109 protein-coding genes, 1 tRNA gene and 1 pseudogene (1 of these 111 running past the window's edge) are annotated in these 115343 nt (G+C 33.6%); 71 read left to right on the forward strand and 40 right to left on the reverse strand.

The genetic code is table 11. From position 1 onward, the window contains the following. Window positions 1-147: 147 nt before the first annotated feature. The 21 genes and pseudogenes from DOS84_RS05290 (at window position 148) to DOS84_RS05390 (ending at window position 19906) form a co-directional block, all read left to right on the forward strand. The gene (locus DOS84_RS05290) at window positions 148-615 is read left to right on the forward strand and encodes a DUF695 domain-containing protein (protein WP_111409084.1); all 468 of its coding nucleotides are present in this window, start codon (window positions 148-150) and stop codon (window positions 613-615) included. Between the two features lie 183 nt (window positions 616-798). After that, the gene (locus tag DOS84_RS05295; RefSeq protein ID WP_111409085.1) at window positions 799-1659 is read left to right on the forward strand and encodes a hypothetical protein; all 861 of its coding nucleotides are present in this window, start codon (window positions 799-801) and stop codon (window positions 1657-1659) included. Then, entirely contained in the window at window positions 1660-2946 is a 1287-nt protein-coding gene (locus DOS84_RS05300) for a PDDEXK-like family protein (RefSeq protein WP_111409086.1), read from the forward strand. It abuts the gene before it with no gap. Between the two features lie 193 nt (window positions 2947-3139). Beyond that, window positions 3140-3661: a GNAT family N-acetyltransferase gene (locus DOS84_RS05305; protein ID WP_111409087.1), complete on the forward strand. Its 522-nt coding sequence runs from the start codon at window positions 3140-3142 to the stop codon at window positions 3659-3661. Window positions 3662-3911: 250 nt separating this feature from the next. Then, window positions 3912-4772, forward strand: a complete 861-nt coding sequence (locus DOS84_RS05310) for a helix-turn-helix domain-containing protein (RefSeq protein WP_243636324.1) — start codon at window positions 3912-3914, stop codon at window positions 4770-4772. A gap of 100 nt (window positions 4773-4872) precedes the next feature. Beyond that, complete coding sequence (locus DOS84_RS05315; RefSeq protein ID WP_111409088.1) at window positions 4873-5166, forward strand: putative quinol monooxygenase; 294 nt, start codon at window positions 4873-4875, stop codon at window positions 5164-5166. A gap of 745 nt (window positions 5167-5911) precedes the next feature. After that, complete coding sequence (locus DOS84_RS05320) at window positions 5912-6421, forward strand: hypothetical protein (protein ID WP_111409089.1); 510 nt, start codon at window positions 5912-5914, stop codon at window positions 6419-6421. Beyond that, window positions 6418-7218 carry a tetratricopeptide repeat protein gene (locus DOS84_RS05325; protein WP_111409090.1) on the forward strand — a complete coding sequence of 267 codons (801 nt, stop codon included), beginning with the start codon at window positions 6418-6420 and terminating at the stop codon, window positions 7216-7218. Before DOS84_RS05320 ends, DOS84_RS05325 begins: the two co-directional genes overlap by 4 nt. Window positions 7219-7383: 165 nt before the next feature. Beyond that, window positions 7384-8070: an SH3 domain-containing protein gene (locus DOS84_RS05330; protein WP_111409091.1), complete on the forward strand. Its 687-nt coding sequence runs from the start codon at window positions 7384-7386 to the stop codon at window positions 8068-8070. Window positions 8071-8331: 261 nt separating this feature from the next. Beyond that, entirely contained in the window at window positions 8332-9078 is a 747-nt protein-coding gene (locus DOS84_RS05335; protein WP_111409092.1) for an SDR family NAD(P)-dependent oxidoreductase, read from the forward strand. An 80-nt stretch (window positions 9079-9158) separates the two neighbouring features. Beyond that, entirely contained in the window at window positions 9159-9638 is a 480-nt protein-coding gene (locus DOS84_RS05340) for a manganese efflux pump (protein WP_165830398.1), read from the forward strand. A gap of 10 nt (window positions 9639-9648) precedes the next feature. Continuing rightward, entirely contained in the window at window positions 9649-10458 is an 810-nt protein-coding gene (locus tag DOS84_RS05345) for a helix-turn-helix domain-containing protein (protein ID WP_111409094.1), read from the forward strand. A gap of 254 nt (window positions 10459-10712) precedes the next feature. Beyond that, window positions 10713-11913: pseudogene (locus DOS84_RS05350) on the forward strand (IS3 family transposase). Window positions 11914-12382: 469 nt separating this feature from the next. Then, the gene (locus DOS84_RS05355; protein ID WP_243636325.1) at window positions 12383-14014 is read left to right on the forward strand and encodes a tetratricopeptide repeat protein; all 1632 of its coding nucleotides are present in this window, start codon (window positions 12383-12385) and stop codon (window positions 14012-14014) included. A 128-nt stretch (window positions 14015-14142) separates the two neighbouring features. After that, window positions 14143-15240: a nuclease-related domain-containing protein gene (locus tag DOS84_RS05360; protein ID WP_111409476.1), complete on the forward strand. Its 1098-nt coding sequence runs from the start codon at window positions 14143-14145 to the stop codon at window positions 15238-15240. 297 nt (window positions 15241-15537) lie between these two features. Continuing rightward, entirely contained in the window at window positions 15538-16290 is a 753-nt protein-coding gene (locus DOS84_RS05365; protein WP_111409096.1) for an SDR family NAD(P)-dependent oxidoreductase, read from the forward strand. A 242-nt stretch (window positions 16291-16532) separates the two neighbouring features. Beyond that, window positions 16533-16928: an SRPBCC family protein gene (locus DOS84_RS05370; protein WP_243636326.1), complete on the forward strand. Its 396-nt coding sequence runs from the start codon at window positions 16533-16535 to the stop codon at window positions 16926-16928. Next, window positions 16925-17362, forward strand: a complete 438-nt coding sequence (locus DOS84_RS05375) for an EVE domain-containing protein (protein ID WP_111409098.1) — start codon at window positions 16925-16927, stop codon at window positions 17360-17362. The genes DOS84_RS05370 and DOS84_RS05375 overlap by 4 nt, the downstream gene beginning before the upstream one ends. A 24-nt stretch (window positions 17363-17386) precedes the next feature. Then, entirely contained in the window at window positions 17387-17845 is a 459-nt protein-coding gene (locus tag DOS84_RS05380) for a MarR family winged helix-turn-helix transcriptional regulator (protein WP_111409099.1), read from the forward strand. 40 nt (window positions 17846-17885) lie between these two features. Continuing rightward, complete coding sequence (locus tag DOS84_RS05385; RefSeq protein ID WP_111409100.1) at window positions 17886-18926, forward strand: MBL fold metallo-hydrolase; 1041 nt, start codon at window positions 17886-17888, stop codon at window positions 18924-18926. Between the two features lie 44 nt (window positions 18927-18970). Then, the gene (locus tag DOS84_RS05390; RefSeq protein ID WP_207802024.1) at window positions 18971-19906 is read left to right on the forward strand and encodes a polysaccharide deacetylase family protein; all 936 of its coding nucleotides are present in this window, start codon (window positions 18971-18973) and stop codon (window positions 19904-19906) included. 82 nt (window positions 19907-19988) lie between these two features. Here the strand turns inward: DOS84_RS05390 and DOS84_RS05395 are convergent, their stop codons facing one another. From DOS84_RS05395 to rocD, 5 genes are all read right to left on the reverse strand, one after another. Beyond that, on the reverse strand, window positions 19989-21293 hold the full coding sequence (locus tag DOS84_RS05395) for a M28 family metallopeptidase (protein ID WP_111409101.1): 1305 nt from the start codon (window positions 21291-21293) through the stop codon (window positions 19989-19991). A gap of 142 nt (window positions 21294-21435) precedes the next feature. Then, complete coding sequence (locus DOS84_RS05400; RefSeq protein WP_111409102.1) at window positions 21436-21672, reverse strand: MoaD/ThiS family protein; 237 nt, start codon at window positions 21670-21672, stop codon at window positions 21436-21438. Further along, entirely contained in the window at window positions 21669-22481 is an 813-nt protein-coding gene (gene cobA, locus DOS84_RS05405; protein ID WP_111409103.1) for a uroporphyrinogen-III C-methyltransferase, read from the reverse strand. Before cobA ends, DOS84_RS05400 begins: the two co-directional genes overlap by 4 nt. Window positions 22482-22668: 187 nt before the next feature. Further along, window positions 22669-23631, reverse strand: coding sequence for an arginase (locus tag DOS84_RS05410; protein ID WP_111409104.1), 963 nt, complete (start codon window positions 23629-23631; stop codon window positions 22669-22671). Window positions 23632-23639: 8 nt separating this feature from the next. Further along, window positions 23640-24890 carry an ornithine--oxo-acid transaminase gene (gene rocD, locus DOS84_RS05415; protein ID WP_111409105.1) on the reverse strand — a complete coding sequence of 417 codons (1251 nt, stop codon included), beginning with the start codon at window positions 24888-24890 and terminating at the stop codon, window positions 23640-23642. Between the two features lie 240 nt (window positions 24891-25130). On the opposite strand from rocD, the gene DOS84_RS05420 reads away from it, so the two are divergent. From DOS84_RS05420 to DOS84_RS05440, 5 genes are all read left to right on the forward strand, one after another. Then, entirely contained in the window at window positions 25131-25583 is a 453-nt protein-coding gene (locus DOS84_RS05420; RefSeq protein WP_111409106.1) for an Lrp/AsnC family transcriptional regulator, read from the forward strand. Window positions 25584-25818: 235 nt separating this feature from the next. Continuing rightward, window positions 25819-28020 (forward strand): penicillin acylase family protein, encoded by a 2202-nt coding sequence (locus DOS84_RS05425; RefSeq protein ID WP_111409107.1) that lies wholly within the window; start codon window positions 25819-25821, stop codon window positions 28018-28020. A gap of 107 nt (window positions 28021-28127) precedes the next feature. After that, complete coding sequence (locus DOS84_RS05430) at window positions 28128-28901, forward strand: dienelactone hydrolase family protein (protein WP_111409108.1); 774 nt, start codon at window positions 28128-28130, stop codon at window positions 28899-28901. Window positions 28902-28925: 24 nt separating this feature from the next. Further along, on the forward strand, window positions 28926-29942 hold the full coding sequence (locus DOS84_RS05435) for a M28 family metallopeptidase (protein WP_111409109.1): 1017 nt from the start codon (window positions 28926-28928) through the stop codon (window positions 29940-29942). 262 nt (window positions 29943-30204) lie between these two features. Next, window positions 30205-31317, forward strand: coding sequence for a PAS domain-containing sensor histidine kinase (locus tag DOS84_RS05440; RefSeq protein ID WP_111409110.1), 1113 nt, complete (start codon window positions 30205-30207; stop codon window positions 31315-31317). 68 nt (window positions 31318-31385) lie between these two features. On the opposite strand, the gene DOS84_RS05445 is transcribed toward DOS84_RS05440, so the two are convergent. From DOS84_RS05445 to DOS84_RS05465, 5 genes are all read right to left on the reverse strand, one after another. Further along, window positions 31386-31715 (reverse strand): YegP family protein, encoded by a 330-nt coding sequence (locus DOS84_RS05445; RefSeq protein WP_111409111.1) that lies wholly within the window; start codon window positions 31713-31715, stop codon window positions 31386-31388. A 139-nt stretch (window positions 31716-31854) separates the two neighbouring features. Further along, window positions 31855-31928 (reverse strand) — tRNA-His (locus DOS84_RS05450). Window positions 31929-32005: 77 nt separating this feature from the next. Next, on the reverse strand, window positions 32006-32722 hold the full coding sequence (gene bshB1, locus DOS84_RS05455; protein WP_111409112.1) for a bacillithiol biosynthesis deacetylase BshB1: 717 nt from the start codon (window positions 32720-32722) through the stop codon (window positions 32006-32008). An 80-nt stretch (window positions 32723-32802) separates the two neighbouring features. Beyond that, window positions 32803-33879 (reverse strand): isochorismate synthase, encoded by a 1077-nt coding sequence (locus DOS84_RS05460; protein ID WP_111409113.1) that lies wholly within the window; start codon window positions 33877-33879, stop codon window positions 32803-32805. A 2-nt stretch (window positions 33880-33881) separates the two neighbouring features. Next, window positions 33882-34310, reverse strand: coding sequence for a PaaI family thioesterase (locus DOS84_RS05465; protein WP_111409114.1), 429 nt, complete (start codon window positions 34308-34310; stop codon window positions 33882-33884). Between the two features lie 144 nt (window positions 34311-34454). Here DOS84_RS05465 and DOS84_RS05470 point away from each other — a divergent pair, with 144 nt between their 5' ends. Further along, a complete protein-coding gene (locus DOS84_RS05470; protein ID WP_111409115.1) occupies window positions 34455-35966 on the forward strand; it encodes a hypothetical protein in 1512 nt (503 codons plus the stop codon). 37 nt (window positions 35967-36003) lie between these two features. On the opposite strand, the gene DOS84_RS05475 is transcribed toward DOS84_RS05470, so the two are convergent. Further along, window positions 36004-38094: an ATP-binding protein gene (locus DOS84_RS05475; RefSeq protein ID WP_111409116.1), complete on the reverse strand. Its 2091-nt coding sequence runs from the start codon at window positions 38092-38094 to the stop codon at window positions 36004-36006. A gap of 620 nt (window positions 38095-38714) precedes the next feature. Here DOS84_RS05475 and purL point away from each other — a divergent pair. The 11 genes from purL to DOS84_RS05530 all read left to right on the forward strand — a co-directional run bounded on the left by purL (window position 38715) and on the right by DOS84_RS05530 (window position 54431). Next, window positions 38715-42374, forward strand: a complete 3660-nt coding sequence (purL, locus tag DOS84_RS05480) for a phosphoribosylformylglycinamidine synthase (RefSeq protein WP_111409117.1) — start codon at window positions 38715-38717, stop codon at window positions 42372-42374. A gap of 111 nt (window positions 42375-42485) precedes the next feature. Further along, window positions 42486-43370 (forward strand): hypothetical protein, encoded by an 885-nt coding sequence (locus DOS84_RS05485; RefSeq protein ID WP_111409118.1) that lies wholly within the window; start codon window positions 42486-42488, stop codon window positions 43368-43370. Between the two features lie 110 nt (window positions 43371-43480). Then, entirely contained in the window at window positions 43481-43924 is a 444-nt protein-coding gene (locus DOS84_RS05490; RefSeq protein WP_111409119.1) for a hypothetical protein, read from the forward strand. Between the two features lie 238 nt (window positions 43925-44162). Continuing rightward, the gene (locus tag DOS84_RS05495) at window positions 44163-45944 is read left to right on the forward strand and encodes an AMP-dependent synthetase/ligase (protein ID WP_111409120.1); all 1782 of its coding nucleotides are present in this window, start codon (window positions 44163-44165) and stop codon (window positions 45942-45944) included. 99 nt (window positions 45945-46043) lie between these two features. Beyond that, a complete protein-coding gene (locus DOS84_RS05500; RefSeq protein WP_111409121.1) occupies window positions 46044-47093 on the forward strand; it encodes a proline iminopeptidase-family hydrolase in 1050 nt (349 codons plus the stop codon). 190 nt (window positions 47094-47283) lie between these two features. Beyond that, window positions 47284-47667: a hypothetical protein gene (locus DOS84_RS05505; RefSeq protein ID WP_111409122.1), complete on the forward strand. Its 384-nt coding sequence runs from the start codon at window positions 47284-47286 to the stop codon at window positions 47665-47667. Between the two features lie 421 nt (window positions 47668-48088). Continuing rightward, window positions 48089-48556 carry a MarR family winged helix-turn-helix transcriptional regulator gene (locus tag DOS84_RS05510; protein ID WP_111409123.1) on the forward strand — a complete coding sequence of 156 codons (468 nt, stop codon included), beginning with the start codon at window positions 48089-48091 and terminating at the stop codon, window positions 48554-48556. Continuing rightward, window positions 48540-50930, forward strand: coding sequence for a 3-hydroxyacyl-CoA dehydrogenase/enoyl-CoA hydratase family protein (locus DOS84_RS05515; protein ID WP_111409124.1), 2391 nt, complete (start codon window positions 48540-48542; stop codon window positions 50928-50930). The genes DOS84_RS05510 and DOS84_RS05515 overlap by 17 nt, the downstream gene beginning before the upstream one ends. 100 nt (window positions 50931-51030) lie before the next feature. Continuing rightward, window positions 51031-52212 carry an acetyl-CoA C-acyltransferase gene (locus tag DOS84_RS05520; protein WP_111409125.1) on the forward strand — a complete coding sequence of 394 codons (1182 nt, stop codon included), beginning with the start codon at window positions 51031-51033 and terminating at the stop codon, window positions 52210-52212. Window positions 52213-52254: 42 nt separating this feature from the next. Then, entirely contained in the window at window positions 52255-52602 is a 348-nt protein-coding gene (locus tag DOS84_RS05525) for a four helix bundle protein (RefSeq protein ID WP_100431394.1), read from the forward strand. Between the two features lie 38 nt (window positions 52603-52640). Further along, complete coding sequence (locus DOS84_RS05530; protein ID WP_111409126.1) at window positions 52641-54431, forward strand: acyl-CoA dehydrogenase family protein; 1791 nt, start codon at window positions 52641-52643, stop codon at window positions 54429-54431. A 103-nt stretch (window positions 54432-54534) separates the two neighbouring features. Here the strand turns inward: DOS84_RS05530 and DOS84_RS05535 are convergent, their stop codons facing one another. The 14 genes from DOS84_RS05535 to DOS84_RS05600 all read right to left on the reverse strand — a co-directional run bounded on the left by DOS84_RS05535 (window position 54535) and on the right by DOS84_RS05600 (window position 67844). Then, window positions 54535-55005 carry a VOC family protein gene (locus tag DOS84_RS05535; protein WP_111409127.1) on the reverse strand — a complete coding sequence of 157 codons (471 nt, stop codon included), beginning with the start codon at window positions 55003-55005 and terminating at the stop codon, window positions 54535-54537. 154 nt (window positions 55006-55159) lie between these two features. Beyond that, the gene (locus DOS84_RS05540) at window positions 55160-55786 is read right to left on the reverse strand and encodes a CatB-related O-acetyltransferase (protein ID WP_111409128.1); all 627 of its coding nucleotides are present in this window, start codon (window positions 55784-55786) and stop codon (window positions 55160-55162) included. 340 nt (window positions 55787-56126) lie between these two features. Further along, window positions 56127-57197: an AI-2E family transporter gene (locus DOS84_RS05545; RefSeq protein ID WP_111409129.1), complete on the reverse strand. Its 1071-nt coding sequence runs from the start codon at window positions 57195-57197 to the stop codon at window positions 56127-56129. A gap of 38 nt (window positions 57198-57235) precedes the next feature. Beyond that, the gene (locus DOS84_RS05550; RefSeq protein ID WP_111409130.1) at window positions 57236-57940 is read right to left on the reverse strand and encodes a potassium channel family protein; all 705 of its coding nucleotides are present in this window, start codon (window positions 57938-57940) and stop codon (window positions 57236-57238) included. Window positions 57941-58108: 168 nt separating this feature from the next. Beyond that, complete coding sequence (locus tag DOS84_RS05555; protein WP_111409131.1) at window positions 58109-59677, reverse strand: MFS transporter; 1569 nt, start codon at window positions 59675-59677, stop codon at window positions 58109-58111. A 7-nt stretch (window positions 59678-59684) separates the two neighbouring features. Next, a complete protein-coding gene (locus tag DOS84_RS05560) occupies window positions 59685-60749 on the reverse strand; it encodes an HlyD family secretion protein (protein ID WP_111409132.1) in 1065 nt (354 codons plus the stop codon). A gap of 11 nt (window positions 60750-60760) precedes the next feature. Then, the gene (locus DOS84_RS05565; RefSeq protein WP_165830399.1) at window positions 60761-62098 is read right to left on the reverse strand and encodes a TolC family protein; all 1338 of its coding nucleotides are present in this window, start codon (window positions 62096-62098) and stop codon (window positions 60761-60763) included. Between the two features lie 217 nt (window positions 62099-62315). After that, window positions 62316-63236: a transporter gene (locus DOS84_RS05570; RefSeq protein ID WP_111409134.1), complete on the reverse strand. Its 921-nt coding sequence runs from the start codon at window positions 63234-63236 to the stop codon at window positions 62316-62318. A 141-nt stretch (window positions 63237-63377) separates the two neighbouring features. Then, window positions 63378-64136 (reverse strand): hypothetical protein, encoded by a 759-nt coding sequence (locus DOS84_RS05575; protein ID WP_111409135.1) that lies wholly within the window; start codon window positions 64134-64136, stop codon window positions 63378-63380. Window positions 64137-64363: 227 nt separating this feature from the next. Next, entirely contained in the window at window positions 64364-64846 is a 483-nt protein-coding gene (locus tag DOS84_RS05580; protein WP_111409136.1) for a hypothetical protein, read from the reverse strand. A gap of 116 nt (window positions 64847-64962) precedes the next feature. Beyond that, a complete protein-coding gene (locus DOS84_RS05585) occupies window positions 64963-66231 on the reverse strand; it encodes a BamA/TamA family outer membrane protein (protein ID WP_111409137.1) in 1269 nt (422 codons plus the stop codon). 108 nt (window positions 66232-66339) lie between these two features. Beyond that, a complete protein-coding gene (locus tag DOS84_RS05590; RefSeq protein WP_111409138.1) occupies window positions 66340-66720 on the reverse strand; it encodes a hypothetical protein in 381 nt (126 codons plus the stop codon). A gap of 141 nt (window positions 66721-66861) precedes the next feature. Further along, complete coding sequence (locus DOS84_RS05595) at window positions 66862-67371, reverse strand: DUF4251 domain-containing protein (RefSeq protein WP_111409139.1); 510 nt, start codon at window positions 67369-67371, stop codon at window positions 66862-66864. Between the two features lie 41 nt (window positions 67372-67412). Beyond that, window positions 67413-67844, reverse strand: a complete 432-nt coding sequence (locus DOS84_RS05600; protein WP_111409478.1) for an META domain-containing protein — start codon at window positions 67842-67844, stop codon at window positions 67413-67415. Between the two features lie 122 nt (window positions 67845-67966). Between DOS84_RS05600 and DOS84_RS05605 the strand changes: the two genes are divergently transcribed. The 4 genes from DOS84_RS05605 (at window position 67967) to DOS84_RS05620 (ending at window position 71087) form a co-directional block, all read left to right on the forward strand. Continuing rightward, window positions 67967-68491, forward strand: coding sequence for a hypothetical protein (locus DOS84_RS05605; RefSeq protein WP_111409140.1), 525 nt, complete (start codon window positions 67967-67969; stop codon window positions 68489-68491). Between the two features lie 74 nt (window positions 68492-68565). Beyond that, a complete protein-coding gene (locus tag DOS84_RS05610) occupies window positions 68566-69093 on the forward strand; it encodes a superoxide dismutase family protein (protein WP_111409141.1) in 528 nt (175 codons plus the stop codon). An 8-nt stretch (window positions 69094-69101) separates the two neighbouring features. Then, window positions 69102-69671 (forward strand): YdeI/OmpD-associated family protein, encoded by a 570-nt coding sequence (locus tag DOS84_RS05615; RefSeq protein WP_111409479.1) that lies wholly within the window; start codon window positions 69102-69104, stop codon window positions 69669-69671. A 213-nt stretch (window positions 69672-69884) separates the two neighbouring features. After that, window positions 69885-71087, forward strand: coding sequence for an LETM1-related biofilm-associated protein (locus DOS84_RS05620; protein ID WP_111409142.1), 1203 nt, complete (start codon window positions 69885-69887; stop codon window positions 71085-71087). A 69-nt stretch (window positions 71088-71156) separates the two neighbouring features. On the opposite strand, the gene can is transcribed toward DOS84_RS05620, so the two are convergent. From can to DOS84_RS05640, 4 genes are all read right to left on the reverse strand, one after another. Beyond that, the gene (can, locus tag DOS84_RS05625; RefSeq protein WP_111409143.1) at window positions 71157-71798 is read right to left on the reverse strand and encodes a carbonate dehydratase; all 642 of its coding nucleotides are present in this window, start codon (window positions 71796-71798) and stop codon (window positions 71157-71159) included. Window positions 71799-71887: 89 nt separating this feature from the next. After that, window positions 71888-73543 (reverse strand): SulP family inorganic anion transporter, encoded by a 1656-nt coding sequence (locus DOS84_RS05630; RefSeq protein WP_111409144.1) that lies wholly within the window; start codon window positions 73541-73543, stop codon window positions 71888-71890. A gap of 342 nt (window positions 73544-73885) precedes the next feature. Further along, on the reverse strand, window positions 73886-74182 hold the full coding sequence (locus tag DOS84_RS05635; RefSeq protein WP_111409145.1) for a hypothetical protein: 297 nt from the start codon (window positions 74180-74182) through the stop codon (window positions 73886-73888). 128 nt (window positions 74183-74310) lie between these two features. Continuing rightward, the gene (locus DOS84_RS05640) at window positions 74311-74790 is read right to left on the reverse strand and encodes a Dps family protein (protein ID WP_111409146.1); all 480 of its coding nucleotides are present in this window, start codon (window positions 74788-74790) and stop codon (window positions 74311-74313) included. Window positions 74791-74975: 185 nt separating this feature from the next. On the opposite strand from DOS84_RS05640, the gene DOS84_RS05645 reads away from it, so the two are divergent. Then, window positions 74976-75917, forward strand: a complete 942-nt coding sequence (locus DOS84_RS05645) for a hydrogen peroxide-inducible genes activator (RefSeq protein ID WP_111409147.1) — start codon at window positions 74976-74978, stop codon at window positions 75915-75917. A 49-nt stretch (window positions 75918-75966) separates the two neighbouring features. Here the strand turns inward: DOS84_RS05645 and DOS84_RS05650 are convergent, their stop codons facing one another. The 3 genes from DOS84_RS05650 to mnmC2 all read right to left on the reverse strand — a co-directional run bounded on the left by DOS84_RS05650 (window position 75967) and on the right by mnmC2 (window position 77383). Further along, entirely contained in the window at window positions 75967-76158 is a 192-nt protein-coding gene (locus DOS84_RS05650) for a hypothetical protein (RefSeq protein ID WP_111409148.1), read from the reverse strand. A 216-nt stretch (window positions 76159-76374) separates the two neighbouring features. Further along, window positions 76375-76572 carry a hypothetical protein gene (locus tag DOS84_RS05655; protein ID WP_111409149.1) on the reverse strand — a complete coding sequence of 66 codons (198 nt, stop codon included), beginning with the start codon at window positions 76570-76572 and terminating at the stop codon, window positions 76375-76377. 151 nt (window positions 76573-76723) lie between these two features. After that, window positions 76724-77383, reverse strand: coding sequence for a tRNA (5-methylaminomethyl-2-thiouridine)(34)-methyltransferase MnmC2 (gene mnmC2, locus DOS84_RS05660; RefSeq protein WP_111409480.1), 660 nt, complete (start codon window positions 77381-77383; stop codon window positions 76724-76726). A 309-nt stretch (window positions 77384-77692) separates the two neighbouring features. Here mnmC2 and DOS84_RS05665 point away from each other — a divergent pair, with 309 nt between their 5' ends. Next, on the forward strand, window positions 77693-78760 hold the full coding sequence (locus DOS84_RS05665; RefSeq protein WP_111409150.1) for a branched-chain amino acid aminotransferase: 1068 nt from the start codon (window positions 77693-77695) through the stop codon (window positions 78758-78760). A gap of 108 nt (window positions 78761-78868) precedes the next feature. On the opposite strand, the gene DOS84_RS05670 is transcribed toward DOS84_RS05665, so the two are convergent. Both DOS84_RS05670 and DOS84_RS05680 read right to left on the reverse strand, forming a co-directional pair. Next, complete coding sequence (locus DOS84_RS05670) at window positions 78869-79249, reverse strand: pyrophosphohydrolase domain-containing protein (RefSeq protein WP_111409151.1); 381 nt, start codon at window positions 79247-79249, stop codon at window positions 78869-78871. A gap of 399 nt (window positions 79250-79648) precedes the next feature. Continuing rightward, window positions 79649-81685 (reverse strand): dipeptidyl-peptidase 3 family protein, encoded by a 2037-nt coding sequence (locus DOS84_RS05680; RefSeq protein ID WP_111409153.1) that lies wholly within the window; start codon window positions 81683-81685, stop codon window positions 79649-79651. A 305-nt stretch (window positions 81686-81990) separates the two neighbouring features. Between DOS84_RS05680 and DOS84_RS05685 the strand changes: the two genes are divergently transcribed. From DOS84_RS05685 to DOS84_RS05700, 4 genes are all read left to right on the forward strand, one after another. Further along, window positions 81991-83097, forward strand: coding sequence for an SRPBCC family protein (locus tag DOS84_RS05685; protein ID WP_111409154.1), 1107 nt, complete (start codon window positions 81991-81993; stop codon window positions 83095-83097). A gap of 63 nt (window positions 83098-83160) precedes the next feature. Further along, window positions 83161-83712, forward strand: coding sequence for an RNA polymerase sigma factor (locus DOS84_RS05690; RefSeq protein ID WP_111409155.1), 552 nt, complete (start codon window positions 83161-83163; stop codon window positions 83710-83712). Between the two features lie 26 nt (window positions 83713-83738). Continuing rightward, window positions 83739-84167, forward strand: a complete 429-nt coding sequence (locus DOS84_RS05695) for a hypothetical protein (RefSeq protein WP_111409156.1) — start codon at window positions 83739-83741, stop codon at window positions 84165-84167. 18 nt (window positions 84168-84185) lie between these two features. Continuing rightward, window positions 84186-84671 carry a sensor of ECF-type sigma factor gene (locus tag DOS84_RS05700; RefSeq protein WP_341537925.1) on the forward strand — a complete coding sequence of 162 codons (486 nt, stop codon included), beginning with the start codon at window positions 84186-84188 and terminating at the stop codon, window positions 84669-84671. Window positions 84672-84729: 58 nt separating this feature from the next. Here DOS84_RS05700 and DOS84_RS05705 read toward each other — a convergent pair whose 3' ends face one another. Beyond that, window positions 84730-85788, reverse strand: a complete 1059-nt coding sequence (locus tag DOS84_RS05705) for a WD40/YVTN/BNR-like repeat-containing protein (protein WP_111409157.1) — start codon at window positions 85786-85788, stop codon at window positions 84730-84732. Window positions 85789-85902: 114 nt separating this feature from the next. Between DOS84_RS05705 and DOS84_RS05710 the strand changes: the two genes are divergently transcribed. From DOS84_RS05710 to DOS84_RS05720, 3 genes are all read left to right on the forward strand, one after another. Further along, window positions 85903-87144: a hypothetical protein gene (locus DOS84_RS05710; RefSeq protein ID WP_111409158.1), complete on the forward strand. Its 1242-nt coding sequence runs from the start codon at window positions 85903-85905 to the stop codon at window positions 87142-87144. A gap of 126 nt (window positions 87145-87270) precedes the next feature. Then, window positions 87271-89241 (forward strand): KUP/HAK/KT family potassium transporter, encoded by a 1971-nt coding sequence (locus DOS84_RS05715; RefSeq protein ID WP_111409159.1) that lies wholly within the window; start codon window positions 87271-87273, stop codon window positions 89239-89241. Window positions 89242-89349: 108 nt separating this feature from the next. Next, window positions 89350-90585 (forward strand): RsmB/NOP family class I SAM-dependent RNA methyltransferase, encoded by a 1236-nt coding sequence (locus DOS84_RS05720; RefSeq protein ID WP_111409160.1) that lies wholly within the window; start codon window positions 89350-89352, stop codon window positions 90583-90585. A gap of 107 nt (window positions 90586-90692) precedes the next feature. Here DOS84_RS05720 and rho read toward each other — a convergent pair whose 3' ends face one another. Further along, on the reverse strand, window positions 90693-92519 hold the full coding sequence (gene rho / locus DOS84_RS05725) for a transcription termination factor Rho (protein WP_111409161.1): 1827 nt from the start codon (window positions 92517-92519) through the stop codon (window positions 90693-90695). Window positions 92520-92700: 181 nt separating this feature from the next. Between rho and DOS84_RS05730 the strand changes: the two genes are divergently transcribed. The 3 genes from DOS84_RS05730 to DOS84_RS05740 all read left to right on the forward strand — a co-directional run bounded on the left by DOS84_RS05730 (window position 92701) and on the right by DOS84_RS05740 (window position 95677). Continuing rightward, on the forward strand, window positions 92701-93114 hold the full coding sequence (locus tag DOS84_RS05730) for a DUF4293 domain-containing protein (protein ID WP_111409162.1): 414 nt from the start codon (window positions 92701-92703) through the stop codon (window positions 93112-93114). A 158-nt stretch (window positions 93115-93272) separates the two neighbouring features. Further along, window positions 93273-93935 (forward strand): response regulator transcription factor, encoded by a 663-nt coding sequence (locus DOS84_RS05735; protein ID WP_111409163.1) that lies wholly within the window; start codon window positions 93273-93275, stop codon window positions 93933-93935. Window positions 93936-93982: 47 nt separating this feature from the next. Next, on the forward strand, window positions 93983-95677 hold the full coding sequence (locus DOS84_RS05740; protein ID WP_111409164.1) for a tetratricopeptide repeat-containing sensor histidine kinase: 1695 nt from the start codon (window positions 93983-93985) through the stop codon (window positions 95675-95677). Between the two features lie 5 nt (window positions 95678-95682). Here the strand turns inward: DOS84_RS05740 and DOS84_RS05745 are convergent, their stop codons facing one another. Next, on the reverse strand, window positions 95683-96180 hold the full coding sequence (locus tag DOS84_RS05745; protein WP_111409165.1) for a metallophosphoesterase family protein: 498 nt from the start codon (window positions 96178-96180) through the stop codon (window positions 95683-95685). A 277-nt stretch (window positions 96181-96457) separates the two neighbouring features. Here DOS84_RS05745 and truA point away from each other — a divergent pair, with 277 nt between their 5' ends. The 5 genes from truA (at window position 96458) to DOS84_RS05770 (ending at window position 102519) form a co-directional block, all read left to right on the forward strand. Beyond that, complete coding sequence (truA, locus tag DOS84_RS05750) at window positions 96458-97198, forward strand: tRNA pseudouridine(38-40) synthase TruA (protein ID WP_111409166.1); 741 nt, start codon at window positions 96458-96460, stop codon at window positions 97196-97198. An 85-nt stretch (window positions 97199-97283) separates the two neighbouring features. Then, a complete protein-coding gene (locus tag DOS84_RS05755; protein ID WP_111409167.1) occupies window positions 97284-99053 on the forward strand; it encodes an ABC transporter ATP-binding protein in 1770 nt (589 codons plus the stop codon). A gap of 150 nt (window positions 99054-99203) precedes the next feature. Then, window positions 99204-100592: a dihydrolipoyl dehydrogenase gene (gene lpdA / locus DOS84_RS05760; protein ID WP_111409168.1), complete on the forward strand. Its 1389-nt coding sequence runs from the start codon at window positions 99204-99206 to the stop codon at window positions 100590-100592. A 183-nt stretch (window positions 100593-100775) separates the two neighbouring features. Beyond that, a complete protein-coding gene (cysK, locus tag DOS84_RS05765) occupies window positions 100776-101690 on the forward strand; it encodes a cysteine synthase A (RefSeq protein WP_111409169.1) in 915 nt (304 codons plus the stop codon). A 445-nt stretch (window positions 101691-102135) separates the two neighbouring features. Beyond that, on the forward strand, window positions 102136-102519 hold the full coding sequence (locus tag DOS84_RS05770) for a cupin domain-containing protein (protein ID WP_111409170.1): 384 nt from the start codon (window positions 102136-102138) through the stop codon (window positions 102517-102519). A gap of 262 nt (window positions 102520-102781) precedes the next feature. Here DOS84_RS05770 and DOS84_RS05780 read toward each other — a convergent pair whose 3' ends face one another. After that, window positions 102782-103234, reverse strand: coding sequence for an Lrp/AsnC family transcriptional regulator (locus DOS84_RS05780; RefSeq protein WP_111409172.1), 453 nt, complete (start codon window positions 103232-103234; stop codon window positions 102782-102784). 153 nt (window positions 103235-103387) lie between these two features. On the opposite strand from DOS84_RS05780, the gene DOS84_RS05785 reads away from it, so the two are divergent. Then, window positions 103388-104548 carry a histidine decarboxylase gene (locus DOS84_RS05785; protein WP_111409173.1) on the forward strand — a complete coding sequence of 387 codons (1161 nt, stop codon included), beginning with the start codon at window positions 103388-103390 and terminating at the stop codon, window positions 104546-104548. Window positions 104549-104651: 103 nt separating this feature from the next. Here the strand turns inward: DOS84_RS05785 and DOS84_RS05790 are convergent, their stop codons facing one another. Beyond that, complete coding sequence (locus DOS84_RS05790) at window positions 104652-105920, reverse strand: NRAMP family divalent metal transporter (protein WP_111409174.1); 1269 nt, start codon at window positions 105918-105920, stop codon at window positions 104652-104654. Window positions 105921-106091: 171 nt separating this feature from the next. Between DOS84_RS05790 and DOS84_RS05795 the strand changes: the two genes are divergently transcribed. The 6 genes from DOS84_RS05795 to DOS84_RS05820 all read left to right on the forward strand — a co-directional run bounded on the left by DOS84_RS05795 (window position 106092) and on the right by DOS84_RS05820 (window position 110617). After that, window positions 106092-106550, forward strand: a complete 459-nt coding sequence (locus tag DOS84_RS05795) for a hypothetical protein (RefSeq protein ID WP_111409175.1) — start codon at window positions 106092-106094, stop codon at window positions 106548-106550. A gap of 57 nt (window positions 106551-106607) precedes the next feature. Further along, entirely contained in the window at window positions 106608-107240 is a 633-nt protein-coding gene (locus DOS84_RS05800) for an SGNH/GDSL hydrolase family protein (RefSeq protein ID WP_111409482.1), read from the forward strand. 161 nt (window positions 107241-107401) lie between these two features. After that, window positions 107402-108193 (forward strand): serine O-acetyltransferase EpsC, encoded by a 792-nt coding sequence (gene epsC, locus DOS84_RS05805; protein WP_111409176.1) that lies wholly within the window; start codon window positions 107402-107404, stop codon window positions 108191-108193. A 1-nt stretch (window position 108194) separates the two neighbouring features. Beyond that, complete coding sequence (gene cysM / locus DOS84_RS05810) at window positions 108195-109085, forward strand: cysteine synthase CysM (protein WP_111409177.1); 891 nt, start codon at window positions 108195-108197, stop codon at window positions 109083-109085. Between the two features lie 102 nt (window positions 109086-109187). Next, window positions 109188-110174, forward strand: coding sequence for an aldo/keto reductase (locus DOS84_RS05815; RefSeq protein WP_111409178.1), 987 nt, complete (start codon window positions 109188-109190; stop codon window positions 110172-110174). Between the two features lie 11 nt (window positions 110175-110185). Continuing rightward, window positions 110186-110617, forward strand: coding sequence for a hypothetical protein (locus tag DOS84_RS05820; protein WP_111409179.1), 432 nt, complete (start codon window positions 110186-110188; stop codon window positions 110615-110617). An 86-nt stretch (window positions 110618-110703) separates the two neighbouring features. Here the strand turns inward: DOS84_RS05820 and DOS84_RS05825 are convergent, their stop codons facing one another. Beyond that, window positions 110704-111114 (reverse strand): OsmC family peroxiredoxin, encoded by a 411-nt coding sequence (locus tag DOS84_RS05825; RefSeq protein WP_111409180.1) that lies wholly within the window; start codon window positions 111112-111114, stop codon window positions 110704-110706. Between the two features lie 304 nt (window positions 111115-111418). Between DOS84_RS05825 and DOS84_RS05830 the strand changes: the two genes are divergently transcribed. From DOS84_RS05830 to DOS84_RS05850, 5 genes are all read left to right on the forward strand, one after another. Beyond that, a complete protein-coding gene (locus DOS84_RS05830; protein ID WP_111409181.1) occupies window positions 111419-112483 on the forward strand; it encodes an AI-2E family transporter in 1065 nt (354 codons plus the stop codon). A 73-nt stretch (window positions 112484-112556) separates the two neighbouring features. Next, window positions 112557-112961, forward strand: coding sequence for a hypothetical protein (locus tag DOS84_RS05835; protein ID WP_111409182.1), 405 nt, complete (start codon window positions 112557-112559; stop codon window positions 112959-112961). 282 nt (window positions 112962-113243) lie between these two features. Beyond that, entirely contained in the window at window positions 113244-113708 is a 465-nt protein-coding gene (locus DOS84_RS05840; protein ID WP_111409483.1) for a hypothetical protein, read from the forward strand. A gap of 89 nt (window positions 113709-113797) precedes the next feature. Continuing rightward, a complete protein-coding gene (gene rlmD, locus DOS84_RS05845) occupies window positions 113798-115210 on the forward strand; it encodes a 23S rRNA (uracil(1939)-C(5))-methyltransferase RlmD (protein WP_111409183.1) in 1413 nt (470 codons plus the stop codon). A gap of 31 nt (window positions 115211-115241) precedes the next feature. Further along, window positions 115242-115343 carry the beginning of a DUF6452 family protein gene (locus tag DOS84_RS05850; RefSeq protein WP_111409184.1) on the forward strand. Its footprint extends 441 nt past the window's final position, so only the first 102 of its 543 coding nucleotides appear in the window; it begins with the start codon at window positions 115242-115244; the stop codon falls past the right edge of the window.

Consider the following 115343-nt stretch of genomic DNA (forward strand, 5'->3'; position numbering starts at 1 on the left):
CTAACAGCCACTACAACGGATTTGGGCATTGGGCTTAATGGAAAGAGGGTTTTGTACTTGGGATGATTTGGCAAATCCGAAGAATGGGCTTAATTTAGTCCCAAACCCGCTGTAGTGCCAAGACGTTGGCAGTAATACTGAAAAAAAATGAGTGAAAAGAAAGAATTTAGAGTTCTAATTCCAGACGAAGAATATCAAATTATTGAATTCAAACAAGAAAATTTGCCAGCGGTTGGGGTTGTAAATTTAAGTCTAATTGAATTTGAACCTAAAGAAGTTTTTTCTTGGCATTGCTCAATAATGATAAACTTTGAAAACTTTATCGAAAATGGAATGCCTGCAAATAATGATGTTTTAATTGCTGAAAAATTTGAAGATTTTTTATCCGAAAACATAAAAGGTGCTGACAAAGAAAAACCAAATGCATTATTTCTAGCGAGAATTACTTGGAACGAAACAAGAGAACTAATTTGGAGAGTTTACAATGCTAAAATAGTAAACGAATTTTTGGAAAAAATAATTGACGAAAAAAAATATCCATTTCAATTCGATTACAGAATTGACGATGATGAAGAATGGAAACTTGCTGAATGGCATTTACAAAGCGTAAAATAAAGTACTACTGCCAACACACGCTACAAGCAATTTGGGTATTAGGCTTAATGGAAAAATTGGTTTGTATTTGGAAGATTTGGCAAATCCGAAAGATAACGCTGATTTAGTCCCAAACTGCTTGTAGCGCGAGAACGTTACCAGCAATAGTCGAGCTACACGGAGAAAAAAAAACGAATTAAATAAATGGAAAAACAAGCAAAAGTAACTGTCAAAGGAACAGGACAACTTAATGGTTCAAAAACTATTAATAAAACAGTAACTATGGATGCTTCTATGGCAAAACATTTTACTGGTGGAAGTAGATATGATGTTATAGAAGATTTTGTTAGAACTCATTATCCTGGAATGAAATTCAATCCTAAAAATTTTTCTGCAAATGTAATTTATAATGTGTCTAGCAATGATAACACTTCAAATAAAGGTTCTTTTTTGGGTAGAATATTTGGAAGTAATAATGATGAGGAAGAAGAAATTGAAGAAAGAGTAACTAAACCAAAAGTTGAGAAAACCAAACTTACCGAAGAACAAAAAGAACTTTTACGATTTAGAGATGAGGAAGATAAAAGACAAGCAAAACTGAAAGATGAAGAATATCAAAGAGCAAACAAAATAAAAGAAGATGAATTTAATAGACAACACAAATTAAATTTAGACGAATTAAATAAAATTGAACAACAACGAATTAATAAAGAAACTGAAAGAAATTTATTAAAATCAAACAATGAACTCTCTCGAATTGAAAAAATAAATTCATTAATTGATTTTCACAATTTAAATTCTGCTCAAGAAATAGAAACTCATCTTGAAAACTTGCTAATTTCAATATCAGGTTTTAGCCTATCAAAAGAGCATAAGAATGAAAATTTTTATAATGACAAAATGATAAACAAATATAAAATTTGTTTAGAAAAACTGAAAGTAGTTTCACAAAATCCCGAAAGACTTAAATATTTTATTAAAGAATATAAAAAAATTCGCAACAAACGAGTTTTAGGTAAAATTATTGGATTTATAAAAAGCCTAGATGCGAGTAATCAACAATAGATGGAAGAAAACAATATATTAAGTGAAAAATTAGAAATCAGAAATAGTATAATTAATTTCAAAAATGATGTTGATGTACAAAAACTTCAATCTTTATATTTTTCAAAATCCTTTTCTGAAATACTTTCTATCAGCAGACGAGAAATTAGTCATAGTTCGTTTATAGCTTGGCTATTAGACAATAAAGAAAATCATTTACTATCCTTTTTCACAATTCAAAAATTTTTAGAAATAATTATTGTAAGATGTTCAACTGAATTAGAAAAAAAGCATCCTCCTTTTTTTAATTCAGTTTTAACAGATAATTACTCTATAAAATCTGTAATTATTGAAAAAGAAAAAGGTTTGGGTAAATTTGGCAGACTTGATATTTACGCAGAAATTTTGCTCTTAATTGATAATACAGAACAAAAGGTAAAACTTATCATTGAAAATAAAGTTGAAAGTAAAGAAAATAATGACCAAACAAATGGTTATTATCAATACTTTAATGAAAGTAAAAAAGAAAATGAGATTATTTTTTATATTTATTTAACAGCAATTCCAACGTTAGAATTAGACCAACTAAATGAACCTGAATGTAGTTGTAAAAATTTCACTCAAATTAATTACCAAGATTTAGTAGATTATTTAATTGAACCTGCCTTAAACCAAAATATTTCAGATAAAACAAAATTCATATTAAAAGAGTATTTACAATCATTAAGTCAACCATCTCTTGAAGATGAAACTACAAAACAAAAACAAGGTTTAATTATGGCTCTTGGAAAAGAAGAAAAAGAATTACTTTCAAACTTTTGGAAGAAAAATGAAAAATTAATTATGTCTGCAATGTACGCAATAAGTACAGATGACACTCAAGACGAAGAAGTTAGAGAAACAACTAACAAAGCATTAAATGCCTTAACTTCAAGTAATAGGGATTATAGTACGATAAGTTTATATCTTGATGAAAATTTAATAGTAAGCAATTTTAGAAAATCTGATATTGGATTTTACACAGTAAAATTATTAGATGAAAAAGGCTTAATTGATGAAAATATATTTAATTTTTTGAGAGAAGATAAAAGCTGTAATTTTCAATTAATAAGAACCAAACAAGAAGTTAATACTGAAACTGAATTAAAAAAATATCGTGTAAATGGTAAACCTGAATTAATTTATGAAGGAGAAAGATATTATGTAGCAAGAAATTGGGGAAAGGTAAATGGTTTTGACAATACTGAAAGACTAATTGAGAAAATAACTGATAAATTCCCAAGTATTAAATACAAAAGAAACGACTAATTCCAACGTAAAAGAAAAAACTACTGCTGGTAACACACGCTACAAGCAATTTGGGGATTAGGCTTAATTTGAAATTGGTTTTGTAATTGGAAGATTTGGCAAATCCGAATAATGGGCTTAATTTAGTCCCAAACTGCTTGTAGCGCGGGGACGTTGGTGGTAACCTTCAAAAAAATGACGCAATTAAGAAAAAATGGAGAATATTAAAATAACAAAAGTTGATCTAACCGAAATTTTCAAATTGCAAAAAATTGGCAGAAAAACGTTTGAAGAAACATTTTCAGAATCGAACTCTGAAGAAAATATGAAAAACTATTTGGAAGAAGGATTTTCTATTGAAAAACTTACTGCTGAACTAAATGAAAAAAACTCTGAATTTTATTTCGCTTCACTTTCTGATGAAATAATTGGTTACCTAAAAATTAATTTTGGAGATTCACAAACAGAATTAAAAGACAGTAAAGCGTTGGAAATCGAACGAATTTATGTTTCAAGAGAATTTCACGGAAAAAGTATTGGACAATTACTTTATGACAAAGCAATTGAAATAGCAAAACAGAAAGATGTAGAATATGTTTGGCTTGGTGTTTGGGAAGAAAATCCAAGAGCAATAAGTTTTTATAAAAAAAATGGTTTCGTTGAATTTGACAAACACTTTTTTAAATTAGGTGACGATGAACAAACTGACATAATGATGAAACTCAAATTGAATTAATAAATTGAGTAAAAAAGGCAACCACCAACACACGTCTTGCGCCATTTGCGAATTTAGTGGAATTACCGTTTTTTTATCATATTTTCGTAAAGCCGAAAATACTCGTCTTCGTAAGTCGCAAACGGCGCAAGGCGCGAGAACGTTGTGTGCAAGGCTAAACGACCTCTTCATCCAAACTTGAGCAAACGATTTTTGAAATAGAAATTTAATATATTTACAATGCCAAAATGTTTTTTAAAACAACACTATTATGGACATTACAAATCTTCCCGAACATTTATTTGAAGGTAACTACACGGGCACATCAGACCTGCAAATTGCTAATTACGAGGTGTATAAACATGTTTCCAAAAATAAGATTAACCTAAACAAAAATGTATTCAGTTTTTTGTTGGACGGACAAAAGGACATTCACTTTTCTAATGACATCGTTTCAATAGATCATACACAATCCTTGCTCCTTGCGTCGGGGAATTTTTTAACAACAGAAATTGTTGGGGCAAATAATTATAGTTGCCTACTCTTTTTCTTTTCTCAAAAAAACATTAATGATTTTTTATTGGAATATGGGCATTTATTTAACCCAAATGACTTTAATAAAGCAGCTACCAGTAGTCCTTATTTCCTTATGAAAAAAGACAATTTTATTATCCATTTTATTAATTCTATTAAACAAATTTATGGCTTGAATCAAACAATCTCTCAAAAGATTCTGGAATTGAAATTTGAAGAAATTATGCTGTATCTGGCTGATAAGTATGGGCAAAGTTTTTTTGTTTATCTACATTCATTGTTAATCAACGAAAGAGAATTATCTTTTAAAATGGTCATTGAAAAAAATCTGTACACGAGTTTGAATATTGAAGAGGTCGCTTTTCTATGCAATATGAGTTTATCTACTTTTAAGCGAAAATTTACACAATTATATCAAGAGTCTCCTGGAAAATGGTTTCAACTAAAACGGCTCAACAAAGCCAAAAAAATATTGCTTAATAATGAAGCGACACCATCAGAAATCTATATGGACTTTGGTTATGATAGCTTATCAAATTTTAGCACAGCCTTTAAAAATGAATTTGGTTACAGTCCAAAAAACATTATGAAAACTTGACCTTTTTTCATAAGTTTTTGAACTAAATAAAAAAGCCTCACAAGCTTCAATGAGCTACATTTGTTAAAACAAAATTGGTTTAATTTAAAAATATAAAGACATGAAAAAATTAGGACTATTAGTTCGACTAGAAGCAAAAGCTGGAAAAGAAAAAAATGTTGAAGAGTTTATTACAAGTGCATTGCCACTTGCTAATGAAGAAGCGGGTACTATTACATGGTATGCGTTCCGTATTGACGCTTCTACATTTGGCATTTTTGACACTTTTTCAGATGAAGATGGCAGAGAAGCACATCTTGGTGGTAAGATTGCAAAGGCGTTAATGGAAAATGCACCTGAATTGTTGGCTACTGCACCATCTATTGAGAAATTGGACGTTTTAGCGGCTAAATAAACATACCACAATTATTATAAAATGGCAGCCTGTCAAAGTTCTGTAAATGAATTTGGACAGGTTGCCTTTGTTTACAAAACAGCTTGATAATAAATTAAGCTTAGACTGACGAAGAAACCCAGCACACAACAGCCGGTAAGCAAAATTGCCGGGTTTTCGGTAGCCGGAAGTTGTGGTTTCACGAATAATATTTATCTTCGGCAGAGAGAACTCGGATCGCTTTGGTCGGCAACTTCGCTTACCGGCGGCACGTTAGGATGTATAGCTCCGTTGACGAGAAACAGCTGAATTTAATCGGGCGTTTTAGTTCGTAAAAGCAAAATGAAACAGAAACCAAGCCGACCGAAAACGGAACCGAAATTCAGCACTTAATTATTGCGGAAAAACAAAACGTGAACCGTTTTTTGGACAATCGAAAGCGGATTTTTTTTGAAATTTAACTGAAAGTTGAAACTCAAAAGCGAAAACTAATTGGAATGGAAAATCGGAAGGCGGAAAAGCTTGCCGAAATTGGAATCGATAATTGAAATGTCAAATCGTTCGTGCTCAACATACGTGTCGCTACACATCCTAACACACGCTACAAGCAATTTGGGTAATTGGCTTAATTTAAATATGGTTTTGTATTTGATAGATTTGGCAAATCCGAAGAATGGTTTTAATTTAGTCCCAAACTGCTTGTAGCGCGAGAACGTTACCAGCAATTTTACCAAAAAAAATCACATAAAAAAGAAACAAATATATAATGATTAAAATATTAAAATTCCTTTTATTTATTCCATTAATTTCTTTCGGGCAAGAAAAAAGCGAAACTAAATCTGAATATCCAAATTATGTTGGAGACATCGAATTTAATTCTGAAATTGACAATAAAGATTTTGAGATATGCAATTTAAAACATATTTATCAATACTTCAATAATTCTGGCGCTTTAGAATATGAAGGAGAAAAATTGGCTATTGAAAAAGAGTTTGCTGAAAAATATAAATCAGAAATCATTAAAAATGAAACAGGGTTAATTAGAATTAATTTTGTTGTTAACTGCAAAGGAAAAACAGATAGATTTCGTTTGATTTCTATGGGCGAAAATTATGAAGAAAAAGTTTTTGTTAAATCAATAACAGAACAACTTATGAGTATTACAAAAAACTTAAAAGGTTGGAAAGTGAAAAAATACAATCAAAAAGAAATCGATTATTATCAATACTTGATTTTTAAAATAGAAAATGGACAATTAAAAGAAATATTACCTTGAGAAATTTAACTTACTTATTTTTACTTTGCCCTATTTATTTATTTTCTCAACCAAATTGTAATGCTTATTTGTACAAAGGTGATACCTTAGAATATAAAGCCTGTATTGAAGCAGAAAAAACGGAAAAACTCTATCAATTTCAAAGAGAGTTTCAAGAAACTCTTGATAATGCAATTAAAATTTGTCCAAATTTCGCATATGCTTACAGAGAAAAATCAACAGCTTATTTAAAAAGTGGAGACTTTTTAACTTGGAAAAAATTAATAGACAAAGCAGTTGATTTAGATTTTAGTTTAAATTTAGGTTATCGTGCTTGGTGTCGTTATCAATTTTTTAGAGATTATAATGGGGCCATAAAAGACATTGAAAAACTGGATAGTTTGGCAAATTATAATATTGGATATTCATCAAATGGAGATTATCATTTGAATATCACAAAAGGGATGTGCTATAGCGCAATAAATCAAAAGAAAAAAGCAATCAAAATATTCAACGAACAATTAGAAACAAAAGATTATTTGCCTGGATTATATGATTATTATCAACTAGGCGTAACATATTATGAAGTTAAAGATTATTCAAATGCTTTAAAATCATTTAGAAAGCAAAGCGAGATAAATGAGTTTGCTGACAATTCCTATTATAAATGTAAGGTTTACAAAACATTAAAAAACCAAAAAGAATATAAAAAATATAAAGAAATTGCGTTAGAACTGTATGCTGAAAATAAAAAAATGTTCGATCCTTATACTCGACATTTTAATAGTGTCTATTATGAAACAATTAAAAATGAATAAAAACTGCTGGTAACAGCTACTACAACGGATTTGGACAATTGGCTTAATGGAAAGATGGTTTTGTATTTGGGATGATTTTGCTAATCCGAAGAATGGTGTTATTTTAGTCCCAAACCCGCTGTAGTACCAGAACGTTAGTGGCTATTTTACCGGAAAACAACGAAAATGAAAAGAATATTCTACTTTTTTTTAATTCTTAATTTCAATTTTTGCTTCTCGCAGTTTGGAATAATAAATGATTTGGACGGATTTGTAAATGTTAGAAGTTCAGCCGAAAAAGGAAACAATATATCTGATAAATTGGAAAATGGTTTTATAGTTTATTATTTTGAACCTGAAGGAAATTGGGTAAATATTAACTACAAAAAGAACGGAAAAGAATTAAACAGATATATTTACAAAGACAGAATTAAATACATAACCGATTTTACAAATATTCCATTGAAATCAAATCTTAATGGAAAAGTAAAATTGGAAAATGAAAACGTAAAAATTGAAATTAGTGAAACTAAATTTATCAAAGAAAAACACAAACTGAAATTTTACAAAAACGAAAAAACTCAATTAGACAAAATTGATAATTTGCAAATATTTGGAACAGATGGAAATATTCCGAAAAGAGAATATAAATCAATCCAAATTGAAATAAATAATGTAAAAATAGAATTACCAAATATTGCTTTGAAGAATTTATACGAACCAAGTTTGTATAATTCAAAAGCAAACTATGACGAAAAAAATGATATTTTATATATTTTATCGTCAAATAGTGACGGAGCAGGTAGTTATGAAATTATATGGATTATTGAAAAGAAGAAATACAAAAACAGAATTGAAGCATATGGATTCTAACAAAAAAAACAGCCACTAACAGCCGTTTGGCGAGATTGGGGTTTTAGGCTGAATTTAAAGTTGGTTTTGTATTTGGAATATTTAGCAAATCCGAAGAATGGGCTTAATTTAGTCCCAAACCCGCTGTAGTGCCAGAACGTTAGCTGTGATTTTACCGAAACACTGTTTCAAACCTCACAGAAAAACAATTTGAACTTTACAGAAAAACAATATCATTAAAGCTGTTTTAATTTTGTCAAATAATTTTAAAATATAATAAAAATGGCAAAGACAGTAATTATCACAGGTGGAACAACAGGTATTGGCAAAGCAACAGCTCTGCATTTTGCAAAAAATGGATACAATGTTGTTATTACAAGTAGAAATGCGAACAAAGAAACGGAAGTTTTGGAAGAATTTAAAAAAGAAGGTGCAGAGGTAACTTTCTTTCCTTTAGATGTAACGCGTGAAGAACAAGTTAAAAACGTAATTGACAAAACGGTTGAAAAATTTGGAAAATTAGATTCTATCGTAAACAATTCAGGAGTTTCTTTAGGAAATGCTTTATTGGCTGATACAGAATCGGACGAACTGAAACAAATGCTGGAAACTAATGTAATGGGTGTTTATTACGGAATGAAACACGCCATTAATGCAATGTTGAAAACAGGTGGCGGAACTATCGTAAACCTTGCTTCCATAGCAGGTTTGAATGGATTAGTAAGCACGGCTCAATACAACGCTTCTAAACACGCCGTTGTTGGTTTAACCAAAGGTGGTGCATTGGATTACGCTACCAAAAATATTCGTATAAATGCAGTTGCACCAGGAGCAATTAAAACCGATATTTTGAAAAATGCAATTGCTTCGGGAACTTATGATGTTTCGGGAATTGAAGCATTGCACCCAATGAAACGTCTAGGTGAACCGGAAGATATTGCAAAAGGAATTTTCTTTTTGGCTTCAGACGAAAATCCTTTTATGACGGGAACTGTATTGAGTATTGACGGTGGCTATAATGCAAAATAATCAAAATAAATAAATCCCTAAATTGGCTGTCTAAAAAGAGACAGCCTTTTATATTTAAAAAATTAATAAAAATGGATATAATGCAAAACACTATAAATTGGTATAACGGAGAAATATTTGAGGGAAAATTTATCCTCGGATTTGGATTTTTCTTAATCTTAACGGCTTTACTATTTTACTTTTTAGGGAATACGCCAACCGCAAAAGCATTGTTGATTCCAATGTTGGTTATAGGTATATTTTTTTCTATAACAGGTGCAAATATGATTCGTTCCAACGGAAAACAAAAGCAAGAAATTGAAAAAAAATATGAGCAAAACCCAAAAGAATTTATAAATACCGAAATTAAACGTGTAGATGATTTTCAATATTTATACCCAATGTCTATCGCTATTAGTTTGGCTTGTTTTCTCATAGCCATTGCCCTGCTTTATCTTACACAAAATGTCCATTTAAAAGCAATCGCCATTTCATTAATCTTATTTGGGATGGCTTTTGCGGTAATCGATTATTTTTCAAAAGAAAGAGCAACAATTTATTACGAACAATTAAAATCATAATTCTGAAATAATGATTGAAGATAGAATCCGAATTAATATTTTGTTTTCTTGCACATCGCAAGAGAAAAAAAATTTTGATCCTTTTGTTCAAGACCACGCTTTGGTCTGTGTTCTAAACGGAAGAATGGTAATTAACGACGGCATAGAAACCTTTCAGTATAACAAAGGCGATATTGGTTTTGTATCAAAAAATCAATTAGTAAAAACCCAAAAAATCCCTCAAGACAATAAACCCTTTATGAGTATCAGCATTTTTTTACCCAAAGAAACGTTGTATAATTATTCAAAAGAACACAATATTTTACCAAAAGGAAATTATTTAGGAAAACCTAATTTTATATTTCAACCCGACCCATTTTTAAAAGGGTTTTTCGATTCTATGCTTCCTTATTTTGAAAATCAAGAGGCACTCACCAATAATTTAGCGACTATTAAAACTTTTGAGATTATTGAACTTTTGCTTCGGTATACCACAATTCAAAATTTACTTTTCAATTTCGAAGACGATTTTAAAATTGACTTGGAAGCGTATATGAACAAAAATTATATGCACAATATTCCGTTGGCGCAATTTGCAAAACTCACAGGTAGGAGTATTTCAACATTTAAAAGAGATTTCCAGGAAATTTTCAATCAAACCCCTAACAAATGGCTTATCAAAAAGCGATTAGATTTAGCCCACTTTTTAATATCAAAACAAGGCAAAAAGCCCAATGAAATTTATGACGATGTAGGTTTTATAAATTTCTCTCATTTTTCAAGAAGTTTCAAAGCAGAATTTGGAATAAACCCTTCAGAAATAGAAAAAAACCACAGCTAATAGCTACAACGGATTTGGGCAATAGGCTTAATGGGAAGTTGGTTTTGTATTTGGGAAGTTTAGGCTAATCCGAAAATAAGGCTTAATTTAGTCCCAAACCCGCTGTAGTACCAAGAAGTTAGCGGTCAGTTGAGCAAAAATTGAGTAATAATGAAACGATTACTAACATTAACTACAACATATAATTTTATTACAACTTGGACATGCTAACTTAGCCACTACAGAAAGTTAAGAAATAATCTTAATTTTAACCTATGAAACAAGTGCGCAAAATTTATGACAAAGCTTTTAAATATAAAGTCGTTCAATTGAGTTATGAGAGAACAAATGTATCAGAACTTGCCAGAGAGTTGGGAATAACAGCACCACAGTTGTATAAATGGCGTAAAGAGTTCGAGGAATTTGGAGAAGGAAGTTTTCCTGGGAAAGGGAATTTAAAACTAACTCCTGAGCAAGAAAAAATCCACGAACTAGAGAAAAAACTCAAAGATGCCGAGTTAGAACGCGATATATTAAAAAAAGCAATCGGCATTTTTTCCAAGAGCGTTCGATGATTTATAGTTTCATAAAAAGCAATGAACAACTATTCCCGATTGAAAAAATGTGCAAAGTTCTACAAGTAAGTAGCGGAAGTTATTACCGATGGAAAAAACAAGCAATCACCGCAAGACAACAACTAAAAATTGCCATAAAAGAACAGATAACATTGATTTATTTTGGAGCCAAACAAAGATATGGAAGTCCTAGAATAACATTGGAATTACAGCATTTAGGTTACAAAGTTTCACGAATTACAGTTGCAAAATACATGAAAGAACTTGGCTTACGAAGCAAATTAAACAAAAAGTTCAAAGTAACAACCAACTCAAATCATAATTATTTAGTTGTCGAAAATGTATTAAACAGAGAGTTTATTGTAAAAATGCCTTCAAAAGTTTGGGTTTCGGATATTACATATATTAAAACTAAAGAGGGATTTGTATACCTGACCACTATTATGGATTTATACGATAGAAAAATTATCGGCTGGAGTCTAAGCGATGGAATGAGTACTGCGGAGACAACGCTTGGAGCTTGGAAAATGGCAATTAAAAATCGAGATATTGAAGAAGGTTTGATTTTTCATTCTGACAGAGGTGTCCAATATGTCAGCAAAAAGTTTGTAAATGTTCTTGATTCCTATAAAAAAATAATCCGCCGTATGAGTCGTAAAGGAAATTGTTGGGATAATGCTGTAGCGGAAAGCTTCTTCAAATCTTTGAAAACCGAATTGATTTATGGGAACAAACTGATTTCTAAAGAACAAATGAAACTGGAAATCTTTGACCCGAGCAAAGCGAACTGGCGTAGCAATATATTGAAATTTGGTACAACAGAAAAAGAAGACATTCTACTTTGAACTATGCAACTATTGAAGAATTTAATAATCAAATTAATTACAAAAATGTAGCTTAACTTAATGTGTAGTTTTTATTTGCATATCCAAACCATTACTGCCTTTAAAAATGCAGCCGGTCAGAAGTAATAAGTATAACTGACAATTTTAAGATGGAATTATGCTGTTAAACGCAAGAGTTACTCCGAAAATGTTTCTCCTGATTCACTTTAGCAATTAAAATAAAGCTAAGTAAAGTAGTCCGAAAATAATACGCGCAGCCATTAACAACGGTTTGACAATATTGAATTTTAGGCTTAATTTAAAAATGGTTTTGTGCTTACAAAGTCAGTCTTTAATAGAAATTTAAGATTTTTTAAAATCAATCATATATCTAAAAACCAATACATTACAATCAACTTTTAAAAATATTTTGTAAATTCATGACCTTAAAAATTATGAATTATGCGAATCAATTACTATTTATTTTGTTCTATTTTAATTTGCTGTTCATGTACAAAAAATAAAACAGCAAATGAAACTAAGTCCGTGTCCAGTAACTATAGTTGTAGCACACCTGAAGTAACAGACAAAAACTGGTATTCTTCTGGCAAAAAAGCACCTTTATTTAAAGGGTTAGATGGCCTTCATTTTCCCGTTTCAACAAAAAATATAGAAGCACAAAAATATTTTGATCAGGGATTAATGCTTTCCTTTGGATTTAATCATGCTGAAGCGGCACGCTCCTTTTTTGAGATTACACGACAAGAACCTAAATGCGCAATGGGTTGGTGGGGTTTTGCATATGTTCTTGGACCAAACTACAATGCCGGAATGGAGAAAGATAATTTTCTACGAGCTTACAACGCTGTAAAAAAAGCAAAATCATATTCGGCCTCATGCACAGAAAAAGAAAAAGATTTGATCGATGCCTTAACGTATCGCTATTCCAACGATACCACTATTGTGCGTTCTGTACTCGATTCATCTTATGCTGTCGCCATGCGCAAAGTATATAAAAAATATTCAAAGGATGTAACTGTAGGTGCGCTTTTTGCAGAATCATTAATGAATCTTCATCCCTGGAATTTATGGAATAAAGACGGAACACCTCAGCCTTGGACACCTGAGATAATAACAGTGCTCAAAAAATGTTTGCAATTAGAACCAAAACATGCCGCCGCAAACCATTTTTATATACATGCCGAAGAAATGTCTCAGAAACCGGAAAATGCCGAAGCCAGCGCAGACTTACTTCACGATTTAGTTCCTGGTTCCGGACATTTAGTACATATGCCATCGCATATTTATATAAGAACCGGACGATATCACGATGGTGTCACAACCAATCAGAAAGCAGTTGAAATTGACAGTTTATATATTGATGCATGCCATGCCCAAGGAGCGTATCCCCTTGCCTATTATCCCCATAATCATCACTTCATTGCGGCCTGTGCCACACTTAGCGGAGAAAGCAAAATTGCCCTGAAAGGTGCGCTAGCAACAGCAAACCATGCCCACAAAAAATTACTGCTCGATCCAGCTTGGTCCACTTTACAACATTATTATTCAATTCCTTGGTATGTAGAGATAAAACTTGGTTTATGGGCAGCTATCCTGAAATCTCCTGCTCCTGAAAAAGAGTTTGAATATCCCTCTGTTGTTTGGCATTATGCCCAAGGAATGGCAATGCTTTCTAAAAATCAGCCAGCAGAAGCAAAAAAACATCTTACCACGATGAGAAAAATAATGGACGATCCCAAAATAAAAGATTTGACAATTTGGGGTATTAACCATGTATTTGACTTATGTAAAATAGCCACGAAAACTTTGGAAGGAGAAATTAATGCCAATGAAAAAAATTATGTAAAGGCCATTTCACTTTTGAAGGAAGCTGTCGCAAAAGAAGACGCACTAAATTATAATGAACCACCAGATTGGTTTTTTTCTGTTCGACATCATTTAGGAGCAGTTTTAATTGATGCAGGAAAATATAAAGATGCTGTAAAAATATATGAAGAAGATTTAAAAAACTTCCGTAATAACGGCTGGGCTTTAAAAGGGCTGATGAATGCCTACGAAAAGCTTGGCGATAAAAAAAGATATGAAGAAACAAAAATTCGCTTTAATGAAGCTTGGAAATATGCTGATATTGAAATTACTTCTTCAAGAATATTATAAAACCTAAACACGAATATCTAATAATCAAATCTAACTGAAAGCCATTTTGACATTAACAACAGAGATGTTTGCAACAGCTGGTAATAAGTGGAGAATCACATCTAAATGATAACAAATCTGATAGAAATATGTGCAAAGTTTTTAATACAATTGGTTGTCTGAATTATATCCAGTACCATTTAAATAATCACAATATTGATGAATTTAATTCGATAAACGAATTAATTAATTTTCAGAGAGATTATCATTTTACGCAGCAACAAATCATTTCAAATCATACGCGGCTAATCGAACAAGAGAAAATTACTCTTGAAAAAGATATAGTACAATTAAACGACACCATTTCGACAAAAATAATTGAACTCCAAGAACGTTTAAAGGAACGGCTAAATAACTTGGATCAACAAACTAAAAATCTACCCTTAACCCATTCTAAAATCATTCCAACTCTAATAGACTATTATAAAAACCTCATCATTTGCATAAAAATTTTGTTTGCACACCTTACATTTTATTCAAAGCTTTTTATTGAACTACGCCCAAAAAGATTGCTATCTGAAAAACAAGATCGATCCAAATATATTCATTTAAATTTTCAAGATGCCGTGAAGCAAAGTGGTCTTTCCGAACTGCAAGAACTAAAAAGAAAAAAAGGGATAATCGAAAACCTAAACAGTTCAATTTATGGCGCCATTGGCGAACATAAAGTGGAGAAAGTCCTGAAAAAATTATCTGAAGATTATATTTTGATAAATGATTTTACCTGTTCGTTCCAACCTCCAATATATAATAGAAAAGAAAATGATATTATAAAATCGGTTCAAATTGATCATCTCCTGATTTCTCCATCTGGTATTTTCATAATTGAAACAAAAAATTGGAGCGAACATTCAATAGCCAACTTAGATTTACGCTCTCCTGTTCAACAAGTAAAAAGAACAAATTTTGCATTATTTAAGTTATTAGCTGGTGAAATAGCCATGTCGAACTTTAATTTTAAAAAACATCATTGGGGAGATCGAAAAATTCCAATAAGAAATATTGTTGTTTTTATTAATAACAGTCCCATCGAAGAGTTTCAATTTGTGAAAATTTTATCATTAACTAAACTATTGCCATATATTGAATACTTTACACCAAGTTTTACACTTAATGAAACCCAAATAATCGCAGACTATCTACTCAATATTTCAGATAAAAGAGAACAGTCTAGCTTAATTGTCTAATCAGTCTTACTGTACTAAGACGAGATTGCTGATTTTCCACTTACGCTTGTTTGTAACGAAATTAAAAAACGAATTGTAGCGTTTGTAACGCCTATAACTAAAACCAGATACACGATACAAACGAGCGTCAGCGTTGGTTTTTAGTGAAATTAGCTTTTTTATTTATATCTTCGTAAAGCAGAAAAAACGCTGCTATAAAATCCCCAAGCTCGCCTAGAGCCTGATGTCTGTTCCTCCAAAAAAGTCAATCGAACTGACATTAAACAACACTTTTACAGAAAATACAAAACAGAAAAAATGACAAAAATTGCTTTAATAACAGGTGCAACTTCTGGAATAGGAAAGGCCACCGCAATCAAATTAGCCGAAAATGGATATAATTTAATAGTGTGTGGACGTCGTGCAGAGAAACTGGAAGAATTGAGAAATATATTATCGAAGACTGTAAAAATTCACAGTTTGATATTTGATGTTCGCAATAGATCGGCCGTTGAGCTTGAAATTAATTCGTTACCAAATGAATGGAAAAATATTGACGTACTAGTGAATAGTGCTGGTAATGCCCATGGACTCTCTTCTATCCAAAATGGAGAAATTGACGATTGGGACGCGATGATAGACGGAAACGTAAAAGGATTATTGTATGTTTCAAGAGCGATAATTCCACAAATGGTGGAAAGAAAAAAAGGGCATATCATAAATTTAAGTTCGATTGCCGGAAAACAAACCTATGCAAACGGTGCCGTTTATTGTGCTTCAAAAAAGGCAGTGGAAGCCATAAGCGAAGGAATGAGACTTGACTTAACCGAACATGGAATTAAAATAACCAATATCGCGCCAGGTGCAGTTGCAACAGAATTTTCGGAAGTTCGATTTAAAGGAGATAAAGAAAAAGCCCAAAAAGTTTACGAAGGCTATGACCCATTATTGGCAGAAGATATAGCCGATTTCATTTCTTATGCCGTCAACGCTCCAGATCGAGTAACCATTGCCGATGTAACGATATATTCTAAATCTCAATCTGCACCGACAACCATTTATAAAAAATAAAAGCGATCACATAACAACAATAATCGTTTTATAGCCTTCTTATAAATTATTTTTTTAGAAAATTATAAAAAACAACCTCGTTTAATCATTTTTAAACGAGGTTGTTTTGTTTCTAACTTAAAGCTAATGAAATTAAAATCAATAAATAAATTTGTACATAATAAGTACGCATATTATATTTGTACTTATTAAAAATTAATTCTTAACAATACATAATTATGTGGATAAAATCGTATTCAATAGTGACAAAAGAAGTTAGCAAAGAACAAATGTGGAAACTCTTCTCTGATGTAAATAATTGGCATACTTGGGATACCGGAATTGAACTTGCGAAATTAGAAGGTAAATTTGAAAAAGGGAATCATTTCATGTTTCAGCCAAAAGGTGGTCCCAAATTAAAAATTGGAATAATTGAAGCAATAGAAAATCAAAATTTTACAGACCTCACTAAATTTCCTTTGGCAAAAATGTATGGTCAACACACATTTGAAGATACTCCAAACGGGTTAAAAATAACTACAACTATAAAAATGGAAGGAATTTTGGGTTTTCTTTGGATAAAATTAGTGGCACAAAAAATTGTTGACACCTTACCTACTGATATGGAAGTGCAAATAAAAACAGCTTCAAAACTATGAGTAACGTTAGATATTGGATAGCCGCAATCTCAAAAGAACACACAAGTCGAGGTGTTGCTGGTGGTTTTATACAAGTGTGTCACGGCAAAGAAGCTCCTTTAAAACGAATGAAAAAAGGGGATTACTTGCTTATTTATTCTTCGAAGGTCACAATGGAGGGAAATGAAAAATGCCAATCCTTCACAGCAGTTGGAAAAATAAAGGACGATGATGTATATCAATTTCAAATGACTGAAACCTTCAAACCCTTTAGACGAAACATTGAATTTTTAGAATCTGTCGAAACCTCCATTATTCCGTTAATTAGTAATCTTGAATTTATTCCAAACAAAAAATCTTGGGGATATCCATTCCGTTTTGGTTTCTTTGAAATTAATGAAAATGATTTTAACTTTATAACTTCCAAAATGCTTCAAAATGGAGCCCTTTCTTGAATTCCTTTAAACGAATAAATACAAATGAGTAAATCCATAGACAATACTTTTAGCGTAGAAAAACCAGAAGAAAGTTCAGGCTTTTTATTATGGCAAGTTACCAACCTTTGGCAGAGACAAATAAAAAAAGCATTGGAACCTTACGGGCTGACACATTCACAATTTGTATTGTTGGCCAGCATTCATTGGCTATCAGTTCATCAGCAGGAAGTAACACAAATAGTGCTATCCAACCACACCAAAATTGACCCAATGACAACCTCAACTGTTTTGAGAACTTTACAGCAAAAAGGTTTTATTCAAAGACAGGAACATCTAACAGATACAAGGGCAAAAACTGTTGGACTGACAGAAGAAGGTAAAGAAATCATCAAAAAAGCCGTAATAACCGTTGAAAAATTTGACACTGAATTTTTCTCAATACTCGGTAACAAAACAACCGAATTGAACAAAAACTTAATAACTTTACTTGGACAGCAATAAAAAGGGAGGGATAATATAATAATGAGTCAATTTAAATAAGATGAGAAAACAATTTGGTGCAAAAGCGAAAAAATCCGACATTGAAAAATATTCAAAATCTAAGTATTGGAATGGAAAAATTTTCGAAAATTTAGAAGTAACCAAAATGAATATCAGCATTCAAACCTTACCAAAATTGTTATACAAACAATTTTGCAAAAAAGAAGCTAGAGAACCTCAGAAACCCTTATCAATAATTCCATTTGATAAAGAACTTTTTATCAAATCTTATCAATCCATGCGAAGCATTTGGTACGGACATTCGGCGATATTGATGCGATTGGACAATAAAACAATTCTAATAGACCCAATGTTGGGTTCAAATGCAGCGCCTATTGCCCCATTCGCTATTCAAAGATTTAGCAAAAACACATTAGACCTCATAGATGAATTTCCAGAAATAGATTTAGTCTTAATTTCTCACGATCATTATGATCATTTGGATTATGACAGTATTCAAAAGCTCAAACGCAAAACCAAACAATTTTATGTAGCGTTGGGAGTCAAAAGACATTTGGTTTCTTGGGGAATTCCCGAAAACACAATTACGGAATTCGATTGGTGGGACGAAATTCCATTTGACAGAATCCAAATCACCTTCACTCCTACCCGACATTTTTCGGGCAGAGGATTGGCAGACAGAGCCAAATCACTTTGGGGGGGCTGGGCATTAAAAACTACTACAGAAAACATTTGGTTCAGCGGCGATAGTGGTTATGGTGTGCATTTCAAAGAAATAGGTACACGCCTAGGTCCATTTGATTTAGCATTTATGGAATGCGGTCAGTACAATGAAAACTGGCATAAAATTCACATGTATCCTGAAGAAAGCATACAAGCCTCCATAGATGCCAATGTAAAAAACATGATGCCGGTGCACTGGGCTGGTTTTGCTTTGGCCCAACATACTTGGAGTGAACCGGTAGAACGTTTTATCCAAGAAGCTACCAGTAAAAACCTTAAGTATTGTTTACCACAAATGGGGGAATTATTCGGTTCTAATCATTCGGCAACAGATGCCTGGTGGATAAACCAAATCTAAACTGGAGAACAAATTCTAAATAAAAAATATAACACATCACACGAATGAAAACATCTTTATTATCCATTATTCTAATTGTCTTCCTCAACTCAGCACACGCTCAAGTCAATCCTGAAATTACCAAAATCGGAGTTCCAATAGAAATGCTTTTTCCGGAAGGAAAATCCAAAGCATTAATTTTGAGCTACGATGATGGACGTTCTGAAGACAGACGATTGGTTAAATTAATGAACAAATATAGACTAATAGGAACTTTTCATCTCAATTCAAATAAATTGGGACTAACTAATTACCTGAATAAAGCTGAGATAAAAGAGCTCTTTGCAGGTCATGAAGTTTCGGTTCATTCAGCCAATCATCCTAATTTAACCGTTTTGTCTAAAATTGATATCGTTTATGAAATTGCCGAAGACAGAAAAGAATTGGAACGATTGGTCAACTATCCCGTTAGAGGAATGGCTTATCCATTTGGCAATTATAATGACTTCTTAGTTGAGACTATCAAGGGATTGGGCATTGAGTACGCCAGAACGGTTTACGATTCATATAACTTTGACATACCCAAAGATTTTCTGCAATGGAGAGCAACTATGCACCAATTTGGAAAAGCATATACAGAAACCAATAATCCAGAAAATGACCGACGAGAATTAGAACATTTCTATCAAACCATAAATGAATTTCTTCAAACCAAAAATTTAGCGTTAATGGATGTTTGGGGACACAGTTATGAAATTGGAAGTGATGAAAACAAATGGAATGAAACGGAGAAATTCTTCAAAATGGTTTCCAATAATCCCGGTATTTATTACGCAAAGCAAATTGATGTTGTCGACTACATCAATGCTTTTAACAATCTGAAATTTTCTGTAAACAAAAACATAGTTATGAATCCAAGTTCATGGACAGTCTTTTTTAAGAAAGACGGAAAAACCTATTCCGTTTTACCAGGAAAGACAATCGTTTTATCAAACGAATAATAGAAAGATAGTAATTTAAAAAACGAAAGCCCCGAATCTAAACAAATTCGGGGCCTTTCACATTTTATAATCAATATTATATTTATTTCAACTGAGAACTATCGACTCTTGTTGGAGTATCTTTTCCACTAATAATTGATGACGAACTTATTGCAATTGCTTTAATAATTTCGGTCATATTAGGAATGTCCAATGTTTCTATTTCATCGTCGGCAGTATGGTAATTTGGTTCACTATCCATTTTTGAAGTCGAAATAGTATGTGCGGGAACTCCCAATTTAGCCAAAGTAGCATTATCTGAACGATAAAACAATTGTTGCTCAGGATAAGGATCTGGATAAAATTTGAAAGCAGTAACTGCTAGGTTTCTTTGCAAAATTTCTCCCATATTCGATTTTTCAAACCCGGTAATATAAGCGGAGTTCTTTCCCCATTTCGATTCGGTTCCAATCATCTCCAAATTGAACATAGCTATCACCTTATCGGCAGGAAGTTGTTTCGAAAAATATTTGGCTCCAAAACCTCCTAATTCTTCAGCCACAAATGTGGTAAAAATGATGGTTCGCTCGTTGTTATTCTGCTTTTTAAAATAATTGGCTAGCATAATAACGGCTGTACTTCCAGCTGCATCATCATTTGCCCCGTTATAAATAGAATCGGTTCCTGTATGGGGCGCTCCTTCTTCTGGAGAACCTACACCAAGATGATCATAATGTCCCGAAAAAATAACATACTCATCTGGTTTACTTTTCCCCGGTAAAACTCCAACCACATTATTCAGTGCTTTTTTGGAGATCTCATTGCTAAGCTCAATTGAAAAAGTAGTAGCCTCTGGAACTCCAAAAACAAATAGAACCGTATTATTTTCCGGATTTGCTTTAATTCTCTCAATATGCTGAATATTTGGTAACACCTTACTGAAAGAATCGTCAACCAGCACCAAATAACTTTTGGTTCCGTTATAATACTCATTAAATTTTTGACCTAGATTATCTCCTTTGTTGATTTTAACAACGGCTATGTCACTTTTCTCCGTTAAAGAAACTTTGGGTTGGTATGAAAATGTAACAACTTTCGAATTATCGATTTCTTTTCCGTCAATGATTATTTTGGATGCAGTTGCTTTAGACTCCATCATAGCAAACTCTTGTCTAAAATTGGCTGCTCCCATAAAGGTTTGCAATCCGGCTTTTTTAAATTCAGATTCTATAAAAGCCGAAGCTTTATCAATCCCAGGAGTAAAGGCTCTTCTCCCCTGCATGTCATCGGCAGCAAGTATTTTTTCAATTCGGGTAACTTCTTTGGAGGTAATGATTTTATCAATCGACTGTCCAGTTGCACTGAAACATACGCTTAAAACAAATGCGCTTACGATAATTTTTTTCATATTTTACTTTTACAAATACAGATTAGTACAGCCAAAAATAGGCTATTTATTTGTAAAAAAAAGAAATGACGCATGAGTTTTACCCAGTAAAGTAATATGGAAAACTTATTTTTTAAAGATTGTATTAAACGGAAAACGACAATTACCCTCCTGCAAAAGGAGGCAACAACGCCACAACATCATTATTTTTCAAAATCAGGTTGCTGACTTTATCAATTATTTTTTGATTTACGGCCACACTAAATGGAAATTGTCCCAGTTGGTATTTTATTTCCAATTCGGACAATAGTTTACTTAATGGCAAATCCGAAAAATCCATTTTTTCACCACGGCATCTGGTCCGTTCAACCAGAGCTCCAAAATATTTAATTACAATCATTCAAAAACATTTAAATTTTGCAAAATAAATTCTTCTTCCAAAAATGCATCCGAAAACATTTCTGCTTTCATATACGAAGTTAGGGCCGAAGCATTTTTAACCACTTCGCCTATTACAATAATTGCTGGTGAAGTAATTTCATTCTTTTTGACTAAGGTTCCAATGTTACTGATGGTTCCAATAACTTTCTTTTGAGATTTTTGGGTTCCGTTTTGGATAATTGCAATAGGTAAATCATCTGTCCTATTGTTTTGGTACAAAGAGACAATCTCGTCCAGTTTATTCATTCCCATTAATATAACAACAGTGGCCGAAGATTGTGAAGCCAAATCAACATCTTTAGACAATTTATGATCCGAAGTTGTTCCGGTAATTACCCAAAAACTTTCAGCTACCTTTCTTTGTGTCAAACTAATTCCGTTGGAAGCCGGGACACCCAATGCAGATGATATCCCAGGAACAATTGCAGTTTCAATTCCAAATTGATTTGCAAAATCTATTTCTTCGCTTCCTCTTCCAAAAACAAAAGGATCTCCCCCTTTCAAGCGAACAACATGACCATACTTTTTGGCCATTGACACAATCAGATCGTTAATTTGATCTTGGCTGTACGCATGACATCCAAAACGTTTTCCAACGAATATAATTTCAGCATGTTTGGCATACTGCAATAACTCTTCATTGACCAAGGCATCATACAAAACAACATCAGCTTCTTCTAATGCTTTTATCGCTTTAAGAGTAATCAATTCAACATCTCCTGGTCCAGCCCCTACAATTGTTAACTTTGGCTTATTTGTTTGTATCATGATCTAAGGTATAAATGTGTTATTTTTGAACAACTAAGTATTAATACTTATACAAATGTAAGTATTTAAAAAATTGACAAAACAAAATTTACTTTTTATTTTCTGAAAAAAAATCACTTTTAACTATTAGACAAAAAAAAGCCCAAAACTTGAGATTTTGGGCAAATTCTTATTCTTAAACTAATTATTATTCAATAGGCAAAATGAGTGTTGCCGTTATGGCTTCCAGAACCTGAAAAGCAGTTTCTGCCATTTTGTTTCCTTTGGTATCCAAAAGCGGATTTACCTCAACAACCTCAATACAAACTACTTTCTTCGATTGAATAATTTGATTGATAATGTCAATAATCTCATATTGATCAAATCCTCTTGAAACAGGAGTTCCTGTCCCAAACGAAATTAAATCACAATCCATGGAATCAACATCAAATGAAATATACAATACGTCACAGTGTGCTAATTTAACCAAAGCTTCTTCAACACAAGTTTCTAATCCCCGATAGCGAACCTCATCGACTCTATAGTTTCGAATATGCAGTTTCTCTATTTGTTTATCCTCAGCTTCTTCTGTATCGCGAACACCAAAATAGATTAAATTTTCAGCCAATACTTTTGGGCCGTCAATACCTATATTTTTCATTTCGTCCCAATGTTCTTGCGTATCCTTAGCAACGTCATTGACCTGACAATCTAAATTATCGTCACCAAGTGCTGCTGCCAATGGCATTCCATGAATATTCCCAGATGGTGTTGTGTACGGTGAATGCAGATCTGCATGCGCATCTATCCATATAACGCCAACTGTTTGCGCAGGATAAGCAGCTTTTATACCGCTAATAGTTCCCAAAGCCGAAGAATGATCTCCTGATAAAACTATAGGGAAATAATTATTGGTCAAGCTATTTTTTACCGCATTATTAACCCGAGTACATTGTTCTACAACATGTTCAATCCTTTTGGCAACAGAACTGCGGTATTTATCATAAATGGATTCGTTATGAGTTTTTACATCTTCAAATTCATATTCATTAAAATAATCACTGTTCTTATTTATTGCCGCGATCTCTATTGCATCAATCCCCATATCAGATCCACGGGTTCCTGCCCCAATATCCGATCGGTTTTTGATAATCTTAATAACCTTATTCATTCCAGGGATTATTTAAAATCATTTAACGCTTTTTCAATAATGACAAGACATTCTTGAATTTGAGCTTCAGTTATTACTAATGGTGGTGCGAAACGAATTTTATTGCCATGAGTAGGTTTTGCCAACAATCCGTAATCTCTAAAACGAAGGCAGATATCCCAAGCCAAATCTGAATCTTCTCCACTGTTAATCACAATGGCATTCAATAATCCTTTTCCACGAACCAATTCGATTAAAGGGTTTCTTTCTGCAATTTCATTAAGACCTTTTCTCAAAATGATTCCTAATTTTTCTGCATTTTCAGATAAATTTTCTTCACGAACAACCTCAAGAGCAGCAATGGCAACTGCAGCCGCAATAGGATTTCCACCAAAAGTAGATCCGTGCTGACCTGGTTTGATAACATTCATGATTCCATTATTCGCCAAAACTGCCGATACTGGATAAACTCCTCCCGAAATAGCTTTCCCCAAAATCAAGATATCAGGTTGTACATTTTCATGATGCACTGCCAATAATCTACCTGTTCTGGCAATTCCGGTTTGTACCTCATCGGCTATAAATAAAACATTATGTGCTTCACAAAGTGCTTTGGCTTTCGCCAAATAACCTTCACTAGGAACATAAACTCCGGCTTCACCCTGAATAGGCTCAACCAAAAATCCAGCTATGTTTTTTGATGATTTCAAAACGTTTTCCAAGGCCTCAGTATCATCGTAAGGAATTTTTATAAATCCTTCAGTGAAAGGACCAAAACTTTTTCGGGCTCCTTCATCATTTGAAAAAGAAATAATTGTAGTTGTTCTTCCGTGAAAATTATTCTCACATACAATAATCTGTGCTTGATTTTCAGAAATCCCTTTTACTTCATAAGCCCATTTTCTGCACAATTTCAAAGCCGTTTCTACAGCTTCTGCACCGGTATTCATAGGCAATACTTTATCGAAACCAAAATAATTGGTTATATACTCCTCATAAACACCTAATTGATCGTTATAAAATGCACGTGAAGTTAATGTCAATCGCTGCGCTTGTTCCATCATTGCTCCAACAATTTTTGGATGACAATGTCCTTGGTTCACCGCTGAATAAGCTGATAAGAAATCAAAATATTTTTTACCGTCAACATCCCATACGTAAACACCCTCACCTTTCTCTAAAACAACCGGTAGCGGGTGGTAATTATGAGCTCCAAATTTATTTTCTTTTTCTATTAAAACTTCCGATTTAGAAGAAAGTTCTTGCGTTGTATGTGTCATGATTCTTTATTTTTTTAAATTTCAAAAACAAAAGTAATTAAAATTTTTATTTATGAGTAAAAAAAACTTATTTTTGACTTAAATCTAACATTTTAAATGAATAATTATTTTATTTGAACAAAAATTAAGTCATATTTTTAATTTAACATTTAAGCAGGTTTTCATCAAAAAATATAAATAAAAAAATAATTACTTTTATAACCCTAAAAAAAGTGATTTTAACTTTAAAAAAACATAAAAATGGATATATTAGATGAATTTGACATCAATATTATAAAAGAATTAGAAAAGGATGGAAGAATGGCCTTTTCGGCAATTGCAACCAATTTAAAAATATCAAATACGATGGTACACCAACGTATAAACCGTTTATTGGAAAACGGAATCATAACTGGAATCAAGCCAACTTTAGACGAAAAAAAAATAGGCTACGATTGGGGAGCTTTCACAGGAATTACATTAAAAAAAGACCATGACTCAGCAAGAGTTATAGATGAATTAAAAAAAATACCGGAAATCACTGAGTGCTATTTTATAACAGGTTCATATACCCTTTACATAAAAATGATCGCCAAAGATCATGAGCATATGAGAAAACTGCTTTACGAACAAATTGACAACATACCCGGAATTGCAAAAACCGATTCATTAATCGAATTGGGCTGCGCTTTTAAACGAAACGTAAGTTTGTAAATAGCCTATGAATTAAAACATATAAGTCATATAAGTTAATATTTAAAAAAAGTTAAGCAAAGTCAAAAGTTCATTTAAGATTAACTACATAACTTCAAAAAAAATGTTTAACTTATCTGCACTTTTTATCAACTTGACAGGCTTTTTAAAAAAGACTTAGATCACTCATATGATTAAAATAAATACTGTTTATCTTAGAATATAGCGTTCATTTTCAAGTTTTAAACTTAAAAATATGCAAAACTTCAAATACATAATTACCATATTCTGGTTAATCGTATTTAGCTTCAACAATGCCTCTACAGCCCAAAAGCTAGATAGTAAAGAAATCAATCGGCTTCAAAAATTGGCTCAACAAGTCACTATAATCAGAGATAACTGGGGAATTGCACATGTTTACGGAAAAACGGATGCCGATGCTGTTTTTGGAATGCTGTATGCACAATGCGAAGACGACTTCAAGAGAGTCGAATACAATTATATAGACAAACTGGGACGCCTGGCCGAAATAAAAGGAAAAGCCGCTTTGTACAATGATTTGGAAACTCGTTTATTGATAGATGAGAATGAAGCCAGAACCGATTACAAAAATGCAGCTCCTTGGCTAAAGAAATTATTAAATAGCTACGCAGACGGCATCAACTTTTATTTACACAACCACCCAGAAGTTAAGCCGTTAATAATTACCCATTTTGAACCTTGGTTTCCTTTGTTATGGACGGATGGCAGTATTGGTGCGATAAACACGGCCGATTTATCTGATGCCGAACTAAAATCCTTTTACGGAAGTGACGACAAATTCACCTACACAGAAAAAATAAAGGATATGCAAACGGGTTCGAATGGTTTTGCAATCGCTCCCTCAAAAACAGCCAGTGGAAATGCCATTTTATATATCAATCCACATACCACTTTTTACTTTAGACCAGAAATACAGATAAACAGCGAAGAAGGCTTGAATGCCTATGGAGCGGTAACTTGGGGACAATTTTTCATCTATCAAGGGTTCAATGAAAACTGCGGTTGGATGCATACTTCTTCCAATGTGGATGTGGCAGACTTGTACTCTGAAAAAATAGTTACCAAAAACAAAAAACTGTTTTACGAATACGACCACAAATTATTCCCTGTTATCGAAAAAAACATCACAATCAGTTATTTAGAAAACGGCAAATTAATTCCAAAAACGTTCAAAACCTATTTTACCCATAATGGCCCAGTTATGGCCAAAAGGGATGATAAATGGATCAGCCTAAAATCCAATAATCGCTCGATGAAAAGTTTGGAACAAAGTTGGTTGCGAATAAAATCCAAAAACTTTGATGACTATAAAAAAGTAATGGAATTGAAAGCGAACACTTCCAATAACACAGTTTATGCAGACAATAAAGGAAATATTGCCTATTGGCACGGTAATTTTATTCCTATTCGTGATAAAAACTTAAACTGGGCAAAAGTTGTAGACGGAACTACTTCGACAACCCAATGGAAAGGCTTGCACAATCCATCCGAAACGGTGCATCTCTTCAATCCACAAAATGGTTGGCTGCAAAACTGCAATTCGACTCCTTACAGTGTTGCCGGAATTAATAGCCCAAAAAAAGAAAATTATTTGCCTTACATGGCTCCCGATGGGGAGAATTTTAGAGCACTAAATGCAGTTCGTCTATTAAGCAAAGGCACTAATTACACATTAGACAAAGTAATTGCTGATGGGTATGACACAAAACTTTCCATATTTGAAATATTAATTCCTGCCTTGGTTTCTAATTTTGAAAAAAACATACAGGCCGAAAATCCTCTTTATAATGAATTAATAGAACCCATTACGGTACTAAAAAAATGGGACTATTATGCCAATGAAAATTCTGTGGCCACAACTTTAGCAAATGAATGGGGATATAAATTGAATCCTATTATTCAAAAATCATATATCGACCAAGGTAAAATGGATCAAGTTGAAAATACCATCCAATTTGCAAAAACAGCTACTTCAGAGCAACTTATCCCTCAATTACAAAGTGTAGTATCCGAGCTAAAAACAAAATTTGGCACTTGGAAAATCCCATGGGGAGATCTCAACAGATTTCAACGCTTTTCGGGCGACATCAATCTGAGCTATAATGATGCATTTGAAAGTTTACCAATAGGAAATAGTGCCGCTATTTGGGGATGCTTACCCGCTTATAAAAGTAGCTATCAAATTGGAACTAAAAAAAGATATGGCTACAGTGGAAACAGTTTTGTTTGTGCAGTTGAATTTGGACCAAAAATAAAAGCCAAATCACTTTTGGCAGGAGGAAATAGCGGTGATCTAAAATCAAAACACTTTATGGATCAAGCCATAATGTACCAAAAAGGCCAATTCAAAGATGTTTTATTCTACAAAGAAGACATCGAAAAAAATGCCGAGCGCACTTATCATCCAGGAGAATAATCAATAAAAAAAATCAATTTTATAATCCAAACAAAACCTTGAAAGAAGTAACTTTTGAGGTTTTTTTATAACATTATTATTCAGATATTTGTAAAAAAAATAAAGCCATGAAAAATTTAAATTTTATAATTTTAGGAATGGTATTGTTTGGTGGTCAAGTATTTGCGCAATTAAAACCAGTACAATACAAAGATGGTAGCCAAATTCTTAATGGTTTTAAAATTGCACCTGTAAAGAGTAGTACCCAAAAACCGGGTATCTTAATTTTGCCTGCCTGGAAGGGTATTGACAATCTCTCCAAAGATACTGCCGACAAACTATCGAAAATGGGATATTATGCCTTTATAGCCGATATTTACGGAGAAGGGAATTACCCAAAAGACAACAACGAAGCCGGAAATAATGCAGGATTTTACAAAAAGAATTTTGAAGCTTATCAAAAACGCATTTCTTTAGCTTTACAACAATTAATTGCAGCTGGAGCAAATCCGGATAACATTGTCGTTATTGGATATTGTTTTGGTGGAACTGGCGCACTTGAAGCAGCCCGTGGTCATCTGAACGTAAAAGGAGTCGTTTCTTTTCATGGAGGTCTAGGCAAAGATGATTTAAGACCTACTGAGCCTATTACCGCAAAAGTTTTGGTATGCCATGGAGCTGATGATCCATATGAATCAACCGAAGAAATCTTAGCTTTCCAAAAAGAAATGAAAGACGCAAAAGCCGATTGGCAAATGATCTACTATTCTGATGCTGTTCATTCCTTCACCAATCCAGAATCTGGAAATGATAATTCAAAAGGTGCAGCCTATAATGAAAAAGCGGCTAAACGCTCTTTCGAGCATTTCAAACTATTCTTAAACGAAGTATTAAAAAAATAATAACTTAATTAACCCGATCTCTAAATGAAAAAAGCCCTAGTTCTCTTGTTGTTTATCACAACTATTTCCAGTTTTGCCCAAAAAAAAGCTGTCAACAACGATGACCCGACCAAGTTCATGAACACCATAACAGCCGATAAGCTAAAAACCAGACTTTATATTGTCGCTTCTGATGAAATGGAAGGTCGTGATACAGGCTCCAAAGGACAAAAAAAAGCTGGAAATTATCTCATCAGCCAATACAAAAAAAGTAAAATATCCTCTCCAAAAGGAGCTACGAACTATTACCAGCCAGTACCGGCTGCTTACTTGAATGCCAAACGAAATGAAAACTTACCTGACTCAGAGAACATCTGGGCCTACATTGAAGGTTCTGAAAAACCAGAAGAGGTTTTGATAATTTCGGCACATTATGACCACGTTGGTGTAAAAAACGGTGAAGTATATAATGGTGCCGATGATGATGGTTCAGGTACAGTTGCTGTTCTTCAAATTGCAGAAGCTTTTCAAAAAGCAAAAAAGGAAGGACACGGCCCAAAACGTTCTATACTGTTTCTTCACGTAACTGGCGAAGAACACGGTTTGCACGGATCACGTTTCTACTCTGAAAATCCATTGTTTCCTATAGCCAATACTGTAGCCGATATCAATATTGACATGATAGGCCGCCGCGATGTAGAACATGCCGACACCAACAATTATGTATATGTAATTGGTGCCGATAGATTATCAAGCGATTTGCACAACATTACAGTTGCACAAAACAACAAATACACACATTTAGACTTGGATTTTAAATTCAACGATCCAAAAGATCCAAATCATTTCTACGAGCGTTCTGACCATTATAATTTTGCCAAAAACGGAATTCCGGCTGTTTTCCTTTTCAATGGAGTGCATGCTGACTATCATCAAAAATCAGATGAGCCTGATAAAATCGAATATGATGCTTTGGCAAAAAGAGCACAACTTGCTTTTGTTATTGCCTGGGATTTAGCAAACAGATCTGAGAGAATTATAGTTGACAAAGCAATTCAATAAGTAAATAAATATATCTAACGAAAAAAAGGGGCTTCGAAGAAATTTGAAGTTCCTTTTTCCTTATTTAGTCCTTTTTTTTTAAACAGATCACACTTAATCAAAACAAAACCAATTAATTTGGAGTTCTATCGCAGGTTATGTATTTTAGCCCACTCGAATATAGTAGCTGCTAAAAAACTAATAATAACTGCTAAATTTCGTTGAAAATCTTTCAGTTTTTGAGTACAAAAAACAGAAGCACTAACAATTGTAGCAATAGATAATGGCAAAAAAAACAAATTCAATTTTGGATTCAGACAATTATATATTCAAACATTTCTTCGAACTATCAGCTGATTTATTGTGCATAGCAGGATTTGATGGTTTTTTCAAAAAAATAAACCCAGCGGTTACTGAATTATTAGGCTACACTAAAGAAGAACTATTATCAAAACCTATAAACGAGTTTGTTTATACCGAAGATCAGGAATACACTGCAAAAGTCCGCAAAGAACTACTCAACAATAAGCCTTTGTTAAATTTCGAAAACCGATACATAACAAAAAGTGGCGATATTGTATGGCTCTCTTGGACATCCATGCCAATAGCCAATGAAAAATTAGTCTATGCCATTGCAAAAAACATCACACACAACAAAAAATTGGAAGAGGAACGAAATCTACTTCTCTCAAAAATTACAAAAATCAATAAAGACCTTAAGAAATTAAGCTATACCAGTTCCCATGATTTACGATCGCCTGTAAACAATCTGCTTTCTATTTTCAGTCTTTTAGATGTTTCAAAAATTGAAGATTCAGAAACTCTGCAATTTATTGAACTGCTAAAGTCAACAAGCGAAAGCTTAAAACAGGCTTTAAACGATTATGTAGATATTTTAATTCATGAGGATAATGTTATTACTCAAGTTGAAGAATTGAATCTAAATGAATCTTTAAATACGGTAATCCTTTCGATAAATTCATTAATCCAAAGTTCAAAAGCTAAAATACATGTTGATTTTTCTGAAGTCGAAAAGATTAATTTTAACAAAGCTTACTTAGAGAGTATATTCCTAAATTTAATAACCAACTCCATTAAATATGCCAAACCAGATAGTTCACCAATTATTTCTGTTTATTCCAGAAAGATCAATGGAATTGATCAATTGATTTTTTCTGATAATGGTGTGGGTTTCGATATGGAACTTGTAAAAGATAAAGTTTTTGGCTTGCACCAAAAATTTCACAACCATATTGACAGCAAAGGGATCGGCCTTTATTTAATAAACAATCACATTACCAGTTTGGGAGGCAAAATTGAAGTAGACAGCAAAGTAAATGAGGGCGCAAAATTTACTATTTCCTTCAAAAAAGATTTAACCCCAACAAAATCATAACATCAAAATTAATTCAAAAAAAACTTCAAAAAAATTCGAAGTTTTTTTTTTTTAATAATTATAATTGATTACAAATCTTCTTTTAAATCGGCATCCGAAGCATTTTTCTTTACGGATTCAATTCCATTATCACGAGCTGCAGCCGATTCATACATTTCACTGCCACCAATAATTTGACCATTTGACGCTTTAAGATTGAAATAAAACTTTCCGCTATTGGCTTCCAATTTATCAAATCTTTCATCCATTTGAGAATTTTTCCTAACAGACTCAATTCCGTTTTCACAAGCCGTTTTCGTTGAATATCCTTCACTTGCAAGAACAACTTGCCCATTTCCTGCCTTTAAAACAAACTGAAAATCATCATTCTTTCTTTTGCTAACTAAAAATGTTCCCATAGATTTTTATTGAATTGATTAATTATAAGCAATTTAATAAAACCTAATTGATTTTAAATCAATAAAATAATATTTATTTTTCCAGGAAACTTAACTCCACAAAAAAAGCCCCGAATTTCTTCGAGGCTTTTGCCTTTTGGGTGGATGACCGGGTTCGAACCGGCGACCCTCGGCACCACAAACCGATGCTCTAACCAGCTGAGCTACAACCACCATTTGTGCTTAGCGGTTGCAAATATAGAACAAATGTTTACTTCTACAAACAAAAAATTAAAAAAAATTCAGCAAATTTACTTCAAATCCCCTAAACTATTGACTGCCAAATACCTTTCAACTGTAAAACCTTCGGCATGTTCAACGCCGGTTAGCCTCCCTAAATCCCTAGAACGGTAATTCAGGCTTTCCAGAAAGTTTTTACTCGATATTGGCGACTCCGGTTCTTTCGAATTGGGATCATAAAATTGGGAGCGGTAAGCCAAAATAGATTCTATTTTCTTATCCGTAAATCCAGTAATATCGACTACAAAATCAGGCTCTATGTTTTTCCATTGTATATAATGATAAACCACTTTGGGTCTCCATGGTTTTTGGATTTCGCCATCAAGAGCCGTTTCAATTTTCATCAAACCAGATAAAAAAGAAGCATCCGAAACCAGTTTACTTCCCTTTCCATGATCAATATGTCTATCCTCTATTGCATTACACAATACAATCTCAGGCTGGTACTTTCGGATCATTTTTATAATTTCCAATTGATGCTTTTCATCATTAACAAAAAAACCATCTCTCATATTCAAATTCTCACGAACAGAAACCCCTAATATCTTTGCAGCGGCATTTGCTTCTTGATCCCTAATATCGGCTGAACCACGAGTACCTAATTCGCCTCGGGTCAAGTCTATAATTCCGACCGTTTTTCCCAAAGAAATTTCTTTTAAAATTGTTCCGGAACATCCTAATTCTACATCATCGGGATGTGCTCCAAAAGCCAGTATATCTAATTTCATAAATGTTTAATTTTTATATTAAAAGAGAAAATCTATATTCTATTTTTTTGTTCTGCAATCTCAGTTCTAAAATCTGCAATCTATAAACCCCTCTTCATCGTCATTGACTTATTTATACTTTCCTCCCACTCTTTTTCGGGAATACTGTCTTTTGTAATTCCGCAGCCCATAAACAAATTAGCTTTTGTCATTTTTAGATCTAGATCCATTTCAATTTCCATGCATCGCAAATTGACAAACAAATCAGAACTGGCTTTATCTGATGTGGAGCTGCTGTTCAATTCTCCCAAATAACCGGTGTAAAAAGTCCTGTCGTAATTTTCATTTTCCAAAATAAACTGTTTGGACTCCAATTTAGGCAAACCACAAACTGCAGGCGTCGGATGCAACAAACCAACAACTTCTTTCAAATTTTCAGCCGAATTTAATTGTCCTGAAATATCCGTTTTTATATGCCAAATACTTCCCGCTTTTATGCTGTAAGGCTCAGAAACCAAAATTGATTTTGATACTTTATTTAGCTCAGAAACGATATAGTCGGTAACAAATTGCTGTTCTTGTTTTTCCTTATCCGCCCACACAACTAACTCATAACCAGTATTTTTCTGTGTTCCAGCTAAAGCCATCGTTTTAAAAATATTATCTTCCACTTTTAACAATTGCTCAGGCGTTGCACCCATCCAAATTCCAATTTTCGGATGAAAAAAACAATACACAAAAGTCGCAGGATATAATTGAACTAAGTTTTCAAAAGTTGTAACCAAATCAAAATCAACTAAATCAATAGTTTCCTTTCGGGACAAAACTACTTTCTGAAATTCATTCTCTTTAATTGCCACTATTCCTTTGGCTACTAATCTTTCAAAATTAGTTTTAACAATTTCGTTGGGAGAAGCAAATTCATTTTCATTTTCAGAAACTTCTTTTTTAGAAAATACAAAATGCTTTATTTCGGAATACTCTTCGGGAATAATATAATTTTTATGACCATCGAAAGAAGAAAAAACAAAACCTTTTTCGGTAAAATCAACTACATCATACAAATTATCATTTTGCTGAAACATTCCCATTATAGCGTCCGAATTGGGCTTACAATACAAAACAAAAGGCAAGCTTTGCTGTTGTTGCTGTATCATTTTTTCAAAAAAATCGTTCATAATTATTGTTTCTCTTTCGTCAAAACCATATTCGTCAATTTACAAAGCGAAACTAAATTTCCAGCTTCATCCGTGATTTTAATTTCCCAAAGATGCAAACTTCTCCCTTTATGGATAATACGTGCGGTACCAATAACAAAGCCTTCGCGAATACTCTTTAAATGATTCGCCGAAATTTCGATACCACGTACTTCTTGGTTTTTATCATTAATAAAAAAATGCGAAGCGGCACTTCCAACACTTTCTGCCAAAGCCACTGAAGCTCCGCCATGCAACAATCCCATAGGCTGGTGTACTGATGAATTCACAGGCATTTTGGCAACAAGAAAACCTTCTCCTGCATCTATAAACTCGATATTTAGTGTTTCCATCAAAGTGTTTTTGGAAAACTGATTGCAATATTCGAGCATTTTATCTTTATCTATTAACATATCTTAAATTTAAAGATTGTAAAAATACGCTAAATTGATAATTCAAAAAAGAAATAAATGAAATGCCGAAGAAACTAAAATTCTATCCCCCTTAACAAACTCAAAAATCTAATTTATTGCTATTTTTACAAAAAATAAAACAAAATGCGTCGAATCACCTTGCTATTTTTAACTGGAATTATACTTTTATTTTGCTCTTGTCGCAGTGATTTTGATACCGTCGCCAGTACCGGTGATTTGACTTTTTCAAAAGACACCGTTTATTTGGATACGGTTTTCACCAATTTGAGTTCGAGTACGTATGCCTTAAAAGTATACAATCATTCCAAAAATGACATCAATATACCGCTCATAAAATTTGCCAATGGAGCAAACTCAAAATACAGAATGACTGTTGATGGTGCTCAGGGAAATCAAGGAAAAATGTTCGAAAATGTTACATTATTAGCCAAAGACAGCCTGTATGTTTTCATAGAAACAACCGTCGAAAGCGATAACACTACACCAACCGAATTTCTATATACCGACCAAATTGAATTTGATAGTGGCGCAAATCTTCAAAAAGTGGAATTAGTTACTTTGGTGCAAGATGCCATTTTATTATACCCCAACCGCAATGCCGACGGAACCACAGAAACACTCCCAATTGGAAATAAAAAAATAAGTGGTTTTTATCTGGACAAAAACGACCCAATTCACGGAAACGAACTTCTTTTCACCAACAAAAAAGCCTATGTAATTTACGGATATGCGGCAGTTCCCGAAGCAGAAACCGTGACTTTTGAACCAGGAGCAAGAGTATATTTTCATTCTGATTCCGGTCTTATCGTACCCAAAACCGCTTCGATACACATTAACGGAAGTAAATCCACAACTGATAAACTAGAAAACGAAGTCATTTTCAGTGGTGATCGCCAACAACCGGATTTCGGCTATATTCCAGGACAATGGGGAACTATTTGGTTGCAAAACGGAAGCACCAAGAATACAATTCAAAATCTGACACTCAAAAACGCGACTGTTGGACTATTCATCGAAGGCAATGATGGGACAACCATGCCGATAAAAAACACCCAGATTTACAATTGCACCCATTATGGAATTCAAGCCAAAAACGCTTTAATTGAAGGAGAAAATATCGTTATTAATTACACAGGACAGGCCAGTTTAGCCTGCGCTTATGGTGGAAATTACAAGTTCACACACTCAACTTTTAACAACGACTGGTCAAGTCCGGAACAAGTGGCTGTGTATATTAGCAATTTTATCGACGGTGCCACTCCAGGAACCAAAGACCTTACAGGAGCAACATTCAACAATTGCATCATTTATGGTTCCTATTCAAATGAAATGCTTTTGGATAAAAAATCTGGAGCCGCTTTCATATATCAATTCAATAATTGCTTAATTAAGTCAAATAACACAAAAGATCCAGATTATCAATTCGACACTGATCCCGTTCATTACAATGCCATTATTCTCAACAAAGATCCAAAATTCTTTAATCCCAATATCAATAATTTCAATATAGACGATACTTCTTCCGCTTTCGCAAAAGGGAATTCCACTTATTTAATCCCACTTGACATATTAGGAATTACCAGAACACTGCCACCTGATTTAGGTGCTTATCAAAGCAAACCTTTTCCAAAATAAATAGATTTACATAATTACTTGAGTACTTTTGAATTACTTACAATAAAGCATCTAACAATTCGAATATTTTTTCTTTTTTCAAAGGCTTAGTGATATAGCTGTCAAAACCTAATGATAATATTCGTTCTTCATCTTCTATTGACGCATGTGCAGTTTGAGCGACAATAGATAGATTCGGTTTAAGATTTTTTATATTTTCAAAAGCTTTAATTCCATCCATTACAGGCATTTCAATATCCATAAAAACTAAATTAATTTTCTGATTTTCTTTACACATATCTACAGCCTCCTGTCCATTTTTTGCTCTAAGAATCGTGTAATTTCTAGCAGTTAAAATCTTCTTTAATAATATAAAATTCACATCATTATCTTCTGCAATCAAAATGATTTCATTCCCTACACTAACAGATACAGTATTTTTAATTTCGAGCAAAACTATTGATCTTGGGGCAGCATATTCAAAAGGCAGTGTCACCATAAATACGGTCCCTAATCCAACAACAGAATCTACTATTACAGATCCTCCCAAAAGCTTGACATAAGCTTTCGAAATAGCCAAGCCCAATCCCAAACCACTTGATTTAGACGTCGAATTTGAATCAACTGTTCGAAAACGGTCGAAAATATATTGCAAATCGTCTTTAGGAATTCCTTTACCAGAATCCTTAACCGTAAGTTTAATATTTTTCTCTAATTCATCGATTTCATATCCAAAAGAAACAGACCCAAAGTCCGTAAATTTGATAGCGTTTCCTATTAAATTTAGCATAACTTGCTTTAATTTAATTTCATCTGTCAATATCAGCTGAGTCAGATGATTTTTACTAGGAATGATATGCAACTCTATTTTCTTATTTCTAGGTATTGTAATAGCTATAGATTCCTGTAATTCTTTAAAACATTTATCTAAGTCAACTTCACAAATCTTTGGTGCAACTTGATTGGCATCAATTTTTGACATTTCAATAAGATCCTCAATAATAGAAACTAAATCATGACCACTTTTATTAATAATTGTCAAATATTCATCTCTTTCTGCATCGCTTATATTCTGACCTCTTATTAAATCACTAAATCCAACAATAGCATTCATTGGCGTTCTTATCTCATGAGATAAATTAGCCAAAAAAGCAGACTTAAGTTCTCCATTTTCTTCAGCTATGTTTCTTGATAAAATCAACTGTTCTTTTTGGCGGATATTAATTTGAAAAAGTTTACTGATATATCGAAACTCACCTCCATATTTTTTCAATTTATTGATTGCATTTTTATCACCAATTTCAAGAAAAGAAGTCACTATTTTTAATGGATCAAAAAACCATTTATTCAATAAATACCCCAAAAAAACAACACTAATTATTGATAAAAGTAACACTATCAAAATATTTTTAATTCCCAAAGAAAAATTCAAATCAAAATCTCTGTCAAAAATCAGTTTAGCAATGACTTTACTATTACTGTCTTTTAAATTAATTTCGGTTCTAATCAATTTAGAACTGATTTCAGGCACATTAGTATCATCAGTTAACAATTGAGTTTTGGAATGTGTTAAGTTTCCAATATAATCAACATATCCTTGATCTAAAATTCGAACCAAAAAAAGATAACCTAAAGGTGCTTTCTCTTTTGTTGGATCGTTCGAAGCATTCAAAATTGTACCAAATACTTCAAAGATACCATCATCATTTTTGACATAATAACGAATATGTTTGTTGATATAAAGCTCTGAAAACTTTTTTTCAGGAACAAAATCAATTATTCTAATTCTCTTCTTTCCGTAAAAAATCAGCTTCTTATCTAAATTATATCCTCCAACAAAAACTCTATTATATTCCAATAGTTTAGTCATCCTACTATCGAAATACTTTGTATCTTCAGTATTAACTGCATCCACCAATTCATCAGAATTAGAAATAATACTGATTAAATCTGTTAGATTTTTTGAATTTTGTTGAAAAATAGTTTCTGTTTCTTTTTGAAAATTATTTAAAGTGGTTTCATAAACCTTATCCACATTATCATTTAAATAAAAATCAAGAACGTAAGAAAAAAGTAGGGCAAATAAAATTGTCATGCCCAACAAAATTAAAAATCTCCAATATGTATTTACTATTTTTTTTAGATTCATGATAAGAGGTTAAGTAATGATCACAAAATTCATCATAAGTTCATTTAGGGTGGCGCTAAAAATAGTAAAAAACTGTTCAGTATTTATTTATAAATTTTAAAAAAAATAAAATCTACAAACAATTTTGTTACAATACTTAAATGTGTTTCAAACACTTAAGACATCAAGTATTCATCTAAAAAAAGCAATAACATAAAATACGATTCCTGTACAACTGACATTTGGAGTAATCTTTGAAGCAGAATAATTCCCAGAGAATTAAAAAAAAATCGGTTTCAATTTCAATTTTACAATACCTGAATTCTTCAACCACAATTTTATTGTTCATTTTAACAACTCCAATAAACCATACAGTGTCAAAATATTTTCATTTGTAGGGTAATCCGCTTTTTAAAAAGAAAACATTAACCAATTTTTAGTATCGATAACTAAAATTTCAAAAGGAATTTATTTAATAAAAAAAACGATGATTCAAAATGTGCAAATAAAAACATAAAAATCAACTAATTAATAGCTCTATTATTGATAAAAAAAGCGACTAAATTGTCGCTTTTTTTTTATTCGTATTTTAATCTTAATTGACTAAATTTGCACCGTTAAATACAACAAACTACACAACAATGATCCATTTCTTTGAAAACCAAAGCAAAACTGTTTTTGCAGTACAAACGCAAAACGAAATTTCGGCTCAAGACATTTCAAAACTCAACTGGCTATTCGCCGATTCCAATAAAGTAGAAAAATCCGTTTTGTCGGATTTTTTTGTTGGACCACGTGCCACTATGATTACCCCTTGGAGTACCAATGCGGTGGAAATTACCCAAAACATGGGGATTACCGGAATCATCCGTATCGAAGAATTTTACAAAGTGGCAGCCGATTTCAATGATTTCGACCCTATGCTTTCGCAAAAATATAGCGAGTTGAATCAAGATATTTTCACTATCCATATTCAGCCAGAAGCTATTTTGAATATTGACGATATTGCTGCTTATAACAAAACAGAAGGTTTGGCGTTAAGCCAAGAAGAAGTAGAATATTTGGATAATTTGTCAACTAAATTAGGTAGAAAATTAACAGATTCTGAGATTTTCGCTTTCTCTCAAGCCAATTCAGAGCACTGTCGTCACAAGATTTTTAACGGAACTTTTGTTATTGACGGAGTAGAAAAAGAAACTTCTCTTTTTAAATTAATCAAAAAAACATCTCAGGAAAACCCTAACGATATTGTTTCGGCTTACAAAGACAATGTGGCTTTTGTAAAAGGACCAAGAGTACAGCAATTTGCTCCAAAAACGGCCGACAAACCTGATTTCTACGAAATAAAAGAATTTGATTCAGTTATCTCTTTAAAAGCAGAAACACACAATTTCCCAACAACTGTAGAGCCTTTTAACGGGGCTGCAACAGGATCAGGAGGAGAAATTCGTGACCGTTTGGCTGGAGGACAAGGTTCATTGCCAATGGCAGGAACTGCGGTTTACATGACTTCTTATTCCCGTTTGGAAGAAAACAGACCATGGGAAGATGCCGTAGCCGAAAGAAAATGGCTGTATCAAACTCCAATGGACATCTTGATTAAAGCTTCAAACGGAGCTTCTGATTTTGGTAATAAATTTGGACAACCACTTATTACCGGTTCGGTTTTAACTTTCGAACACGAAGAAAACAACCGCAAAATTGGTTACGATAAAGTAATCATGCAAGCGGGAGGAATTGGTTATGGAAAATTAGATCAAGCTATCAAACATAAACCACAAGAAGGAGACAAAATCGTTATCCTTGGTGGAGAAAATTATAGAATTGGAATGGGTGGAGCTGCGGTTTCCTCAGCAGATACGGGAGCTTTTGGTTCAGGAATTGAATTAAACGCAATCCAACGTTCCAACCCAGAAATGCAAAAACGTGCTGCCAATGCCATTCGTGGTCTAGTGGAAAGCGATATTAATCCTATCGTTTCTATTCACGATCACGGTGCAGGAGGACACTTAAACTGTCTTTCTGAATTGGTGGAAGAAACAGGAGGTTTGATCGATTTGGACAAGTTGCCTGTGGGCGACCCAACGCTTTCTGCAAAAGAAATAATCGGTAACGAATCTCAGGAAAGAATGGGATTGGTTATTGGTAAAAAAGACATCGACATTCTACAAAGAATTGCAGACAGAGAACGCTCTCCAATGTACCAAGTAGGTGACGTAACTGCCGATCATCGTTTTACTTTTGAATCAAAAACTACTGGTTTAAAACCAATGGATTATGCTTTGGAAGATTTCTTTGGAAGTTCTCCAAAAACCATAATGACAGACAAAACCATCGATTACAATTATGGTGGTTTAGAATATAATGTAAAAAACATAGCGACTTACTTAGAGCAAGTTTTACAACTAGAAGCGGTTGCCTGTAAAGACTGGTTGACCAACAAAGTGGATCGTTGCGTTGGCGGAAAAGTAGCCAAACAACAATGTGCTGGACCGTTACAATTGCCATTGAACAATTGTGGTGTTATGGCTTTGGATTATCAAGGAAAAGAAGGAGTTGCAACCTCAATCGGACACTCTCCTATTGCCTCTTTGATTGACCCTGTTGCAGGAACAAGAACAGCAATTGCGGAGTCTTTATCAAACATCGTTTGGGCTCCAATTAAAGACGGATTAAAAGGAATTTCATTGTCAGCCAACTGGATGTGGGCTTGTAAAAACGAAGGTGAAGACGCTCGTTTATACGCTGCCGTTGAAGCTTGTTCTGACTTTGCAATCGAATTGGGAATCAACATTCCAACTGGAAAAGATTCACTTTCGATGAAACAAAAATATCCAAACGACGAAGTAATCGCTCCGGGAACGGTAATTATTTCGGCTGGTGGAAACTGTACCGATATTAGAAAAGTAGTGGAGCCTGTTTTACAAAAAAACGGTGGTTCTATTTATTATATCAATTTGTCCCAAGACGACTTCAAACTAGGAGGTTCTTCTTTGGCACAAACGCTGAATGAAATTGGAAACGAAGCGCCGACAATTAAAGACGCTGCTTTCTTCAAAAATGCTTTCAACACTATTCAAGAATTGATTTTAGACAATCAAATTTTGGCAGGACACGATATTGGAAGCGGCGGTTTGATTACTACTTTATTGGAAATGTGTTTTGCTGATGTGAATTTAGGAGCCAAAATTGATTTCTCTGTTTTCGAAGAAAAAGACATTATCAAATATCTTTTTGCCGAAAACATAGCCATTGTTTTCCAAGCCAAATCAGACGAAGTTGTTGAAGCTAAATTGAGCACCAACAATGTATCTTTCTTCAAATTAGGAAGCGCAACAACAGAAGCTACTTTGGACTTTGGTCAATGTAAATTGGATATTGCTAAATACAGAGACATTTGGTTCAAGACTTCATTCTTATTAGACCAAAAACAATCTAAAAACGGAACTGCCCAAGCACGTTTCGACAATTACAAAAACCAAGTATTAAACTATACTTTCCCAACTCATTTTACAGGAAAAAAACCTGTAATCGATGCTTCAAAACCAAGACCAAAAGCAGCAATTATCCGAGAAAAAGGAAGTAATTCCGAGCGTGAAATGGCGAATGCAATGTACTTGGCAGGTTTTGACGTAAAAGACGTTCACATGACCGATTTGATTTCGGGACGTGAAACGCTGGAAAACATTCAATTCATCGGAGCTGTTGGAGGATTCTCAAATTCAGATGTTTTGGGTTCTGCCAAAGGTTGGGCCGGAGCTTTCAAATACAATGAAAAAGCAAACACTGCATTAAAAAACTTCTTCAAAAGAGAAGACACTTTATCGGTTGGTATCTGTAACGGCTGTCAATTGTTTATGGAATTAGAACTGGTAAATCCTGAGCATGAAGTTCACGGAAAAATGCTTCATAACGAAAGCCACAAACACGAAAGTATTTTTACTTCGGTAACAATCCAGGAAAACAAATCGGTAATGTTATCGACTTTGGCAGGAAGTACTCTTGGAGTTTGGGTTTCACATGGTGAAGGAAAATTCAATTTACCAGAACCTGAAGCGAACTACAACATCGTTGGAAAATACGGTTACGAAGGATATCCTGCCAATCCAAATGGATCAGCTTTCAATACAGCCATGATGTGTGATACAACAGGCCGTCACCTAGTAATGATGCCACATATTGAGCGTTCAACCTTCCAATGGAACTGGGCACATTATCCAAAAGACAGAAATGACGAGGTTACACCTTGGCATGAAGCTTTTGTAAATGCAAAAAAATGGATAGACAATACAAATAAATAAGACTTAATAATAAAGTTTTGTTCCCATACAGCCCGTCTCTTACTATTTTTAGAGACGGGTTTTTCATGAAGATTTTTGCCCTAAAATCTTAATTAACCTAAAAAACCAACAATGATTACCATTCAAAAAAACCTTTTTATTATAAGCCTACTCCTTTTAATAAATCCAGTATTTGCACAAACTTCGGATGAATCCTTAAAAATTAATCCCCTATTAGAATTGTTTGGTTCCAATACAAAAACTCTAGATCTAAAAGGGAATGTAACCCAAATGCATGAACAGCAATTTTCGCTAAACGCAAAAGGCAACGTAACAGGTGATTCTGAATTGATCAATAATTTTTATAAATTTTACCCCGAAGGTTCAACCAAAGAATTTGAGCAAAATTATAAGTATCTGCTCTCAAAAAAGTACTTTTTCAGCTACACCAATAAAGGTTATATTTCGCATATAGATATTGAGACTCTCAATGTCGCCAAAGATAAAGACACCACCAATATCCCGTTGGAAAATGAAACTCAAACTTCAGATTTTTCTACGACGGATTACAAATATGTACAAAAGAAAAACATTTTGTACAAAGGAGAAGAAGTTAACGAAGGGTCTCCAAAAAAGGCAACTGCCAGAAATGAGTACTTTTATCATTTCAATGATGACAACCAAATCTTCCAGATTGATTACCAAACTAAAGATTTAAAAACAAAATACATCTATGACTCTAATGCACTGGTAAAAGAATTGCATACTTTTAAATCGGGTCTTTTATCCCATAAAAATATCTACAAATACGACCGTAACAATAGGCTAATTAATATAGCAACAATCAATTCGGACAACAATACGGAATATCCAAACAGAGAAACAATTTTTACTTACAAACTGGACGAAAATGGAAACGTGATCGAGAAAAAAATGATAACCTATCTTTATAACAATAAAGGTACCAAGGAGTTCCTTGAAGGATTTTTAATTTTATATAATTATACCTATTTGTAGTTTTTTTATCTAAATTTCCGTTTGTATCTTAGCCAAAAGAATAAATACTTAATCGTACCTAAAAAGCAACGCCCCTTGCTTTTTAGACTTTTTAAAATCAACCTACACCCATGAAAAAAATTACTTTGCTGCTTGCTGCACTTGTATTAAGTGCAACACATTCCTACGCCCAAATTAAAGTTACCAAAATCAGAAACAAGGACAAAGACCACTATATCGCTACGATTATTGGTTATCCCGTTACCGGTCTTTATAGTTATGTAAATCAAGTTGAACCTATAACAATCCTCAATGCTGACGGCACAGGAATTATGCAAAATGAAGATCTTGTCAAAGAAAATATCATTTGGGGAATTGAATGTTCTGAATCTGGAGTTCCTATTTTCAAAGAGGGGTTCAATAGTGCGTCTTATTCCTTTTGGTATAGAATAACCGGTTCCGCCAAATCCAAAACCGATGATGGAAACAATTGGATATTACAGTCCTTTTCGATTCACTATGACAAAAAGAAGATATTCATTTCTGGAGAAAGAGTAAAAGAATATATCGAATAACAATATACTGAGTCATAAATCGTAAATACTTGTGTATCCTTTATTTCACAAGTTATTTTGCTCAAAAACTGATTCAAAAAACGCTTTTATTAATACAATTCATTTAATTTACAACATTTTAAGAAATCGATTTCGTTGATTACCAATAATGTAATTATATTAATCGTAATTAATCATTGGAAAATAAAAATTATTATTAATTTTTATTTAATTTGCAAAAAAATTTAACAATCATACAATGAGAACGATTACCCGTCTTTTTGATTTCCCTTACTATCAGCTAGAAAATTACAACAAATTAGATGCTTTGGTAACGAAGCAAGATGGTATTTGGGTAAAAACCTCAACCCAGGAATATCTTGATAAAGCCAATGCCATTTCTAGGGCATTACTGCGGATGGGTATACAAAAAGACGACAAAATTGCCATCATTTCAAGTAGCAATAGAACAGAGTGGCATATCATGGATATTGGTATTTTACAGACCGGTGCCCAAAATGTACCTATTTATCCAACTATTGCTCAGGAAGATTATGAATATATTCTAAATCATTCTGAAGCCATGTATGTTTTTGTTTCCGATATTGAAGTATACAATAAAGTAAACAATATAAAAGCCAACGTTGCCTCCTTAAAAGATGTTTTTTCATTCAATGAAATTGAGGGGTGTAGAAACTGGACTGAATTATTAAATCTTGGCGAAGACACAAGCAATCAGGATGTTGTTGAAGATAGAAAAAGTAATGTAAAACCAGACGACTTAGCAACTATCATTTATACATCAGGAACAACAGGACAACCTAAAGGAGTAATGCTTTCTCATAGAAATATTGTTTCAAATGTACTTAACAGTGCTTCCAGAATTCCTTTTGAAGCTGGCAAAAGTGTGGCATTGAGTTTTCTTCCTATCTGTCATATCTTCGAAAGAATGATTTTGTATCTATATCAATATTATGGTGTTTCTGTATATTTTGGAGAATCTATAGACAAGATCAGCAGTAATTTAAAAGAAGTAAGACCAACCGTAATCACAGCCGTACCTAGGCTTTTGGAAAAAGTATACGATAGCATTCTTGCAAAAGGAACTGAATTGAAAGGAATCAAAAAAATGCTTTTCTTTTGGGCCATCAATTTAGGACTGCGTTACGAGCCTTATGGAGCCAATGGTCTATGGTATGAATTCCAATTAAAAATTGCCCGTAAACTAATTTTCAGCAAATGGAAAGAAGGTCTGGGAGGAAACTTAGATTTAATGGTATCCGGAAGCGCCGCTTTGCAAAAAAGATTGTCACGCGTATTTGCCGCTGCCGAAATTCCGGTGATGGAAGGTTACGGATTAACCGAAACCTCTCCAGTAATTACTGTAAATGACATGAGAAACAGAGGTTTCAAAGTTGGAACTGTTGGAAAAGCCATTGACAATGTAGAAGTAAAAATTGCTGAAGATGGTGAAATTCTTTGCAAAGGGCCAAATGTTATGATGGGTTATTACAAAGATCCTGAAAAAACAGCAGAAGCTATCATCGACGGATATTTCCATACGGGAGATATTGGCAATGTTGATCAAAACGGATTTTTGACCATTACAGACCGCAAGAAAGAAATGTTCAAAACCTCAGGAGGAAAATATATTGCACCACAAATTATCGAAAACACCATGAAACAGTCTCGTTTTATCGAGCAGATTATGGTTATCGGTGATGGAGAAAAAATGCCTGCTGCTTTCATTCAACCTAGCTTTGAGTTTATCAAAGAATGGGAAAAACTACACGGTATTGAAGTAGGGAAAACAAACCAAGAAATAATCTCCAATCCAAAAGTAATTGCCCGTATTCAAGAAGAAATTGACCACATCAATCCAAAATTCGGAAATTGGGAACAAGTAAAACGTTTCGAATTAACTCCAGATGTTTGGTCTATTGATGGTGGACACCTTACTCCCACCCTAAAATTAAAAAGAAAAATTATACTTGAAATATACAAAGACCTCTATGAAAAAATATACGGTCATGAACTGTAATCTTTTATAATTTAAAACCTCAAAGTCCTGATAGTTACTATCGGGACTTTTTGTATTTAAAAACTTCTTATCTTCACAATTCAATTCAAAAAACATCATATGAGAATCAAAATCTATATAATGCTTTTCATCAGCCTATTTTTTATTGTGGGCTGTAAAGAAAAAACCGAAGATAGTGTTAAAGCCAATTACCTTGATTTTTCCAAAAGGGATGACCAGTTTACGGGCGGTATCAAAATGATTCCTATCACCACTCCAAAAGGGACTTTCAAGGTTTGGACAAAAACTATTGGAAACAATCCAACCATCAAAGTATTATTACTTCACGGAGGTCCAGGCCTTACCCATGAGCTGTATGAGTCATTTGACGGCTATTTCCCGAACGAAAGCATTGAATACATCTACTATGACCAACTGGGTTCCTATTACAGCGATCAGCCGAACGACAATAGTTTGTGGACCAATGAACGATTTGTGGAAGAAGTAGAACAGGTTCGAAAAGCACTCGGTTGTGACAATACCAATTTTTATGTTTTGGGACAATCCTGGGGAGGAATCCTAGCGATGGAATATGCCTTGAAATACCAAAAGAATCTCAAAGGACTGATTATCTCCAATATGATGGCCAGCGCACCTGCTTACAACAAATATGCAGAAGAAGTTCTTGGTCCAAAACTCCCAAAAGCTGTTTTTGACCAAATAAAAACATTTGAAAAAAACAAGGATTACACCAATCCAAAATACACCGAACTGCTTTTTAAATATTATTATACCGAACACATTTTAAGAATACCTGTTGATCAATGGCCGGAATCCATCAATAGATGCTTCAAGCACATGAACCCGAATGTCTATGTGTACATGCAAGGGCCGAGTGAATTTGGAATTACAGGAGATGCCACTTTAAAAGATTGGGATGTAACTGCCAGACTTAAAACAATTACCATTCCTACTCTCGTTATTGGTGCCAAATACGACACCATGGATCCCAAACACATGGAATGGATGTCCCACGAAGTACAAAACGGTCGCTTTTTATTTTGCCCCAACGGAAGCCACCTTTCGCAATACGATGACCAGAAAAACTATTTTAAAGGGGTGATTCAGTTTTTGAGAGATGTGGATAATGGGGATTTTAAGAAATCGTAAAATAGCATATATCTAAATTTAAACTCCTTAATCAAGGAGTTTATTTTTAAAAAAGTTGAAACCTATAATTTATAATTCAACGTTATAAACACATCACTCATTTAATTAGTTAACAACATTATACCCAATAAATCAATATATAATCATTTTTTTAATACTTTTATTGAATTAACAATAAAAGTAAAAAAACATGAATGTAAAAAACTTTTTGATTTCGGGCATTGTTGGTGGTATTGTTGACTTTCTTTTGGGATGGGTATTTTATGGTATGCTTTTTAAAGACCTCTACCCTCAAAATGAACACACAAACTTAGTATTCATCTTTTTAGGATGCATGACTTTTGGATTATTTGTAGCCTATATATTTACAAAATGGGCAGGAATTACAAATGCAGTTACTGGATTAAAAGCAGGTGCCGTTATTGGTGTTTTTACAAGTTTGTCCATGAATTTTTTCATGTATTCTGATATGGTTTTAAATTTACAAAATATGATAACCGATATTATCATTACAACAGTATTGGGTGCTGCTGTTGGTGCCGCTGTTGCCCTAACTAATGGAAAAATGAAATAAAAAGAATATATTACATCCAAAATACCACACTTTTTTTTGGAGCATGAATTTAATAGAAAACCACGAATAGATTCCTATTCGTGGTTTTCCTCATTTACAAAAAACTCTTTCAACCAGCCGATAATGTTTTCACTTGCAAAAAAGGTAATCTTTTAAATTTAATTGATTTGGTATTAGTCAAAAAAATCATATCAGTAGCCCTATTTAAACCTATGCAAATCAAATTTTTTAACCTTTTTATTTAAAACTCAAAACCCATCATTTTTGTCAAAAGAAGAAAATACTGCGCGTGCATAATATTTCCCAAACTCCTTATTTTAAAGGAGTTTTTTATTTATATTTATAAAAAATTAAAAAAAAACAAATTTTATTATGCATGCATAGTATTTTTTTATTACATTTGAAATCGATATAGTAGAATATGAAAAACAAAACAATAGATTATATCTTAAGAGCAACTTGGCAAGCCGTATCCAGAATGTACAACGAAGAAGCTCATAAATATGATGCAACAATGGCAACTGGTTTTGCATTATTAAGTATTGACAGAGAAGAAGGAACACCGTCAACTGCATTAGGCCCAAGAATGGGAATGGAAGCCACAAGCTTGACCAGAACCTTAAAATCGATGGAAGAAAAAGGGTTAATCACCCGAAAGAAAAATCCAGAAGACGGTAGAGGCGTTTTGATTTACCTAACCGAGTTTGGAAAAGAAAAAAGAGAGCTTTCGAAGAATACGGTTTTGAATTTTAATGAAACGGTGAGAAAACATGTTTCGGAAGAAAAGCTCAACAATTTCATAGAAGTGGCTGAAATTATCAACGAACTAATTCAGAATAAAAACATATTTAATCAACAAGAAAACAGTAACGATGAATCGAACCATTAAAAAAGTTGCAGTAATTGGATCCGGAATTATGGGTTCAGGAATTGCTTGTCATTTTGCCAACATTGGTGTAGAAGTCTTGCTTTTGGACATTATCCCAAGAGAATTGACGGATGCCGAAGCCAAAAAAGGGCTAACACTTGAGAGTAAAATTGTTCGCAACCGTGTGGTAAACGAGCATTTGGCCAACTCATTAAAATCGAAGCCCTCTCCTATTTACAGTCAAAAATTCGCTAGCCGAATCACTACTGGAAATACTACGGATGATATGGCTAAAATTGCCAATGTAGATTGGATTATCGAAGTGGTTGTGGAGCGTTTGGATATCAAAAAATTGGTTTTTGAGCAAATTGAAAAATTCAGAAAACCGGGAACTTTGGTAACATCAAACACTTCTGGTATTCCGATTCATTTCATGAGCGAAGGACGCAGCGAAGATTTCCAAAAACATTTCTGCGGTACTCACTTTTTTAACCCAGCGCGTTACTTAAAATTATTCGAAATTATTCCTGGTCCACAAACTTCAACAGAAGTTTTGGATTTCTTAACCATATACGGAGAGAAATTTTTGGGTAAAACTTCGGTTGTTGCCAAAGATACTCCAGCATTTATCGGAAACCGTATTGGTATTTACGGAATCCAAAGTTTGTTCCACTTGGTAAAAGAATTGGGATTAACTATCGAAGAAGTTGATAAATTAACAGGACCAGTTATTGGTCGTCCAAAATCGGCTACTTTCAGAACTGTTGACGTTGTAGGATTGGATACTTTGGTGCATGTTGCCAACGGAATCTACGAAAACTGTCCAACAGACGAGCAACACGAATTGTTCAAACTTCCAGAATTTGTAAACAAAATGATGGAAAACAAATGGTACGGTAGTAAAACTGGTCAAGGTTTCTACAAAAAAGTAGACAAAGACATTCTTTCTTTGGACTTGGATACTCTTGAATACCGTCCTGCCAAAAGAGCTTCTTTTGCTACTTTGGAATTGACAAAAACAATCGACAAACCAATCAACAGATTTAAGGTTTTGGTTAAAGGAAAAGACAAAGCGGGTGAATTCTACAGAAAAAGTTTCTCTGGAATGTTTGCTTACGTTTCCAATCGTATTCCTGAAATCTCAGATGAATTATACAAAATAGACGATGCCATGAAAGCTGGTTTTGGATGGGAAAATGGTCCATTCGAAATTTGGGATGCCATTGGTGTTCAAAATGGAATCGAAATCATGAAAGCCGAAGGTCTTGAGCCTGCAGCTTGGGTTACCGAAATGATCGCTTCTGGAAGTACTAGTTTTTATACTATTAAAGAAGGGGCTACTTATTTCTATAATATTCCAACAAAATCGCAAACTAAAGTTCCGGGACAAGATGCATTCATCATCCTGAACAACATTCGCGAAAGCAAAAAAGTTTGGAGCAATAGTGGTGCTATCATCCAAGATTTGGGAGACGGAATCTTGAACTTAGAATTCCAATCCAAAATGAATACAATTGGTGGTGATGTTTTAGCTGCGATCAATAAAGCGATAGATTTATCCGAAAAAGAATACCAAGGTTTGGTTATTGGAAATCAAGCAGCGAATTTCTCTGTTGGTGCCAATATCGGAATGATATTCATGATGGCTGTTGAGCAAGAATATGATGAGTTGAATATGGCTATCAAAATGTTCCAAGACACTATGATGCGTGTGCGTTATTCTGGAATCCCTGTTGTTGTTGCACCCCACGGAATGACTTTTGGTGGTGGTTGCGAAATGAGTTTACATGCTGATAAAGTGGTTGCTGCTGCAGAAACCTATATGGGATTAGTTGAATTTGGTGTTGGGGTTATTCCTGGCGGTGGTGGTTCGAAAGAATTGGCCATGCGTGCATCCGATTTATTCCGTAAAAACGATGTGGAATTGAATGTTTTACAAGAATATTTTATGACTATCGCTATGGCAAAAGTATCTACTTCTGCTTACGAAGCTTTTGATACAGGACTATTGCAACACGGTAAAGATATTGTGGTGGTGAACAAAGACCGTCAGATTGCTGAAGCTAAAAAACATGCCTTATTGATGGCCGAAGCTGGTTATACACAACCTATCCGCAGAACAGACGTAAAAGTTTTAGGTAAACAAGCATTGGGAATGTTCTTGGTAGGAACTAACCAAATGGTTGCCGGTAAATACATCTCAGAGCACGATTTGAAAATTGCAAACAAACTAGCTTATGTTATGGCTGGTGGTGATTTATCTGAACACACTTTGGTATCTGAACAGTATTTATTGGATTTGGAACGTGAAGCTTTCTTGTCTCTTTGTACTGAAAGAAAAACATTGGAAAGAATTCAGTTTATGTTAACTAAAGGGAAACCACTTCGTAACTAGAAAATAGAATAAAGATGCAAGAAGCAAGACTTCGAAACTGAGTTTTGTCTTTTCTCTTGCCTCTTGTTTCTTTCTTCTAAAATCTTAAAAAAGAAAAACAATGAAAACAGCATATATAGTTAAAGCTTATCGTACTGCGGTAGGTAAAGCCCCAAAAGGAGTTTTTAGATTTAAAAGACCTGATGAGTTGGCTGCAGAAACCATTCAATACATGATGAATGAGTTGCCTGATTTTGACAAAACACGTATTGACGACGTTATGGTTGGAAATGCCATGCCGGAAGCAGAACAAGGTTTGAACGTGGGACGTTTAATCTCTTTGATGGGATTAAAAGTAGATGACGTACCTGGAGTTACCGTAAACAGATATTGTGCTTCGGGATTAGAAACTATCGGAATGGCGACTGCCAAAATCCAATCAGGGATGGCACATTGTATCATTGCCGGTGGAGCTGAAAGTATGAGTTTTATTCCAATGGGAGGTTACAAACCTACTCCGGATTATGCTGTCGCAAAAGCGGGACACGAGGATTACTATTGGGGAATGGGATTGACTTCAGAAGCGGTGGCAAAACAATTCAACATCTCTCGTGCTGATCAAGATGAGTTTGCTTTTCAATCTCACAACAAAGCGTTGAAAGCACAAGCGGAAGGTAAATTTGACAAACAAATTGTGCCTATCACGGTAGAACAGACTTTTATCAATGAAAATGGTAAAAAAGAAACCAAATCTTATGTTGTAAACAAAGATGAAGGCCCAAGAGCTGGAACTTCTTTGGAAGCCTTGGCTAACCTTAGACCTGTTTTTGCTGCTGATGGAAGTGTAACTGCCGGTAACTCTTCACAAATGAGTGATGGTGCTGCTTTTGTACTGGTTATGAGTGAAGAAATGGTAAAAGAATTAAACCTTCAACCGATTGCTCGTTTGGTAAACTTCGCCTCTGCAGGTGTTGAGCCAAGAATTATGGGAATTGGTCCTGTAAAAGCAATTCCAAAAGCCTTGAAACAAGCCGGATTGACTTTAAACGATATTGATTTAATTGAATTGAACGAAGCTTTTGCTTCACAAGCATTGGCAGTTACTCGCGAACTAAACTTGAATCCTGACATTATCAATGTGAATGGTGGAGCTATTGCCTTAGGTCACCCTCTAGGTTGTACCGGAGCCAAATTATCTGTTCAATTGTTTGACGAAATGAAACGCAGAGGAAGCAAATATGGAATTGTTTCTATGTGTGTGGGAACTGGACAAGGAAGTGCGGGGATATATGAGCTACTTTAATTTTATTATAAATTTTGAATTATAAATTTTAAATGAACATGCATGAAGGAAAATATTATTGCAACAAAAACATTTGATTTTGCACTATCCATAGTAAACCTTTTTGTTCAGCTTAAAAAAGAAAATGAATTCATAATTTCTAAACAAATCTTAAGATCAGCTACAAGCATTGGAGCAAATGTTGAAGAAGCAATCGCTGCACAATCAAGAAAAGATTTTATTCATAAAATGTCCATTGCGTCAAAAGAAGCGAGAGAAACTAAATATTGGTTGCGATTATTAGATAAATCTGATTTAACAACAATTGAAATTAATCATTATTTAATTGAAGTTGAACACATAATTAACATAATAACCAAAATCATTAAAACATCACAAGAATCAAAATAATTTAAAATTTAAAATTCATAATTTAAAATAATAAAACAATGAGCGACAAAACAAGAGGTGGTCAATTCATCGTAAAAGAAACAAAATGTGAAGATATCTTCACACCAGAAGATTTCAATGAAGAGCAATTAATGATGCGTGACTCTGTAAAAGAGTTCGTTGACAAAGAATTGTGGGCACACAAAGATCGTTTTGAGAAAAAAGACTACGCCTATACACAAGAGTGTATGAAAAAAGCAGGAGATCTTGGTTTCTTGAGCGTAGCTGTACCTGAATCATATGGCGGAATGGGAATGGGATTTGTAAATACCGTTTTGGTTTGTGATTATATTTCGGGAGCAACAGGTTCATTCTCTACTGCATTTGGAGCGCACACCGGAATTGGAACAATGCCAATCACTCTTTATGGAACGGAAGAACAAAAACAAAAATACGTACCTAAATTAGCTTCTGGAGAATGGTTTGGAGCGTATTGCTTAACTGAGCCAGGTGCTGGATCGGATGCCAATTCTGGAAAAACTAAAGCTGTTTTATCAGAAGACGGAAAAACATATTCGATCACTGGACAAAAAATGTGGATTTCGAATGCGGGATTCTGTTCTGTTTTCATCGTATTCGCAAGAATTGGTGACGACAAAAACATCACTGGATTTATTGTAGAAAACACTCCTGATAATGGAATTTCTATGAATGAAGAAGAGCATAAATTAGGTATTCGTGCTTCTTCGACTCGTCAGGTTTTCTTCAATGAGACTAAAGTTCCTGTAGAAAATATGTTGTCTGAAAGAGGAAACGGTTTCAAAATCGCTATGAACGCATTGAACGTAGGTCGTATCAAATTGGCTGCAGCTTGTTTGGACGCTCAACGTAGAGTAATCACTGGAGCCGTTCACTATTCAAATGAAAGAATCCAATTTAATACTGCTATTTCACAATTTGGAGCTATCCGTTCTAAATTGGCAGAAATGGCGACTTCTTGCTACGCAGGAGAAAGCGCAACATACCGTGCTGCAAAAGACATTGAAGATAGAATCACTGCTCGCGAAGCAGAAGGTGTTTCCCACCAAGAATCAGAATTGAAAGGTGTTGAAGAATATGCTATCGAGTGTTCTATCTTGAAAGTAGCTGTTTCTGAAGACGTTCAAAACTGTGCCGATGAAGGAATTCAAATCTTTGGTGGAATGGGATTCTCAGAAGACACACCTATGGAAAGTGCTTGGAGAGACGCCCGTATTGCCCGTATCTACGAAGGAACAAACGAAATCAACAGAATGTTATCTGTTGGTATGTTGATCAAAAAAGCGATGAAAGGGCACGTTGATTTACTAGGACCTGCTTCTAAAGTACAGGAAGAATTAATGGGAATTCCATCTTTTGAAACTCCTGATTATTCTGAACTGTTTGCTGAAGAAAAAGAAATGATTACCAAATTGAAAAAAGCATTCCTTATGGTTGCTGGTGGTGCCGTTCAAAAATACGGTCCAGACTTAGACGCACACCAACAATTATTGATGGCTGCCTCTGATATCTTAATCGAAATCTATATGGCTGAAAGTACGATCTTGAGAACCGAAAAATTAGCTAAAGCAAACGGCGCTGACAAAATCAAAGAACAAATCGCAATGGCACAATTATACTTGTACCAAGCAGTTGATATCATCACTCAAAAAGGAAAAGAAAGCATTATTTCTTTTGCTGAAGGTGACGAACAACGTATGATGCTAATGGGATTACGTCGTTTCACTAAATATACTAATATGCCAAATGTGGTTGGCTTAAGAGAAGCAATCACAACTAAATTAGTTGCAGAAAACGCATACTGCTTCTAATTACACAATCTTTTTTAGTTTTTATTTGTAAAAAGCCGCTATTGTCCCTGAATGGCAAAGCGGCTTTTTTATGTGATTATGGTTTTGGTCTGTTGCTGGCTGGCTAGCCCTTTGTTGCTTTTTCGTCCGTTTGGTCTGAGATGCTTTCAAGAGGCTCCCATAGTTCAATCTTGTTTCCTTCCGCATCCATAATATGAATAAACTTTCCATAGTCGTAAGTTTCAATATTATCAACTATGGTTACTCCGTTTTCTTTGAGTTTGTTTACTAGTCCTTCAATATTCTGAACTCGGTAATTAATCATAAAATCTTTTTTGGAGGGGGAAAAATATTCATCTCCTTTTTTGAAGGGACACCACTGAAGAGAATTTATCTCCTGAGGTTTGTTAATATTTCTTGACTCAAAACTTGACGAGCCCCAATCATTGATTTCAATTCCTAAGTTTTTGGTATACCACTCTTTTGTTTGCTCCAGATTGTCTGAAAAAAAGAAAATCCCACCAATTCCTGTCACCTTTGGTGTTGTGTCATCAGCTGAAGATGAATTGTCTGTTTGTTTTTTTGAGTCTTCCATATTGTTTGCTTTTTTAGTTGTTGAATCACAGTTTTTAGGAAGTGTTACAAGCGAAATTACACGAATAATCTTTTATCCTGTTTCATTTTCTCCCAGTTTTAGTTAATCGTATACAAACGCTACAATTTTTATTCTAATTTATATAGGACTATTACTAATCAAGTTCTAATTTCTCAATATCTATGTCTGTTAGGTTTTGAACATTCCTTGAGATTTTTTTGATATCCCAATCCCACCATTTTATTTTCAAAAGCCTTTCAATAACATCATCGGAGAATCTTTTTTTAATTTCGGTTGCGGGATTTCCCCCGACAATTGTGTAAGGTTCTACGTCTTTGATTACGGTTGCGTTTGTAGCAATAATAGCGCCGTCTCCAATGGTTACACCTGCCATAATGGTTGCATTATAGCCTATCCAAACATCATTACCAATATGAATGTCCCCCTTTTGTGGATATTGCTTTCCTTCCATAGCGTTTTCCCAACCATTTGCAAAAATTGCAAATGGATACGTTGTTAAAGCATTTGTCAAATGATTCGCTCCATTCATAATAAATTTTACATCGGAGGCAATCATACAAAATTTACCGATTATCAATTTGTCTCCAATAAAGTCAAAATGGTACTTCACATTTTTCTCAAAGTTCTCCACGTTTTCAAAATCGTCATAATAGGTGTAATCACCAACAATGATATTAGGATTTTTGACAACGTTTTTTAGAAAACAAAGTCGGTCATAATTTTGAAGTGGAAATTTTATATTCTTATTTGGAGCTGTCATTTTTAAATTTAGTTTATTGAATTTAAAATATTGTCAATTACATATTTAAAACTTACAAAAACAATTATTTTAATTATTTCCAAATGTATTAAATACTAATTAAAAGCCATAAAACATCTTTGGGATAACTTCAGTAAAATGGCATTTAAAAACAAATCATTTCGCTTTTCCCAATGCTCTTAGAATCGCGTGAGGGATAGAAGCTAGCTACCGAAGTAGCGCGGATAGCCCGACCCCGTGTAGAAAAAGGCCCGACTTATCGCAACAATGAGTGGGGCCTTTTTCTTAACGGGGGCACGCCCAGAGTATTCTTCTTATTTAGAAAAATGGGCTTATGTATTTATTGTACTATGGTACTTTCGGGTTTGTCATCCATCCAGGCGGCAAATAATTTGTAACCTATAGAAAATATAATTGGCCCCACGAATAAACCTACGAATCCAGACATCATGAATCCTCCGATTACACCAAGGAAAATAACCAGCATAGGCACGAGCGCCCCTTTTCCCAGCAATAGTGGTTTTAGGACATTATCGGACAATCCGCTTAGGACGAAAAATACTGTCCATAAAGCTGCAGCAGTAGTGTTATCCAATGAAAATAAATAGGCAATTACCCCTAGATTAATAATGATCGGGCCGACTTGGATAATTGAAAGCATCAAACAAACGACCGTTAACACTCCCGCAAAAGGGATGCCGGCTCCAAAGAGTCCCACAGCCTGAATCAGGGTTTGGATAATGGCTACACCCAATATTCCTTTGACCACCTGGTACACCGTTGACACCGAAATATCCAAGAATTCGTCACCTGAATCACCCGAAATTCTCTTGATGAAATTGGTGGCTAAATTTTGGGCACTTGTTGAAACCATCAGTACACCAGCAATAATTACCGAGAGGATTACCTGCAATAGAGCAACAGTGGAACTAAGAACGCTACCCAACAATTTTTTGGATAATTCGACGATTTGTTCTTTGTATTCGAGTACTCCTGTTTTTAAATCTGTAGATAATGAATATAGAAAATCGTAAGCTTTGTCCCCTATCACAGGCCAGTCTTTTATATTTTGACTTGGTGTTGCCACTTTCAAAGTACCGTTCTCTACCCCTGCTTTTAATTCGGTTAAATTTGATGTAACTGAATTTACAAATAATACAGTTGGTGCAATGATAATTATCAATAAGGCTGCGGTGATTATGAATGAAGCAAGGCTTTTGCGTCCCTTTAATTTCTTTTGCAGGAAATCATATCCTGGATATAGCACTATCGCCAATATAATTGCCCAAAGAATTGGCATCATAAAAGGCAGTAAAAGTTTAATACAAAATCCTAAAATTAGGAAAACAAGTCCTAGCTGTAAGATGACTTCAAAAATCTGTTTGCTTTTGTATGGGTTTGAATTTTCCATAAGAATTGATTTAAAGATTAGTTAAAATAAAAATATTATTATTGATTTTGTTTCTTTTTTGCACTGTTTTCATTGGCATCAGAAACGAGACGACCAATAAGAATCACGGGATACAAAACCCCTATAATAGCTTCGATTTGCGCCATTGATCTTGCAAAGGGATGCAAAGGAAAAATATCTCCGTATCCAGTTGTTGTAATTGTTATATAACTAAAATACAAAAAATTAGCCTGTAAAGTATTGCTCTCAAAGGGCGGTAGGGTGATTTGGAAAGCACCAGGTATGTGTTCGTAGATAAATAAATAAATCACAGACCATAAATTAGCAAGAATCATATACACAACTATAGAACCTACCACACGATATTCGGTTATTGGTCCGGGTTCAAAAACTTTTTTCAATACCAATACAATCAACAATCCAAAAGTGGCGATGGTAAAAACGATATCTGCCAATAGAATAAATGGAGTTTGTCGGAAAACCGAAATCCATCCGAATAGGACAAACAAAAATGGAATGATCGTAAACAAGATTGTTTGTTTTTTTGATTTGGATAATGAAAAAATACCCGCAATCAGAAACAACATCCAAAATATATTCGTAATAACCATAAACGAAGAATAACTTCCAAATATTGGAATCAGTACAAAATGCATGATACAAAGCAAGATGAACATACCGCTAAGTCCGCTTTCCTTATTCCACAGATGATTCAAAAAAAGGAATTGTTTATTTTTTGCCATAGTTTTTATTTTTTAGTGGCTAAGTTTCTCAGAATCTAGGAAAAATAGTCCCATATTTAATTTTAAACACTAGTCTATACTATTTGATATTAAAAAATCATTTTATACTTTTCAAAAACATCCACATAAATCTTAGGATCTTACTAACTCAGATTCTTAGCGACTTTATCAAAATGGAATCGGCTCCACTTCAACCCTTCCAATTGGCCGTCGTCCTAATCGAAACAACAGAAGAATCAGAATTGGGAAGAAACACAGCGCTGCCATTACCAGATAAATATCTTTGTAAGCCAGCATCAGTGCAGACTGTGATGTTTGGTTTGAAAGAGTTTTTTCGGCTTTTTTTTGGGCTTCCCAGGCCGATAATCCCTTAAGCATATAAATGTTCTTATTCTTGTCCAACTGCTCTTTAGCAATCGGATTTAATTCCGATAATTGCTGACTAAGCCCTGTTTTATGCTGCACGTTTAGATTGGAAATAAAAGTCCCTAATATTGCCCCTCCCAATAATGAAGCAAAAACAGCACGTGAAATAACACCACTCATCATTCGGGAATCCCCCAAAGGTTTAGGTACCTTCTCTGAAATATAAAGGGAAGCGGCCGGATACAAAAAACCAATAGCAAGTCCTTTGAAAATAAAGGGACCAAAAAAATCGGATGTATCAATTTCCGGATAAAATCTAAAATAAAGAAGGGTGTGATACATTCCGTAACAGGCAAAACCCGTCACCCAAAGCGTGGCCAAATAAATGCGTTTAAACAAAAGATAGGTAGATAACGGAATGGCTATAAAAAGACCAATTAGAATGGCCAAATGTGTTCTTGCCACATAAATGCTATCAAAACCCAAAATATTGGTCATAAAACCCGTTACAATACTTCCTGTACCATTCATCATCCCAGTATAAAAAAAGAGCAAAGACCCCAAAACCACATTTCGGTATTGATACACATCTGTATTGATTATAGGATTATCGCTAAACCGAACATGGATCAAATAAATACCTACGATAACCAGCAAAAAAGCTATTGCCGTAGCCACTTTCGGATCATTCAACCAATTTCGGGTTTGACCTTCGGTACAAAGAAAAAGTATCACAATCAAAAACAACAATAAAATAAGCCAGCCTCTCCAATCAAATTGAAAAACTCCTTTCATTGGTGCCACATCTTTTTTATAAAAAATCCAAGCCAAAAGAATTGCTATCAAAAAATTGACATTCAAAAAGTAAATCCCAAAAGTCCAGTTATGGATACTCGACATCTCTGTTCCAAAATATTGATACAACTGCTTGCTTCCCTGAAGAATAAACTGAACGATTCCATACAAAATAGGCATATTGAAAGTTGGATTGTATTTCAACAGTATGGGAATTAATGTGGCAAAAATCCCTACGATAGACAAAATTGCCAACAAAGCCCGCCAAACAGTAAACCATTCAATTGTGGTTGTATAGAGCGTAGCCGTATTGCAGATTATTGACAAAAAACTAACGGATAGAATCATCGTCCGCATCGGAATTTGTTTTCCGATTTTCAGCCCCAAGGGCAAAAAACCAAGCATTACAAAAAAAGGAATATAAGTCGAATAGGTAAAAACAGTGGTTGAAGCCCCAAAATGTCCTAATATCTGCGAATTGTCATAAGAGGTCACATTCAGGGCATTAAAAAAAGGAATTGTAAGGAGATAAAATCCTATAAGGGTAAACACACTTCCTTTTTTTATTAGAGCCATCCTTTTTTTATTTCTTTATTTCTACAGTCACACTCATCCCTGGTTTTACTGCTTCCAATTCTTTTGCGGAAGCTTCAAAATCAATTTTTACAGGAATTCGCTGTGTGATTTTTACAAAATTACCAGTCGAATTATCCGGTTCTACCATTGAGAATTTAGCTCCAGTAGCTGGCGAAAAACCCACCACTTTTCCTTTAAATTCCTTATCATCAAGTGCATCAATAGTAATGGTCACTTCTTGTCCTGGTTTAATTTTTCCAATTTGAGTCTCCTTAAAATTAGCAGTGACCCAAACCTTTTGATTCAAAACTAGCGTTGCCACTACCTGATTGGCATTAATCAACTCGCCAACGGATATTGTTCTCTCCCCCACATAACCGTCGGCCATGGCAATAATTCGCGTATAAGACAACTGCAGCAAGGCATTTTCTAAATCGGCTTTTTTACGTTCTACAGTGGCTTTGGCTGCTTCAAGATTGGTATAACTTTGTTTCGTTGCCGAAGCGCTGGCCAATAACTCTTCCTCACCAGCATTCAGATAGGATTTAGTCGATTGAAGTTTGGAAACCACCTGATCATATTGATTGCGCGTTACTGCAGAGTCGGCATACATATTCTTGAATCGTTCGTAATCTTTTTGAGCTTTGTCAAGGTCGGCTTTATCACCTGACAATTTATCCTTGGAAGCCGCCTCTTTGGAAGTGGCCGTAACAATAGATTGCTCCAGCGAATGAAGATTCCCTTCGGCAACGGCCAAATCAGCTTCAGCTTGTTTTACTTTTATCCTGTATTCCTCATCATCAAGAATGACCAAAGTATCTCCTTTATGCACAAACTGATGAGAATCAAAACGAATGGATGCCACATGGCCTGTTGCTCTGGCCGTGACACTGTTGATATAGGATTCAACTTGAGCATTATTAGTTGTTTCATACCGATGAAAATCGAAAAACAAGCTTAATATCCAAATCCCTCCACCTATGATAAAAATAAAAGAAAGGATAGTCAATATCGTATTTCTCTTTTTTTCGCTTTTTACAGCATCTTCGTTGATTGTTTTATCTTCGCTCATAAACAAAAAAATTAAAGTTTACCCATTGCATACTGCAGGGAATAATATTGAATAATCGCATCAATATTGGCATTATTCAGAGAAATTTTCGCTTCATTCAACTGCAATTCGGCGTCAACTATATCACTGATTAATGCAAAATCATTATCATAGCGGCTTTTTACAATTTTGTAATTGCTCAGTGCCAAATCAACATCTTTCTTAAAAGTTATAATATTCCTCACGCTTTCCGTAAATCGAACATAAGCTGCCTTTACATCCTGATTGATTACATCTTTGGTTGCATCAAGGGCAATGTTACTTTTATCTATTTGTAATTTATCGGCATTAGCCCTGTGCTTTATATTATAAAAACTGGAAATTTCCCAACTGAGAGACAAGCCAGCTGCCCAGTAATTGAGAATGTTGTCTGAATAGTCCGGCCATTGAGCCGGATATTGTGTATTGAAAAGCAAGTTGGCGCTGATATAAGGTTTAAAACCGCTCTTGGTTATATCCAAGGATGATTCGGCTATTTTAACGTTGATTTCCGATCTTTTGATTTCATAACGGTTTTGGTAGGCTTCAGACAAACTCTCCTCCAAACTCACTTCTTTTTTAGGAATTAAAATACCGTCCAATACCGGTTTTAATTTGGTATTAGTAGGAAGCCCAGTCAATATATCCAAATAATTGCTGATTAATTCGATTGAATTGGAACTACGGAACACTGCCACTTCAAAATTCGATTTTTGCAATTCGGTCCTTAACAAATCACTTTTAAGATTTTGACCATTAGAAACCCTAGATTCCAATTGTTTGATTCGTAAGTCTGTATTGACAATGTTTTGTTTGGTTACCTCAATTTGTTTGTATAATTTTTCTAGAGTAAAAAACTGTGTAGTTATGGTTTGCTTAACTTCGGTTTCTGTCATCTTGGCGACCGATTCCTGCATACTCACCATTAGTTTTTGCTTATCAATCTGATTGTTGATCACCCCTCCATAATACAAAGGCATGGACGCAAAAACATTGGCAGAAGCTTGTTGGTTAAAATAATCAACGGTGATATTTTTTTCATAAAATCCTTCAAATATTTTGGGATTTCCAATATAATTATAAGCCATTTTCATGCCAAAAACAGGTGCTTTGGCTATTTTGGACTGGTCCAAATTTTCATTTGCAATATTGACATCCGAGTTGGCAATTTTAAGCTGATTATTGTTCTGGATACCCAACTGTATAGCTTCATCCAGTTTTATGATTCGCGCTCCGTCATCATTTTGGGAAAATCCGACTTCATAAAAAAAACAAGCTACTATTAGAATAACAAAGTTAAGCTTAGGCCATTTTAAAACAGTATAATCCATTAACTCCATATTTAGTTAAAAAATTCAACAGGCAAATTCCAATTAACATATCTCATCATTGATTCTAATCTTAAAGATCAGTCCATTAAGTAAACAAATATAATCTTTTTAACATTTTTATAACAATAATTTACATTGTAAAAAATAAAATCATAAAAAAACAAATTGCAAATCAATAAATAATTATGATATATTAAAATGAAGTATAATTTTAGATCTAAAAGAAAACATATTGATAACCAAGGCTAATAGAATCATAATTCAAACCAATATCTTTAAACACACCAGTATTAGCTTGTAATTTAACAGATTGACTTCTTGACAAAGGTATTGACCAAGTTGCGCCTATTCTTGAACTATTAATCACACTCCCTGCAGGTAAATCATCAACTACTGTTTTTCCTCCGCTGAACCAGTTTACATTTATCCCGACCCACATTTGATTTTTAAAGAAATAACAAGCATGACCTTGAAAAGAAAGTACAGGCTCTTGCTGTAAATCCTTATCAACCAGAAATTCATCATTGTTAGTGTAAAACCAAATTCCAGAATACAATTCAGCATAAACATGTTTAAATCGTTTGGAAATCCCCACTTCAGGTTTAAATCCCCAGCGGTTGGTTCCAATATTTATTCTTTTATCCGGATAATAAATACCTGTAGGAACCGAAGTTACCAAGCTTACGCCAAAAATTGTCTTTTGCTGATATTGAGCAAAATCTTTTGGGGCTAATGCAGGAGAACCCAATAAATTAATCCCAAAACGAATTCGCATATCACCAAAACCAGTTCGGTTTCCTGTGATTTTTTGCCCGCTTACGGTGGCTTTTCCATCCATAATTACATAGGGAATTGCTACTTGAATCCTGGCTAATTTATCGGCCAAACCAAATGTGCGCATATAACCCACACCAAAATTATTACTTGAAATCACAAAATCTTCAATTGGTAAAGTAGGCTCAGAAACTACATCACCTTTCATATATCCGTAAGTGCCAACTATAGCATTTACTCCAATCGGCAAATTAGCATAAGCTCTTGGATCTAAATCCTGAGCAATTGAGCAATTGTATATTAAAAAAACAGTAAATGATAAAAATTTATTTTTTATGCTATATATTGAGTTTCGCAAAACCATATTTGGATTTTATGTAAAATTTAAACATTGCCAAAATTTAGATTTTCAACTTTAACGCTCATCATTTCTAAGGCCTGATAAAAAACAGAATGAAAAAAAAAACCTCAAAAACATTTGAGGTTTCTATTTATAGTTGATGTATTAAAATCTATATCCTATACTGATATTATATCTAAAACCTACGGCAGTGATGGATTGCACACCTTTTTTTTCTATCCCTTCATCGCCTGTAATTCCTTCAACTCCGGGGAATCTATCTTTTATTGCTTCGATAATTTTTTGGTACACTTCATTATCATCAAGTCCTGAAATATTATTGTCCAATTTTGTATTGAATTTATATCTGGTTATTGAGGGACCAAACAATACACAGTCTATGACGAATCTATCCCATAAAACAAATTGATACCCTAACTCACCTCCAATATTGGTTAAATTAAATTTTGAAGAAAGATTAGAACTACTGGTAACTCCTGTGTCTGGATTGGTATAATACATATTTCTGTCTGTATTAAATTGAAAAAAACTTAGAAACGGAGCCAAATAAACCCCTCTTGGGCCTTTATGTTTATTGACACTTCCCAAATAAAATCGATAATCTGCACCAAATGAATACCCTTTTCTATCGCTACTTTTATCAAAATTAACATCAGCAATATCAACCGTTATCAATGGAAACTCCTGATATCCAACAAAAACATTCAAACTTTGATTTTCTTTAATCATTCTTTCATACGAAAACTGTAATGAGTTATCATAAAGCAACGTATTGGACACGTTAAACTTTACTGAATTCTTAAAATCCCTTGAACCAGATTGCGAAAAGGCATTCGTCGAAGGCAAAAATATTGCAAATACAAAAAAGAAGACAGTACCAAATGGAGTAGTTAAATTTTTCATGATTTATTTTTTAAATTACGTAAAACTAAGGAAGTACATTAACAAATTTAACATTTCTTTTTTAAAAAAAGAAACAAAAATTAACACTTTATACGATAAAACAACTTGTAATTGAAGGTAATTAAAGATATTATTGGGTTAATTTTCACTAACCTCAAAAAATTCACTTAAAGTTACAAAAAAAGAGCATAACACTATGATTATGCTCACGTTTTTGAATAAAATACCTATTTCACTTTTGACATTTCCAATTCACCTACAAAAGGTATAGCATTTTGTAAACTACTACGAATCTCAGTTTGCAAATAAATTTCAAGTTGAATAAATTTAGTTGCATTTGTTGCTCCTATTGCTTTTTTTACTTTTTCATAATAAGAACTGTATAACTTATCATAAGCAATATTATTTTTCAAAGCCCCTTTAGCTATAGCATCTGCTTTATCATCAGTCAAATTAGCATAATCTGTAGCATACTGATTAATTAAGTGGATTTTTTCTTCTCCAAGTTTTTTTCTTTCTATTTCATAAGCATCATAGATCTTTGCAAAATCTGTAGCTTGAGTACCAGACAAAGCCATATACTGACTTACTAATTCTGATTTGGATTTTCCATAAACAGATTGTACAACGTCGATGTCATCTTTTAAGGTAGATTGAGCAAATGTTGTACCTGAGAATGCTACTGCAAATAATAAAAATAATTTTTTCATGTTTGTGTGTTTTAAATTTAGTTAATTACTCTCAAATATAATAATTTCTTACTAAAATTTCATTAAATACAAAAAACAAATTCACCATAAACCACTATTTATCAACAACAAAGTGGTTAAAAAGTTTCTCCTGCATTGAGATAAAATCCATTGGAATGATTTCCTACTGCATAATCAAAAACAAGATTGGTACGAGTAGCTTTATCTATCAGAAGTCGTAAACCAAACCCGTAAGCAGGCTGAACATACTCAAAAAGTCCAATGTGATCATACTTATTACTCGCTGATGTGAAATTTGTAAATACAGTCCCACTAAGAAGCTGATTGCAGGTTATGGGAAACCTTAATTCGACCTGAAGATAAGCTAAATTATTTCCACGAAAAAGACCTTGGGTATAGCCCTCCCCGCTTCGACTGCGCTGATCCCAACCTATAGCAGGCAAATTTAGATAAGGAACGGTTCCTTTAGTAACAAATTGGCCATAGGCCCAAAAACCTAACACAAATTGCTCTCTTTTTGGATCCATTGGAATAAAATACCTAAACTCAGTATAAAGCACATTACTTGCCTTTTGATCATTAAATAAATCTCCATTAAACCTATAATCGACATTTGCGAACCAGCCTTTTCGCGTATTAATCTGGTTATCCCTAGAATCGTAAATAAAATTAAAGCTTAACCCATTTACAAAATATTCATTTTCATTGAATCCATTTAGAGCACTATAATTATAATGATTAGTGAATTTTCCGTTTGCAACATCAAGGTTCTTATCAATTATTGACGAATACCAATCAATTTCAACTCCTCCACCTAAATAAAAATCTTTTTTTATTTCCCATGAAGCGGTTTGATGAAACTTAAAATAGTTATAATCCATCGGTTCTTTGATCGATTCAATATCAAAATCAGGATCTTCCCTGTTTGTTGGAATAATATTGGTTCCCAGACCATAGTTGGGTTGGGTAAAAATGTATAGTCGGTAATCACCCCTAAGATAAATCCTGTTGTTTTTTAGCAGAATATTATTTTTGACATTAACCAATAATTGTTTTTGGGTCGTAAAAGTCACCCCAAGATTGGCCGAAGAATATTTATCTGAAATCCCTTTACCTTTGAAAGTATATTGTCCTGTCGCCCCGTAACTAAACCCAGTTGCCGGCTGTACCCCGATTATAGGAATCACAAGTAAAAAACTATTTTTAATAGGTTTTACAATCAGAATGGAGTCTTTCTTTTTAAACAATTCAAAAACCGTTTTGGGTGGGCAAGAATCATTCAAATTCGATGACACTTGAGCCATCATGCCCTTTTGAATAAATACAAAAAACAATAACCATAAATAGTTAGTCAACAAATACTTTTTTTTTAAAGAATTAATCATTTTTTGGTTTTTATTTTTCAAAGACAAAAAATCATATAGATTACAACTTATTTTTAATAAACTAATTTGCTTCCTTTAAACATTTCGAGCATTAGAACAACTAAAAAATTAAAACTTGTTTAATTCCCTTTCATTGAGCAATAAAAGCAGACCCCAAACTGAAAGTGCAGTATGTAAGACAACTACGAACCACAATCCAAGTCCATTAAGTTTAAAATTTATAACGCCAAATAATAGTATAGCTACTATCACCAAATTATAAAATAGCAAAGTCTTAATTATTAAGTTTGCAACCAAACTATCTCGGGTTAACCAACAAACATATGCTATTGATAATAAAGCAGCTCCAGCTATCATAGCAGTAATATTACCACCTGCCCCAACGAGAGTAGTTCCCAATAAAAGAAAGAGAATTAATTTTGGAATAAATATTAATCCAAGTCCTGTAATTAATTCAAATAAAGCAGTGATTTTTAAAAAAAACCTCATTATTTTTTTTTATCTCATTAAATAACAAATAATTTCACGACATACTTAAATATATTCGTTTTACTTCTTAAACAGTCTTTGTTCCTAAAATCTCTAAAAAAGAAGATGTTATTTGGACAAATACTTCTTAAAAAATTAAGACTATTTCGCTTTTAGTTTCTCAATACTTCCTCTATAATTAATTGAATCACGATTATTTGAACCAATAGTTAAAGAAGCTCCTCCTTCAAAATAGACAGTTAAAGTAACAGAATAATTATCTGAATTATCTCTAACTTCGGCTTTTATTATATAATTCTTCTTCCCTTTTGTTACCGAATAATCTTTTATAGGGCCTTTAAAATACAAACCACCGTTACCACCGCCATAAGCCACTCCACTATATGCTCTCCCAAAATAAGGCATTTCACTATGAATTGAATCCTTTTTGAATCTCAAAAAATTTGGGTTTGTAGTCAAATCAATGCTTCTTCCACCTTGCGGATAGGCCATTACACCCTTAAATTCATACTCTTTGGAATCTATAAGAGCTTCCACTTCTTTTTGTTTTGCCAGTTTTTTTTCCTCTTTTATTTGCTGTTTTGTTTTTTCCTGTGCAAAACCTATTAGCATTGAAAAAGAAAGAAAAAAAGATAATACTACTGTTTTCATGAGTTTTTTGTTTTTATGATAAAACGAAGAACATATAAAAATTATTCTTGATGGGTAAAACGCATCATCACGACATTCCCTAACAAAAAGTTTAAGGTTTTCCCATCATCTGTAATCGTGTATGATTCTATTTTATTCAGGGTATCCATATAAACTGAATCCCCATTACCTTCACAAGCCATCATAGTCGTGACAATTTTGGCATCTTTAAAATTAATTTTAGCACCATCCATAAGCAAAGCTCCAAAATACTGATTGCAACTATTATCACCTTTAATTCTATTTTGTTTCAAATCAAATGCAATTGTTGGCTTTTTGTTGGGGAACAAACCGTCAAAAGCGATTTTGGGTCCTGTTATATATTTCAATTCCCACGTTCCTTCAAGTGATGTCGTTTTTACAGCTGGCTTTGATGTCGTGCATGAAACAAAACAAAAGCAAACAAATACTATTAATAGCGCTATTTTCCTCATGTTCAATAATTTAAAAATCATGTTATGTAAAAATAAGAAAAATTAATAAGAAAAAGAGGTTTCCGATTCAAATTTGCTTTTTAAAAAAGGTATCATTATTTTCGTGAAAAAGAAAAAACACCATGACACTACTAGGAATAGGTTCCCGAATTGAACACCCAGAATATGGAAAAGGAGTAATAACCAATGTTTCTTCTAAAGAGTATTGGGTAACGTTTATAGAAAATGGGTTAGAAACTATCCCTTTGAACGATGAATTCAAAGTCATCGAAGCTACCGTCGACGAAGTTGATACTGTAAGTTTTTCGGAAGTGGAACAGAGTTTACGGGATCTTTTAAAAAAATGGTCGGATGTTTCCGAAATTGTACCAATAGGAGACAAATGGAAAGGTGGAAAAATTATTTTGGAACCGGGTCAGGCAGGATTGGCGTCCAAAGAAATTCCAATTGACACTTTTTTCCATAAAATCATAATGGTTCGTGATCGTTTGCGCGTAATGGAACAAAAGATAAACAGCAGCAAGATTGAAGAAATAGAAAAGATAGAATTGCAGCAATACATTACCCGAATTTATGGCAGTCTAACTTCTTTCAATATATTATTTAAATCACCAACCAACCATTTTGTCGGAGAAAAGTCAAAATAGATTTTAAGAAACAATTAATTTTAATACGCTTTTTTATACGTAATTTTATAATCCAATTATAATTTTTTAAAATCATGAAAAAAATAATCTTTTCCGCTGCCCTAATTATCGCTGTAATCATTGGCTGTAAGACCAATAGCAAATCTAGTGACTCCAAAAAACTAAACCTTACTTTTGAATCAAAAAGTAATAGTAAAGTAACAGGTACAGCCACTTTCACAGAGAAAAATGGTAAAGTGACTTTTGTTGCCAAAATTGCTGGATTGCAACCCGGAATCCATGCCATTCATATTCATGAAAAATCAGATTGTTCTGCCGCTGACGGAAGTTCAGCAGGAGGACACTGGAATCCTACCTTCAAAAAACATGGGAAATGGGGAGAAGGAGAATACCATAAAGGAGATATCGGTAATTTTACCGCTGATGAAAAAGGAAACGGAACGATTACTTTGACAACAGATGAATGGTGTATTGGATGTGGCGATGCTACGAAAGACATCATTGGTAAAGGTCTTATCGTTCATCAGGGTGCCGATGATTTTGTAACCCAACCAACAGGAAATGCGGGTGCAAGAGTAGCTTGTTCAGCGATAATAAAATAAAAAATATCTTGAAAGAAAAGGAACATCTTTATTTCAAAAACGCATCAGATTGGCGAGAATGGTTGCATAACAATCATTATTTGTCAACTGGTGTGTATTTAATTTTCTATAAAGTAAATAGTCCTTTTGAGAGCATGCGTTGGGAAGAAGCGGTTCAAGTAGCCATTTGTTATGGTTGGATTGATTCAACCGTGAAAAATATAGATGAACACAGCCGCAAACAAATTTTTTCTCCCCGAAAAAATAAAAGCGTTTGGAGTAAACTCAACAAAACTTACATCGAAAAACTCACAGCCGATAATCTGATGCACGAAAGTGGCTTGGCCAAAATTGAGATGGCCAAACAAAACGGTTCATGGACTTCTTTAGACGCTGTTGAAGATTTAATAATTCCAGAGGATTTAGCAGAAGCATTCGAACAAAATCATGTGGCTTTTGAAAACTATAAAAACTTTAGCCCATCCTATAGAAAAAGCTATCTGTATTGGCTCAATCATGCCAAAAGAGCCGAAACCAGAAACAGTAGAATTGCCTCTATAATTGAGCTTTGCCAACAAAATAAAAAATCGAGGGACTAATTTTACTAATCACTTCCCTTTTATCTGTAAATCCCAAAAAAAAATCACAAGCCATCAGACCATAATATAGGTCTAAGAAAAATTTGAATTACTGAATCTTAATTTTCCATAAGTAAAAATTTCACAAAAATTTCGAATGTGCTAATTTTATAAATCGAAGAAGTACACATTGATTCATAAAAAAACATAGCTTTGCAGAATCAAAATTAAGCAATGATTAACCCTTCGGCATCTGGTTGGATAGATAAATTCTTTACAAAGCTAAAGTTATCAGAATACACTGTATCTGAAACGGAAGATAGTTTTTATCAAAAATTAAGAAATACTGGTTTCATCTACGGTCACATCATTTCATTTGACACTCCTTTTGAAATAAAAGCTAAAGGTTGGTTCAAAGAAGAAATTTCCAAAATAGCCTTACTAAATGCTTTATATGGCATTTATACATTAACTAATAAAGATAAAGATTCATCTGAATTTGTTGAACAAGCTAATGCTTTTTATAAACAAATGCATCCGGAAGGCTTTAGTTTATTTAAAAAAATACTACCAAAAAACAATACCGCTCTAACGTTGGAAAACATAATTGACCAACGCGTACAAACGAATGAAAACATAATCAATAAAAATTTTTCGCATTTAGTTACCAATGCGCTTCTCTTTATTGATGTTTTGGCTTTTCGTCAATATTTGATTCATGGTAAAATTCCTGAAAAATATCTTATAAAAATTGAAGAAACGATTGTCAATATTGTAACTCTGGCATTAAAAATAAAAACCAATAAATCTCAATACGATGATTTATTAATCAAATTATTTGAGGCCTCCATTCGATACAGTAAGTTTTCCAAGAAAGGAAATATAACATTAGAGAATTTAGAGTTGGACTATTTCAATGCCGAATTGGAAAAAAAATATCTGATTGATATAGCGGGAATGGCATTATGGAGTGATGGAGTTATTGAAAATAATGAAGCCTACTTTCTGCACACACTGGCTGAAACCTTACAAATCGAAGATGATTTTGTCTCAAAAAGCATTATCAGCACCGATGGATTTATTGCCAAGCACAAAAAAGATATTCCCTATTTTAATTATTCAAATCCGGTAAAACATTTTTACGATCAAACCACTAAAAGTGTCATTACTTTGATTTCGCGTAATAAATCGAGATTAATAAAAGAGATACTGGAAAGCAAAGAATTGATGCTGCTTTTGGCACATTCTACACATAGAGATTTGGACGAAAAAGAAAAGAAAAAGGTTAAAAAACAATTATTGGATATTTGTAAAACTGTTCCATCACTGACCATATTCTTACTTCCAGGAGGCAGTTTATTACTTCCGATTTTGATTAAATTTATTCCCACACTATTGCCTTCGTCCTTCAATGAAAATTTAGATCATGAGGATTAAATATAAAAGGCTGTCTTAAATTAGACAGCCTTTTTTTGTAACCACGGTTAGTTATATTGGAATATACTATTAGCCTTTGAAATTCAATTGATATACTTCATCCAAATCTTTATCTGAACTAAAGTTAACTCCCAAATCAGTAACAAAACCTGAATTTAGACCGTAAACCCATCCGTGAATAGTTACTTCCGTGCCATTCTTCCAAGCAGATTGTATAATGGATGTTTTAGCCAAGTCAAATACCTGTTCTTTTACATTGATTTCTACAAAAGCATTAAAACGTTCATCCTCATTTAGTATAGAATTTAAATATTTATCATGTAAACGATATACATCTTTTATGTGACGAATCCAGTTATCAATGATACCTATTGAGTCGTTACCCATTGCGGCTTTTACTCCACCGCAACCATAATGACCACAAACAATAACATGTTTTACTTTCAGCACATTTACGGCATAATCAAGTACACTCAACATATTCATATCCGAATGAATAACCATGTTGGCAATGTTTCTATGAACAAACACCTCTCCTGGTTTGGCTCCTATAATTTCATTCGCAGGAACACGGCTATCCGAGCAACCAATCCATAATAATGGTGGTGTTTGCCCCAAAGCTAAATCTTTAAAATATTCTGGGTCTAATTCTAATTGATCTTCTACCCATTTTTTATTATTATCTATTATTTTTTTATAGAAATCACTCATTTTAGTTTTTTTTATTAGTCTGTTATTTTTTTAAATTAAATATAATACAAAGAAAAGTATAAAAGTCTTAATACTTTTAAAATCACAAATTATTCTGGAAACTCTTCTTTTACAACCTTCTTTTCCACGACTTCTCTTTTTACAAAATCATAATGATGCTCAATGCTTACATGGTTTTGAGTTTCTGCACTATTCTCTAATGCGTACTCTTTTTTGAACCCTTTCAGTTTCACCTTTATATTTTCATCGACAGCTCTAGTTGATTTAAATTCATGGATTAAATCCAAAATATCGTGAGCTATATAAACAGTATCGTGGGCATTAATAACAACTTTACTGTTCTCTGGGATATTTGCCAATGTTAATTTGATGGCCGCTTTATTCAAAAATGAAACTTCTTGAGCCAAATCAATATTAATAACATCTCCGTCAACGTACTCCTCTTTTCTAAAACTATAGGCTCTTTTAAGATTTCCCCTTAAAATAAATACAATACTAATTGCAATTCCTAAAGCAACTCCTTTCAATAAATCTGTGAATACAACACCTAAAAAAGTAGCTATAAATGGCAAAAATTGATATTTCCCATAGTGCCAAAAATGCTTGAATGTTGCTGGTTTCGCTAATTTGTAACCAACCAAAATCAAAACTGCAGCCAATGTTGCCAAAGGTATTTTATTCAAAAGAAAAGGAATTGTAAGTACAGACACCAATAACAAAACTCCATGAATTATCGCTGATAATTTTGATTTGGCACCTGCTGCATTGTTTGCAGAAGAACGAACCACGACAGATGTCATAGGCAGTCCACCCAAAAGCGAACTTACTATATTCCCTATTCCTTGTGCTTTTAATTCAACATTGGTATTTGTAAAACGTTTGTGAACATCCATTCTATCAGAAGCTTCAATACACAATAAGGTTTCAATAGAAGCCACAATCGCAATAGTCAAACCTACAACCCAAACTTTTGGATTCATTATTCCGGCAAAATTAGGTGTGACAATAATTGCTTTAAATTCTTCTACGCTTGTTGGAATTGGTAACGAAACTAAATGCTCTTTCCCGATAGCCAAAGAACTTCCTGAAGCAATAAAAAACTCATTCAATAAAACGCCAATGATCACTGCAACCAATGCACCTGGAACCAATTTTAATTTCTTTAAAGCAGGAACCTTATCCCACATAATTAAAATCGTTATTGAAATTAAGGTAATCAATATTGCTCCTAATTGCAGATGATTAATAACATCAAACAGAGCTGAAAAAGTATTATTGTCGCTTACCTGCAAGAAAGCTTCATCACCTTCAAAATCGGCATCGTATCCAAAAGCATGAGGTAATTGTTTCATGATAATAATAACACCGATACCGGCTAACATTCCTTCAATCACATTGGTCGGAAAATAATTAGAAATACTTCCTGCTTTTAGAAAACCCAATCCCAATTGAATTAATCCTGCAATAAAAACAGCTGTTAAAAAGACATCAAAAGCCCCCAAATCTGTGATTGCGGTTAATATAATTGCGGTTAGACCCGCAGCCGGTCCTGAAACACTTATTTGTGACTGACTCAGATATCCGACTACAATCCCTCCAATAATTCCAGAAATAATCCCGGAGAACAAAGGTGCTCCAGAAGCCATTGCAATTCCTAAACAAAGTGGTAGCGCAACTAAAAAGACAACCAAACCAGAAGCAAAATCTGATTTAAAATGAGTAAATAGATTAGTTTTTTTTGACATAATATAAATTTATTATAAAAGTTTAAATTCATTTTTTTACTACAATACAGTATTGCAGTGGTAGGAAGATAATCAATGTCTAAACATCGATATATCTGAAAAAAGAATACCATTATCATTAAAACAAAATTAGCTTTTGCAAAAAAACAAATCAATTAGTTTGGAAAACCAAAAATAGATTTATCCAACAAACAAGAAAGAAACCGAGTAATATACTCACTTTCAATATTTTGATTAAAATCAAAGCAATTTGATGATTATATCAATAATTAATCAACAAATTAAAAATTTGCTCTATTAACTACTAAAACTATCAATCGATAATGAAATTTGGTAAAAAAACTAAACCAGATTTGGAGGAGGGATAAATATGGAAGCACTAATTAAATCATGCTTGGATAAATTTTCAAAAATTATTAGACGAGAGTCTTTTTCAACATCCAAAAATGACATTTCTAAAAAAGGATTAAACGTATAATATTTTATATCATGTTTTATTTCTTCAATAGACGAAGAACGGGTATTACTGTCTTCACATAGGCTCGTGCCATCTTTGTCTTTTTCCAAGCAAGCCACAATTGTAGGCCCTGCCAGAAATAAAACGAAAAACAATAATACGATACTTGCAAAAACTTTCATGTCGGCAAAAGTAGAGGATAGAAATTGAATTAAAAAATGAGTTCTATAAAATTAATTTATTTTTAACACGAAAAAAAAGCCTAAGAAATACAACATATTAATTAGGCTATCCATAAAATCCGCTTGGTTTATAAACTTTCTTCCAACCAGGCGTTCATCATCCAAATGGTTTTTTCTTGTTCTACAATAAAATCACTCATCATCGAATTCGTTCCTTCATCATTTATTTCTGAGGCCTTGCTTAGAATTTCTCTTTCAATTTTTAACAATTGAGAGAGTGAATTCACTATTAATTCAATACCAGCCACGTCATTCGAAATATTCTTTCCAACCGGTAATTGATTGAATTTAATGTAATCTTCAAAAGTATGTAACGGTCTTCCACCCAATGTTAAAACCCTTTCGGCAATTAAATCAATTTTAAGCTGGGAATCATTGTACAACTCTTCAAATTTTAGATGCAAATCAAAGAACCGTCTCCCTCTAATATTCCAATGTAAACCTCTTAAACTTTGATAATAGATTTGATAACTCGACAAAAGTACGTTCAATTCAACTATTATAAACTCTGACTCTTCTACTGGCAATCCAATTGTATTTAGTTTCATGCTTTCTATTTTATTTATTAATGTTCCAACTTATATTTGGAACCAATTATTTAGTACTATGTAACCTTAAAGTTACAACAATACAGTGCATCATTTTATTTCTTATCAAAAATATCTATTAAACTAAAAAAATAACTATAAGTTAAATTGATTGTTTTTATATTTGCATAAAAATATACTATCTAATGACAATCACACAACTCAAATATGTTTTGGCTGTAGCCGAACACAAAAATTTCACTCTGGCTGCTGAAAAATGTTTTGTCACTCAACCAACGTTGAGTATGCAAATTCAAAAAATAGAAGATGAGCTAAGTATACAAATTTTTGACCGTACCAAAAAACCAATTCAACTAACTGATATTGGTCAAAAAATTGTAAACCAAGCCAAAAATATTGTTAATGAAGCTGATCGCATACAAGATATAGTGGAACAACAAAAAGGTTTTATCGGTGGTGAATTTAGACTCGGTATTATCCCAACAATTATGCCTACGTTGCTTCCAATGTTTTTAAACAATTTTATCAAGAAATATCCAAAAGTAAAATTGATTATTGAGGAATTGAATACCGACGAAATAATTACAAAATTAAAAAACGGTAATCTTGATGCTGCAATTGCTGCAACACCACTGGAAGACGAAAAAATTAAAGAAATAGTACTATACTTTGAGCCTTTTGTCGCTTATATCCCTGAGAACAACGCCATTTTTCAAAAAGAAGCAATCGAAGTAGACGACCTTAACATCAATGATATACTATTACTACAAGACGGTCATTGTTTTAGGGATGGTATTTTGAATTTATGCAAAAATAGAAATGAGTCAGGGTTAAAATCTTTCCAAATTGAAAGTGGAAGTTTTGAGACATTAATAAAACTGGCCGATGAGGGATTGGGAACCACTTTGCTCCCTTATTTACACACCTTAGATTTAAAAGAATCAGACAAATTAAAACTCAGACATTTTAAAGAACCTAAACCAGCCCGTGAAGTGAGCTTAATTTACCCGAAAAGTGAATTGAAGATTCAAATCATCGATGCTTTAAGAAGCACAATTGCAGGAGTTGTGAAAGGCGCAATTGTCTTTCAAAACGTCCAAATCGTTAGTCCTCTTCCGAAAAAATAATTCTTATAAAAAAGGAACCAAATTGGTTCCTTTTTTATTTCTAATAACCTTATATATAAATTAAGCATCTTTTCAGTTCTGGCTTTTCATCCGTAAAGAACAACAACCAATTTCTTAAATGTTCAATTTCATAAGGCAATAAACTCCTTAATGCTTTTTTTAACTCTTTTTCAAAAAGCGCTGGATCAAAACTTACTCTCTCGAGCACCATTTTTGTATAATCATAAATCATTCTAGACATAACAAAAAAGGTTTAAATATTCTGTTAGTAAACAGGTACAAAAGTATTCAAATAATTTAATCTCACAAACAAAAGAATCCATCAAAAACAAATATCATCGACAAATTACGTACTTAATACATAATTCGAAGCCAATTGACTACAATGTGCAATTTCAAACCTAATTACAAAACTTGTAAAAAACATAAAAGGAACCAATTTCTTGGTTCCTTTTATTTATGGATTAACAATTATTAAACACTGTTTCAATTCTGGTTTTTCAATTGTGAAGCTAAACAGCCACTCTCTTAATTGATCCAGTTCGAAAGGTAAAAGTGTTCTTATTGCTTTTTCTAATTCTTTACAAAAAAGTACAGGGTCAAAACTCACTCTTTCTAGCACAGATTTTGTATAATCAAACATTACTTTAGACATAATAAATTAAGATTTTTTGGGGTTAGATCTTGATTTTAACGTGATGTAAATGTACATTTTTTTCCTATACGATTATTTTTTTTAACATAGAAATGTAAAAATTATATCGTTTTCGTAACATGTCTTTATAAATCTATGTTCAACCAAAAATTTACTTTCTGGCTCTAAACATTTCTCTTTTACCAGGTGGTCCCGCTAATTTCTCAACAGTGAATCCTACTTCAATCATACTCCTCTTCACAACGCCCCTAGCCGCATAAGTCACTAATACAGAATCTGGTTTTAGCGCTTTGTACATTTTTTCAAATATTGAGGTACTCCATAATTCCGGTTGAACACGATAACCAAAAGCATCAAAATAAATCAAATCAAATTTTTCTATATCATCAATATCTTCAAAAAATTGTTTCCTTTTTGTCAAAGAAAAATTTTCTGACAAATCATTTTTTTCTTCCCAATTTGTTGAATGTATTTTATCAAAAATAACTTTTGACTCCAAAGCATCCAATTCTTCCAAATAATTCATGGATTGAATTTCATGTTCAGAAATCGGGTAGGCTTCTACCCCAACATAATTAATAGTTTGACGTAATTCCTGGGCTTCCAAATAGGTTATAAAAGTATTTAAACCTGTACCAAAACCGATTTCAAGAATTGAGATACTTTGATTTGGAAACAATGCCAATCCATTTTTTATAAAAACATGCTTAGCTTCCTGTATTGCACCATGTTTAGAATGGTAACATTCTTTCCATTCTTTTATATGAATCGTTGTGGAACCATCCTGAGTATGTATAATTTCTCTTTCCAAAATGTGTTTTTTGAGGTGATATAGCATATTGAGATACTATAATGTGTTCAAAATTAAATAAAAGAATTTCTTATCACTATCTAAAAACCATATTTTTTATATAATCCATATAATTTTACTTCAATTCTTAATTAAAATTATACAATAATTAAATCACAGTTAAACACCATAATTAATGCTATTTTGACAAGTATTTATCCGATTTTTATTTAATTTTGCAATCAATATCAACAGTAATAGAAAAACTTTTTTTACCGCAGTCATTTATTAACTAAATAACTATTTTTTTAAACATATTAAGCAACAATTATGAGTACCACTCAAGCCAACAAAATAGAAATAATAAAAGCAGCTACTTCAAAAATAAACGAAGTGGATTTTGACAATTTAAGCTTTGGATCCGTATTTACAGATCATTTATTTGAATGTGATTACATCAATGGAGAATGGCAACAACCAGTTATTAAACCATACGCCCCTTTCTTACTTGATCCATCTGCAAAAGTGTTTCATTATGGTCAGGCCATTTTTGAAGGCATGAAGGCTTATAAAGATGAGAATAATGATATTTGGCTTTTTAGACCAGACGAAAACTACAAACGTTTCAATGCATCAGCTGTAAGAATGGCTATGCCGGAAGTTCCTGAATTTATTTTCATGGAAGGATTGAAACAATTACTAAAATTAGATGAAGCTTGGGTAAAAAAAGGAAATGGAAGCACGATGTACATCAGACCTTTCATGATTGCCACTGGAACTGGTGTAGTTGCCAATCCATCTGAAGATTATAAATTTATGATTTTATTGTCGCCAGCAAAAGCTTATTATTCTGGTGAAGTAAAAGTATTAATTGCAGAACATTACAGTAGAGCTGCCAACGGAGGTATTGGTGCTGCCAAAGCGGCCGGTAACTACGCTGCCCAATTCTATCCAACTACTTTGGCTAACAAACAAGGATTCCAACAAGTAATCTGGACTGATGACGCTACACATACCAAACTTGAAGAAGCGGGCACAATGAACGTGTTTTTTAGAATAAACGACACTTTATTGACTGCTCCAGTAAGCGAGCGTATTTTAGATGGTATTACCAGAAAAAGCCTTATCGACATGGCCAAAAAAGAAGGAATCTCAGTAGAGGTTCGCCCTGTATTAGTTTCTGAACTTGTGGAAGCTTCTAAAAATGGAACTTTAAAAGAGATTTTTGGTGCTGGTACCGCTGCAGTTGTAAACCCAATTGCTGGTTACTCATACAAAGACGTTTATTATGAGTTGCCAAAAATTGAAAACTCATACGCTTCTTTATTGAAAGAAAAACTAACAAACCTTCAAAACAAATTAACTGAAGATACTTTTGGGTGGACAGTTAAGGTATAAATTTTAGACTGCAGAATCAAGATTGCAGATTGAAGTTATAAAAAAAAAGCGGTTTTCAAATTGAAAATCGCTTTTTGTTTTTTTAATATATTGAAGTAGTTCCTCTATTTAAATAAGCTTGGAAAAATCGGGTTTGAAATAATTAGGACCTTTCATTACTTTTCCGTCTTCTCGATAAATAGGATTTCCGTCTTCGCCTAATTTACTCATATTAGAACGTTGGATTTCATCAAATACTTCTTCAATTTTATATTGCAACCCATGTTCGATAATCGTACCACAAAGGATGTACATCATATCTCCAAGAGCATCTGCAATTTCGACCAAATCATTATTTTGTGTTGCTTCAAGATATTCTTCATTCTCTTCTTTCATCAAATTGTAACGAAGTATGTTTTTGGCTTCGCCTAAACTGGCAATTGGCGTTTCGCTATGTCCTATTCTAAATGCCGTATGAAATTCCTTAACAGCGTTGATTTGTTTTTGCATCCTTTTTAATTATTGATTTGAAATGGAAAATTAACAACTATTTCTAAACTATTAGCTAAATTTGCAGAAAAATATTCAAACATGTTCAGTCAAGGCCAACTACTATTTGCTCTCTGTTTTTTTATCGCATTTGTCATAGCAATGGTATTTGCTTACCGAAAAGACGCCAACCTACATAAAGTTTTTTACAAAGGAAATTATAAAATCCTAATTGGATTTTTGATATTTATTGGTCTATTATTTGTTATAAAGATTTACTTTAAGCATTAATTTTAAAAGAGATGCTAAGGTTCTAAGACGCTTAGGTTCTAAGATTTCAAACTAAAATTTAGTACTTTCGCTAAATTAAAAAACGCCCACATCACTGCGGGCGTTTTTCGTCTTATAGCGTTATACTTTTTAATTTTCTAATGGTAAGAAACCATAAATTTTAGAATAGCTCAACATTTGTTCTGCAAATGTTTTTGGTTGCTCAATTGCAATTGAAATGATTTCTTTTTTGGCATTTAACTTAGGAACCAAAACAGGGTTTACAAAACCACTGTAAGGCGCATCAGGAAATTGTTTATTGCGTTCCAATACTTCAGCGTGTAATTTTTGATCTACTTTCACACCATAATTTTCCACTAATGCCTTTCCGGCTTCAAAATCACCTTCCGATTTAATCCGCTGTACTTCTTTTAATAATTGACCAAATAAATCGTGCAGTTTATCGTAATCGGTAATATTAAAATAGGTTTTTCCGTCACGATTAATTCTTTCAATTACATTGTCTTTTTTACCCTTTTCATAAACCCAGGCACTCACCCACTGACGGTTTCTCATATGAGCTTCTTCAATATTGGCTCCCAATTCCAAGCGAACCAATTGCATCATTAATCCATTTCGGATATAACTATCATAACACTGCATCCCCAATTCTTTCCAATTATCAACTAAACCAATTTCCTGAATTTTTGGGCTGTATAAATAGTACAATCCAACTAAATCAGCCCTTCCTTCTTCTAATGTGGAAGAATAGTTTTTCAATGTTTCCTTTGGAGTTCCAACACCAGGATTGATTTGACCTGATGCATGTCCTACCACTTCATGCAAAGAAGTATGCAATTTACTTCCTAGCTCACCATATTTTTCAGCTAACCTAATTTCTTCGGCATCATTGGCAAACTCTTGTAATCTCCCTTTCCCTGCCGCTTTGGAATAGGCATCAATAATATTTCCAAGTGATACCGATTTGGAACCATAATCTGCACGAATCCAATCCGCATTTGGTAAATTCACCCCGATTGGTGTACTTGGCGATGAATCCCCTGATTCTCCTGCAACCACAACCGTTTTATATGAAACACCAACTACATTTTTCTTTTTGTGCTCTGGCGCCAATGGAGAATTATCTTCAAACCATTGAGCGTTTTTCGATACTACTTCCATTTTTTTAGACATATCAAAATCCTTAATTTGAACAATCCCTTCATAAGAACCTCTATATCCTAGTGGATCATTATAAACTTCTATAAAACTGTTGATATAATCAATATTCCCTTCTGTCGCCTGCAACCATGCAATATTATAGTCATCCCAAGTTTTAAGATCTCCTGTTTTGTAATATTGAATTAACAAACCAATTGCATCGCCTTGCTTTTTATTTTCGGCAACTTTTTGTGCTTTGCCCAACCAATAAATAATTTTATCGATCGCCGGTCCATACATCCCGCCACTTTTCCAAACTTTCTCTTCTAATTGACCATTCGCATTTCGAACCAACTTAGAATTCAAACCAAAAGAATACGGTTTCTTTGGATCTGGACTTTTTTTCGCAGCATAAAAAGCTTCCACTTCTTTTTGAGTGATTCCTTTCTCATAAAAATTGATTGCTGACCCTTCTAATAACCCTTTTGAAGCATCAAGATTTACTCTTTTCGAATCAACGTCATTAAATAAAATGGCAACTATTTTAGGAGACAAAGTCGTTTTGGTAGCTTTCAACAATGTATTGAAATAGACTATTGAAAAATCTGGTTTGATTTTTTCAGTTGAATAGTGATGGTGAATACCATTTGAGAACCAAACTCTTTTCAAATAAACTTCAAAATTTTTCCAATCGGTTACATTTTTATCACCTTTATAATTTTGATAAATATTCTCCAATGCTTTTCGGATCGCCAAGTTGTATTTATAATGCTGATCCCACATTATATCACGACCACAATTTCCGGCTTGCGTTAGATAATAAACCAATTCCTGCTCTTTTAGAGTAAGATTTTCCCATCCTGGAATTTGATAACGTAAAACTTTTATGTCCGAAAACTGTTCTACGAAGAAATCGGAAGATTCTTTTTGAGTAGATTTTGCTGATGCATTTTTATCGCCTTGTGCATTACTTACAATAGAAATTGCAAAAACCATGAAAAGACCTACTATTTTAACTAATTTCATTTATATTTCTTTTAGAAGTTAAACAAATAAATACACACCAAATATACTGATTCTTTAAATAAATAATAAAAATAAAGCCTTGAATAATTCAAAATTTACATATTTATCAACTCCAAAATATAAATGAATTAAAAACATAGAATTTACGCGTACATTTTACACCTTAAAAATTCGTTCCATTTTAGTCTTTGTCCAAACATAAGAAAATACAAGTCGTTCAAAACACTTTAACATTTTATCTCTTGTTATTACACTATAATTAATTAAATTTCTAACTTTACAACAGAAAACAATCAATCCCCATCATGAGAATTATTAAATACCTTTTTCTTTTACTTTTACTAAGCTTTGTGGCACTTACCATATATATTGCAACACAAAAAGGAAATTTTACAGTAAAGAGCAGTAAAGTAATTAATTCTCCAAAAGCAACAGTTTTTGGCTATGTAAATGATTATAAAAACTGGCAAAAATTCAGTTCATGGATTGCATCAGATAAGGATATAAAATTATCCTATTCCCCTACAACTGCAGGCAAGGGAAGCACGTTAACTTGGGAAGGCATTAATGATAGTGGTAATATTCAAACTTTATACACAAAAGGAAACGACAGTATTGTTCAAAAAATGGAATATAATGGTACATCGTCTGATGTGTTTTGGAGTTTTAAAGACACGATAGGAGGAACTAAGGTAACATGGAAATCCGTTGGGAAAATGGATTTTATGCTGAAAGTAAATTCTTTTTTTGGCGGGGGTACTCAAAATAAACTATCCAAAGTTTATGATAAATGTTTAGCAAATCTTGATAAGACTCTTGATTTTGAAAACACTACTTTTAGTGTGAAAATAAATGGAATAGTAAAAAAACTGGAGACTTTTTATTTAAGAGAATCCTTCACAAGCAAAATATCCGACATTACACGAAATGCAAATGTTGTATTTCCAAAGATTCTTACTTTTTGCAAACAAAATAATTTACCCTTGAACGGAAAACCTTTTATTATCTATCACACATACGATACAATTAATAATTTAACCAAAGTTTCCTTTTGCATCCCGATAAAAGAACAGATTTTCACTAGTGAAGGAAGTGAAATCTTAGCTGGAAAACTGGATGCTTTTGAAGCATTAAAAACCAGTTTAACTGGCAATTATACTTATAAAAACAAAGCGTTAGAAAAAACAATTAAATACACTACTGACAAACACATCCTTATAGGTTCCAACTTTTCTCATTTGGAGATATTTACGATCGGCAAAAATGAAAGTCTAAGTCCTTCAAAATGGTTAACGGATATGTATTTCCCAATAAAACCTAAAGTTATACCACCACCGTACAGAAAAGTTGTGAAAGATAGTACTAGAATAGTTCCAACTACAATTAAAAATGAAGTGCAATCCGAATTTTAATTTTTTTTCTATTCAGATTAAACCTTTTCCATTCATTCGCATCTAAGTTTAAAACAGGACAAATTGCAGGTAGAAAAGGAATTCATTGCTCGTCTATTGAACCCGCAAACGCAAGACCTAGCGTTTCAAGAACTCCTGCACGACTATCAAAAACCGCTGTATAACCATATTCGGAATATTGTTTTGAGTCATGATGATGCGGATGATGTTCTGCAAAATACCTTTATTAAAGTATTTCAAAATTTGAAGAATTTTAAGGGTGAAAGCAAACTTTTTTCTTGGATGTATCGCATTGCCACCAATGAATCTCTGACTTTTTTAAATCAAAAAGCAAGAAAAAGCGGTATTTCATCAGTTGAATTACAAAACAAGGCGATTGATAATTTGAAAGCAGACGTTTATTTTGAAGGTGACAAAATTCAAATCAAATTACAAAAAGCAATTGCGGTATTACCAGAAAAGCAACAATTAGTTTTTAAAATGAAATATTTTGAAGATTTAAAATACGAAGAAATCTCAGAAATACTAGGAACATCGGTAGGCGCATTAAAAGCATCTTATCATCATGCTGTAAAAAAAATAGAAGCTTACGTAACTCTCCAATTAAACCTTTAAGTTAGTACGTAGTCAAATACACAATTATGAAAACATTTAAATTAGAAAACGGACCAAAAAAAGATTCAGGATTTAAAACTCCAGACAACTATTTTGAAAATTTTTCGGCAAACTTGCTTCAAAAACTATCAGAAGAGCCAGTTGCAAAAGAAACTAAAGTAGTGTCTATTTTCAGAAAAAGAAAAACCGTTCTTATGGCTATTGCCGCAGTTTTTGTACTTGCCGTAATGATTCCTATAGCGTATCAAATAAATACAAAAACTAAAGAAGTAGATACGGTTACTTTAGAAAATTATTTAGCCGAAGAAACCAATCTGAATCAAGACGAATTAATTAGTGAAATTGAACCTAAAAACAGTACTATTATTTCAAAGACAAAAGAATTAGAATCCGAAACACTTGAAGATATTTTAGTTACCAATCCCAATATCGAAAATCTAGTTATTGAAAATTAAACTCAAAATTCTACAAAAATGAATATATTAAAAAAAATAAAAACCATGGACTTAAAAAAACTGTATCCTATACTATTTTTATTCTTATCCTTTAATTTTTACGCTCAAGGCGAAAGATTTAAGGAAAAAAGAGAGCAAATCAAAGCAATGAAAGTAGCTTTTTTGACCAGTGAATTGGACCTTACTCCAAGTGAAGCTGAAAAATTTTGGCCTATCTACAACACCTTCGATGACAAACAATTTGAATTGAGGCATCAAAAGATGAAAGGTTATTTTAAAAGAATGCAAGACAATGAACTTGATAAATTATCTGAAAAAGATGCTGCTACACTTTTAAATCAAATCGAAGACAGCGAAGAAGACTTGTTCAATCTCAGAAAGAAATTTATAATAAACCTAAAAGAAATTCTCCCTTCGGTAAAAATAATAAAGCTAAAAAAAGCTGAAGAAGATTTCAACAGAAAACTACTTCAACAATACAAAGACAAAGGCTTAAAAAAATAGTTTCTATTAATTCAAAACAATTCCCGTTTTATAAAATCAATTATAAAACGGGAATTGTCTATTTAAAACGGATTCGAATCATTTTATTACGGCCAGCTGCAATTGCTGTGGTTTCATCAACAAATCGAATAGTATATAAACTTGGATCTTTACTAAATTGCACCCAATTTATACCTTCATCTGACGAATAGTATAATCCCGAAGCTCCAACAACAACTATTCCTTTACCTTTACTGTTAGGCACATATTGAACACAGGAGGCATATCCAAAAGCTTCATTATTCGCAATAAGTTTCCAAGTTTTTCCGCCGTCATTCGTTACCGCTTTATTCTCAGAATTTTGATTCAACAACTCATAATTCCCACCCGATACAAACCCGTTCTTAGAATCATAAAAATCGGCTGTAAAAATTCCAGTCATTTGCTTTCCTTGAATAATAGGCGTTTCATAAACGCTCCAAGAATTTCCTTTATCCGGAGAATAAAAAACTCTAGCTTTCTTTCCGCCAGAAACAATCCATGTATCATTTCCTTTTATAATTATATTGGTATTGCTTGCAGCAAAATGAGCTTCACCTTCAAAAACTTTTGGAAGTTTATTATCTGGTAGTTTATTCCAAGTATTTCCTCCATCATGTGTTCTAATTATAGAAAGACAATCTGTTATAGGATCTCCAATTGCAATTCCTTCTTTATCATTCCAAAACTGCATACTATCGTAAAAAACCTTTTTATTTTTTTCTTGATAAACTAATTTGGTCCTTTTTCCATCTTTGGTGATTTGGTACAACAATCCAGGATTCGCTACACTCAGTACATATATATAATTAGAAGTTTTGGCAATGCTTCTAAATTCAATTTTCAAAGTATCTTCTACTATGGCGTTTTCATTTTTTATATTGGATTTTAAATCATAAAAACCAATTCTATTTTTATCTCCCGCATACCAAATCTTATCACGATCAAATACAATAGCTCTGATACTAATTTTATCTTGAAAAAGTGTATCGATTTGAATCGAACTAAAATTAGTTTGTTTTATTTTATTTTTATTCTGAGCTTCCACAAAACACAAACCGCTAAAAAACAGCACAGTTACAGTAATTATTCTTAACATATCTTCTTTATTTTTTTCAAATATATAATTTTATCCTAGATATATTAAACATAATACTTATTTCTGGCACAATTGTTGTATATAATCTAACACAAACAATTAACCTATTAAGCTATGAAAACTAAATTACAATTTGCCGCCATTATCGCCGCCTTTTTTGCTTTTCAAATGAGTGCACAGAACAGAACCACTATAAGCGCAACTAATTCTGAAATAAGTGATAATTTAGATTTGACTGCTGTGTCTTCTATCTTTGGGGAATCTGAAAACTTAAACGATTTTGAAAGAAGATTAAACGACCCAAAACTTCAAATCTCAAATTTAGATTTGAACAATGACAATCGTGTTGACTATTTAAGAGTAATCGAATCTGTGGAGAACAGAACACACGTAGTAATTATTCAGTCCGTTATCGGACGTGATTTATACCAAGACGTGGCGACCATTGAAATTGAAAAAGACAGAAGCAATAAAATTTCGATTCAAATTGTTGGAAACGCATTTATTTATGGGCAAAATTACATTTATGAACCTGAATATTGCTACACACCACAAATTTACGCATCATTTTGGGCAAGCTATTACAGACCTTATTATTCAACTTGGACTTGGAACTATTATCCAACATATTATTATGCATGGAATCCCTATCCAATTTACAGATACAGACAAAATGTGTATGGTTGTGTAAACTATTACAACACTTACAATTATGTAAGTTACAGAAGATGTAACAGAGCACCGGTAATTTACAACAATTACAGCTGTAATAGTTATGAAAGACAATATCCACAATATGCATTTTCCAGAAGAAACAGTATGGTTTCAAACCGATATGAGTTAGACAAAAGAAGATACAGCACTAATAATGGATTTAAAAATGAAGTAGCTAATACCAGAAACAATCCAGGTTATTCCAGAAACAATACTAATTACAACAGCAACACTCAAAGAGAATACGCACAGAACAGAACTAACACTGCAAGAGTAGAGTCGCAAAGAGATTACACACAAAACAGAGTCAGTACTCAAAGAACAGAACCACAAAGAGAATATGCACAGAACAGAACTACTTTGCCTAGAGAAATTAACACTCAAAAAGTAGAAACTCAAAGAGATTATTCTCAAAACAGAACCAGTACTCCAAGAGAAAACAACACTCAAAGAGCAGAACCTCAAAGGGATTATTCTCAAAACAGAACTAGCTCACCAAGAGAAAATAACACTCAAAGAGTAGAAACTCAAAGAGATTATTCTCAAAACAGAACCAGTTCACCAAGAGAAAACAACACCCAAAGATCTGAATCTCAAAAAGGTAATGATTATGCGGCAAGAGGCAATAACAGAAGAATGTAAATAAATTTTAAAAAGCGAAAAAGAGGCTTAATAGTAACATATTAAGCCTCTTTTATTATTTTAAAAAATAAGTCCTTTTATTATGTTAAAAACAGTAAATTTGTCGAGTTTTTATAAAAATAATACATGAGCGCAACGCACAAAGACCTCCATAGTAAATTAACTCTGGGTGGGTTATTAATTTCTTTAGGAATAATTTATGGAGACATCGGAACTTCTCCATTATACGTAATGAAAGCCATACTTGGCGAATACATAATAAATGCAGATGTTGTTTTAGGCGGTGTATCCTGTGTGTTTTGGACACTCACACTGCAAACTACAATCAAATACGTCCTTATTACATTAAGCGCTGATAATCATGGTGAAGGTGGAATTTTTGCCTTGTATGCCTTGGTTAAAAAAACAAAAATCAAATGGCTGATTGTTCCTGCAATTATTGGTGGAAGCGCCTTACTGGCAGATGGAATAATTACCCCTCCCATCTCAGTATCGTCTGCCGTTGAAGGAATGAGAAGTTATTTCCCTCAAATTAATACTGTCCCAATTGTAATTGGTATTTTAGTAATGTTATTTACTATTCAGCAATTTGGAACTAAATTAGTTGGAAAGTTTTTTGCTCCTATGATGTTGATATGGTTTGGTATGTTAGCCGTTCTGGGTATAAACCAAATTTCTTTACATCCGGAGGTGTTTAAAGCCATTAATCCTTATTATGCTTATCATTTATTAAGCATTCATCCAGAAGGTTTTTTCGTATTAGGATTTGTATTCCTGTGTACAACTGGAGCTGAGGCTCTATACTCAGACATGGGACATTGTGGAAGAAAGAATATTAGAATAAGCTGGATTTTTGTAAAATTAGCTTTAGTCCTAAATTACTTTGGACAGGCAGCGTATTTAATTCATCACGAAGGAACGACATTGCAAGCACTTGGAGGTGATTTTGCCAATCCATTCTATTTGATAATGCCGTTATGGTTTAAACCTTTTGGGATTGTAATTGCGACAGTAGCTACTGTAATAGCCTCGCAAGCCCTTATCTCTGGCTCTTTTACATTAATTAATGAAGCGATGAGATTAAGTTTTTGGCCAAAAGTTAAAATCAAATATCCAACAGAGCTTAAAGGTCAATTATACATTCCTTCGATAAACTGGTTATTACTTATTGGTTGTATTGGTATCGTATTGCATTTTGAAGAATCAAGCAATATGGAACATGCTTATGGCCTAGCCATTATTCTGTGTATGATAATGACAACCATATTATTGAATTTCTATTTGATAATGAAACGTGTAAAATGGTACTTTTTCGTTCCTTTAATTACCATTTACATGTGTATTGAATTGAGCTTTCTTGCCGCAAATATTACAAAATTTGCAGAAGGTGGTTACGTTACGCTTTTCATCGCTCTAGTACTTATCGGTGTAATGACAATTTGGTACAGAGCCAAACAAATTAACAAAAGTTACACTAAAGTTGTCAAAATTGACGATTACAAAAAAGTACTTAGTGAACTAAGTGCAGATTTGTCTATTCCAAAATACGCAACCCATCTGGTTTATATGACCAATGCTAACCGCAGTGACGAAATAGAAGAAAAAGTAATGTTTTCTATATTACAAAAGAGACCAAAAAGAGCTGACATATACTGGTTTGTTCACGTAAACATTTTATCTGAACCGTATAAAACCGAATACAAAGTAAGAGAAATCCTTAAAGATGATTTATACCGTATTGATTTCAATCTAGGATTTAGAGAGCCTACCAAAATAAATCTAATGTTTAGAGAAGTTATCAAAGATATGGTGAAAAATGGTGAGGTAGATGTTACAAGTAGATATGAATCACTAAATAAAAACAATATTATTGGAGATTTCAAATTCGTTTTATCTGAAAAATTCCTGTCCAATGACAGTGATTTATTATGGCATGAAAAACTAATCATGAATTCTTATTTCTTCATTAAAAAACTAAGTTTATCCGAAGAAAGTGCTTTTGGACTCGACAGTAGTTCTGTGAAAATTGAAAAATTCCCAATGGTTCTTCACGCTCCAGAAAACATTGGACTAACAAGAGTTTTTGTCAAAAACTAAAAATATCCATTCAAAAACACTGTTTCAATAACAGTGTTTTTTTTTTGATTAAAATATAAAACTTAGTTTTAACCAATAAATAGTACCTTTGCACTTCAATTATTTAAAATGAGATTACACAGAAATTTAGTTTATACTACTATTGATGCACTTAACGCTATTTTCAACGAAGGAGAATATGCCGACAAAGTAGTAGCAAGATCCCTAAAAAAAGACAAACGTTGGGGAAGTTCAGATAGAAAATTTGTAGCAGAAACCATCTACGAAGTTGTACGTTGGAAAAGATTATATGCAGAAATTGCCGAAGTAAAAGAACCTTATGACAGAGACAATCTTTGGAGAATGTTCTCAGTATGGGCAGTTTTAAGAGGATATCCAATCCCAGATTGGAGACAATTGGAAGGAACTCCAGAGCGAAAAATAAAAGGTCGTTTTGATGAACTATCCAAAGTAAGAGCCCTAAAGGAATCTATTCCGGATTGGATGGATGAATTAGGTGTAAAAGAATTAGGCGAAAAAGTTTGGGCAACAGAAATTGCAGCCCAAAATCAACCTGCCAAAGTTATTTTGAGAGTAAACACACTTAAAACTACTAAAGAAAATTTAAGAGCTATTTTGATGGATCTAAACATCGAAACAGAATTTCTAAAAGACCAACCAGATGCATTAGTTCTAAAAGAAAGAGCAAATGTTTTCTTGACAGACGCCTTCAAGCAAGGTTTCTTTGAGGTTCAAGATGCCAATTCACAATTAGTAGCACATTTTCTGGATGTAAAACCAGGAATGCGAGTAGTTGACACTTGTGCAGGTGCAGGTGGAAAAACGCTGCATATCGCTTCTTTAATGGAAAACAAAGGACAATTGATTGCAATGGATTTGTATGAAAGTAAATTAAAACAATTAAAGCTTAGAGCCAAAAGAGACGGTGCTTTCAACATCGAATACCGTATCATTGACTCTACCAAAGTTATCAAAAAACTTCACGAAAGAGCTGATAGAGTATTAATTGATGCTCCTTGCAGTGGACTAGGTGTACTTAAAAGGAATCCAGATTCAAAATGGAAACTACAACCAGAATTCATTGACAACATTCGAAAAGTACAATCGGAAGTATTGGAAAGTTATTCAAAAATCGTGAAACCAGGCGGTAAATTAGTTTACGCTACTTGCTCCATTTTGCCTTCTGAAAATCAAGAGCAAATTGCTCGTTTCTTGACAACTGATATTGGTAAACAATTCAGTTTCATAAAAGAACAAAAAATATTGGCCTCAGAATCTGGTTTTGATGGCTTTTATATGGCTTTATTGGAAAGAAAAGAAAAAAGAGAAGAGAATAAAGAATAAAGATTCAAGACTCAAAAAATTAATGTATAAAAAAAACCTCGATAATGTCGAGGTTTTTTTTATACAAAATCTTATCTATTTTTTCTTTATTTCCTTCTTTTACTCTCCTAATCATTCATAGAGATTAAAAATTCATCATTATTTTTTGTCTTCTTAAAACGATCATTGATAAAATCCATCGCTTCAACAGGGTTCATATCTGATAAATATTTACGCATAATCCACATTCTTTGCAATGTTTTTTGATCTAACAATAAATCATCACGTCTAGTACTGGATGATGTTAAATCAATAGCAGGGAAGATACGTTTGTTGGCAATTTTTCTATCCAATTGTAATTCCATGTTACCAGTTCCTTTAAATTCCTCAAAGATAACTTCGTCCATTTTGGAACCTGTTTCTGTCAAAGCAGTTGCAATAATACTCAAAGAACCACCATTTTCAACATTACGGGCAGCACCAAAGAAACGTTTTGGTTTTTGCAAAGCATTTGCATCAACACCTCCACTTAAAACCTTTCCTGAAGCTGGTTGCACTGTATTATAAGCTCTTGCCAAACGAGTTATAGAATCTAACAAAATAACTACATCATGCCCACATTCCACTAAACGTTTAGCTTTTTCCAAAACTATATTAGCAATCTTAACGTGTTCTTGCGGTTCTCTATCAAATGTAGAAGCAATTACTTCTCCACGCACGCTTCGCTGCATATCAGTAACCTCCTCTGGACGCTCATCGATTAATAAAACAATCAAATATACTTCAGGATGATTGGCTGCAATTGCATTCGCAATATCCTTTAACAACATCGTTTTACCCGTTTTTGGCTGTGCCACAATCATTCCACGCTGTCCTTTTCCTATTGGAGAAAACAAATCAATAATTCTAGTTGAAATTGTACTTTGTTTTTCGGCTAATTTAAATTTCTCAGACGGAAAAACTGGAGTTAAATGTTCGAAAGAAACTCTATCACGAACCACTTGTGGATCGTGTCCATTAATTTTTAAAACTCGTACTAGAGGGAAAAATTTCTCTCCTTCTTTTGGTGGACGCACCACCCCTTTGACGGTGTCTCCGGTTTTTAAACCAAATAAACGCACCTGAGAAGTAGATAAATATATATCATCTGGCGAAGCCAAATAATTATAATCGGATGAACGCAAAAAACCGTAACCGTCAGGCATCATTTCAAGAACACCTTCACTTTCTATGATTCCATCAAATTCAAAATCAGCATCTTTAAAATTGCTTTTTTTGTTTTTAAAATTTGGGTTTTGGTTGGGATTCTGGTTTGGATTTGCATTTTGGTTAGAATTTCCGTTTTGGTTCGAATTTCCATTAGGATTTGGATTAACCTTATTATTTGGGTTTTGTCCTTTTTTATTTAATTGATTCGGATTTATTTTTTTTTCAGGGGCAGAATTTTCTGTTTTCTCTTCAATTACTTCCGAATTCGAATCTGACGGAGTTTCTTCGGAAACTGCAACTTCTTTCAAAGCCTCTTTTTCTCTTAACAAAGCCATCTTTTTCTCGTAGGCAGACTTACTAAACTTAACAACTTTAGCTTCCTTTTTCGAATCAACTTCGTCTTCTTTAGAAATATTGTTATTTGGTAAAATAACTTTTTCTTTTTTTTCTGGAACAGCTACTATTTCTTGGACTACCTTTTCTTCAACTTTAGTTTCAAACAAAACTGGAGCATCATTTTTTGGAATCACTACTTTTTTTACAGGTGCAATTCGAGCTCGCTTTGGCTTCTCATCTTCTGTCACTTTCTCTATAGTGGGCTCCACAACAGTAGCAGATTGATGATCTAAAATAAGACTAATTAAAGTATCTTTTTTTACACCGTTGAATTTTATAGTTTTAGCCGTTTTAGCTATTTTTTGAAGCTCAGCAAGCTTCATTTCTTTTAATACAGAAATATCAAACATGAATGTTCTATTTGTTTAATTAATTTGGAAATAATGCAAAAGATTTTTTAGGTAGTATCTTATTTAAATGAACCGCAGTATGAAGTGCTTACGGTAATGTTATGCAATAATACAAATAAAATTTATCATACAATAGTATTTATTAAAAAGAAAATATATTTTTGTACAACAATACTATAACATGATACAACGAATTCAAACCGTATATTTAATACTTACCTTTTTGGCGGTAGGCGTTTTACCATTTATTTTTCCACTTTGGACATTGAGCGATGGTAAAGATTATTTTTTTATGCAAAACCAATTTTATGTAATATTGTTTGGTTTAAGTACCGCAATAACCATTTACAGCATTATATCATTTAAAAAAAGACAAACTCAATTTGTTGCCAACAGATTGAACATCGTATTAAATTTGATTTTATTAGGATTGTTTGTTTATCATTCACTAAATTTATCTGGAGAAACACTCGTTGTTTCTGAGAAAGGTATTGGGATGTTTCTACCTATCTTGGCTATTATTTCCCTAGTTTTAGCGAACAAAGCCATCAAGAAGGATGAAGATCTTGTAAAATCTGTGGATAGATTGAGATAAACCTATAAAATTTAATTTATTAATGTGCGAAGAAATCCCGAATGTAACAGTTCGGGTTTTTTTATTAAAAAGGTTAATTTTATTTAATTTATTAAATAAAAAAAATAGTACAGATTAGAAATCTTTTTTTTATAAATTTGATTACTGTAATAGATAATATGACAAAGAATATACGAATTCATCTTGCTGATGATCACCAGATAATTTTGCACGGTATACAAACTTTACTACAAACAATACCCCATTTTGAAGTTGTTGGGTCATCTCTCAACGGAACAACTATTTATGAGGATGTGACCACTAATAAAGCTGACGTCCTTGTATTAGATATTAGTATGCCCGAAAAAGACGGAATTGAAGTCGTTAAGGAATTTGCTCAAAAAGGTTTTCCCTGCAAAGTAATAATCCTTTCCAGTTATGATGATTTAAAATTAATCAAAGAAATCATGGACTTGGGAGTAAGTGGTTATTTGACCAAACAATGTGCCGGAGACAACATTATTGAAGCGGTCCAAGCTGTTGCAGATGGCGAAGAATATTTTTGCGAGTCCATTCGAGAAAAAATATTCTCCAATGCCACCAAAAACAATCCAAAACTAAACACTTACAAACCCAATATAAATCCGTTGCTAACCGAACGTGAAATAGAAATCATCATTTTGATTGCTCTAGAATACAGTGGTAAAGAAATAAGCGAGCAGCTTTTCATCAGCATTAATACAGTTGAAACGCATCGGAAAAATATTATGAAAAAATTAAAAGCAAAGAATACAATTGGCATTGTTAAATATGCCATGAATAATCATTTAATTATATCTTAAGTTCGAAAAACTTCGAAAATTTATTTATCGCTTCTACAACAAATAGTATGTATCAAATTAGGTTTCGAATACTAATCATTTTTTTATTTCTAATCTATTTTAGTCAAACCTCACTCGCCCAAAACAAAATACTATCACAAAAAGAAATTGTTAAACTAATAAAAGACGCTAGAGCAAACAGGATTACAGGCGATTATGAAAAATCATTGTTAAAATCAAGAGTCGCCTTAGAACAGGCTATCAAAAACAAAGACAACAATTTAATTGCCAATTCATACTTAGTCATAGCTTCCAACTTTGACGAGCTAACAGAGCCCTTAAAAGCACTTCACTATTACAATCTTGGGCTTTACTATGTCAACAAAACAAACGACAACACTCTAAAAAACCAGTTCTACAACAACTTAGGCAATATCTATTGTTTTGACAAAAAACAATATGACAAAGGAATTTACTACTACAAAAAATCACTACAGCTTAGCCAGACAGTTCTGGACCGAAAACAAATATTCCTAACAAAACTCAATATTACCTGGGCCTATTTTGACATTGAAAATTTTATAGAAGGGCAAACTTATTTGCAATATATCAACAAATACCAATCTATTGATGGAAACGAATCAACAGTTGTAGCTTTAAATATGCTAAATGGCATGTATTACAATTTTATCAATAACATTGATAAAGCAACATTTTATTTTGAAAAAGCCATTGAACTTGGCACTATTGGAAATGAGAAATCCGACCTGTCGTACACCTATTTAGAATATTCAAAATTTTTGAATAAAATAAATCAGTCCAAAAAAGCCTATGACAACCTCATGTTGTATTACAAAATCACAAATGAGCTCAACATAGAAGAAAAACTAATCAAGGCCAATGTCATCGGGGTGAATCTCGAAATCGACCATTATAAGAGAGAAATTGACAAGATTGAAACAACCTATAAAATAAAGCAAAACAAGCTAATTCAAGAACAATCCAAAAATAAAAAAATTGCAATTATTGTACTTTTTCTTTTATTGTGTATAATCATTTTCTTTTATTTTTTCGTTCAAAACATTCGTTTGAAACAAAAAAACAGACTCAAAGATATCCGAAGCAAAATACAGGAAAATATCATCAATGCTTCTATTGACGGACAAGAATTGGAACGAAAAAAAATCGCCTCTTTTCTGCACGACAATATTAGCTCCCTTCTTTCCTCGGCTGGTTTACACCTAAATGTTTTTACTTCAATCAATAAAGCCCAACCCGAAGAAATAAACAAAACAAAAGAAATCCTCGAAGAGGCACACAATCAAATCCGAAACCTTTCACATGAACTGATGCCTACCCTATTGGTTCGATTTGGATTACTATATGCATTGGAAGATTTGTGTGAAAAAACATCTAATTCAAGAATTAAGATTAATTTTAATTCAAGCATTTCAATTAAAAAAAGATACAATGAAGATTTTGAAATGAAACTCTATTTTATAATAGCGGAATTATTAAACAATATCATAAAACACAGTGGAGCAACTACCGCAGATGTTACCATCAAAGAAATGGAAAATAAACTTTTTGTACTAGTGTCCGATAATGGGAATGGTTTTATGGACAGTAAACTTGAAATTACGGAAGGTTTTGGAATCAACCAAATTAGGGCAAGAATAAACAATATGAAAGGAGAATTTATCATTAATTCGACAGTAAACAAAGGTACAATCGTTAGCTTAAAAATTCCAATAGTCAAATAGTAACACTAACCTTTTTTATCAATTTCGATAATTTCCAAATCTTTAATCGCCTCACCATCTATTACAAAACGAAGCATCGTTCTCACCTGATGAAAACCACTTTTACCAGCAGCACCAGGGTTCATGTGTAATAGATTATTCTTTTTATCAAAAATCACTTTTAGAATGTGTGAATGTCCGCAAATAAACAACTTCGGTGGATTTAATGCCATTTCGGCCTTCAAAGCCGGATTGTATTTCCCCGGATAACCTCCAATATGTGTAATCCAAACATCGACACCTTCACAAAAAAAACGATTGTGCAATGGAAATTCTAAACGTGCCTGAGCATCATCAATATTTCCATAAACAGCGCGTAAAGGTCTCAACTTTTTAATTGTATCAGTAACGATTAAATCTCCAATATCGCCTGCATGCCAAACCTCATCAGCCTGATTTACATATTTCAAAATGGTATCATCGATGTGACTGTGCGTATCCGAAAGAAGGAGAATTTTTTTCATATTTATTAGGAGCTAATCCTGCTATCCGTTGCAATCTTGTGAACCGAACCCCGGTCCACAATTATTTTCACTACTATCAGGGCTATGGCATTTGAGCAAAAATAGACATTCTAGTTTTAAATAAAAAACAACCAAACAAGATACATTCTTTGTAAATTTGCAACAAAAAAATAGCAGTTCTCAGTTATAGGTTATCGGATTTCAAAATCTAAAATCTGCAATCTAGCACGAGCGATAGCGAACTGACGAAGTAAATCTGCAATCTAAAATCTGCACCTTGAGGTATTTTATAAAACTAGCTTACAACGGAACCCATTATCATGGTTGGCAATACCAGCCGAACGCTTCCTCTGTACAGGAAACGATGAACAAAGCATTTTCCGTTATCCTCAACTCTGAGATCAACCTTATGGGAGCCGGAAGAACGGATACAGGAGTTCATGCCAAAGAAATGTATGCGCATTTTGATTTGGAAACCCCATTTGACATTCCAAATGTAATACACAAACTCAATTCTTTTTTACCAAAAGACATTGTTATTTATGACATTTTCCGGGTCGCTGATGAAGCACACACTCGTTTTGACGCCACAAAAAGAACTTATGAATACCATATAAACACTTTTAAAGATGCATTTCTTCAAGAGCAAAGTTGGTATTTTCATCAAAAACTGAATTTGGATTTAATGAATGAAGCCGCAAAATCATTGCTAAACCACACTGATTTTCAATCTTTTTCCAAGGTAAACACCGATGTAAATACCTTTGATTGTAGTATATTTGAAGCCTATTGGAAACAAGAAAACGGAAAATTAATTTTCACCATTTCGGCCAATCGTTTTTTGAGAAATATGGTTCGCTCAATTGTGGGAACCTTGATTAATATTGGATTGCACAAAATCACTTTGGATGATTTCGAATCGATTATAGAAAGTAAAAACAGAGACAAAGCTGGATTTTCGGTTCCGGCGCATGGGTTATATTTAACCAAAATTGAATACGATAACATTACGAAATAGCCCTGATAGAAGCGGTATCCTTTTTATTTTTTCTTTAAAAATAAAAAGATACAAGCGGATAGCAGGAATAGCTCCAAAAAAATAAATGAAAGCAAAAGCATTTGATACCCGATTATTCAAGAGAATATTAAAATATACAAAACCCTATCAATGGCGTTTTAATGGTGTGATTATTTTCGCCATTTCACTATCGGTTTTTGCAGCACTTCGCCCCTATTTACTGAAACAAACTGTCGATAGTTATATCCAGCCCAAAGACCAAAATGGTTTATTGATGTATATCACTTTGATGGGAATTATTCTTTTACTGGAAGTTTTCTCCCAATTTTTCTTTGTGTATTGGGCCAACTGGCTTGGACAGGATATTGTGAAGGATATCAGGGTAAAACTATTCAAACACATTTTAAGTTTTAGAATGAAGTATTTCGACTTGGTACCTGTGGGCCAACTCGTAACCCGTTCTGTATCGGATATTGAAGCGATTGCCCGTATTTTCAGCCAAGGATTATTTATGATTATAAGTGACTTGATGAAAATGTTGGTGGTACTTATTTTTATGTTTTATATGAACTGGAAACTGACGTGGATTGTGATTGTTGCTATGCCAATTTTGGTTTTTATCACCCGTATTTTTCAAAAAAAGATGCAAGTTGCCTTTGAAGAAGTTCGTACTCAAATTGCCAATATGAACTCTTTTGTTCAAGAAAGAGTTACTGGGATGAAAATTGTTCAGCTTTTTCACCGTGAAGATATTGAAGCTGAAAAATTTAGAGTAATCAATGACAAACACAATAGAGCATGGATAAAAACAATTTTGTATAACTCGATTTTCTTCCCCATTGCCGATATCATTTCGTCATTAACTCTTGGTTTCATTGTTTTATATGGAGGGTTTCATATTTTAGAAGGTGATACTTCGACCACTTTTGGAGATTTATTTTCATATACCATGTTCATCGGAATGTTGTTCAATCCTTTACGCCAAATTGCAGATAAGTTCAACGAGATGCAATTGGGAATGATTGCGGCCAACCGTGTTTTTGACATATTGGACACGCAAGACCAAATACAAGACACTGGAACGATCGAAGCGCCATTATTTGACGGAGAAATTCGTTTTGAAGAAGTGAGATTTGGTTATATCCCAAACGAAGAAGTGATAAAAGGAATCAATCTTGAAGTAAAAGCGAGTCAGACTATTGCTATTGTAGGATCTACAGGTGCTGGTAAATCGACAATTATCAATTTACTGAATCGTTTCTATGAAATTAATAGTGGTTCGATATTCATAGACAATCACAATATTGAGAATTATACTTTGAGTTCGTTGCGCAAGCAAATTGCGGTGGTTTTGCAGGATGTATTCCTTTTTGCAGATACCATTTACAACAATATAACGCTCAATAATCCTGAAATCACAAAAGAGCAAGTTCTCAATGCTGCCAAAAAAATAGGTGTTCATGATTTCATTATGAGTTTGCCCGACAATTATGATTTTGACGTAAAAGAACGTGGCGTAATGCTGTCCTCTGGTCAACGCCAACTTATTGCGTTTTTAAGGGCGTATGTAAGCAATCCGAGTATTCTTATTCTGGACGAAGCAACATCATCAATAGACACTTATTCGGAAGAATTAATTCAACGAGCTACCGAAACCATTACCAAAGGAAGAACATCGATTGTAATTGCACATCGATTGGCAACCATTGTCAATGCTGATAAAATTGTGGTCATGGACAAAGGTCTGATTGTAGAGCAAGGAACGCATCAAGAATTAATAAATCAAGAAAAGGGATATTATAAAAACTTGTATGATTCGCAGTTTAGCACTTCAAGTTCGGACACTTTTTTATAACAAAATGTAAAAAAACTTTGTTCCTGCTAAATTTTCCCATAATCAAATAAATCCTTAAATTCGCAATCTCAATTTATTACGATCACATTAAAAGAAATGAGTTTTTACGAATTCATTTCACCATTAAAAAACAAATAAAAAAACTTTGAAATGAAATACGATATTATAGTTTTAGGAAGTGGACCTGGAGGATATGTTACAGCAATTAGAGCCTCTCAATTAGGATTTAAAGTGGCTGTAGTAGAAAAAGAAAACCTTGGTGGTGTATGTTTAAATTGGGGATGTATTCCAACTAAAGCACTATTAAAATCAGCTCAGGTTTTTGATTATTTAAAACACGCTTCAGATTACGGACTAACTGTAAAAGAATTTGATAAAGACTTCCCGGCAGTGGTTCAACGTAGTCGTGGGGTTGCTGAAGGAATGAGCAAAGGAGTTCAATTCTTGATGAAAAAAAATAAAATTGACGTTATTGACGGTTTTGGAAAACTAAAAGCTGGTAAAAAACTTGATGTTACCGATAAAGACGGAAAAGTTACTGAATATAGTGCAGATCACATTATCATTGCCACTGGAGCTCGTTCTCGTGAATTGCCAAACTTACCTCAAGATGGTGTAAAAGTTATTGGATACCGTCAAGCAATGACATTGCCAACTCAACCAAAATCTATGATTATTGTAGGTTCTGGAGCAATTGGAGTGGAATTTGCACATTTCTACAACTCAATGGGAACTGATGTAACCATCGTAGAATTTATGCCAAACGTAGTTCCAGTAGAAGATGAAGATATCTCAAAACAATTTGAGCGTTCTTTGAAAAAAGCGGGTATCAAAATCATGACCAACTCTTCAGTTGAGCGTATTGATACTACAGGAAATGGAGTAAAAGCATTTGTTAAAACTGCAAAAGGTGAAGAAGTTCTTGAAGCCGACATTTTATTATCTGCTGTTGGAATCAAAACTAACATCGAAAACATAGGATTAGAAGAAGTAGGAATCGCTACAGATAGAGATAAAATCCTAGTTGATGCTTACAACCAGACTAACATACCTGGTTATTATGCTATTGGTGACGTAACTCCAGGACAAGCATTGGCTCACGTAGCTTCTGCTGAAGGAATTAACTGCGTAGAGAAAATCGCTGGTCTTCATGTTGATCCTATCGATTACGGAAACGTTCCTGGTTGTACTTATGCTACTCCTGAAATTGCTTCTGTAGGATTAACTGAAAAGCAAGCTAAAGAAAAAGGATACGAATTAAAAATTGGTAAATTTCCATTCTCTGCTTCAGGAAAAGCTAAAGCTGCTGGAACTCCAGACGGTTTTGTAAAAGTGATTTTTGATGCTAAATATGGTGAATGGTTAGGATGTCACATGATTGGTGCTGGTGTTACCGATATGATCGCCGAAGCAGTTGTAGCACGTAAACTGGAAACTACAGGACATGAAATCTTAAAATCTATCCACCCTCACCCAACAATGAGTGAAGCGGTTATGGAAGCTGTTGCTGATGCCTATGGAGAAGTGATCCATTTATAATAAATAAGATTTTATAAAATTTAAAACCCCGATTTGGAATATTTCAAATCGGGGTTTTGTTTTTAATCCAAAAAATGTTTTGTTTTTAATCCAAAAAATCAGATTTTCAACAGACAATAATTGGTATTCCATTTTGCCAATCTCTATAGGTTAAGTATATTTACTGTCAAATATTCAAAGACTATGATACACAACAACATACTAGAAACAATTGGTAATACGCCACACGTAAAAATCAATAAATTATTTGGTCCAGATACAAATGTTTGGGTAAAACTTGAAAAAACAAATCCAGGTGCCAGCATCAAAGACAGAATCGCTTTGTCAATGATAGAAAATGCAGAGCAAAAAGGATTACTACAAAAAGGAAGTACCATAATTGAAGCCACATCCGGAAACACCGGAATTGGATTAGCTATGGTAGCCGCCGTAAAAGGATATAAATTAATTTTGGTTATGCCTGACTCCATGTCAGTTGAAAGACGCCGATTAATGAGTATTTACGGAGCCGAATTTGTACTTACTCCCCGAGAATTTGGTATGAAAGGTGCTCTTGCGAAAGCTGAAGAAATAGCAAGTGAAATTCCAAATTCGTGGATACCACTTCAGTTTGACAACCCGGCAAATATTGAAATCCATAAAACTACGACTGCACAGGAAATCATAAAAGCTTTTCCTGATGGATTGGATTATCTGATTACAGGAGTTGGAACAGGCGGACACATCACAGGCTGTGCTGAAGTACTAAAACAGCATTTTCCAAACTTGAAAGTCTTCGCTGTAGAACCAGAATTATCTCCTGTTATAAGTGGAGGAACGCATTCACCCCATCCTATTCAAGGAATCGGAGCCGGTTTTATACCAACCAATCTACATACTGAAATTCTGGATGGAGCAATTCTGGTAAGTAAAGATGAAGCTTTTGAATTTGCCCAAAGAGCAGCGAAAGAAGAAGGTATTCTTCTGGGAATTTCTTCTGGTGCTTCTTTAGCTGCGGTGGCTAAAAAACTAAAAGAAATACCATCAGGATCCAAAGTACTAACCTTTTGCTACGATACAGGAGAACGTTATTTAAGCATCGAAGGTTTATTTGAATAAAAAATAAATCCCTCAATATCCAACCGATTTGTGAAAACAAGTCGGTTTTTTTTTGAACTATAACATCTCTTCCCAAGCAAACACCCAAATTACACTTAACTTACTTAATTTCAAGGTGTTTTGAAAATTAAAATCTAAAAAAGAAGACTGTTTTTAAAACCGAACTGTATATTTTTTGTAATTTAGTAGGCCTCAAAAAAAAGAGGAAATTGCTTCTCAAAAAAACAATCAAATGAATTGCTCGGCAAAAAAGCTTCTTAAATTGAATAAACTATTTAAAAGGCTGGTGACAAACACGAACTGCTGGAACACATCCTAACCTAACTAGACTGTCCTTGTCAATTCGAATAACAAAATATTCACAATAAATACCATCTGACTACTCAAAAAACATAAAAGAGTAGGTCAATTAAATTCAAAAAAGTTTGACTTAATTTTAAATGAGATGAAAACAATTAAAATATTTTTAATGAATACCCTCTTTTTCGGACTATTCCTGATTCAAAGCACGAATTTGTTCGCACAAGACCCAATAAAAGTAGCTCCTAATGTATATAAAAAAGTGCTACTTGATAATGACAAAGTGAGAGTACTGGAAGTGGTGTTCGCGCCAGGCACATCAACCCCTTGGCACAGTCATCCGAACCACTCTGTCTATGCCTTAAGCAGTGGTAAAATTCAGATTACCGACAAAGGTAAACCAGCAACAACTATAGATGTCAAAATGGGTACTGCCATGTATCTTCCTGCCGTAACACATATGGCAAAAAACATTGGCACCACCACTTTAAAATTAATAGTAACGGAAATAAAGCCTGCAAAAAAATAATTCATTAGTATCTTTTTTGAGCAGCAATTTAAATATCTCCAAAAATCTGATTCCTTTTCAAGAGTCAGGTTTTTTTTATGGTGTGCCCTTGTTGCACAACCTTTATGCAAATAGAATAATTTACCAAGCAACAAGGTCAGGCTATCCACTGTATTCCCGATTAACAAAAACTACGGCAAAAAAGCCTTGTTTTTCTAAATCGGGAGATGCCGTTCCTATCCTTCACACAAAAGCATCACGTCATTTGCATAAAATCCCATTTTCATAAATTATAGGCAAAATCATTTTTAATTTCTTCCATCACAAAGGAACTTTGCACATTCGAAATCCCTTTGATAACCGATAATTTATCGATGACAAACTTTTGATATTCATTCATATCATTAACAGCTACTTTCAATAAAAAATCATAATTCCCAGATACGTGGAAACAGCCGGTAACTTCTGGCAACACAAGAATATGCTGTTTAAAATCATCTATTAATTCCCGTGAGTGTACCGCCAAAGTCACCTGACAATACACACTGATTGATTTCCCAATTTTGGTGGCGTCCAGCAAAGCGACGTAATTCTTGATGTATTTCTTTTGCTCCAGCTTTTTGATTCTCTCAAAAGTGGGAGAAACAGACAACCCGACTTTTTCGGCGATTTCTTTAGTGTTTTGTTTCGCATCCTGCTGCAAAAGCATCAATATTTTTTTGTCTATCGAATCCATCTCAGAATAATTATATGGTTTTAAAAAAATCCAATATTAAAATCAATATTTAAAAACTGTATTTTAATTCAAATTTAGAATTATATTTTGAATATTATTCCATATGCAGCATATTAAATCTTTAAAAGTACATTTACAGTAAAATTAAATAGTATGCTACCTATTTCAGAATCATTATCCGAACAAGACAATCAACGTTTATTCGAATTGAACCAATACATAGAAAATGCCAGAGATAATTTCTTGGGCTATCCTGTATCCAAAGATTTTGATTATTCGGAAATCAACCATTTTTTCAAATATCCAATCAATAATCTGGGTGATCCTTTTGAGGATTGTACCTACAAAGTACAAACCCATGAACTCGAAAGAGAGGTGGTTGGTTTTTTTGCCAAATTGTTTCGTGCCAATCCAAAAGATTATTGGGGCTACGTAACCAACGGTGGTTCTGAAAGTAACTTATACGGATTGTATCTGGCCCGAGAATTATATCCAAAAGCGATGGTCTATTACTCCGAATCGACCCATTACAGTGTGCGTAAAAATATTCACTTGCTTAACATTCCGAGCATCGTTATTCGTTCACAGGAAAATGGCGAAATTGATTATGTTGATTTTGAAAATACCCTAAAAATGAATCGTCATAAACCCGCTATTGTGCTTACTACTTTTGGTACAACGATGAAAGAAGCCAAAGACGACGTTTCTAAAATTAGGGATATTCTAAAAGGATTGGCCATACAAGACAGTTACATCCATTGTGATGCAGCTCTATCTGGAAGTTATGGAGCCTTTATGGAACCACGCTTTCCTTTTGATTTTAAAGATGGAGCCGATAGTATCTCAATCAGTGGGCACAAATTTATAGGTTCACCTATTCCAACTGGAGTTATTATCACGAAGCGTTCCAACAGAGATCGAATCTCAAAAGGGATTTCCTATATTGGTTCTTTAGACACGACTATTACTGGATCCAGAAACGGTCATTGCCCGTTGTTTTTATGGTATGCCATAAAAAAACTCGGAGTGGAAGGTTTAAAAAATCGTTATTTACACAGCTTGGAAGTAGCCGAATACTGTGAGCAGAGACTAAAAAACATAGGAATCGCTGCTTGGAGAAATCCAAATTCTATCACCGTGGTTTTCCCAAAAACAGCAGAAGAAGTTAAATCTAAATGGCAATTAGCTACTGAGGGCGATATCTCCCATATTATATGCATGCCCAATGTAACCAAAGAACAAATTGATCTTTTTATCAACGACGTAGAAAACTGCATTGAAAACCCGGAAGAAATGGCTGAATTTAGCTTCTAAATTCACATTTCGAGTCCAACAAATTAAAAAATTATCTTTATTATTTATTAATTCTAAAAATCCAGTCTCGAGCAAATTTGTGGCTGGATTTTAAATATTGTTTTCAATCAGTAAATTGCAAATAAAGTAACAACACCGCTGCCAAAGTCATTATAATCAAAGCTACAAATCCTAAAACATTGGTTAACCATCCATTTACGAATTCCCCCATAATTTTTTTATTATTGGAGACATGCAAAATGATAGCAATCAAAACAGGAGCTGTTAATCCATACAATATAGCGGTATAAATCAGCGCTTTGACAGGTGAAACACCTATATAATTAAGAGATAAACCAATTAGTAATGATATCGCAATAATGACATAAAACCCTTTTGCTTCGTGAAACTTTTTATCCAATCCTTCTTCCCAACCAAAGGTTTCGGTAAAAATATACGAAAGAGAACCACTCAATACAGGGATAGCAATAAGGCCAGTTCCTATAACTCCGATTGCAAAAAGAAGATATGCTAAATCTCCTGCCAATGGTTTCAACGCTTGAGCTGCCTGTTCCACCGTATCTATTTGATGAACTCCTCCGTTGAACAAAACTGTCCCCGTCGTCAGAATTATAAAATACATCACCAATCCGGAAAAAGTCATTCCAAAATCAACATCTTGCCTCATTTCATGAATGATTCTTTTGTTAACCATTAAATGTTTTTTCTTATGTTTCATTTCCTCAACCTCAACTGAGGCTTGCCAAAAAAATAAATACGGTGAAATAGTAGTCCCCAAAATACCAACAAGGATTGCAATGAAATCTTTATTCCATTGAATCGTTGGAATAAAAGTAGCTTTCATAATAACCCTAAAATCTTGTTTATACAAAAAGGGAACTATAAAATAAACCAACATTACAACACATAAATATTTAAGCACTGAAGCAATTTTTTGATACGGCAAATAGATAATGAGTCCCAAAAGTAAAATAGTAAAAAAGACACTAAAAAAAGACGCCTCAATAGAAGGAAAAAGTAAATTCCCTACAGCTCCCATACCTGCAATATCAGCCCCAATATTCATAATTATGGCAGGGAAACTAAACAAAAGCATCAAGTACAAAACGGGTCTAGGATAATTTTTCTTTAAAGTCCCCGTAAGTCCTTGGCTAGTTACCAACCCAATTCTCGCACACATTTGTTGTATTGCCGCCATCAACGGGAAGGCAATAATGGAAGTCCATAAAGTTGTAAGTCCATAAGCAGCACCCGCTTGTGAGTAAGTAGCAATTCCAGAAGGATCATCGTCACTGGCACCTGTTACGAGTCCTGGCCCCAATAATTTCCAATAGTGAGCGACTCTTTTTCTCAATACTCGTTTATTATTCATTCCGCTATTTTATAATTATTTTAAAAAGCACTAATCCATTTTGACAATTGTATTTTAAACGATTTCTTGCTAATTTACATGTTTTAAGCCATTGTTTCTATTCTAAATAAATCCAAATGTAAAAATAAATTGTACTTTAGTTAAGTATTATTCAATCCTTAAAACCAAAAAATGAAAAGTAAACTATCTCTCTTATTTATTGCAATATTCAGTTATTCCTGCAGTGTTAACCAAAATAAAACCAAACATAGTGATTTGCCAATTATCGGAACTTGGGAACTCATTTCAGCCACATCAACTCAAAAAGATTCCACTTTTTCTACTTTTAATCCAAAAGTAAAAATGATAAAAATTATCAATCCGGATCATTTTGCATTTTTCGTTCATGACCTGACTATGGGAAAACAACCAAATCCTGAATTTTCTGCCGGTGCTGGTAGATTCACTTTGGTAAATGACACATACACCGAGTATTTAGAATATTTCTCCAACAGAGCGTGGGAGAATAACAAATTTGAATTTAAAGTTTCCGTAAAAAATGATACTCTTACACAACAAGGGGTAGAAAAAGTAGAAAAACTAGGCGTTGATCGAATAATAACCGAAAAATACAAACGTTTAAAAGACTAATCAGCATTTATTTTTTTTTAAGCAAACTCTAGACATTTCAATTACAATATGCTATTCATGGAATCAAAATTAAAATTCCCCGATTGGGGTTATTTAAACAAATACAAAAACGAAAATGCACTGTTTTTAGCTCCGGCTTTAGGGGAACAACGGATTGTGTTTTTTGGAGATTCCATAACTGAAGGCTGGAAAACCATTCATCCCATATTTTTTGTTGGCAAATCATACATCAATCGGGGCATTAACGGTCAAACCACTTCACAAATGCTCTTGCGCTTTAGATCGGATGTTATTGAACTGAAACCCCAAATTGTTGTTATTTTGGCTGGAGGCAATGATATTGCAGAAAATACTGGTCCGATAACACACGAAACAATTCTAGGAAATCTTATTTCCATGTGCGAATTAGCCAAAGCAAATAACATCAAAACTGCTTTATGCTCAATACTTCCTGCCAATGATTTTCCTTGGAAACGAGGAATGGAACCCGCATATAAAATTGAGGCATTGAATAAAATGATTCTGAAATATGCTAAAGCAAATGACATCGCGTATGTAGATTATTATTCAACTATGGCGGATGAACAAAAAGGCCTAAAGTCCATTTATTCGGAAGATGGAGTTCATCCAAACAAAGAAGGGTATCGCGTTATGGAGCCTATCGTTGAAACAATCATTAATTATTTGTAATTACTGTGATATAATTCCCAAAAAAACAACAATTCTGTTATATCCGTTCAAACCTAGTGGTTTCGACGGTTATTAACCTAATTCTTTAGTTAATCATTGTTATTTTTTCTTAAAAACGCCTTACTTTTATCCTTTCAAAAATAACATTCAATTTCATAATCATGACCAAAGATCTGATTGTCCAAAATATTAGTGCTTCAAAAAGTCATTTCTCTATAAATTATAGTATAAAAACCAAAACGGAAGCCTTTACCGAAAAACTATTTTACACCTTATTTGATTCTAATGCACCACTCGACCAGAGCATCGATGAACTCGAAAAACAATTTAAGGAAATAGCCTCTTTGGCCTGCAAAAAAGCACAAGATTCATGCGAGAGTGCCTGGGATAATTTTTTACACAAATTGCCCTCCGTTCTTGTAGACCTGAACAAAGATGCCTCTTATATCTTAGAAAATGATCCGGCATCCAATAGTCTTGAAGAAATTTATCTAGCTTATCCAGGATTTTATGCCATTGCCATTTACAGATTGAGTCATGAATTGTATTTGTTGGATTTAATGCTTTTTTCAAGATTAATGAGTGAATATGCACACCGAATTACCGGAACTGATATTCATGCAGGAGCTACAATCGCATCGCCTTTCTTTATTGATCACGCCACTGGAATCGTAATTGGTGAAACCACCGTCATCGAAAAAAATGTAAAAATATATCAAGGAGTAACTTTGGGAGCATTAAGTGTGAGCAAAGACATGAAAAATTCAAAAAGACATCCCACAGTTGAGAAAAACGTTTGCCTTTATGCCAATGCAACCATTTTGGGAGGAACAACAATTATTGGCAAAAATAGTATTGTAGGGGGAAATTCATGGGTAACCAAGTCAATTCCTGCTGATTCAATAGTCTTGAATACCACCACAACCGAAGTTAAAATAAAAGAGAAGAAGTAAAATGAAGACCTTTAAATTAGTAGAATTAATTGGGAACACACCTTTGGTAGAAACTACCCGTTTAATTAAAAACAAAAATGTAAAACTTTTATTAAAACTCGAAGGAGACAATCCCGGTGGAAGTGTAAAAGACCGAGCCGCTTACAATATGATTGCATCGGCTATTGATAGAGGTGATATCAAAAAAGGAGACAAATTAATTGAGGCGACAAGTGGTAACACTGGAATTGCCCTTGCCATGATAGCCCAATTATTCAATATAGAAATCGAATTGGTATTGCCCGAAGATTCCACCATCGAGCGCACGCAAACGATGCAAGCTTATGGTGCAACGGTTATACAAACACCTGCCAGTTTAGGCATAATCGGTTCCAGAGATTACGCCGACAGAAAAGTAGCAAAAGGCGGTTATGTTATGCTAAATCAGTTCGCCAATGATGACAACTGGAAAGCCCATTACAAAACCACAGGTCCCGAAATATGGAATGATACCGATGGAACTATTACCCATTTCGTTTCGGCAATGGGAACTACAGGAACGATCATAGGAACCTCTACTTATTTGAAAGAGAAAAACCCAAATATTCAAATCATTGGGGCACAACCTAGCGAAGGCTCACAAATTCCGGGTATTCGAAAATGGCCAGAGGAATATTTACCGAAAATTTTTGATGCCTCAAAAGTTGACATAACAGTTGATGTAAGCGAAAAAGAAGCGAGAGAAATGACTAAAAGGCTGGCCAAGGAAGAGGGCATTTTTGCAGGCATGAGCAGCGGAGGATCTGTTGCAGTGGCTGTAAAAATTGCCAACCAACTCGAATCGGGTGTGGTTGTTGCTATTATCTGCGACCGTGGAGACCGTTATTTATCTTCGGATTTATTTGATGAATAAAGATGCTAAGATTCTGAGATACTAACTTTCTAAGATTTTGAAAACTTTAAAAAACTTAGCATCTTAGAGTGTTGGAAACTCAGAAACTTTAAAAAATAAACAATGAACTATCGTAAACTAGGAAAAACCAATTTCAATATTTCAGAAATAGCACTTGGCACTTGGCAAGTAGGCGGAAAATGGGGCTCTCCCTTTAATGATAAAACTGCAGACAAATTAATCAATACTGCTATCGACAATGGTGTAAATTTTATTGACACTGCCGATGTTTACGAAAACGGATTGAGCGAAACAGCAGTTGGAAGAGTGGTTCGTTCCCGTTCTGAACGCATTTATATCGCAACAAAATGTGGCAGGCACATCAATCCACATGTAAATGAAGGCTATCAGCCCAAAGTATTGCAAAAATATGTTGAAGACAGCCTGAAAAGAATGGGACTGGAAACACTAGATCTTATTCAGTTACATTGCCCACCAAACCAAGTATTTTACCGTCCGGAAATTTTTGAAATGTTCGACCGTTTGAAAGAACAAGGTAAGATTTTGAATTTGGGTGTCAGCGTCGAAAAAGTTGAAGAAGCCCTAAAAGCTATTGAATACTCAAATGTAACCACTGTTCAAATTATATTCAATCTTTTTCGTCAACGTCCATCTGAATTATTTTTCAAAGAAGCACAAAAAAAAGATATCGGAATAATCGCAAGAGTACCACTTGCCAGTGGATTATTGACTGGATTATATGACTCCAAAACCACTTTTGGAGAACAGGATCACAGGAATTTCAATCGTGAAGGAGCGGCTTTTGACAAAGGAGAAACATTTTCGGGAATTAATTATGAGTTGGGTTTAAAAGCAATTGATGCCTTAAAGGCACTTTTCCCAGAAGTGACAAATTTGGCTCCCATTGCCCTGCAATGGATTCTCAGTTTTAATGAAATTACCTGTATTATTCCTGGAGCGTCAAAGGAAAGTCACGTTTTGTCCAATTTGTCTGTTTATGATTTACCGAAACTGACTCCAGAAAAAGTTACTGCCATGAATGCCATTTACGAGCAATATATAAAACCACAGGTGCATCAACTTTGGTAAAATAAAAATTAATGTTCAATAAATCAAATTTCAAAGAGTGGTTTGATCGTTATAAGTATTCGGAACTGGCGGCTACAAGTTCAGCATTATTAGCTTCCCAGTTCAGCAGAATTTATAGTGGATTGACAACGGCATATCTAATTACGTTTGCCGAATATTTTGCTTTTTATGGAGTAATGATTTACAGGGCTCATAAAAGGCATAAACTTCAGCATGAAAAAACGACTCTAAAGGGAATCATCTACTTGATTCGAAATTTATTTCTCGAATTTGGTTATCCAGCAGCTTTGGATTTCTTTTTTATCCGTCCGTTTTGCATGTATTGGATGCCAATATTGACAGGGAATTATTTCATTGGAATTGTACTCGGAAAGATTACTGCAGATAGTTTTTTCTACTTTTTATCCATTGTCAATTACGAATGGATTAAAAAGAAAGGATAACACTTTTTAAAATCAAGGAATTATATAAAATACGAAAAGGTTCGGTTTATTATTTAGCCGAACCTTTTGGTATTTTGTTAAATGTACTAAACCAAAGTAGCTGCTGTTGTAATTTCGGTATTGAATAGTTTTGAAATCGGGCAATTCTTTTCCGCTTTAGTAACTAATTCTTGAAACGTTTCATTTGAAATGCCGCTTATTTTAGCATTCACAATTAAGTGAGAACCTATAATGGTTCCATCTACTAAATTAATATCACATTTCGTTTCTATACTATCAATTACTGCAGTGGTTTCGCCAATAAAAGCTGTAAGTTGCATCGTAAAACATCCAGCGTGTGCTGCCGCAACAAGTTCTTCCGGATTAGTGCCTACACCTTCGGCAAATCGAGATTTAAATGAATATTGGGTGTTTTCTAAAGTTGTACTTTGTGTTGTTAATTTACCGGCTCCTTCCATCAGGGAGCCATTCCAAACTGCGGTTGCATTTCTTTTCATATGTACTTTATTTATTGATTTTTAATGGTCATATGTAATTCGCATATCAAATTTTTGTTAACGACAAATTTTTCGATTATGCTCATTTCATAATAACAGTCTTTAATAGTTTACTCAAATTTAGTTTTTAAATGAAAAACACATTTTAGAAAACATATTTTTTAACGAAAATTTAATAATGATTAACAACAAACAATTCTGTCTCCAAAATATTTTGTAACTTGTAAGTCAGTTATTTAAATTTTTCTTAATCCTTAAAATTTAATAGAAAAAGAAACGGCAACAGTAAAAAAAACAATCTGATATGACCGAAACTCCATCCGATTTTTCTAAGAAAACTAATGCTCTGGAAGTTTTTCAGCATCTGTTCATTGCATTGGCAATTTTGTATTTTGGAAAATCGCTATTCATTCCGTTGAGCTTTGCTTTGCTTATCAGTTTTATACTTTATCCTGTTTGCAAATGGATGGAACAAAAAGGAGTAAACTTCAATATAGCGATTGGACTTTCCTTAATTACAGTAGCGCTTTTATTTGCTGTCATATTATTTTTCCTTTTCTCACAAATTTTACAATTTTATAATGAATGGCAAACTTTGGAAACAAAACTAGAAGAAACCATAAATCAACTGAGTGTGTACTTAAATAATCAATTTGGAGTAAACGAAGAAAAACAAATCGTTTATATAAAAAGCCTAATAAACAACTCAGGATCTCAAATATTCACTTTCCTTAAAGACACTGTATACTCCTTATCAGAATCAGTATTTTACCTTTTAATAGTCCCCGTTTTTTCGGCACTGATATTATTTTATCGTCAATTGTTGGTTCAGGCATTGTACCATATTTTTCCTGCGGACAAAAAAGAAATGATTCGCGAAATTATCGTTGAAACTATCCATGAATATTACAAATTCATAAAAGGAATGCTCGTGGTTTATGTAATAGTCGGACTTCTAAATAGCATTGGACTCGCTATTATTGGTATTCCATATCCCTTTCTTTTCGGGTTCACCGCTTCTATACTTACCTTCATACCTTATGTGGGCATTGTAGTTTCGTCGCTATTACCAATAACAGTAGCTTGGATTACATTTAACTCCATTTGGTATCCGTTAGGAGTAATTGCGGTCTTCTCATTGGTACAAATACTGGAAGCCTACGTCATATTTCCCTATGCCGTAGGAAACAACTTAAAAATAAACACACTCATAATTCTGGTCATGGTCATTTCCGGTGGTATTCTATGGGGAGCTGCGGGAATGATTTTATTCATTCCATTTATTAGTATTTTAAAACTAATAGCTGATCGAACAAAAAGTCTTAAATCATTATCACTGTTATTGAGTGATGGAAAATCAAAAAAGTAGCAAATTCATGTCTGTTTTTTTTAATTGACGCAACCTTTCTTTTAAATAAGCATCTAGTTATCAAACAACCTTTATGAAAAATATAAAATTTTTATTTATCGCATTTAGCATTTTCTTTTTGAGTTGCAATAACGATAATGATTCTTCGCAAGAAACCGAAAATCAAAACCTCACAAAAATGTATAGCGAAATTATTTCAGCCTCAATGGTCAATACTACTCCATGCACTAACCCAGCAGAATGGTCTTTTACAGCCATTGGTTCAAAATCATGTGGAGGTCCTACTGGTTTTATTGCGTACTCCTTGAAAATTAACGTTCAAGAATTCCTTAAAAAAGTAGAGAATTACACCAAAGCAGAAGATGCATACAATAAAAAATGGGGAATCATTTCTACCTGCGATATGATATTGCCTCCAACAAGAGTAGATTGTGTTAATGGAAGGCCTACATTGATGTACTCTAATCTGGAAAATTAAGGACTAACGAGAAACTAATTTATTTTCAGGATTAAGCCTCTTGCTAATTTTCAATCCCGAATCTCTCCATACATCCCTGCCCCCGATTACAGCGAAAAGCCCGGAGTTCTGGAAGCTTTATAACACTTGCCCAGAAAGAGCGACCAACGGAAGCTCCTTTCTGGGCTTAGTGTTATTGCTTCCAGTACGAGGACTTGAAGCGAAAAGCGGGATTAGGCTCTAATAATGAATAAATTACACTTTATTTCACTAACTTACGTTCTTATTGAAACTTATTTTATTATGAAAAAAGTAATTATAATATGCTGTCTGTTGACGTTTATTGGCTGTAAAACTAAAAACGTAAATGGAAAACAAATGGGCAAAAGTGTTGAACCGACTGAAATGAACACTGTCAATGAAGCTCAAAAGAACAAAGCCTACGAATTAGGCAAAAGGGTTTTGATGACCTGTAACGACATTAAATTCAAACCTTTTACACAAAATGAAGCCACCGATAAGGTTATTGCCAAATCCACACCTGAGAATATAAAAAAAATCTGTGTAAAATACAGTCTAAAATATGGCCTTTTCAAGGATCTTGAATTCGTGGAAATGATTCCAAACAAGACCGATAATACAAATGTGTTCCGATTTAAGGCTCTTTTTGAATATGCTAAAGCAAATAAGGAACTTCGGGTAACGATGAACTCGGAAAATAAGGCATCGGCAATTTCGACCAAAGACTGGAAGGACGAATTTGAGTAAATGGTTTAGGGATTTGGATAATTATACCATTTATTAAAAAAAATCAGAATTAAAATCCAAAAATAAATCCAAAGCCTTATTTTTGCGCTATGGCAAAGAAAAATACAGACAAAGTTGTCTTTCATCAAATAAAAGTCCTTGATGCTGGTGCAAAAGGCGTTTCGGTGGCAAAAGCTCCCGATGGTAAAGTAGTTTTTATCCCAAATGTAGTTCCCGGGGATGTAGTTGACGTGCAAACTTTCAAGAAGCGTAAGGCTTACTATGAAGGAAAAGCGGTTCATTTTCATGAATTTTCGGAGCATCGAGTGGATCCAATTTGCGAGCACTTTGGTGTTTGTGGTGGATGCAAATGGCAAAATATGAAATACAGCCAACAGTTGATCTTTAAACAAAATGAAGTAAAAAATCATTTGCAACGCATTGGCAAAATTGAACTTCCTGAATTTGAACCAATTTTGGGTTCTGAAAAACAATTTTTTTATAGAAATAAAATGGAATTTTCTTTTTCGAACAGCCGTTGGTTGACCGAAGATGAAATAGGAAGTGAAGAAGATTTGGGTAACCGAAATGCGCTTGGTTTCCATATTCCAAAAATGTGGGACAAAATCTTGGACATTAACAAATGCCATTTACAAGAAGATCCTTCGAACGCAATTCGTAATGAAGTTCGCGCCTTTGCCAACGAGCATGGCTTGACTTTCTTTAACCCTAGAGCTCACGAAGGATTACTAAGAACTTTGATGCTGAGAACAGCTTCGACTGGAGAAATCATGGTTTTGATTCAGTTTTTTGAAAATGACAAAGCCAACAGGGAATTAATTCTGGATCATCTATACGAGAAATTCCCTCAAATCACCTCCTTACAATATGTGGTTAACAATAAAGCAAACGATACTTTATATGATACCGACATAAAACTATACAAAGGAAGAGATTATATCCTTGAAGAAATGGAAGGGTTAAAATTTAGTATTAATGCTAAATCTTTTTACCAAACCAATTCGGATCAGGCATACGAATTATACAAAATAACTCGAGATTTCGCAGGGCTTACAGGCAATGAAATCGTTTATGATTTATACACAGGAACGGGAACTATTGCACAATTTGTATCCAAAAACGCCAAAAAAGTTATTGGTGTTGAAAGTGTTCCTGAAGCGATTAAAGATGCAAAATTAAACGCTGAACGCAATGATATTAATAATTGTGAATTTTTTGTGGGAGATATGAAAGTTGTTTTCAATGATAATTTCATCGCACAACACGGTCATCCCGAAGTGATTATCACTGACCCACCAAGAGATGGTATGCACAAAGATGTAATTGAACAAATTATGAAAATTGCTCCTGAGAAAGTGGTTTATGTAAGTTGCAACTCGGCTACACAAGCTAGAGATTTAGCCTTAATGGACGAAAAATACAAAGTAACTCGAGTGCGTCCAGTGGATATGTTCCCACAAACGCATCATGTTGAAAATGTTGTACTTTTAGAAAGACGATAAGCCCAATCCCTAAAGGGGAAGAAGATAAAATATGAAAAAAATAATTGCGCTTTTAATTATTCTTGGTTTCGCTTCTTCCAGTTGCGAACCGGATGATATTTGTGACCCGAATACGCCCACAACTCCAAGAATG

This window comes from Flavobacterium aquariorum (genome assembly GCF_003254745.1).
Lineage (GTDB): Bacteria > Bacteroidota > Bacteroidia > Flavobacteriales > Flavobacteriaceae > Flavobacterium > Flavobacterium aquariorum.

Excerpts from the sequence above, each read along its gene's own strand:
- DOS84_RS05290 (WP_111409084.1), top strand. The coding sequence starts at position 148 with ATGAGTGAAAAGAAAGAATTTAGAGTTCTAATTCCAGACGAAGAATAT.
- DOS84_RS05295 (WP_111409085.1), top strand. The coding sequence starts at position 799 with ATGGAAAAACAAGCAAAAGTAACTGTCAAAGGAACAGGACAACTTAAT.
- DOS84_RS05300 (WP_111409086.1), top strand. The coding sequence starts at position 1,660 with ATGGAAGAAAACAATATATTAAGTGAAAAATTAGAAATCAGAAATAGT.
- DOS84_RS05305 (WP_111409087.1), top strand. The coding sequence starts at position 3,140 with ATGGAGAATATTAAAATAACAAAAGTTGATCTAACCGAAATTTTCAAA.
- DOS84_RS05310 (WP_243636324.1), top strand. The coding sequence starts at position 3,912 with ATGGACATTACAAATCTTCCCGAACATTTATTTGAAGGTAACTACACG.
- DOS84_RS05315 (WP_111409088.1), top strand. The coding sequence starts at position 4,873 with ATGAAAAAATTAGGACTATTAGTTCGACTAGAAGCAAAAGCTGGAAAA.
- DOS84_RS05320 (WP_111409089.1), top strand. The coding sequence starts at position 5,912 with ATGATTAAAATATTAAAATTCCTTTTATTTATTCCATTAATTTCTTTC.
- DOS84_RS05330 (WP_111409091.1), top strand. The coding sequence starts at position 7,384 with ATGAAAAGAATATTCTACTTTTTTTTAATTCTTAATTTCAATTTTTGC.
- DOS84_RS05335 (WP_111409092.1), top strand. The coding sequence starts at position 8,332 with ATGGCAAAGACAGTAATTATCACAGGTGGAACAACAGGTATTGGCAAA.
- DOS84_RS05340 (WP_165830398.1), top strand. The coding sequence starts at position 9,159 with ATGCAAAACACTATAAATTGGTATAACGGAGAAATATTTGAGGGAAAA.
- DOS84_RS05345 (WP_111409094.1), top strand. The coding sequence starts at position 9,649 with ATGATTGAAGATAGAATCCGAATTAATATTTTGTTTTCTTGCACATCG.
- DOS84_RS05360 (WP_111409476.1), top strand. The coding sequence starts at position 14,143 with ATGTGCAAAGTTTTTAATACAATTGGTTGTCTGAATTATATCCAGTAC.
- DOS84_RS05365 (WP_111409096.1), top strand. The coding sequence starts at position 15,538 with ATGACAAAAATTGCTTTAATAACAGGTGCAACTTCTGGAATAGGAAAG.
- DOS84_RS05375 (WP_111409098.1), top strand. The coding sequence starts at position 16,925 with ATGAGTAACGTTAGATATTGGATAGCCGCAATCTCAAAAGAACACACA.
- DOS84_RS05380 (WP_111409099.1), top strand. The coding sequence starts at position 17,387 with ATGAGTAAATCCATAGACAATACTTTTAGCGTAGAAAAACCAGAAGAA.
- DOS84_RS05385 (WP_111409100.1), top strand. The coding sequence starts at position 17,886 with ATGAGAAAACAATTTGGTGCAAAAGCGAAAAAATCCGACATTGAAAAA.
- DOS84_RS05390 (WP_207802024.1), top strand. The coding sequence starts at position 18,971 with ATGAAAACATCTTTATTATCCATTATTCTAATTGTCTTCCTCAACTCA.
- DOS84_RS05395 (WP_111409101.1), bottom strand. The coding sequence starts at position 21,293 with ATGAAAAAAATTATCGTAAGCGCATTTGTTTTAAGCGTATGTTTCAGT.
- DOS84_RS05400 (WP_111409102.1), bottom strand. The coding sequence starts at position 21,672 with ATGATTGTAATTAAATATTTTGGAGCTCTGGTTGAACGGACCAGATGC.
- cobA (WP_111409103.1), bottom strand. The coding sequence starts at position 22,481 with ATGATACAAACAAATAAGCCAAAGTTAACAATTGTAGGGGCTGGACCA.
- DOS84_RS05410 (WP_111409104.1), bottom strand. The coding sequence starts at position 23,631 with ATGAATAAGGTTATTAAGATTATCAAAAACCGATCGGATATTGGGGCA.
- rocD (WP_111409105.1), bottom strand. The coding sequence starts at position 24,890 with ATGACACATACAACGCAAGAACTTTCTTCTAAATCGGAAGTTTTAATA.
- DOS84_RS05420 (WP_111409106.1), top strand. The coding sequence starts at position 25,131 with ATGGATATATTAGATGAATTTGACATCAATATTATAAAAGAATTAGAA.
- DOS84_RS05425 (WP_111409107.1), top strand. The coding sequence starts at position 25,819 with ATGCAAAACTTCAAATACATAATTACCATATTCTGGTTAATCGTATTT.
- DOS84_RS05430 (WP_111409108.1), top strand. The coding sequence starts at position 28,128 with ATGAAAAATTTAAATTTTATAATTTTAGGAATGGTATTGTTTGGTGGT.
- DOS84_RS05435 (WP_111409109.1), top strand. The coding sequence starts at position 28,926 with ATGAAAAAAGCCCTAGTTCTCTTGTTGTTTATCACAACTATTTCCAGT.
- DOS84_RS05440 (WP_111409110.1), top strand. The coding sequence starts at position 30,205 with ATGGCAAAAAAAACAAATTCAATTTTGGATTCAGACAATTATATATTC.
- DOS84_RS05445 (WP_111409111.1), bottom strand. The coding sequence starts at position 31,715 with ATGGGAACATTTTTAGTTAGCAAAAGAAAGAATGATGATTTTCAGTTT.
- bshB1 (WP_111409112.1), bottom strand. The coding sequence starts at position 32,722 with ATGAAATTAGATATACTGGCTTTTGGAGCACATCCCGATGATGTAGAA.
- DOS84_RS05460 (WP_111409113.1), bottom strand. The coding sequence starts at position 33,879 with ATGAACGATTTTTTTGAAAAAATGATACAGCAACAACAGCAAAGCTTG.
- DOS84_RS05465 (WP_111409114.1), bottom strand. The coding sequence starts at position 34,310 with ATGTTAATAGATAAAGATAAAATGCTCGAATATTGCAATCAGTTTTCC.
- DOS84_RS05470 (WP_111409115.1), top strand. The coding sequence starts at position 34,455 with ATGCGTCGAATCACCTTGCTATTTTTAACTGGAATTATACTTTTATTT.
- DOS84_RS05475 (WP_111409116.1), bottom strand. The coding sequence starts at position 38,094 with ATGAATCTAAAAAAAATAGTAAATACATATTGGAGATTTTTAATTTTG.
- purL (WP_111409117.1), top strand. The coding sequence starts at position 38,715 with ATGATCCATTTCTTTGAAAACCAAAGCAAAACTGTTTTTGCAGTACAA.
- DOS84_RS05485 (WP_111409118.1), top strand. The coding sequence starts at position 42,486 with ATGATTACCATTCAAAAAAACCTTTTTATTATAAGCCTACTCCTTTTA.
- DOS84_RS05490 (WP_111409119.1), top strand. The coding sequence starts at position 43,481 with ATGAAAAAAATTACTTTGCTGCTTGCTGCACTTGTATTAAGTGCAACA.
- DOS84_RS05495 (WP_111409120.1), top strand. The coding sequence starts at position 44,163 with ATGAGAACGATTACCCGTCTTTTTGATTTCCCTTACTATCAGCTAGAA.
- DOS84_RS05500 (WP_111409121.1), top strand. The coding sequence starts at position 46,044 with ATGAGAATCAAAATCTATATAATGCTTTTCATCAGCCTATTTTTTATT.
- DOS84_RS05505 (WP_111409122.1), top strand. The coding sequence starts at position 47,284 with ATGAATGTAAAAAACTTTTTGATTTCGGGCATTGTTGGTGGTATTGTT.
- DOS84_RS05510 (WP_111409123.1), top strand. The coding sequence starts at position 48,089 with ATGAAAAACAAAACAATAGATTATATCTTAAGAGCAACTTGGCAAGCC.
- DOS84_RS05515 (WP_111409124.1), top strand. The coding sequence starts at position 48,540 with ATGAATCGAACCATTAAAAAAGTTGCAGTAATTGGATCCGGAATTATG.
- DOS84_RS05520 (WP_111409125.1), top strand. The coding sequence starts at position 51,031 with ATGAAAACAGCATATATAGTTAAAGCTTATCGTACTGCGGTAGGTAAA.
- DOS84_RS05525 (WP_100431394.1), top strand. The coding sequence starts at position 52,255 with ATGAAGGAAAATATTATTGCAACAAAAACATTTGATTTTGCACTATCC.
- DOS84_RS05530 (WP_111409126.1), top strand. The coding sequence starts at position 52,641 with ATGAGCGACAAAACAAGAGGTGGTCAATTCATCGTAAAAGAAACAAAA.
- DOS84_RS05535 (WP_111409127.1), bottom strand. The coding sequence starts at position 55,005 with ATGGAAGACTCAAAAAAACAAACAGACAATTCATCTTCAGCTGATGAC.
- DOS84_RS05540 (WP_111409128.1), bottom strand. The coding sequence starts at position 55,786 with ATGACAGCTCCAAATAAGAATATAAAATTTCCACTTCAAAATTATGAC.
- DOS84_RS05545 (WP_111409129.1), bottom strand. The coding sequence starts at position 57,197 with ATGGAAAATTCAAACCCATACAAAAGCAAACAGATTTTTGAAGTCATC.
- DOS84_RS05550 (WP_111409130.1), bottom strand. The coding sequence starts at position 57,940 with ATGGCAAAAAATAAACAATTCCTTTTTTTGAATCATCTGTGGAATAAG.
- DOS84_RS05555 (WP_111409131.1), bottom strand. The coding sequence starts at position 59,677 with ATGGCTCTAATAAAAAAAGGAAGTGTGTTTACCCTTATAGGATTTTAT.
- DOS84_RS05560 (WP_111409132.1), bottom strand. The coding sequence starts at position 60,749 with ATGAGCGAAGATAAAACAATCAACGAAGATGCTGTAAAAAGCGAAAAA.
- DOS84_RS05565 (WP_165830399.1), bottom strand. The coding sequence starts at position 62,098 with ATGGATTATACTGTTTTAAAATGGCCTAAGCTTAACTTTGTTATTCTA.
- DOS84_RS05570 (WP_111409134.1), bottom strand. The coding sequence starts at position 63,236 with ATGGTTTTGCGAAACTCAATATATAGCATAAAAAATAAATTTTTATCA.
- DOS84_RS05575 (WP_111409135.1), bottom strand. The coding sequence starts at position 64,136 with ATGAAAAATTTAACTACTCCATTTGGTACTGTCTTCTTTTTTGTATTT.
- DOS84_RS05580 (WP_111409136.1), bottom strand. The coding sequence starts at position 64,846 with ATGAAAAAATTATTTTTATTATTTGCAGTAGCATTCTCAGGTACAACA.
- DOS84_RS05585 (WP_111409137.1), bottom strand. The coding sequence starts at position 66,231 with ATGATTAATTCTTTAAAAAAAAAGTATTTGTTGACTAACTATTTATGG.
- DOS84_RS05590 (WP_111409138.1), bottom strand. The coding sequence starts at position 66,720 with ATGAGGTTTTTTTTAAAAATCACTGCTTTATTTGAATTAATTACAGGA.
- DOS84_RS05595 (WP_111409139.1), bottom strand. The coding sequence starts at position 67,371 with ATGAAAACAGTAGTATTATCTTTTTTTCTTTCTTTTTCAATGCTAATA.
- DOS84_RS05600 (WP_111409478.1), bottom strand. The coding sequence starts at position 67,844 with ATGAGGAAAATAGCGCTATTAATAGTATTTGTTTGCTTTTGTTTTGTT.
- DOS84_RS05605 (WP_111409140.1), top strand. The coding sequence starts at position 67,967 with ATGACACTACTAGGAATAGGTTCCCGAATTGAACACCCAGAATATGGA.
- DOS84_RS05610 (WP_111409141.1), top strand. The coding sequence starts at position 68,566 with ATGAAAAAAATAATCTTTTCCGCTGCCCTAATTATCGCTGTAATCATT.
- DOS84_RS05620 (WP_111409142.1), top strand. The coding sequence starts at position 69,885 with ATGATTAACCCTTCGGCATCTGGTTGGATAGATAAATTCTTTACAAAG.
- can (WP_111409143.1), bottom strand. The coding sequence starts at position 71,798 with ATGAGTGATTTCTATAAAAAAATAATAGATAATAATAAAAAATGGGTA.
- DOS84_RS05630 (WP_111409144.1), bottom strand. The coding sequence starts at position 73,543 with ATGTCAAAAAAAACTAATCTATTTACTCATTTTAAATCAGATTTTGCT.
- DOS84_RS05635 (WP_111409145.1), bottom strand. The coding sequence starts at position 74,182 with ATGAAAGTTTTTGCAAGTATCGTATTATTGTTTTTCGTTTTATTTCTG.
- DOS84_RS05640 (WP_111409146.1), bottom strand. The coding sequence starts at position 74,790 with ATGAAACTAAATACAATTGGATTGCCAGTAGAAGAGTCAGAGTTTATA.
- DOS84_RS05645 (WP_111409147.1), top strand. The coding sequence starts at position 74,976 with ATGACAATCACACAACTCAAATATGTTTTGGCTGTAGCCGAACACAAA.
- DOS84_RS05650 (WP_111409148.1), bottom strand. The coding sequence starts at position 76,158 with ATGTCTAGAATGATTTATGATTATACAAAAATGGTGCTCGAGAGAGTA.
- DOS84_RS05655 (WP_111409149.1), bottom strand. The coding sequence starts at position 76,572 with ATGTCTAAAGTAATGTTTGATTATACAAAATCTGTGCTAGAAAGAGTG.
- DOS84_RS05665 (WP_111409150.1), top strand. The coding sequence starts at position 77,693 with ATGAGTACCACTCAAGCCAACAAAATAGAAATAATAAAAGCAGCTACT.
- DOS84_RS05670 (WP_111409151.1), bottom strand. The coding sequence starts at position 79,249 with ATGCAAAAACAAATCAACGCTGTTAAGGAATTTCATACGGCATTTAGA.
- DOS84_RS05680 (WP_111409153.1), bottom strand. The coding sequence starts at position 81,685 with ATGAAATTAGTTAAAATAGTAGGTCTTTTCATGGTTTTTGCAATTTCT.
- DOS84_RS05685 (WP_111409154.1), top strand. The coding sequence starts at position 81,991 with ATGAGAATTATTAAATACCTTTTTCTTTTACTTTTACTAAGCTTTGTG.
- DOS84_RS05695 (WP_111409156.1), top strand. The coding sequence starts at position 83,739 with ATGAAAACATTTAAATTAGAAAACGGACCAAAAAAAGATTCAGGATTT.
- DOS84_RS05700 (WP_341537925.1), top strand. The coding sequence starts at position 84,186 with ATGAATATATTAAAAAAAATAAAAACCATGGACTTAAAAAAACTGTAT.
- DOS84_RS05705 (WP_111409157.1), bottom strand. The coding sequence starts at position 85,788 with ATGTTAAGAATAATTACTGTAACTGTGCTGTTTTTTAGCGGTTTGTGT.
- DOS84_RS05710 (WP_111409158.1), top strand. The coding sequence starts at position 85,903 with ATGAAAACTAAATTACAATTTGCCGCCATTATCGCCGCCTTTTTTGCT.
- DOS84_RS05715 (WP_111409159.1), top strand. The coding sequence starts at position 87,271 with ATGAGCGCAACGCACAAAGACCTCCATAGTAAATTAACTCTGGGTGGG.
- DOS84_RS05720 (WP_111409160.1), top strand. The coding sequence starts at position 89,350 with ATGAGATTACACAGAAATTTAGTTTATACTACTATTGATGCACTTAAC.
- rho (WP_111409161.1), bottom strand. The coding sequence starts at position 92,519 with ATGTTTGATATTTCTGTATTAAAAGAAATGAAGCTTGCTGAGCTTCAA.
- DOS84_RS05730 (WP_111409162.1), top strand. The coding sequence starts at position 92,701 with ATGATACAACGAATTCAAACCGTATATTTAATACTTACCTTTTTGGCG.
- DOS84_RS05735 (WP_111409163.1), top strand. The coding sequence starts at position 93,273 with ATGACAAAGAATATACGAATTCATCTTGCTGATGATCACCAGATAATT.
- DOS84_RS05740 (WP_111409164.1), top strand. The coding sequence starts at position 93,983 with ATGTATCAAATTAGGTTTCGAATACTAATCATTTTTTTATTTCTAATC.
- DOS84_RS05745 (WP_111409165.1), bottom strand. The coding sequence starts at position 96,180 with ATGAAAAAAATTCTCCTTCTTTCGGATACGCACAGTCACATCGATGAT.
- DOS84_RS05755 (WP_111409167.1), top strand. The coding sequence starts at position 97,284 with ATGAAAGCAAAAGCATTTGATACCCGATTATTCAAGAGAATATTAAAA.
- lpdA (WP_111409168.1), top strand. The coding sequence starts at position 99,204 with ATGAAATACGATATTATAGTTTTAGGAAGTGGACCTGGAGGATATGTT.
- cysK (WP_111409169.1), top strand. The coding sequence starts at position 100,776 with ATGATACACAACAACATACTAGAAACAATTGGTAATACGCCACACGTA.
- DOS84_RS05770 (WP_111409170.1), top strand. The coding sequence starts at position 102,136 with ATGAAAACAATTAAAATATTTTTAATGAATACCCTCTTTTTCGGACTA.
- DOS84_RS05780 (WP_111409172.1), bottom strand. The coding sequence starts at position 103,234 with ATGGATTCGATAGACAAAAAAATATTGATGCTTTTGCAGCAGGATGCG.
- DOS84_RS05785 (WP_111409173.1), top strand. The coding sequence starts at position 103,388 with ATGCTACCTATTTCAGAATCATTATCCGAACAAGACAATCAACGTTTA.
- DOS84_RS05790 (WP_111409174.1), bottom strand. The coding sequence starts at position 105,920 with ATGAATAATAAACGAGTATTGAGAAAAAGAGTCGCTCACTATTGGAAA.
- DOS84_RS05795 (WP_111409175.1), top strand. The coding sequence starts at position 106,092 with ATGAAAAGTAAACTATCTCTCTTATTTATTGCAATATTCAGTTATTCC.
- DOS84_RS05800 (WP_111409482.1), top strand. The coding sequence starts at position 106,608 with ATGGAATCAAAATTAAAATTCCCCGATTGGGGTTATTTAAACAAATAC.
- epsC (WP_111409176.1), top strand. The coding sequence starts at position 107,402 with ATGACCAAAGATCTGATTGTCCAAAATATTAGTGCTTCAAAAAGTCAT.
- cysM (WP_111409177.1), top strand. The coding sequence starts at position 108,195 with ATGAAGACCTTTAAATTAGTAGAATTAATTGGGAACACACCTTTGGTA.
- DOS84_RS05815 (WP_111409178.1), top strand. The coding sequence starts at position 109,188 with ATGAACTATCGTAAACTAGGAAAAACCAATTTCAATATTTCAGAAATA.
- DOS84_RS05820 (WP_111409179.1), top strand. The coding sequence starts at position 110,186 with ATGTTCAATAAATCAAATTTCAAAGAGTGGTTTGATCGTTATAAGTAT.
- DOS84_RS05825 (WP_111409180.1), bottom strand. The coding sequence starts at position 111,114 with ATGAAAAGAAATGCAACCGCAGTTTGGAATGGCTCCCTGATGGAAGGA.
- DOS84_RS05830 (WP_111409181.1), top strand. The coding sequence starts at position 111,419 with ATGACCGAAACTCCATCCGATTTTTCTAAGAAAACTAATGCTCTGGAA.
- DOS84_RS05835 (WP_111409182.1), top strand. The coding sequence starts at position 112,557 with ATGAAAAATATAAAATTTTTATTTATCGCATTTAGCATTTTCTTTTTG.
- DOS84_RS05840 (WP_111409483.1), top strand. The coding sequence starts at position 113,244 with ATGAAAAAAGTAATTATAATATGCTGTCTGTTGACGTTTATTGGCTGT.
- rlmD (WP_111409183.1), top strand. The coding sequence starts at position 113,798 with ATGGCAAAGAAAAATACAGACAAAGTTGTCTTTCATCAAATAAAAGTC.